The organism is Winogradskyella thalassocola, from assembly GCF_900099995.1.
Taxonomy (GTDB): domain Bacteria; phylum Bacteroidota; class Bacteroidia; order Flavobacteriales; family Flavobacteriaceae; genus Winogradskyella; species Winogradskyella thalassocola.
Window position 1 is genome coordinate 807,400 of sequence record NZ_FNCZ01000001.1, and the last position, 115,343, is coordinate 922,742.

Sequence of the window (115,343 nt, forward strand, 5' to 3'; positions counted from 1 at the left end):
TTGGGCTCAATTTTTAATGAACGATGCGGTTGCCCAAAATGGTGAACGTTTATTAAGTGCTAAACAATTTCATGAGCTTTGGCAATTACAAACTCCTTTAAATGTATCTCCAAATGATTCATATGATTCTAATTTTAAAGGCTACGGATTAGGTTGGTTTGTTGCCGATGTTAAAGGTGGTTTTAAACAAGTGTATCATACAGGTGGTTTGTTGGGAACCGTAACACAGTTTACTATGATCCCGGATTTAGATTTAGGAATTGTGGTGTTAACAAATCAAATGAATGGTTCTGCTTTTAATACCATCACAAACACTATTAAAGATGCTTATCTCGGTTATGAAAATCGAAATTGGTTAGAGAAGTACGGCAAATCTAATGCCGATAATATTATTTATAACGACAGTACAAAAGCTGCGGTGTATGCAAAAGTTGAAAAGGCAAAAACCCTTAAATCAATACCGAAACCAGAACAAATTATCGGGACTTATACAGATGATTGGTTTGGTGATGTGATGATTTCTCACGATTCAAAAAAAGGATACACTATAAAGAGTAAGCGTTCATTAAGATTGTTTGGTGAGTTGTTGCCGTTAAATGCGACTACCTTTGTGGCGAAATGGAACGATAGAAGTTATGATGCGGATGTTTACGTGAAATTTACCTTTAACGAAAAAGGAGAAGCGGTTTCAGCGACCATGAGCTATATTGCGCCAATTACTGATTTTAGTTTCGATTTTGGTGATTTAGAACTTAAGAAAACGAACTAGGTGGATATAAAACGCAAAGAACTTTTAATTACCAGTTTTGCATTGTTCTCATTATTTTTTGGAGCAGGTAATTTACTGTTGCCACCTTTATTGGGGTATAACTCTGGTGACGATTGGATTTGGGTAACTATTGGTTTTATGATTACCGCTGTGGTAATTCCAATACTTGGGATTCTCGCGCATGCCAGACTTCAAGGGACGTTGTTCGATTTTGGTAAAAAAGTATCCCCAAGCTTTAGTTTAATTTATTGTATTTTAATCTATGTTATTGCGGTGGCTATTCCGTCTCCAAGAACAGCTGCGGCAACGCATGAAATTGCCATCTTTCCAGCTTTTGGAACCTCTCCTTTATTAACGAGCTCTATTTATTTTTTACTTGTGTTAGTTTTTGTGCTTAACCGTTCAAAAATATTAAGTCTTATCGGAAAATTTTTAACGCCATTTATTGTCATCATGCTTTTGGCAGTAATTAGTATTGGCTTATTTTCTTCTGAATTTAGTACAGGGATTTCTCAATTTGAAACGCCTATTGCTACAGGGATTCTAGAAGGCTATCAAACTTTTGACGCTATTGGAGCAGTGGTTGTTGGCGCTGTAATCATTATTTCCTTGAATTTTAAAAACATGGCTGTTGAGGCGTACAGTTCTAAGCGGGCATTGATACGTAAATCAGGTTTTATAGCAGGTTTGGCTCTATTTGTTATTTATGCAGGTTTAATTTCTGTGGGAGCTTATTATAGTTCTGAAATTAATATTAATGTAGATTTAAGTAGTGATATGCAACGTGCCAATTTATTACGAGATATCAGTATCTCGGCGTTAGGTGAATTTGGAAATACCGTTTTGAGTGTTCTAATTTCACTAGCTTGTTTTACAACGGCCATTGGTATTGTGGCTGGGACGGCAGATTATTTTAAAGGCTTGGTAAACGATTCTCAAACGGTTTATGTTATTACGGCTGTTTTAGCAAGTCTTCTAGGAGTTGCCATGGGTCAGTTAGATTTTAATTCCATTATAGTTGTTGCAATTCCTTTGCTATTATTTATCTATCCTATTACGATTGTACTTATTTTATTGAATGTATTGCCCGAAAAAATAGCAACGCCATTAGTGTTTAGAACAGTAGTTCTTGTGACGTTTCTTTTTAGTATTCCAGATGTTATTGGTTTTATTAGTCCGTCTGAAGATTTAGCAATGGTTACCAATTATATTCCGTTTTCTAGTCAAAGTTTAGGCTGGGTGTTACCCGCTTTTTTAGCCTTTGTGATTTCGTCTTTTGTGCAACAAAAAATGACAGCTAGATAATGAAATACATGGGGAGCAAGGCGCGTTTTGCCAAAGATTTACTGCCAATTATTCTGAAAGACAGAAAAGAAAACCAAGCTTATCTTGAGCCTTTTGCAGGTGGTATGAATATGATTGATAAGGTTGATGGTAATAGGATTGCCAACGATCAGCACCAAGAGCTTATGGCGATGTGGCAAGCTTTGGTGAATGAAAATTGGGATCCACCACAATTAGTCACAGAAAAAGATTACAAACATATAAAATATAACCAAGACCAATACCCAAAACATGTAGTGGGTTATGTTGGGTTTAATTCTTTTGGTGGAAAATGGTTTGCGGGGTACAGGCGCGATAAGGAAGGTAAACGCGATTATTGGGGTGAACACTATCGTAATATTACGAAGCAAGTCCCAAACTTAGAAGGTGTTATTTTGTCTTGTAAATCGTATACCGAATTAGAAATTCCAAAACAAAGCATCATCTATTGCGATCCACCTTATGAATCTACGACGAAGTATCGAGACGGTTTTGATCATGAGAAATTCTGGGAATGGTGCAGGCAACAAAGCAAAGCGGGTCACCAAGTATTTATTAGTGAGTATAATTCGCCAGAAGATTTTAAATGTGTTTGGGAAAAACCTGCAAAAACAACATTTTCTTGGCACGCTGAGAACTTAGCTCCTAAAGTGGCTTTGGAACGCTTGTTTATTTTTGAATGCTAAACCGTATTAGAAATTTGACGTTTTATAATGAAATAAAGTCAATCATTATGTATTTAGTTCTAGTCTAGTTCTAGTCGCTTAAATTTCTTTTTTGAAGCGTTTAAAAAGCGTAATGGTCTTTTTGGTGTTAATAAAATACACTCCTGTAAGTAAAACAGCCGCGGCAATTATAGATTGTGCTGAAAAGGTTTCGTCTAAAAAATACCATCCTAAAATTAAGGCTACAATAGGGTTTACATACGTTGAGGTCGCTACTTTTTCTGGAGACACCTTGCTTAATAAGTAGTTAAACGCCGTAAAAGCAACAATGCTTCCGAAAATAATAAGCATTCCCATAGAGTTGATGATTTCGGTATTCCAGCTCGAAAAAGGGAGTCGTTCTTCGCCAACAATAAGGCTGCCGATTAATAATAGGGCACCTCCAAATAACATTTGGTAGCCTGTATTCACAAAAAAGTTTGAAGGTAAGTCGGCTTTTGAAACAAAAAGACTACAATAGGCCCAACTTAGCATGCATATAAAAATCATAATCATTCCGGTAACCATGCCTTCTTGTCCAATCATTTCACGTTGGCTGACTAATAAATAAATACCGATACAACCAATTACAACACCTAATACAGACATGGGTTGTATTTTTTTACCTTCTAAAATTCGCAATAGAATTAATACGACCAAGGGTTGCGCAGAAATTTCTAAAGCAGCAAAACCGCTATCAACAGACTTTAATGCCCAAACGACTAAACCATTTCCGATCGTTAAAAACAAAAAACCAGCAATTGCTGTGTTTCGTAATTGTCGCTTTGTAATTTTTAAAGGAATTTTTAAAAATTTGGCAATAGTAAAAATCAAAATACTTGCTGTAATAAATCGAATAGAAGCAGCGTATAATGGAGCTAATTGACTAACTAAAATTTTGTTCAACAGATATGTGGAGCCCCAAATGACGTAAATCGAAAAAAATGATAGTATTATATAAAGACGTTCTTTAGTCAATTTCATACCGTTTAATTTAGAAATTAGTAGTAATCAAAAAACTTGCAAGCTACATAATGAGCTTGCAAGTTTTTAGTATTTAAAGATATTTTAAAATTAAGAATTCATGATATCCTCAATCTCTTCAACTTCAATAGGAATATTGCGCATCAAATTAAACGGTTCTCCTGAATTCTGAATGACCACATCATCTTCTAAACGTATTCCAAAACCTTCATCAGGAATGTAAATTCCAGGTTCAACAGTAAAGACCATATTAGCCTTCATCGGCTCGGTTAAAATCCCATAATCATGCGTGTCTAATCCCATGTGGTGAGATGTACCATGCATAAAATACTTTTTGTAAGCAGGCCAGTCTTTATTTTCATTTTGTACATCTGCTTTGTCTAATAAGCCTAAGTCTAAAAGTTCTGACGTCATTAGTTTTCCAACTTCAACATGATATTGTTCCCATAATGTACCAGGAACGAGCATTTTTGTAGCTTCATTTTTAACGCGATTTACAGCATTATAAACGTCTTTTTGTCGGTCATTAAATTTTCCTGAAACCGGAATGGTACGCGTCATATCACTAGCATAATTAGCGTATTCTGCACCAGCATCAATCAATATTAAATCGCCAGCTTTACAAGGTTGGTTATTTTCAATATAATGTAAGACGTTGGCATTGTTTCCTGAGCCGATAATTGGAGTGTATGAAAATCCTTTAGAACGGTTATTAAGGAACTCGTGCATAAACTCGGCTTCCAAGTTGTATTCATAAATACCAGGCTTCGTAAACTTTAAAACGCGTCTAAATCCTTTTTCTGTAATATTGCAGGCTTGTTGAATTAAATCTAATTCTATTTGATCTTTTACAGAACGCAAACGCTGTAAAATAGGATTGCTTTTGGCAACACCATGTGCAGGATATTTGTTTAATAGCCATTTTGTAAAACGGTCTTCACGTGTTTCGGTTTCTACATTGGCTCTATAATGTTCGTTAGTGTTAATGTAAACCGTGTCGCATTGTGTCATTAATTCAAATAGCACCTTTTCCATGTCTTGTAACCAATACACAGTTTTGATTCCAGAAGTTTCAAATGCTTTTTCTTTAGTAAGTTTTTCGCCTTCCCAAACAGCAATGTGTTCATTCGTTTCTTTTAAGAAGAGAATCTCGCGATGCTTTTCCTTAGGACAATCTGGAAATAATACCAAAATACTTTCTTCTTGGTCCACTCCACTTAAATAAAATATATCTCTGTGTTGTGCAAAAGGAAGCGTGCTATCTGCACTTATAGGATAAATATCGTTAGAGTTAAAAACAGCTAAACTACTTGACTTCATTTGAGCCATAAAGTTTTTACGGTTTTTTATAAATAGTTGATTATCTATTAAATCGTATTTCATGAGAGTAAAATTTTAAATGTTATCACACTAAGTGCAGTCGAAATAAATTCTATGTATGCGTGTGAAATGTTGTGATTTCAGTTCAATATCAAAAGTAGTGAAACTAATACTGTAGGCAAAAGTCCAAAGCTATAATCTATTAAAAATTAAGACACTTTTATGAAGTTTCATTCTGAAAAGCGTAATTTTATGTGTTTATATTTATTGTTTTTCAATGATCATATGGTGCGTCCATATAATCATTCCCTCAGGTATCAAAATATAGTTATGAATATTTCATAGCGTTAACAAACCAACCACTATGTATAAGTTAAAATTCTTATCGTTTACTCTTTTTATAAGCTCGTTTTTTGCCTTCGCTCAGCAACAGGCAACTTCTGCAGAAATTACCGCTAAAGCTTTGGTGCAAAAACAAAAAATGGCAGAAACGTCATTGGTTAAAAATGTGCCGTTTAAAAATATAGGACCCACAGTTATGAGTGGTAGAGTGGTAGATGTGGATGTAAACCCGGATACTCCTTCAGAATTTTATGTAGGTTATGCTTCTGGTGGTGTTTGGCACACGGTAAATAACGGTACAACGTTTACGTCAATCTTTGATAATGCTGCAACACAGAATATAGGAGATATAGCAGTGGATTGGAAAAGCAGAACCATTTGGGTTGGCACAGGTGAAAATAATAGTTCACGCTCTAGTTATTCGGGCATTGGAGTGTTAAAATCTAATGATAACGGCAAAACTTGGGAGCATGTTGGTTTGTCGGATTCGCATCATATTGGACGTATTCTTATTAATCCTAACAATCCGGATGAGGTAATCGTTGGAGCTACAGGTCACTTGTATTCTTCCAATGAAGAACGCGGAATTTACAAAACAGTAGACGGTGGGAAAACATGGAAACAAACCTTATTTGTTGATGCTATGAGCGGCATTATTGATGTGCAACATGCGCCAGATAATTTTGAAGTGCTCTTTGCAACATCTTGGACTAGAGATCGAAAAGCCTGGAATTTTACAGGAAGCGGTAATAATTCTGCGATATTTAAAAGTATGAATGGAGGTGATACTTGGGAAAAGGTTTCAACTAAAAATAGTGGTTTTCCAATAGGTGATGGAGTTGGTAGGATTGGTATTGCCGTGTTTGATGAACATACAATTTATGCCTTGCACGATAGTCAATTCCATAGACCAGAAGAAGCTAAAAGTAGAGACGTTTCTGGATTAACAAAAGAGGATTTCAAAACCATGAGTGTTGATGCGTTTATGAAACTTGAAGACAAAAAATTGAATGAATACTTAAAGACGAATGGATTTCATGAAAAACATCGTGCCTCTAACATCAAACAATTGGTAAGTAGTGGTTCTGTAAAGCCTATAGATTTGGCACATTATTTAGAAGATGCTAATGCGATGTTGTTCGACACTCCAGTAGTTGGAGCAGAGGTTTATAAAAGTATAAATGGTGGTAAATCTTGGAAGAAAACGCATGACGACTACATTGACGGTTTGTATTACAGTTATGGCTATTATTTTGGAGAAATTAGAGTGGATACGCAAGATAAAAACGGAATTTACATTTTAGGAGTGCCATTATTAAAGTCGAAAGATGCCGGCAAGACATTTACGTCTATTAGTCGCGAAAATGTACATGCAGATCATCAGGCCTTATGGGTAAATCCTAAAATGAAAGGCCATTTAATTAATGGTAATGATGGTGGGTTAAATATGAGTTACGATGATGGTGAAAGTTGGACAAAGTTAAATTCTGTAGCTGTTGGTCAGTTTTATGCTATAAATGCGGATAATGAAACACCATATAATATTTATGGTGGACTTCAAGATAATGGTGTTTGGGTTGGTGCTAGTAATGCACGAGAAAATAAAGCTTGGCACCAAAGTGGTCAATATCCATGGGAAGAGTTAATGGGTGGAGATGGTATGCAAATTCAGATTGATAGTCGTGATGCAAATATTGTCTATACAGGTTATCAATTTGGAAATTATTTTAGAATTAATCGTGAAACGGGTGAACAAAAATACATTCAACCTAAACATACTCTAGGGGAAACTCCATACCGCTTTAACTGGCAAACCCCAATATTATTATCTTCTCACAACCAGGATATTTTGTATTTAGGTGGTAACAAATTGATGCGTTCTATGAATAAAGGAGATGATTTCGTAGCGATAAGTGGGGATTTAACTAATGGTGGAAAAAAAGGAAATGTGGCCTATGGAACATTATCTTCTATAAGTGAAAGTCCATTTCAATTTGGATTAATTTATACAGGAAGTGACGATGGAGTGGTAAGTATGACTAAAGATGCAGGTGGAAGCTGGTCAATAATTTCAAACACATTTCCAAACGATTTATGGGTAAGTCGCGTTATTGCGTCACAACACAAAAAAGAACGCATTTATGTGACCCTAAATGGGTATCGTTGGGACGATTTTAAAGTGTATGCTTACATGAGTGACGATTATGGTGAAACGTGGAAAGATATTGGAACAACGATTCCGGCGTCGCCAGTTAATGTGATCAAGGAGGATCCTTCAAACGAAAACCTATTGTATTTAGGAACGGATAATGGAGCTTATGTGTCTTTTGATATGGGAACTTCTTGGGACGTGTTTTCAAACGGCATTCCAAATGTGGCTATTCATGATATTGTGATTCAACCTGAAGCTAAAGACTTAATATTAGGTACACATGGACGTAGTATTTACAAGGCCAATATTGAAGCGCTACAAGTTATAAATACAAGCAGTACTGCTAATTCGATTACATTTATGGATGTAGAGTCTGTAAGATATTCGGGGCGTTGGGGAAGCTCTTGGAGTGCTTGGTCTAATGCTTTTGAACCAGAGGTGACTATTCAATTTTACAGTAATTCTTCAGGGAATAAAACCTTAAAAATACGATCTGAAAATGGTACTGAATTAAATAGTATTTCTTTGGATGTGACTAAGGGTTTTAACTACGTAAATTACAATTTAGAGCTAACAGATAAAGGAAAGAAAGCTTTAATGAAAGAAAATAAGGACATTCATTTTAAAGAAACAGGTAACAAAAAAGTCTATTTACCAAGAGGTAGTTATAAGATTCAGATTGATAATGTGAATACAACCCTTGAAATAAAGTAGATTAGGACCTACTTAAATTCATTCTAAATAAATTAATAATCAATCATCGCAGTTGGGAAAAAGTTAATTGCGCTGTATCTTTGTTGGACTAAATAAATTAGAACTACAATGAGCGGAATTCTAAATTCGTCGATTGGAAGAAAATTTGCCATGGCACTTTCGGCATTCTTCCTAATGATTTTTGTATTACAACATTTTGCAATCAACTTACTATCTGTATTAAGTCCGGATACTTTTAATGAAGTATCTCACTTTATGGGGACATTTTGGGTGATTCAATATGTCATTCAACCTATTTTAATAATTGGTGTTATTTTTCACTTTGTAATGGGGTTTGTATTGGAAATCAAAAACAACAAAGCAAATGGTGTTAAATACGCTAAAAATAATGGTGCTGCCAATTCTACTTGGATGAGTAGAAACATGATTTGGAGTGGAGGTTTTATCCTAGCATTCTTAGTTATTCACTTTATTGATTTTTGGATTCCGGAAATTAATACAAAGTATATTGTTGGCGATATGTCTGGAATGCACAATGGTGAATTTAGATACTTCCATGAATTACAAGAAAAATTTGTTCCTATTTGGCGCGTTGCACTTTACTGTGTTGGTTTTGTGTTTTTAGCACTTCACCTATTACACGGTTTTGATTCTGCATTTCAATCGGTTGGAGCAAATAATAAATACACAAAGGGATTAAAAGGATTCGGAAAAGCGTACGCAATTATTATTCCAGTAGGATTCATTTTTATTGCATTGTTTCATCACTTTAATCACTAAAAAACATATCTAATATGGCTTTAGATTCAAAAGTACCAAAGGGTCCAATTAAAGATAAATGGACAGATTATAAAAATCACATCGATTTAGTAAATCCTGCCAACAAACGTCATATTGATGTTATTGTAGTTGGAACAGGACTTGCAGGTGGTTCTGCTGCTGCAACTTTAGCAGAGTTAGGCTATAATGTAAAAGCATTTGCTTACCAAGATTCACCACGTAGAGCACACTCCATTGCTGCTCAAGGTGGTATTAATGCAGCAAAAAATTACCAAGGTGATGGTGATTCTACATATAGATTATTTTACGATACCGTAAAAGGTGGTGATTATCGCTCTCGTGAGGCTAATGTTTATCGTTTAGCTGAGGTATCTGCTAATATCATTGACCAATGTGTGGCTCAAGGTGTTCCTTTTGCACGTGATTATGGTGGATTATTAGACAATCGTTCATTTGGTGGTGTTTTAGTTTCTAGAACATTTTACGCTAAAGGACAAACAGGTCAGCAATTGTTATTAGGAGCCTATTCAGCAATGAATAGACAAATTGCTCGCGGTAAGATAGAAATGTTTAACCGTCACGAAATGCTAGACGTTGTTATTGTCGACGGAAAAGCACGTGGGATTATTGCTCGTAATTTAATTACAGGAGAAATAGAAAGACATTCAGCGCATGCTGTTGTTGTTGGTTCTGGTGGATACGGAAATGTTTATTTCTTATCAACAAACGCTATGGGCTCTAACGCAACTGCAGCTTGGAAAATTCATAAAAAAGGAGCGTATTTCGCAAATCCTTGTTATACACAAATTCACCCAACATGTATACCACGTTCTGGAGATTACCAATCGAAATTGACTTTAATGTCAGAGTCATTACGTAATGATGGTCGTATTTGGGTTCCTAAAAACATGGAAGATGTAATGGCAATTAGAGAAGGTCGTAAAAAGCCAACTGAATTGTCAGAAGATGAACGCGATTATTACTTAGAAAGACGTTATCCGGCATTTGGTAACTTAGTACCTCGTGATGTTGCATCGAGAGCAGCAAAAGAACGTTGTGATGCTGGTTATGGCGTTAATGCAACTGGTGAAGCGGTTTATTTAGATTTTGCTTCGGCTTTTGAGCGCTACGGGAAAGAACAAGCTAAGATTCATAACATAGAAAATCCTAGTCCGGCAAAAATCAAAGAACTTGGTCAGGCTATTGTAGAAGCTAAATACGGAAACTTATTCCAAATGTATGAGAAGATCATTGATCAGAATCCATACGAAACACCAATGATGATTTATCCAGCGGTACATTATACCATGGGAGGTGTTTGGGTAGATTATAACTTAATGACAACTATTCCTGGTTGTTACTGTATTGGGGAAGCTAATTTCTCTGATCACGGTGCTAACAGACTTGGGGCTTCTGCCTTAATGCAAGGTTTAGCTGATGGTTATTTTGTATTGCCATATACAATAGGTGATTATTTATCTGCTGATATTCGTACCGGAAAAATTCCAACGGATTCTAAAGAATTTGATGAGGCTGAAAAAGAGGTGACAGAGAGAATAGATTTCTTTATGAACAATAAGGGTACAAAATCTGTAGATTATTTCCATAAGAAATTAGGGAAAATAATGTGGGATAAGGTCGGGATGTCTAGAAACGCAGAAGGATTAACAGAGGCGATGGCAGAAATTAAAGCCATTAGAGCAGAATTTTGGAAAGACATTTATATACCAGGAACGGCAAATGAAATGAATCCAGAGCTAGAAAAAGCAGGGCGTGTTGCCGATTTCTTAGAATTAGGAGAGTTGTTTGCTAAAGATGCTTTAATGAGAGAAGAATCTTGTGGTGGACACTTTAGAGAAGAATCTGCAGAATTAGATGGCCCTCAAAAAGGTGAAGCGAAGCGTAATGATGAAGATTTTGCCTTTGTGGCTGCTTGGGAATATAAAGGAGAGCCTGGAGATGCTGTTTTACATAAAGAAGAATTAGAATTTAAAGATATTGAACTAAAACAACGTTCATACAAATAAGAAAGACGATATGAATTTAACACTTAAAATTTGGAGACAAAAAGACTCAAAAGCTAAGGGTCAAATGGTCGATTACAAAGTTACTGATATTTCAGAGCACATGTCTTTCTTAGAAATGATGGATGTTTTGAACGAACAATTAGTAAACTCTGGTGAAGAGCCTGTTGCATTTGATCATGATTGTCGTGAAGGAATTTGCGGTATGTGCTCTATGTACATTAATGGTGAAGCACATGGACCAGATAGAGGGGTAACCACATGCCAGTTACACATGCGAATGTTTAATGATGGTGATACAATTACTATTGAGCCATTTAGAGCAGCAGCTTTTCCAGTAATTAAAGATTTAGTAGTAGATAGAATGGCTTTTGAGCGTATTCAACAAGCAGGTGGTTATATTTCTGTAAACACGTCTGGTAACACGCAAGATGCCAACAGTATTCCTATTTCTAAACATGCAGCAGATGAAGCTATGGATGCAGCAACTTGTATTGGTTGTGGTGCTTGTGTAGCAAGTTGTAAAAATTCTTCGGCCATGCTATTTGTTGGTGCAAAAGTATCGCAATATGCGTTATTACCACAAGGACAAGTAGAAGCGGCAGACCGTGTTCAAAATATGGTAGCACAAATGGACTTAGAAGGTTTTGGTAACTGTACAAATACAGGAGCTTGTGAAGTAGAATGTCCTAAAGGAATTTCTCTAGAAAATATTGCACGTATGAATCGTGAGTATTTATCAGCGACGCTAAAAGGTTAAACCGATTACAGCCTTCCTAAAGGAAGACGTTAAATGATATATAAATCCCAAGCCTAATTATGACTTGGGATTTTTACTTTTCTTATATTTCCCATTTAATATAGCATCATGCAAAATCCAAATACTTTTTACTCTGAACAATTAGATGATAATCAAACGGCCTCTAAACGTATATTTAAACAACTAAGCTTGTTGAGTATTATACGTCTTGCTGTTTTTGTGCTTACAGGAATAGGAATCTATTTAACCTATAAAAACTGGCAAGTTGCTTTAGGTATTGGAGTGGTTGGAATGGCAAGTTTTCTTTTTTTATTGTCTCGTTATACAGATTTAAAATCGAAAAGAAATTTGCACAAACGACTAATTACTATCAATGAAGACGAATTAAATATTGCAAAAGGAGATTTTCATGATAGATTAGATGGGTCAGAATTTCAAAACCCTAAGCATTTTTTTAGTTTGGATATTGATTTATTCGGGAAAGGGTCGTTCTTTCAGTTTATAAATAGAACAGCCATAAGGGAAGGTACTCAAAAGTTAACCGAAAACTTGCTGTCCAACGATATTACTCATATTGAAGATCGCCAGCAAGCCATAAAGGAAATAGCGGCATTACCAAAATGGAGACAAAATTATTCGGCAGTTGCACAAGGTGTGGAAATAGAACATTCAGCAGCTTCCATTATTAAATGGTTAAGAGATTATAAACCATTTTTAGGAAAAACGCAGTATGCACTAACTATCGGTTTTAGTATTGTGTCGTTGGTGATCTTAGGATTGGGAATTATGGAAATTATTCCAATTACTACTATTGGCTATTGGTTATTAGTGGGACTTGGAATTACTGGAGTATATTGGAAAAAAATAGATACCCTTGCACTACATACAGGACGAGCAAAAGATACGTTTAGGCAATATGCGTTGCTTTTAGAGGCTATTGAAACAACAGAGTTTAAATCTGAATTATTAAAGTCGAAACAAAAACTAATTCAGTCCGAAGACCAGAAGGCATCTGAAATATTTTCAAAGTTCTCAAAAACTCTAGATGCTCTGGATAACAGAAATAATCTCATTTCATTGGTTTTGGGTAACGGTTATCTACTGTTAGATATAAGAAATAGTTATAATGTAGAAAAGTGGATTACCCAATATGCCGATAAAGTGGACGACTGGTTTGAAGTCGTTACCTTTTTTGATGCGTTTAATAGTTTTGGAAATTATGCCTTTAACCATCAGAATTTTACCTATCCGACTTTAACCGATGAACCTGTTACGATTTTAGCCGAAGGCCTAGGTCATCCATTATTAAATCCTGAAAAACGAGTTGATAGCGATTTAGTATTGAAAAAAGAGCAATTCTTTATAGTTACAGGAGCTAACATGGCCGGAAAAAGCACGTTTTTAAGAACTGTAGCGCTTCATATTGTAATGGCTAATGTTGGATTACCTATTTGTGCTAAACAAAGTAAATATAAGCCTATTAAGTTAATTACTAGTATGCGAACTACGGATTCCTTAACAGATGATAGTTCATACTTCTTTAGTGAGCTTACGAGATTAAAATTTGTGGTGGATACGATAGAAAATGATAAAAATTACTTCGTCATTTTAGATGAAATTCTAAAAGGAACCAACAGTACAGATAAAGCGATTGGCTCTCGAAAATTTGTTGAGAAACTTGTAAAACAACATGCCACAGGAATCATTGCAACACACGATTTAAGTCTTACTGAAATTGAAACCGAGTTAGAAGCTGTAAAAAACTATTACTTCGATGCCGAGATCATAAACGATGAACTCTTTTTCGATTATAAATTGAAACAAGGTGTTTGTCAAAATATGAATGCGAGTTTCCTCCTAAAAAAGATGGAGATTATATAATAGGATGTCATTCTGAGCGAAGTGAAGCATCTTTATTCGATATATAATAGTATGTAACTATGAGATTCTTCGCATGGCTCAGAATGACAAAAAATAAAAAACCCTCTCTATAAATAGAAAGGGTTTTAATAATTTGATAAGAAATTTATTTCTTAAGCTTCAAAAGCTTCGATAGAAACATAAGACTTATTGTCTTTTTTCTTAGTAAATTTTACTAGGCCGTCAACTCTAGCATGTAAAGTATGATCTTTTCCTTGGTAAACGTTTTCACCTGGATGGTGTGTGTTTCCACGTTGTCTTATGATAATGTTACCAGCAATAGCAGCTTGTCCACCAAATATCTTAACGCCTAAACGTTTTGATTCTGATTCTCTACCATTCTTCGAACTACCAACTCCTTTTTTATGAGCCATGATCTTAAGGTTTTATTTTGTTAATATTAATGCAATTGAAAATTACTTTTCAATTCCACCGTCTAATCTGTCTTGTAATTCTTTTAACTCGTCCCACTTACCATCTGCAGCTAATTTAGCTTGCTTTGGCCAAGTATCAGTAACGATGTGTGCTAATCTTGAGCTAGCTTCACTAAGCACAGTGCTTAATTCTTCTGGCTTCGCATTTGCCACTTTTTCAAAAGTTTCAAAACCAGCAGCAACTAATGCTTCTGCAGCTTTTGGTCCAGCACCTTCGATTTTCTTTAAATCGTCAGCTTTTCCAGTTGCTTTTTTAGGAGCAGCTTTTGCTTCTACTTTTGGTTCAGCTTTTTTAACTTCTTTCTTTGGAGCAGCTTTTTTAGCTCCAGAAGCAGTAATACCTTCAATTACGATTTCAGTTAAAGATTGTCTGTGCCCGTTTTTTACACGGTAACCTTTACGTCTTTTCTTTTTGAAGACGATTACTTTGTCACCCTTAAGGTGTCTTAAGACTTTTGCACCTACTAGTGCTCCGTCTATAGCTGGGGCGCCTAGAGTAATATTGCTACCATCACCAATTAAAAGAACGTTGTCGAAATCTACTTTCTCACCTTCTTCTGTTGCTAAACGGTTCACAAAAACTCTTTGGTCTTTTTCAACTTTAAATTGATGCCCTGCTATCTCTACAATTGCGTACATAGCGTAACGTTTTTATTAATTTGTTTGTTAATTAAAATGCTTTCTTCTCAGAAAGCGGATGCAAATATACGTCTAAATTATTAATAGGCAAGTGTTTTAAGGGTTTTAGACCTGTTTTGTTTTAAATAATTGATAGTTTAGGGAAGTTCGTTAAAATTGATAGCCAGATATAGGGGAATTTTCACACTTTATTATGTTAAAAGGAGAAATCATTGTTTATTTTTGTTGGGCTAGTTTGTAACAAAATACATTTAGTGAAGACAAACACGTAAACAATTTAAATTTAAAACACATTTAATAATGAAAAAAGGCTTATTTACTCTAGCTCTTTTGTTGTCGGTTGGATATATGTCAACAGCACAACAAGTAGAATTCGAAGAGTTTGATTTAGACAATGGATTACATGTAATTTTACATCAAGATAACACGGCACCAGTTGTTTCTACATCGGTAATGTATAACGTTGGTGGAAAAGATGGAGATAGAGAACGAACAGGATTTGCGCACTTTTTTGAACATTTATTGTTTGAAGGGTCAGAGAACATTGGTCGTGGAGAATTCATGAAAATTATACCTGCAAACGGAGGTACATTTAATGCCAATACATCTCAAGATAGAACTTATTACTTTGAAGTTTTTCCTTCTAATAAATTAGAATTGGCTTTATGGTTAGAGTCTGAGCGTATGTTACACCCTGTAATTGATCAAGTTGGTGTAGATACTCAAAACGAAGTCGTTAAAGAAGAAAAACGTCAACGTTCTGGTTCACCTTACGGAGGTTTATTTGAAGCTTTAGGTTCAAACCTTTTTAAAGTTCACCCTTATAAAGATCCAAATATTGGGTACATGGAGCATTTAGATGCTGCAACGTTAGAAGAGTTTAATGCTTATTTTGATAAATATTATGGTCCAAATAATGCAGTTTTAGTTATTGCTGGAGATATTGATATGGCTAAAACTAAAAAATTGGTTGCTGCTTATTTCAGTGAAGTAAAGCCTAGACCAGAAGTGGTAAGGAACTTTCCGAAAGAAGAACCTATTACAGAAACTATAAAAGCTCAAGCTTTTGACGAAAACATTCAAATTCCTGCAATTCTAGCTACCTACAGAACTCCAGGTTTTGCGAGTAGAGATGCTTATGTTTTAGATATGATTTCATCATACTTAAGTGGAGGTAAAAGTTCGGTGTTGTATAAGAAAATAGTTGATGAGCAAAAACAAGCATTGCAATTACAAGCTGTAAATATTCCACAGATGGATTATAATATATTTACAATTTTCGCTATCCCTTCTGGTGAAACTTCTTTAGATACTATTTTAGAAGAAATTGACGAAGAGATTGTTAAAATGCAAGGTGAATTAATTGCAGAACGCGATTATCAAAAATTAATTAATCAATTTGAGAATCAATTTGTAAACGCTAATGCTAGTATTGTTGGTATCGCAGAATCTTTAGCAACAAATTATTTGTTAAAAGGAGATGTAAATTTAATCAATAAAGAAATTGAGATTTACAGATCAATTACAAGAGAAGAAATTCAAGCTGTAGCTAAAAAATATTTAAGTAAAAATCAGCGTGTTGAAATAGAATATTTACCAAAAAAAGATGATCAATAAGATGAAAACGACTTATATAATGAAAACAAAATTAACTGCATTTGCCTTATTGTTTTTTATAACATTAGGTGTTAATGCTCAAATAGATAGATCAAAACAACCAAAAGCTGGTCCTGAGCCAGAAATTAGTTTAAAAACTCCAAGTGAATTTGAATTAAAGAATGGTTTAAAAGTATTGGTTGTTGAAAATCATAAATTACCAAGAGTTTCTTACTCTTTACGTTTAGATAATAACCCTATTGCTTCTGGTGATAAAGCTGGTTTAGAAAGTTTACTCGGTAGTATGTTAGGAAATGGAACAACTTCTATTTCTAAAGATGACTTTAATGAAGAGATAGACTTTTTAGGAGCACGTTTAAGCTTTGGATTTAGTGGTGGTTATGCAAGTTCTTTATCTAAATATTCTGATCGTATTTTAGAGTTAATGGCAGATGCAGCTATTAATCCTTTATTAACTGAAGAAGAGTTTGAAAAAGAAAAAACGAAGCTTATTGAAAACCTAAAACAAGGCGAAAAAAGTATCGATGCTATTAGTGGTCGTGTAGGTGATGCTTTAGCATACGGAACTAAACATCCTTATGGTGAGTTTACTACTGAAGAGACCATTAATAATGTTTCTTTTGGTGATGCATTAGCTTTTTACGAAAAATACTTTAATCCGAATAATGCATATTTAGTAGTTATTGGTGATGTTGAATTTAAAGCTGTTAAGAAGCAAATAGAAAAACGTTTTTCTAAATGGGAAAAGTCTGTAGATGTATCTGCAACACTTCCTAATGTAAATCCTAATGCACAATACACGCAAATTAATTTTGTGGATTTACCAAGTGCATCACAATCTAGCATTACTATTATGAATAATGTTGATTTAAAGATGAATGATGAAGACTATCATGCAGCTTTAATCACAAACAATATTTTAGGTGGTGGTGGCGAAGGTTATTTATTTAAAAACCTTCGTGAAGAACATGGATATACTTATGGTGCATACTCTAGCTTAAGAGCTAATAGATATGGAGCTGGTCGTTTTACGGCAACTGCTAAAGTAAGAGCTATGGTTACAGATAGTGCTGTAGTCGAAGCTTTAAAAGAAATTAACCGTATTAAGACAGAACCTGTAGATGCTCAATTACTAGCAGATGCAAAAGCAAAGTATGTTGGTAATTTTATAATGGGATTAGAAAGTCCTCAAACGGTTGCAAATTATGCACTGAACATAAAATTGAACGATTTACCGAAAGATTTCTATGCTACATATTTACAGAAAATAAATGATGTGTCTACTGAAGATATTATGAGAGTTGCTAATAAGTATTTTAAACCTGAAAATGCGAGAATACTTGTTGTAGGTAAAGGAAGTGATGTTATAGAAAATCTTGAAAAAACAGGAATTCCTATTAAGTATTACGACGCTTATGCTAACCCTGTTGAGAAGCCAGTATTCACTAAGCCATTACCAGCAGGTTTAACCGCTGATGCAGTTATCAATAATTATGTTACCGCAATTGGTGGTAAAGATAATTTAAGTAAGATTAACACGCTTTTAGTGAATTCTGATGTTACTATCCAAGGAGCTCCATTTAAGCCGAAAGCGACTGTTAAGCAAATGGCACCAAACAAATCTTACATGGAAATTGTAGTTGAAGGAATGGGTGCTGTAATGCAGCAAAGTTTTAATGGTGAGAGTGGCTACATGGTTCAACAAGGTCAAAAAACTGTAATGGACGATAAAATGCTATCTGCTAAGAAAGCTGAAAAAGGATTGTTTCCAGAATTACATATGGAACCATCTAGTTTAGCTTTAGAAAGCATTATGACGATTGATGGTTCTGACGTTTATAAAGTGAAAGTAACAAATGGAGATGTGATATCTTACAGATATTACGATACTGAAACTGGATACTTATTAAGAACGGAAGAGACTGCTGAAATGGGAGGACAAACATTGACTACCATTACTGATTTTTCTAACTATAAGGAAGTTGGTAGTGTAATGTTACCAAATACAATGAAAATTGCTACAGGTCCTCAAGTTTTATCTTTTGAAACTACAGAAGTTAAAATTAATGAAGGTGTATCAGATGCTGATTTTAATTAATCACATTTAACATATTAATATCAAAACCGAAGTGAAAGCTTCGGTTTTTTTATACGTATTAGTTTAGTTTAGAATTCGATTTATGGGATAAATAAACTCCAATTAGAATGAGTATTGCAGCTAAACCTTGAATAAGACTAAAATGTTCACCGTCTAAAACTCCCCAGATTAATGCTATAATAGGCATCATATAAGTTACAGACGATGCAAAAACGGGAGTGGACATTTGTACCAGTTTAAAATACAACACTTTTGCAATGGCTGTTCCAAAGACTGATAAAATTGTAACATATAACAATGCACTTAAGAGATTTGGATTATTAAACGTCTGTCGGGTAAAAAAATCACTAAATAATAAAACGATAAGAGCAGGAATAATTATTAAGGCATAGTTTCCGGCGGCAATAGCTAATGGCTTTACATCTTGTAGATATCGTTTTATAATATTAACATTAGCGGCGTACATTACTGTAGATGCTATTACAAAAGCTGCATATAAATAATTTTGATTAGGGTTTAATTCCGAACCTTTTAAAATTAATATTGCCGTACCAATGAAACCGACAGCCACTCCAAAAATTTGTCGCTTCGTAGAGGTTATTCTAAATATGGCAAAGCCCAATAAAATAGTGTTTAAAGGAACCAAAGAATTTAATATGGATGTCACAGCACTATCAATTTCTGTTTCTGCGATGGCAAAAAAGAAGGATGGAATAAAGGAGCCTAAAAGACCAGAAAGTAGAAGCCATTTCCATTTGGATTTCGGAATTGCTTTTAACGTATTGAAACCAAATCCTAAAAGCAGTATTCCTGTTATAATCGTTCTAAGTGCTCCAAGCTGAAAAGCTGTAAGCCCTAAAAGCGATTTTTTAATTAAAATAAATGAGCTTCCCCATATAATGGAAAGAATTAAAAGGTAAATCCATTTAAGATTAAGATTTTTCATACAAAGACTATAATAAGGAATCACAAAATTCGTTAATTATCTCGCATGGAAGGTCAATATTTATTAGATTTAACCAAAATTAATAATACGTTAGACTAATGAAGACATTAAATACATTAAGCTTAGTAATAGTTATGGCTTTATTTTTTACATCTTGTAAAAATGAATCACAGCCAGAAGTTAAAACTGTAGATGTAGAAGCTACCAAAAACGATGTTGCAACAACATTAGATCCAAATGCAACTTATGCTAAGGTGGAGTTTGGTATTGATGGTATGACTTGTGCTATGGGTTGTGCTAAAACAATTGAAAAGAAAATGGCTAAAATGGAAGGTGTAAAATCAGCAAAAGTTGATTTTGATACGCGTTTAGCTATGGTAGAATATGATGAGGCAAAAGTAACGCCAAAATCGTTAGAAGAAGCTGTTGGTAAAGTGTCAGATACATATAAGGTTAAAGACATGCATGCGGTCGATGATTTTGGATCTGATAAAAAAATGTGTGATGCAGATTGTAAAAAAGCATGTTGCGCAAACAAAACAGAGGCTGAAAAAGTAGCTTGTAAAGCAGATTGTAAAAAAGAATGTTGTAATAAAGAAGAGAAGGCTGAGTAAATTCAGTTAACATCAAATATAATTTAAAACGCTATCCGAAAGGGTGGCGTTTTTTTATTGAACTTGAAGTAGAATTAAGGCTACTGCAAAGCATCCTATAGGCAAAAGCCATAGTAAGTATATAGATGTGTCATTTCTTTTAAATTTTGCGTTAAGGATGTTCCTTTTCTTTCCATTATAACGCATCCAATTTTTGAAGATAATAAAAAGCACTATTAGTCCATATATTACCCAAAACTTAGTGCTAGATATTAAAGACATCTTCATTTGGCTTGCAAATGCTTTGAGAAAAGCAGCTAATACAAGTATCACCGACAACTCTAAAAACGTAATATAAAACAAGGCTATATTTAGACTTCGTTTACCTAGCTTTTTTTTGTAATGGTTGAAAATTGAAATATAATAATTGTCAAAAAATGAAGCCATATCAAAAGGGTATAAAAAAATAAAACCTGCTAATTTATATCAGCAGGTTTTATTAATATAGTTGTATTCTTAATTTGCGATAATAGAAAGATCATCAATTTGATATGCTCCGTCTAAAGTTTCGTCATTACCAGAACCTACAACTTTAAATGCAACATATAATGTGCCAGTGTAAGATGATAAATCAATTAAACCAGACTCTACAAATTCATACCAAGAATTAGATTGCGTAGGTAGGTTTGCATTAACAGGAATCCAAGTTGCTCCAAGTACATCAGATCCATCATAGTCTGTAGAAACAAATACTTCTAAAGTATTAGCATCAGATTCTAAATGGTGCTGAGCCGCTTTAAAGTTTAAGAACTCATTATCCTGAGCGTCCATATCAAAACCTGGAGTGACTAACCAAGCGATATTATCGTCATTACCTGAGCCGAATGTACTGAATTCAGTATAACCATTTCCGCTAAACGTTTTCTCTCTCCAAATCCAAGAACCTGCTTCTGCAAAGTTAGTCCAGCCTGGTAAATCTAAATTTGTATTATTAGTAACAGATTCAAAGTCTTCAGAAAAAATAGTTGTAAAATCAGAAGGATCTAATAAAGAACATCTAGGCGCTTCCATCATAACATCATCAGTAGAGTTTAAAGCTAATATTAAGCTTGCTCCATCAAAAGTCTTGCTTACTACAGCCGTAATATTTCCGTTACCTTCTGGCAAAGGCTCATTTTTAAAACTTGAAAAACTACTAGTTTCTAATCTAAATTGCGTGTAGTTAAAACCATTACAGTCTTGTAAAATTCTTTGTGTATCGTATACTTGAATTGGATCAAAATAATTTAAACCTGCTAAATTATCAGCGAACTCTACATTTTGAACATTTACTAATACACCTACATGAGCGTTTGTAATTTCAGAAAACGATACCGTTAAAGGAGTGATTTCTTCAGTAACTGTAGATCTTAAAACTTTTTGTCTAATTTGAATTTCATTTAAACTTACTACTGTAGTACCGAATTGATCAGTTTCAACTCCACCACCAATTGTAGTTACTCCGTTTCCGACACGTTCTTCTCCAATATAAAGATCTTTTAAACCAATATAAACTTCTCTTCCTAAATTGAATTGGTTGTAAGTATCAACTTGGTTTAAAATCACTTTTAAGCCTGATGTTGGGTTCGTAGGACTATCTTGAATATAAAATTCTTTAAAGAAGTTTCCTGTTTGATCAGATGAGGATACATATCCTTTTACATAATCATTAGTATCTACTGGATCAATGAATTCTCCTCCTTGGTATAAGGCTTTAACTTCTGCAAAAGACAATTCATTTCCAGTTGCTAATAATTCTGTAAGAGCTTTATTTTCTTCGTTTCCTAAACTACTAGGTATTGTATAATCATCATCTTGTACACAAGATGTAATAGCCATAGACGCTATTAAGACTAACATTAATTTTAAAGATTTAATCGCTTTATTCATAACTTTTTTATTTATAATTATTGAATCTATGAAATTTGAACATTTCATAATTGTGATATTATTTATTAATTTTTCTTTTTAGAATCTTACGTTTACGTTAACAAAATAGTTAGCGCCACGTCCATACCAGTACTTAGAACCAAATCTAGGATTGCCATCAGCATTATCATCTCTAAGTTCTCTGTAGTTAGCATTTCTACCTTGCTCAAAACCACCTGTTTTGTAAACTTCATCTAAGATGTTACCAACACTAGCAAATAGACTAATGTAATAATCATCAACTTTCCAAGATTTACCACCAACAAGGTTAACAACCATATAGTCGCTAATTTTTTCTTGTTTTAATAAGTCTGTAGCTATATCTTCATCATAATCATTTATTGGTAATCCGTCTGAATCTAAATAGAAATTCTCTGTTCTTGTTAATGCATTTACATCAATATAAGCATTAGAGAAGAAGTTAGCGGTTGCGCCAAACCACCAGAAATCAGGATCTCTATATTCAAATCCAATAGAAGCAGCTCTTTGAGGTCCACCAGCAAGCTTATAATCTTTTAGATTAGCTTTTCCGTAATCAATAGAACCAGAACCATCTGCTGTTTCAAAACTAGCCGAAGTTAAATATAAATTAGGGTTGTTGTCGTAAGTATATTGACCAATAGAAGCAGCACCTTTCAACTTTATAGTTGGTGTTACTTGTGCTTCAATTCCTAATTCCATACCTAAATGGCTTTTGTCTATACCTTGTAAAACTTCTTGTACAAATGCAGATGTATCGTTATCTGCGATATCGTTACCACCACTTAAACCATCAGCATAATAAAAACCAACTTCGTTAGCATCTTCTATTTTGGTATAAAATCCTGTAACTTTAGCGTTAACTATTGGTGATCTAAATATGTAACTTGCATCTAAAGATGTTACTATTTCTTCACTGATATTATTTACGACAGAATGATTTTCTCTAGAGTTAGAGAACGTGTTACGTAAATTTGGTGCTCTAGTAAGGTAACCTCCATTAACATCAATTAAGTGTTTTCCTGTAATTTTATATGTGAATCCTGCTTTTGCACCAATGCCTGTAAAAGAAAGTTCTTCTCCTTTTCCGTAAGATGTTGGAGCTTCAGGTCCAAAAGTTTGATCTTCATCAAATCTACTATTTTCCCATAATCCTTCTCTTTGATATGTTGTGCTAGTAATATTAGCAGAAGCGTAGAAATCAAATTTGTTATACTTAAACTGTCCTTGTGCATAAGCTGAAATTACATCAGCGTATAAGTTATAGTTGTACCTGTATTTATCTCCTTCTTGTACTATTCTATCTTGATTACGGTTATCGTATTGATACCCGTCAAAAGAATCTACATTTAATAAACCAACATCAGAACCTAATAGATCTAAAACTTCTCCAAAGTTTTCTGATTTTAAGTTTTTGTAGTTTACCGCTCCATTAATAACGATGTTGTCATTAATTTCAGAAGTAAATATAGAATTAACCGTTAATTGCTTGTCGTCAGCTCTGTCTTCGTATAAAGCGTAAGCAGAAGTAATATCATTTATATTATTAGTAACATTGGCATCTATAATACGATTCCAATCTAATTGACCATCATTTATGAATTTTTGCTCTGCTAAATACGCACCCGCAAGATCATCTCTTTGCTCATGGTAGCTAGGTAATAGTTGGTAATAAGCAGCACTTGGGTTACCACCACCGCTATAATCTATTCTACTATTTCCTAATTTACCAAATTGGTAACCAACATTAGTATTTAATCTCGTTTTAGAAGAAATATCCCAATAATGATTCAACATAAAAATAGGCTCTTCAACTTCTTTTATACGAGAGTTACGTTGTTCACCATCTAAGCTTCCCCAATACTCATTGTATTTAATTCCTTTTAGGTCATAAATCTCTTGTGTGTTTGGTGAAGACTTCCCTCTTCTATTAGGTGTATAAACTGAAGTAAAGTTAATACTATGTTTATCATTTATTTTCTTTTCTACAGAAGCAAAAAATGAATTAGAGTCATATAATGTTCCATCTACAAAACCTTCTTCACCCCAACGTCTTCCTAACATAAGCGCATAAGACCATCCATCATCTAATAAACCAGATGCATAACTCGCCATTACTCGGTTAGTATAACTTCTATTTGAAGATGATAACGTAATTCTACCACCTTTTCTGTAAGAAGAAGCTCTAGTTATAATATTAGATGTTCCTAAAACACCACCAAAATTGTAGTCCGAAGGAGTAAGCCCAGTTGTTAAAACTTGGTTACGCATCATATCGTTTAATCCTCCCCAATTACTCCACTGTGGTCTTCCGTTGTAGAGTTTGTTCATTTCAATTCCGTTCATTAAAACAGAACCATTTTCAGAATCTAAACCTCTTACTTTAAAGAAAGAAGAACTAAATTCAAAAGCTGCAGTCCTTTGAAAAATATCTAATGATGAAGATAGTAACCCAGATATATTATCTGCACCACTAGTGTCATCATTTAACTCATCATCAGAAAGCGTAATCGTAAACATATCTTGTACGTCTGATACATCTATGTCTAAAATCATATCTGTAATGTCAACAGTTTTTCCTTCATTTACAATGATAGGATAACGTTTCGTGACATAGCCTTCTTTAGAAATCCTTAGGACCTGTTCTCCTAATGGCACATTGCTGGAAAAAATAAATTCACCGAAACCGTTTGTTAAAGCTGTTTGCTGGGTTTCTTCAATTGTAATAGTAACATCTGGAATTGGTTCCGAAGATGCAGCATCTTTTACACTACCTTTAATAATGGTGCTTTGTGCCACCATTGTAAAAGAGGAAAAAATCCCAAATAATAAAATAATTAAACTTTTTTTCATACCTAATTTTAAAGTTAATAATCTTTGTACATTAAATAAAAGTTATTTAAGGCTTGCAAATTTACATTATTTATAATAAATATCTACTTTTGGCTCAAGATTTGTAAAGTAATTAATGTTAACATAACATGCGTAAAATGAAAAATATAAAACAGCCTCTATTAGTCTTATTTCTTTTGGTATTTATAGGTATAAATGCTCAGGAAAAGAAAAAGTATAAAATACACACCGTAGCATTTTACAATTTAGAGAATTTATTTGACACCATAAATGATACTACCAAGTATGATGAGGCTAGTCCTATTATGGAATTAAATCAAGGTTTAAGAGCCGGGGCTTATAAGAAAAAAGTAAAAAATATGGCTAAGGTGGTTGCCGATATTGGTTATGAAGATACCAAAAATTCACCTGCGATTATTGGAGTTTCTGAAGTTGAAAACAGACAAGTGTTAGTAGATTTGGTTAATGATCCTCAACTATTGAGTAAAGATTATGGTATTGTTCATTTTGATTCTCCTGATAAAAGAGGAATTGACGTCGCTCTATTATACCAAAAAGCACTTTTTAAACCTATTGAAACAAGTTCTCATGAATTACTGATTTATGATGATTCTTCAAGAGAACGTGTATATACGAGAGATCAATTATTAGTTAGTGGTGAATTAGATGGTGATTTAATTCATATTATTGTTAATCACTGGCCATCTCGAAGTGGAGGCGAGGCAAGAAGTAGATTTAAACGTGTAGCAGCAGGAAAACTAAACAAACGTTTAATTGATTCTTTGCAATCTATTGATCCTTATGCTAAAATCATGACGATGGGAGATTTTAATGATAATCCTATTAATGATAGCATGAAAAAGGAATTAAAAACTGAAGCCGATAAAGAAGAGGTTAAGTTAAAAGGTATTTATAACCCTTATGAGAACCTATTTAAGAAAAAGGGCTTAGGAACAACGGGCTATAGAGATGCTTGGAGTTTATTTGATATGATTTTATTTACACAGCCTTTTTTAGAAAAGGATTATTCTTCATTTAGATTTTATAAAGCAGGAATTTTTAATAAGTCCTATTTAACTAATAAAGAAGGACGCTATAAAGATTATCCTTATCGTATGGTTGATGCTGGACTTTCGGGTGGTTATAGCGATCACTTTCCTGTATATATATACTTAGTTAAAGAATTAGAATAAGCGAAAATGTGAAACTAAAAAAAGCGTCTAAATAATATTAGACGCTTTTTTTATGTGTTATATTGAAATTTAAAACCAAAGATTCCATGGAATCATATATAAAACGCAAGCTAATGCTAGCGTGTAAAAAATAGCTAACAGCTTAAATTTTGGCTTAGAGGTCAATTTCTTTTTGTGCTTTGAGTAGCCTATAGTAACTAAAGCAACAGCAATGATCATTGTCAATGGATGCTCTATAATTAGATTTCTTAATCCTGAGTTTTTCATCACTTCTCCCATTCCACCAGCTTGCTCAATGACTGAAAAATAATCCTTGGTGAAATACAATACAATACCAATTAGTAATTGAATGTGCATTGTTATTAATGCGAATAATGAAATTCTAAAATCTTTTGCATCGAATTCCTTGTCACCAAAAAATTTAATAAGTGCGTTAAGTGTTGCCAGGATTAAAACTAATAAAACTAGATAAGCCCATTTTGAATGTATAAATTGAAGAGTTTCCATAATTAAAAATTTTTACGGTTGTAAAAATACACATTAGAACGGTTATGGATGATTATATCTATTTAATTATTTAGAGAGAAAGGATATTTTAAATTCTATAATCTTGCTGTTTTTAAGAAGAGTACCAATTATTAACATGGTGTTGTAACTGCAACCACATACAATTTTTTTGTTATTTCTCTCAGAAACAACTAATCTGACCTAATACAAACTATACATGAACTATACATGAGCTATACAAAAGGGGTTTTCACAACTATTACTCGATCTTATTTATATATTTGAACGTATACAATAATCTCTAATTTAACTAACTAAACAATTTTTATGAACGCGCTAAACAATCTCTCAAGTCTTAAAGTAATCATAATTTGTTGTGTTTTTTTCTTCTCAATACAAGCGCATTCTCAATTAGGTTTCTGTTCAGGAAATTCTGGAGATCCTATTTTTTCTGAAGATTTTGGAACGGGAACGGTAAATTCAGTACTTCTAGAAGGTACAACAACGTATTATTATACCGATGGATTTCCTGATGATGGTTTCTATACCCTTGGTAATGGGTCTTTTGGTAATGGTTTTGATTGGCACGAGGCTGAGGATCATACAGCTAATGATACGGATGGAAAGTTTCTAATGGTAAATGCGGGCTTTTCGGCGGGTGAGTTTTATAGAACAACAATTTCAGGATTATGTGAAACGACAACGTATGAGTTTTCTGCATGGTTGTTTAATTTGGTAAAGATTCCTGGATTTTGTCATGATTTAGGTATTGAAATTCCATTTAATGTTAGTTTTCAAATTTGGGATAGTACAGATACTAATTTATTAGCAAGTGGAGACACAGGGGATGTTTATGGTACACCAGATCCGTTATGGGAACAGTATGGTTTAGTATTTCAAACCTTAGCAAATCAAAATGAAGTCATTCTTAAAATGATCAACAATGGAGACGGTGGTTGTGGAAATGATTTAGCGATTGATGATATTCAGCTTAAAGCTTGTGGAGATTTCGTGGCTGTAACTGATGAACTAAATAATACCTCTGCTGACATTTGTAATAGTGATACACCATATGCATTAACCTTAACAGCGACGCCAGATTTTGCCGTATTTACTTCTCATTTTTATCAGTGGCAAGAAAGTAACGATGGTATTACTTGGACAGATATTGCAGGTGAAACAAACCAAACGCTTGTAGCTTCAGTAGCATCTTCTACATTTTACAGAACGAAGATTGCAGAGGTGGCAATTAATTTAGATAATGATCAATGTATTTTGTTGTCTGATATTTTTGAAATCACAGTAAATGCAAATCCAGATGCACCTACTAGTAGTGGAGATGTTCCTTTCATTTGTAATATAAGTGAAGCGTTAGTGTCTGTAACTGTACCATCAAATACAGAAGTAAATTGGTATGATAATGCTACAGGTGGTAATCTTTTACAAGCTAATAGTCTTAGTTATACAGCAACAGCGTTAGGAACATATTATGCTGAATCTGTAGATCTTACAACAGGATGTATTTCGATTTCAAGAACGGCTGTAAGCGCCATTAGTGAGTTGCCATTATCGCCTGTTAGCGATGGAGATGTAGACTTTAATTGTAGTCTAGATGAAGCTATTTTATCAGTTTCTGTTCCATCGGGAGTTACTGTAAATTGGTATGATAATGCTGTAGGAGGGAACCTTTTACAAGCAAATAGTTTTAGCTATACGGCAACAACATTAGGAACGTATTATGCTGAAGCGGTTGATGATACAACGGGTTGTATCTCTTCACCAAGAACAGCAGTAAGTGCAGTAAGTGCTTTACCGGCATCAGCAATTAGCGATGGGGATATAGATTTTAATTGTGATCTAAATGAAGCTATTTTATCAGTTTCCGCTACATCAGGAGTTACTGTAAATTGGTACGATAATGCGGTAGGTGGTAACCTTTTACTAAGTAACAGTCTTAGTTATACGGCGACTTTAGAAGGTACTTATTATGCGGAAACTGTAGATGCTATTACGGGCTGTGTTTCTAGTACTAGAGCTGCAGTGAGTACAAGTATATTTGCACCAAACGAACCAATGAGCGATGGAGATGTAGATTACGATTGTGCAATTAATGGAGCTGTATTGTCGGTTAGTGTACCTTCAGGTGTCATTGTAAATTGGTACAGTTCAGAAACAGGAGGTATCATATTACTTGCAAATAGTACAACGCTCACAGTAAGTGATCAAGAGGTATATTATGCAGAAGCCGTTAATGAACTTACAGGATGTACTTCAGATTTTAGAACTTCGGTAAGTATTTCTCTAGACTCGGGACCTCAGGATTGTTTTATACCTCAAGGTATATCTCCAGGAGTATCGCCTGGCCAAAACGACAACTTTGACCTAAGTAACTTTAGTGTTACAAAATTAGAAATCTATAACAGATATGGTACGTTAGTGTATTCTAAAAACAACTATAGTGACGAATGGGAGGGGCAAAGTAATAATGGTGATGAGCTACCTGTAGGGACTTATTTCTATACCATGGTTTATGATGGTGGCGCAAAAACTCAAAGTAGTTGGGTGTATATTAACAGATAGTAAAATAACGTTGCATTACCATTTCATAAGTAGAATCTGAATTTTATTCTGAAATGGTAATACGATGCTTTAGTTCATTTCCTAATTCATCTATGACTGTAATATAGTGTTCGCCAGGTGAAGGCAAAACGGCCATATCATGGATATCTTTTGTGTTTCCTATGTACTGCTCATCTATATACCAATACAATTCTAATTCAGGTTTAGAATGGGCTACTTTTAAAATTAGTTCATTGGTTTTACCATCAAATCCTTTAGGTAAATAAATGGTGCTTTGTTGGTTGGGGTAAATGAATTCCATACTGATCCCAGAAGATTCAGTACAATCTATTCTGAAAGGTGGCAATGGTTTATAGTACGGGTTTTGGGTTTTATAATAATAGGCTTGTAAAGGAGGAAGTATAAACCAAGGAGTATTAGTAATGCTTGAAACCGCTTCACAAGATGAATTGACCTGATAACGTTCCGAAGCATCCAAATGTACCAATTTATGAAACGGACAAGGTCCTGTTTTTTTGCCACTAGCTTGTATATAATTCATTTCTGTAGCATCACAAATCGAAGAGGCTCTATAGCCACTTTTTTTGCAGATGCTAACCTCTATCATTTCGTCGTATGGTTTAGCAAACCAATCGCCTTTGGGTAATAAATCAAAAATTTCAAACATAATTGGTGCTGCTGTTTGCACACCAACCAAGCCTGGTCGTCCTTCGCCATCGGCATTGCCTACCCAAACACCAACCACATAATCTTGTGTTGTGCCAATTGCCCATGCATCTCTAAACCCAAAACTGGTTCCGGTTTTCCATGCGATTTCTTGTGAAGAATCATAGTATTCCCAACTTTCATCACTTTCTGGTCGGTTCACTTGTTTCATGCTTTCAAAGGTCAGATAGATAGAAGCTGCATCAAAAACCGTTTTCTCAGATGTAAGCTTTCCGAAGTTGGCAGTTTGATTAGAATTATAAATAGGTTGAGAAAATTCATTTGTAAAATACCGACTAGAATTAGAATTAAAATGATTTAAAGTCGAGGCCATTGCGGCATAACTTTTACACAAATCCCAAAGGTTACTTTCTGCGCCTCCAAGTATCAAAGACAATCCGTAATGATTGGCATTGTATTTTAAATCTTTAAGTTGAAGTGCTTTGAGGTAATGATAAAAACGGTCGAGCCCAAACTCTTGAAGCATGCGCACCATAGGAACATTCAATGATCGCGATAAGGCGTCATTAGCATGTACAGCTCCGTCGTAAGTTTTGTTGTAATTCTCAGGTTGGTAACTACCAAATTGTGTGGGTACATCTGCCACCAAAGTATTTGGTAATAAATCGCCAGCATCTAACATGGCAGCATATAAAAAGGGTTTTAAAATACTCCCAGTGCTTCTCGGCTTGTCAATAATATCGACACTGTTTTGATGTGTTTTGTCTGTTGGCGAATTTCCAATATAAGTGAGTACTTCTCTTGTTTTTACATCTAAAACTAAAACGGAAAGATTATGAATTTCATTTTGCTTCAATAAATCATGATGTTGTTTTACAATCGCGTTAGCTTGTTCCTGTAAGTCGATTTTTATACTGGTTTTAACACGTTCTCCTCTATTCGTTTTGGCTATTTTCTGTAATAAATGTGGAGCTATTTGAGGCAATGGATACGGTTTTTGAGGGAGGCCTTCAGCGATAGATAACTCATAAGTTAACTTATCTATAGTTTCATTGTCGTAGAGTTTTTTCAACAAGCGATTGCGCTTATCTAATAATAGTTTCTGATTTCTACCAGGATAAATTAAACTTGGTGCGTTTGGTAAAACCGCTAAAGTGGCACTTTCTGCCCAAGATAAATGTGAAGCATTTCGATTAAAGTAACGCCAAGATGCGGCTTCAATACCTACTACATTGCCACCAAATGGAGCATAGCTAGCATAAAGGTTTAAAATGTCATCTTTAGACAATCTAAATTCTAAACGTGTCGCCAGAATAAGTTCTTTAAATTTTTCAAAATAGGTGCGCGATTGTCCTTGTCGAGATAATCGAATGACTTGTTGTGTTAATGTACTTCCTCCGCGTTTAACTTCACCAGAACTTAAATTACTTTTTAAAGCTTTAAATATTGAAACCGGATTAAATCCAGGATGGTTGTAAAAATATTCATCTTCAAACTGAAGAATACAAATTTTAAATTTTTCTGGAACACTATCGTTTTTCGGAAATCTCCATTGACCATCTTGTGCAATTAAGGCTCCTAGAAGTTCATTTGACCGACTTGTAATAACTGTTGCCTTCGGATTTTTAAATAATTCTTTTGGCAAACACAGATAATAGGCAATTAAAAGCACTAAAATCACTAAAGATTTAATCCTATTGCGTTTAAAAAAATTAAATGACCTATACATAGACTATACAAATACGGTTTTCACAATTTTAACCCTAAAAATTGAGGATTATTGAACAAACTTATATATATATTTGAAACGTGCGAAACAATTTATTCAATCTTAAAATAATCATAATTTTTTGTATTTCTTTTTTTACAAAAGAGATGCATGCGCAATTGGGATTCTGTACAGGAAATTCTGGTGATCCAATATTCACAGAAGATTTTGGAACAGGTACGAGTTATACTCCACAATTACCAGTTGGCACAACGACTTATACATTTGTTGGATTCCCTGGACCTCAAGATGGTCAATATACTATTGGACCGCAAACATCTCATTATGGTTGGAGTATGCCGAGTGATCATACCGATGACACTAACGGAAAGGCGTTAATTGTAAATGCTAGTTTTACTACAGGAGAATTTTACACCACACCTATAGATGGTTTATGTGAAAATACAACTTACGAATTTTCATCATGGTTAATGAACATATTACCGCTTTCAGGATGCGGTGGTAATGGAATACCTGTAAATGTACAGTTTGAAATTTGGGATGATACCGATACTAATTTATTAGCTTCAGGTGATACAGGTAATATATATAGTTCTTCAGTACCAACTTGGGAGCAGTATGGATTGGTTTTTCAAACCTTACCAGGTCAAACTTCGGTTATACTCAAAATGATTAATAATGGAGCTGGTGGTTGTGGTAATGATTTAGCTATTGATGATATTGTATTTAAAAGTTGTGGAGATTTAATTGCTGTTGAGGATAGTAGTAATAATAATTCGGCTTCCATTTGTAATTCAGAAACACCGTATTCAGATATTATTACAGCAATACCAGATTTTACAGTGTTTAGTGATCATTTTTATCAATGGCAAGTCAGTACTGATGGTGTAAGTTGGACTGATGTTACCGGTGAAACGAATGCTTCTATTTCTATCTCAGGAATTACAACGAAAACTTATTACCGAACTAAAGTTGCAGAATTTGCAGCCAATTTAGATAATTCTGATTGTATTACATTTTCAGATGTATATGAAATAACTATTAATCCAAATCCTGTAGCTCCTATTAGTAATGGAGATATTGACTTCGATTGTATTAGTAACCAAGCAATGTTATCTGTTGCAGCGGTAAGTGGAATAACTATTAATTGGTATGATGCAGCTGTTGGCGGTACTTTGGTGCAATCAGATTCTGAAACCTATACGGCAACCGCGCCAGGAATTTACTATGCGGAAGCTGTTGATGCAGTAACAGGATGTGCGTCTATAACAAGAGCTCCTGTTAATGCTTCTGGAGCGACTTTTCCTGCAACTCCAATTAGTTATGGTGATGTTGAATTTAGTTGTACAACTAATGACGCAACGCTTTCCGTTACAGTTTCTAATTTGATGGTTGTAAATTGGTATGATGCCGCAACGGGCGGTAATTTATTACAATCCGATAGTGTTACATATGTTGCCACAGCGGAAGGAACCTATTATGCCGAGGCTGTGAATACAGTAACGGGATGTGTCTCGTTAACAAGAGTTGGTGTTACGACATCTACGGTTTTACCAGATGAACCCATTAGTGATGGTGATGCTAATTCAGGTTGTAATTCAGTTGAAGCCACATTATCTGTAACAGTCCCAAGTGGAGTTATTGTAGATTGGTATGATGCAGCAACTGCAGGGAACTTATTAATGTCTAATAGTACAACCTTAGTTGTTAATGCATCCGGAACCTATTATGCACAAGCGACAAACCCAATTACAGGTTGTGTTTCAGCAACGAGAACAGCTGTAAATGGAGATATTTTAACCCAAGACGATGCTACGTTTAATGTAACGGCGACATGTGATGGAGTTACTTCAACTATATCAGGCACCACAGGCGGAACGTTTGTTTTTAATCCAATTCCTACAGATGGAGCAATTATAGATTCTGCAACAGGAACAGTGACTAATGGAACATCAGGAGCGAGTTATACGATAGAATATACAACATCAGGAGGATGTCCTGATACAAGTGTGGAAACATTTAATGTCATAGCTGCAGATGATGCCTCATTTATAATCAGTCCTACATGTGATGGAGGAGTATCTACGATAACAGGAGATACAGGAGGTAGTTTCTCTCTTAACCCAATGCCATCGGATGGAGCTTCTGTTGACGCAAACACAGGTCTTATAATTGGAGGTGCCTCAGATGCAACTTATACTCTTGAATATACAACAAGTGGTATTTGTCCTTCAACAAGTACGCAATCAGTTACAGTGTATTCAGCTGTAACACCTATCGCACCAACGCCATTAGAAGTTTGTGACGATGGTACACCAGATGGACTTACAGCAATAGATTTAAGTTTAAAAAATGCAGAAATCACAGGAAGCAATCCTAACTATTCTATAAATTATTACGAGACGTTAGCAGAAGCTGAAGCGGAAACAAATGTATTGCCAATACTTTATACTAACACTAGCAACGGTCAAATTATCTTTGCTAAAGTTAAGGATGTCAATACAGGTTGCTATGCAATTACAACTTTAGAATTATTAGTGCAACAAGCACCAATTGCTAATACTCCACAAGCTTTAATATATTGTGACCCAGATAATGATGGTTATGGTTTGTTTACGCTTACGGATGTCAATGATGAAATCACTGGAGGTGTTACTTCAGGTCTCACTGTAACGTATCACGAGACACAGATCAATGCTGATATTGGTGTGGATGCTATAGACACTACGGTAAGCTATAATAATATTGTGCAAAATGCTCAAATCCTTTATGTAAGAGTAGAAAGTTCAACTATAGCTACAGACTGTGCGACTATAATTTTGTTAGAGTTAATCGTAGAGCCAACACCGCAGCTCATTGATCCAACAGCATTACAGGAATGTGACGATATTTCTGCTGACGGTTATGCTACTTTTGATTTAACAAGTAAATCAGATGAGATATTAAACGGTCAAGATCCAACGCAATATATCTTGAGCTATTATGAAACAGAGGCAAATGCAATAGATAACATTAGCCCAATAGCAAATCCATTAGCATACATCAATACAGATGATTTTAACCAAATAATTTGGATCCGCGTAGAAGACAATACAACGGTAAAAGGCTGTTATAAAATAACAAGTTTAGAGTTAATCGTTAACCCATTGCCCGTATTAGTAACATCAGCACCATTAGAATTATGTGATGTTAATAATTCAGGAGATGAACAAGAGAGTTTTATTTTAGAGGATGTAAATGACGATATACTTAATGGTCAAACAGGTATAACACTAACACATTATGAGACACAATTAGATGCAGACAATGCGACCAACCCAATTGTAAGTCCGTATGTTAACACAAGCAATCCACAAACCATTTTTGTGAGAGCACAAAATGATATTACAGGTTGTTACAATACAAGTACATTAACCCTTAGAGTAAATCCAATACCAACACCAGAACCAAACCCAGATCCTATAGAAGTATGTGATGTTGACAATGACGGTTTTGGGGAATTCGATTTAGAAATCCGTACTGTAGAAATTACAAATGGTGAATCTGATGTGATAATTACGTATCACGAAACACAGAATGATGCAGAGACGGGAAGCAATGCTATTGTTGGCTTGTATAATAATATTGTTGCTCATAATCAATTAATATATGTACGTTCAGAGAATACATTAACAGGTTGTTATAGTCTCACTCAGAATGCGCTTGAGCTTATTGTAAATCCAGCACCAGAAGTGCCCGTAAATTTAGAAGCATATACAATCTGTGATAGTAATAATGATGGTTTAGCTCAATTTGATCTCACGACTAAAGATGAAGAAATCCTTAATGGTCAAAATCCACTAAATGTGATTTTAACCTATCATATAAGTGCTGTCAATGCTGAAACGGGAACGAATCCAATCATCAATATAGCTAACTATACCAACAATGGTAATCCACAAACCATTTATGTGCGCCTATACGATCCTATTACAGGATGTTATGATACAGGGCTATTTGAATTGGTTGTTGCATTACCACCAGAAGCGATACAACCGACGCAATTAAGTGAATGTGATGACTTAGGTGAGGTGCCTGGTGATGAAATCACTGCATTTGACCTTACAATAAAAAACGCAGAAATTACAGGTGGAAACGGTAGTTGGTCAGTAGACTATTATGAAACGAATGCAGATGCGCAAGCTCAAGAGAATGCGATATCAGACCCAACAAATTATAACAATAGGTCTGTAAATGGACAAGTAGCAAATCCACAGACACTTTATGCAGTGGTGACCGATACTAATACGGGTTGTGTAGATTTTGTAACTTTAACAATAAGAGTATTACCTAATCCAACTCCTACAGAAAGCAGTTTATTACCCAATATAGAATTGTGTGATGACATCAATACGGGAGATGGCGTAGAGCTATTTGATCTCACGGAAAACGAAATCCTAATCCGAAATGGAGAAGCTGGAGTTACTGTAACATATTATGAGAGTGCAGATGATGCTAATTCCGGAACAAATGCAATACCAGATCCAACGCAATACACAAATATAGAAGCTTCAGAGCAAGAAATTTATGTTAGGGTGACTAAGGATGCTACAGGTTGCTATGCTTTAGTAGATTTTACTATTGTAGTGCATCCACTACCAACAGTGGTTGCGGTAACCGACTTTATACAATGTGAATTATTCACCGATGGCTTTGATAATTTTGACTTAACGACTAAAGACGAAGACGTATTAAACGGTCAAGACCCAACGCAGTTTATAGTAACTTACCATGAAAACCTAGGGGATGCCGAGGCAGGAATTAATGGAATTGCCGGTTTATATACCAATCTTAGTAATCCACAACAAATCTTTGTAACCATCACTAACACTATTACGGGTTGTTCAATCAGCATACAAAGTTTTAATATTGAAGTACAAGAAGCAGCTCAGGCTAATCCGAATATGATTCCTATTGTTTACGAAACATGTGATGACAATATGGAAACTGATGGTGATACAACTAACGATAGTACGCAATTTGATCTTACAACAAGAGATGCTGAAGTGTTAGACGGGCAAGATCCATTGAATTATATCGTGACGTATTTCGCGACACAAGAAGAGGCGGACTTAAATGTAAACCCATTACCAACATTGTATGAAAATAGCGTTAATCCACAAGTGATTTATGCAAGAGTAGATAATGACACATCAATCTGTTATGAAGTGGCCGCATTAACGTTACAAGTAAATCCATTACCAGAGTTTAATTTAGAAGAGAATTATACATTGTGTTTAAATACGAATGGGTCCGAGATTTTAGAGCCATTAGTAATTGACACAGGTTTGTCTACAGCAGATTATAGTTTTATATGGACTTATGAAGGTGCGCTTATAAGCCACACAGGATCTAGTATTATGCCAACTGAAGGCGGAACTTATGCTGTATATATAACGAATATAGTCACAGGTTGTGAAAATGAAGATTCGACACTAGTGATAGAAAGTGAACCACCAAGTTTAACTATTGAACTAGTAACACAAGCCTTTGCCGATAATCATGTTTTAGAAGCTTTAGCTATAGGAATTGGTGTTTACGAATATAGTTTAGATGGTGGGCCTTGGCAAGATGAAGGAACATTTACGAACGTATCAGCTGGAGACCATGAAATCACGGCAAGAGATAAGAATGGCTGTGGATTAACAGTAACATCAAAGTTTATTATCGATTACCCGCTGTATTTTACTCCAAATGGAGATGGTAATAATGAGACTTGGAATATTGAAGGTATTGGTAGTAATGCTATAATTTACATATTTGACCGTTACGGCAAGTTATTAAAGCAACTAAGTCCGGATGGAGAGGGTTGGAACGGAACCTTCAACGGTAATGCTTTACCAACAAGCGACTATTGGTTTACAGTAGAGTACGACGAGCCTAGTAGTGGTGTTCGTAAAGAGTTTAGAGCTCACTTTGCTTTAAAACGATAAATAGATTTTTAATCTAGCTTAAATTCATATTCTCTTTCAACTTTACAGATCCTCACATTATACCAATTGTACCATTGTTCGCGTCCTTTTTGTTGCGCGAGTAAATGCTCAGTATTAGCTTTCCAACTTTTAATGGCTTCTATGCTTTCCCAATAACTTACAGTAATACCGACTGCTCCACTGCGCGTAGTCGAAGTGTCATTACTACCAGAATCGATACCTAAATAACCTTCGTGTTGTTTGGCTAGGTTTTCCATTGTTTCTGCCATTTCGGAATAGCCTTCAGTGACTTCTGATTGCGTTGAGGTGAAAATAACAGCGTAGTAGGGTTTAAAATTATTCATGATTTTTAAAAATTAAACCTAACAGGTTATTGAAACCTGTCAGGTTTTGTTATTTCTGGTTAACAGCCTTTAGGCATATCAAATTCTATGATTTTTTCAGTGATATTATCTTCAAAATCGGTCAAAATGATTTTAAGAAAAACACGATTTGTTGCAACTCCAATAGGATAATCCTTCACGTTTTTTATCGTCTTAAAATAGTCTAACCAGTCTGCTCCACATTGGTCAATAACTTCAGTTTTTAAATCCTCAACGGAAGTGTCAATAAATTGTTTCCAATCATTTTCAGAGTACGCTAACGTTTCAAAAGTGTTAGATCTCGTTTGTTTTAATGGCTTCCATTCCGAATCAAAATGTTTCCAGTCATTGGCATCACATTTCTTATCGACGCTCATAAACGAAATGCTATTTTCATAACGCTGAAAAATACTCACATGCTTATAATCATTATCAACTAAAACAATTTGTTTTTTTTCAGGTGACGCTCCTAAATCGACATGGATTGTTGTAGAGTCGGTTTGTTTTAAGTTATGAAGTCTTTTAGAATCACTTGTGGCTAAATTCTTTATTTCAACATTCAATTGGTCTAAATCTAATCGAATGGTTTTAGAAATTTTTGTTGAAGACAAATAGCCATTAAATACATAGCCAATATGGTTTCGAGTTTCAACTTTTACCCATTCTCCACTTACTTTTTTTCCACCATCGAGCACGACTAATTTTTTATCTGTTTTTTCAAGTACTCCAATGGCCTCACCATAGGCTAATTTGCTTAGCATTTTGCCACTTACATCGGGCTGGTCTCTAAGGGATAATCCGCTTTCTGCTGCTACGTAAGCATTTTGTTGTGCTGTTACTAATGCGACAGTGAAGAGCATTCCGATCGCTAAAATCTGCTTTAAATTTCTCATAATTTTGTGATTTAAGGTTAAACATTTTTAGCGGTTTTGTTTCTAGGATTCTTGCCTTCCGGACGGCGAGTATTTAGTTTATTTACTCATCCTGCAAGGTCTTTTTTTTTTTTTTTTTGACCTTGTAGGTATTAATTTTCTAGGTTGGTTAATTAGACCTACAAGGTTTTTGAAACCTTGGAGGTCTGGAATGAGATTGCTGCTTTCGTCAGTATTAGCTATTTCTCAAAAGTCATCCATTAAAGTGAAAGATCTATATGATAAATCTGTTTTTTGTAATTGTTAAAAACACCCCTAAAGTCCCCTCAAGGGGACAATCTACCTATTCAACTTCAACTTCAATTTCAATTTCGAATTCAATTTCTTTTTACTTCTCAACAGTAATCCATTCTCCTTTGTTTCTCACCAAATAATCATTATCATACATGGCTTCAGCTTGTGAGCCTGGTAAATAATAGGTGCCTAAGTAAGAGGCATTCAGCAATACGGTAAACGTTTTGGTACCATGTTTGCCTTTAGGATTCATGTCGAAATAGAAATTCACTCTGTCATCTCTAATATCTGTGTATCTCGCTTGACTTACTGTGGTATCTCCAAAAGCTGTAAATCTTGTATTGACAATATCCCAACCTGAAGGGAAAATCTGCGTTAAAGCCACATCGTGTACATAGTCATTAGTTAAGTTTGATATACTTACCGTCGCTACAAAATCTTGTCCTTGTTGAAGCGTTTTAATATCAATTTTGTTGCCTTGTAAATCTTTGTATACAGTTGAAATAGTAAAGCCACGTTGTTCTGCTAATTCTTCGCCTAATTTCAATTTACCAGAATTTAGTACTCGCACATAAACCAAATTGTCTTTGGCGTTGTTAATCGTAATTTGATTGCTACCATCAGTAATAGGAATACTGCGTTGCGCAATGGCGTTTTTAGTGTCTATAGTTTCTGATTTACCATTAATACTATAAGTCAGTTTTAAATCTTTACCTCCATTTTTAACCACCATTTTCCCCATGGCTAATAAACTATAAGCAGTCGTTTGTGTACTCATCCAATTATCGCTTGATAAATCTTTAGCAATAGTTTTTGCTAAATCTCTAGCTTTAGGGTTGCCCGTAATAATCATCGTTTCTAAAGCCATAGCTCTATTTCGATCTACTGAACCATAGGTGTAATAATTAGATTTAGACGGTTGGAAATTGATGTTTGCTGTTTTAGAAATCGCATCACTCGCTTCTTGTTGTCCTGCTAAAGCATAAGCTGCTGCTAATCTCCATTTGGCTTCATTAGATAGTTCTTCAAACTCACGCAATCTATTCATGCTTGCTAAATCTGGGCTACCAGCTAAAGCTAAGGTGTATAAACGATAGGCTTGTGCCAAATCGGAATGATAAACACGATAGCTAGGTCTCCAATTTCTAGACGCTTGTTGTTGGTAAGCAATCCAGTTGCTCTTAAACGTTAATGGCAATAAAAAGCCTTTTTTCTCAGCTTCAATCATAAAGTGACCAGCATAACTTGTACTCCAATCATTAGCGGTGTTTTCTCCCATCCAATAGCTCATGCCTCCATTAGGTTGTTGGAAATTACCTAAACGTTTAATACCACTTTCAATATTACTTTGCACTTCTTTTTTCTTCTGAGCCGTTAAATCAAATATATCAGCTAAGAATAGTTGCGGGAACACACCAGATGTGGTTTGTTCTAAACATCCATGCGGATAGCGAACTAAATATTGCAATCTACCTGTAAAGTCCATTGGTGGCAAGGTTGAAAATTCTACCGTTGCTGAATTTGTTCCTACAACACCAAAGGTTGTGATATCTATTGTTTGTTTGGCATTTGCCTCTAATTCATTATCAATAACACGCGATGTAAACGGATTAGGATTCTCTACGTCAATTTCAACTTTATAGGTTGATTTTTCTCCGTTTCCTGTGGCGATGACTTCAATGGTATTGATGCCTTTTGCTTTGGTAACGTCCAATTCAAAATACACCATTTTTTCATCTGGTTTATCGAATTTTAGCGATTGTGAAGCGTCACCTTTTACGACAATACCATCACTTAATTTTAAGGTTAGATTGACGTTTTTCACTTTATCTTCCATGGCAAAAACCGTCACAGGAAGTGTTACTTTTTCACCAGGACTCAATTTGCGTGGTAAAGTTGCTAATACCATTAATGGTTTTTTAACTTGAACCGATTTCTCGGCACTTCCATAAGCTTCTGTGGCATTATTACCTGCTACAACCATGGCTCTAACCGCGCCAATATAATTTGGCATTTTTAGCTGATGCGTTTTTGTTTGTCCTTTATCTAAAAGGAAAGGCCCTAAATACGTCACCACAGGTTTAAAACGGTTGGCTTTCTTGTTTTTTCCAGCAGCAGCACTGCCATCTCCTCCGATAGCGAAGACTTGGTCAATACTTCCAGAATACGCTCCAATAACATCATCAAAAATATCCCAAGTTTTTACGCCTAAAGCTTCACGTGCATAAAAACTATCCCAAGCATTTGGGGTTTTAAAACGCGTTAAATCTAACAAGCCTTCTTCTACAACGGCAATACTATAGGTCATAGATTTGTTGTTCTTTTCAGATACTTTTATCTCGTAAGATTGCTCTGGCTGAATCACATCTGGCATTTTAATTTGTGGCTCTAATTTTGTCGAAGGATCCTCAACCATCATAGGAATCACACCATACAAACGAATTGGTAAATCGTTAGATGTAATAGCATGCGGTTGTAGTAACGAAATATTAATAAACACGTTTGGTGCCATTTCGGAAGTTACAGGAATATCAATAGTGGTTTCGCCTGGCTTGGTTTTTACCCATTGGTGTTGTAGCACTTCTGAACCATTTTCTATACTTACTAAAGCACGACCTTCAGATCCTGAAGGGAAGGTTAATTTTGCCGTGTCACCAACATTATATTTTTCTTTATCGGTTGAAAACACTAACATTTTAGCCGCTTCCTTATCGTTTGAAGGATTTGTAGACCACCAATTTTTATAGAAATACGCCGTTCTTCCTGTGGCATGTCCGCTTACAGGATCTACCACTCTAATTAAGTAGCGTCCACGTTCGTCTTCTGGGATTTTTAGTTTGAAATTCGCTTTTCCGTTGGCATCTGTATTCACAGAAAAGGATTGCACAGGTCTGTGGTAATTGCTCGATACGTAACTCGATAAGTTATCGTAAGAGGAATTCCACCACCAGCGCCATTCAACTTTATAAACTTTTACTTCTAGATTTTTACGTTGAATAGGTTGTCCTTCAGCTGTAACTGTAGCCACATCAAATGTGTGGTTTTCATCTGTAAAGAATGAACCATAATTGTTACCTTTTGGTGATTGTAACCCAACAAAACTTTCGTAAGGTGCATACGGCATGGTGAAAGCATCTAGTGAAAAATCACCTCCGTTTTCAAACGCTCTCACTAAAAATTGAGCGGTTAACATACCAGGTGCATTTTTACCAATATTCAATTTTGAATTGATAGTTGCATTTCCGTTGGCATCTAAATTACCTTCAAAAACATTGGTTTCTTCAGAATCGAATGTTCGTGTAGGATCGTTAAAAACGTAATCTTTATAGCCTTTAAAACTTGTATAAGTTGATGTGAATTTTGCTTTTATTTCAGCTTTTAAGTTCTTTGCTGGCGCACCATGTAACCACATCACATTTAAATCTCCTTGAAGTGGCTTGTCGTTGGTTAAAATATCATTTTCAAAATCGATTTTAATTTTTAATCGGTTTGGTTTTACGGTTTCAATTTTTAAACCTTTAGAAAATGTTGCTCCTCCAACAGAAACCTTCGCATTATAATTTCCGGTTTTATAGTCTGTTGAGGTTGGTACTGTGAAATCATAGAAATTATTAAGGTTATCTATAGAGATTTTTCTGTACACCAATTTTCCAACAGGATCTGTGATTTCTAATTTCACAGGATGACGCTTTGGTAGTTTGTTTGCAATGTCATTCAACATAAACGTTAAAAACAAACTATCTCCTGGCCGCCAAACACCACGTTCTGCGTAGATGTAGCCTTTAAGTCCACGTTGTAATCGGTTACCAGACACATCAAATTTACTCAGCGATAAGGACATACCATCGTGTAATTTAATATAACTCACATTACTACCTTTAGTCGCAATTGCGAAAGCAGCTCTGTGTTTAGCATCGATTTTTATAATACCATCTTTATTGGTAATGCCATTTGCTAATTCTTGTTGTTGGTAATTGTATAGTGTGACTTTTGCAGCACTTTCTGGACTAGTTGATAGAATATTCGTTATCGCAAATAGATAAGTATTATCCGCTCCTTGTTTTGCAATAATTCCAAGATCTGAACTAATTAAATTCTGTGACACCACACGATTGCCGTAATTAAAATAAGAGTCCGTACAAGGATTGTCTCTATCTCTCCAGCGGTAATTGGTATTTCGGTAGCTATAGGTTAAATTGTCCCAATAGCGTTCTTCTCGTAAGTCCTCTTGTTCCTCAGTACTTTCTTCAGAAGCGTAGTAATCTTCCTCGTAATAATCGTCGTAGTAATCATCTTCATCAATGCTGGTCGTTTCGGCGTTTGATGAACAATCATAGAGGGAATAGTCTTTTTTGAAGCTTAATTCTACTCTGTAAATGGCACCAGGATCTGCTTTAAGGTATTTTGATAAATCAATACTGTAAGCTTTCCATTTTCCGGTGTTTTGATTTTCTTCTTGAATTAAAGTGATGGTTTCCTTTGCAATGCGTCGACCTACTTTTTTAATAGCATATTGGTCACCACTATTAAGGTTGTAATCTTGTAAAAATTGAAGAACGTTATCTTCAAATATTTTAATGATTCTGACATCGACTTTACTCAAGTTAACGGCTTCAAAATTGAATTTCAATTCTTTTGAATTTGGAAGAATACTTCCGTTGCTAACAAGTCGGACTTCAGGTTTTAATTCTTCAAAAGTTACCAATTCTGAAAACGGTGTTTTTAATTTGAAACCATCGGTGTTTTTAATGCCTTTAAAGACATCGACTTGGATATCTCCAACCAATTTAGTGTCTGGATACACTCTTAGTACATTACCATCAACAATATATTTTGGGTTTTTAACACCTTGAAGCGATACCAATCCGGCAAAATTTTGCTGCTTTACTAAAGGATCTGAAAAGTTAAGTGATAAGAATTGTTCTGGACTCTGAACAACTTCTGTCGTTACAATCGTAAAATTATTTTTTCCAGGAATAGTAATAAAGTTTTCGCCTTTATTGTCCGCTTTTATGGCAGAGCCATCCCATGCGATATCAATTTTACTGTCTTCAACTAAACGGTTGATACTGTCTATTTTAAACTCGAAGAATTTTGAAGTTTCATTAGCTTCATTCCATACTAAGTTTAAAGATTTTGAGTTCTGATCAGCAGTGACTAATTTTTTAGCCTCATTAAGTGAAATCACGTCAGCCGATTGTAATTGCGCAAACATATACTGCCATTCCTTACTATACGATTGTAGGTTTTGAGTGGTAATATTAAAGCTTGGTGTGATGGTTTTAAATTGAAACGTATAATCTTCAAAATCTTTTGGTATAGTATTATAAATTTCACCCAATTTAACGTTTACGGTATATTCTGTAGCAGGTTCTAAAGGTTCATCTGGTGTAAACAAAAGCGTATGATTGTTCATGGCTTTTAATTGTCCTTGAACGTGAGGTGTTAATTTGATAAGTTCTGTTGGTAAGGTTTTATCGATTTCCCATCCGCTTACTGTATCTGAAAGCGTAATTTTTATAGGATCTGCAACAGATACCAATCCAGAAGTGGTGTAACTAATATAGTCTCTGAATTTAAAAATGTTATCCGTTTCAACAGGTTTCTTTTTGCAAGAACATACAAATGCTAGAATTAGGAGTAGAACGAGGTGCTTTTTGATGTTCATGTTGTTGATGGATTTAAGTAAAAGATTCGATTATCAAGCAAAGGTAAGTGCTTTCTTGTTAAATAAGTACGGTTAAATTTTTAGTTTTAGACGTAGGTGAATTGTTAAATTGGTCTTAAAGTTAAGAATTATACTCAAATGAGTTAATGAAATTGGGGTAGATTGTTTATGTGAAATTAGATTGTTTTGTCAATCCTGCTCATAGAGAAATACTAAAATGAGTACTGTTTTTAACGGTAAGAATGTGGAGGTAATTCGGCCCATGATTTTTTTCTAACCGCCAACCTATAAAGCAATGAGAAACCCATTAACGAGGGAGATAATTTTACTGATGACGTATTTTAGTTATTTGCCAGTTTTTCCTATTTAGAAGAGATTGTATCTGATTTATCAAAAATTCTTAATCATTTTACACTTCTATTTCTTCATTTAGTAGCACTACTATTTGTGATATTTTGTTTAACACTTCTTCTTGGATCGTATATCTAAGATGCTCAACGGCAATTCTATTCATTAAATAGCCAAAATAGGCGTCTTGTTTAAAAATAAAGTCAATCGCCATATTTTCTTTAGGGCTTTTAATGGTGTCTAAACCCACTTGTTTTCGAGCAGAAGGTAATTCTAGATGCGCATTTACCGGAGCACTTATATTTTGCATATTACTTAAAAGACTCATGCTGTTGTCTTGATCTTCAAATCCTAATTTCACAATTGAAAAATACTCGGCAAGCATTTTTCTAAGTTGGTTATTACGCAATAACTCGGCGTTTCCGGTACTAATATAGGCATCGTAAGCTCCTGTTAAAAATTCGGCACGATACCAGCTTTGAGCACCATAAATAATAAAATTCTTTATAGAGTCGTTACTTGCACGCGGTATTTTACCTTCATACATTTTAATAAGTTCGCTACTTTTTCTAATCACATTTTTTTGCATGTACATCGTTTTTAATAAACGATTTTTAGATTCTAATAAGTCGGTTTTTAATGATACTAATAATTTTTGCTCTTGTCTTTGTTGTTTTCTATTTTCATTCCAATTATTTATTTGAAGTGCAATGAGAATCCCAATAACCACAAGCACAATCTCACCAATGGCATATTTAAGGTATTTGCCTGTTTTATTTTTTTCCATAAGGTTGTATCTTATTTTTCTAAAAAATTTTATCATTTGTTAGTGTTTGGTCTCAAAGCCTTGAGCATTAGTATCAAGTGCATAGTTGCGTTTTTATTATTTTTTCAATTCCTTATTAATAAGAATTTCAATTTCATCCATGTCAGATAAAATTTTCTTGAATCTTATAAGACTACCTTTTTCCGATTCAACCTTCATAAATTGACACCTTTCTAATGTAATAAGAAGCTCGATTAAGTTTTTTTCGTCAAATACATATTCTGATAGTTTGGGCTGATTTTGTATGTTTTTAAATGCAAATTCTAAACTCCCATATCTGTTAGCTGCCGTTGAACCCGCTTTACCAGCTTCATCGTTGTTGTATTTAGAAACCTCTTCTGTTTCTTCTTTATATTTATCTAAACGGATTAATTGTTCTCTAATGGTTGGTGGTATTAATTTGATGTCTCCAGTATTCTGTAGCGTATTTATCGTGTTAGATTTGAATTGAACATTATAAAGTTGCCAACCTAAATTTGTAGTTTCAGTAATTATTTTATTTATTGGTAGGTTTGGTTGATTATAGATGTCTTTAAAAGCTCTAAATTTTACCATATTAGAATCTATTCTTGAAGAATGCTCTTTTATATATGCTTTGTCATTCTCAAAATCTTGTAGTAATTGTTTATAATAAACTTGTCTTAAATTTTCAGTTTTTCGTTCATCATTGAGATTGTTTAGTTGTAGGGCAATTAAAATCCCTAGAACAACAAGGATAATTTCACCAATAGCATATTTAAGGTACTTTCCTATTTTGTTTTTTTCCATAAGGTCGTATCGTATTTTTCTAAAAAACTTAATCATTGCTTATTTTATCTTTTTTTAATTCTGCAAAAACAGACTTTAGTTTAGTAAAGGATTCTATTGAACGCTCATAGGCTTCTTTATTTAGATTTAAAGAGGTTCGTCTTGCTAAAATATAATTCTGAAAATGGATTTCTTTTGCATAACTTTTTGATGTTAGCTGCATTTCAAAAAAGTTCACATTTTTAATTAGAAAATTAAAATAATAATCCTCGAATCCGCTAAAATCTAAATCTTCGGAAACTTTAACTTCATTTAATGTTTCATAAGCAGATGATATAGAGTTTCGCAAGCTTAAATCATCAAACAGCTTTAGGTCTCCAGAGAACTTTAAGTTTTCGTAGGTTACCGTTGATGGGTTGAAGTATTCGGTATACATTAGCTTAAAGGCTTTAGGTGGCAATTTTGGGTTATCGTAGTCTTTGTTGTATAATATGTAACTTAAAGTATCAACTTCTTTAAGCATTTCTATTGTAAAATCTTTAAGCTCTTTTAATCGTTCTATGTTGCGGTTGGCTTCATCTTCTAACTGAATGATATATAAATCGCGTACTTCTAAGTTGTTTTTATCTTTTGCATTTTCGTTAATAGCTAATGCAATTAGAATTCCTATTATTACCAGTACTATTTCTCCAATGGCATAAATTAGATATTTACTGAATTTGTTTTCAGAGAGTAGCTTTTTTCTAATGTGTCTAAAAAACTTAATCATGTTTAAATCTTTTCTAAATAGTCATTTATGAGCTTAATTGTCGCTTTACCTTTTTCGTTATGAGTAATTCTAACCTTGTTAGAAAACAAAATGTTCTCTTTTAGTATTGTAAAATCTTTAAGTGCTTCTTTTTTTTGATCTTCATTTAGATTATTAAAAAAGCGAATGATATCTTCATAAGTTACCTCGTTAGTATTTGAATTCCATCTAGGTGCCATAGAAGCCTCCCTTAAAAAGGCATTATCCGTATAATCATTCAGCCTGTAATATGCACTTGTTTGTAAGGCAATGTAGGTGTTTTCTTGTTTTATAACTTCTTCGACATGCTTATAATAGTTTTGTATGCTTTCTCTTAATTCCTCTGAAGCTATTAGTGCTAGCTTACCAGAAAATTTCATTTCGCTGAATACTACGTCATTTCCTTCAAACCAGTTGGCCCCCTGAACGCTGTTTAAAGCTCCTAAGAAAGCTTGTTGATTTGATGTAATTGAATTTGTTCTTATCATACGCATCATCTGAGTGAATGCATCTAGTTTTAGCGTGTCTTTATTTAAATGCATCTCTAGTTCAGTTTGGTCTTTGTGTAATTCCTTTAGAATTCTTTGCAGATAGTTTTGTTCGTATTGACTATTCTTTCTGTTTTCATTCCAGTTATTAATTTGAAGTGCTATGAGAATTCCAATAACCACAAGCACAATTTCGCCAATGGCATATTTAAAGTACTTCCCAGTCTTACCTTCTGAGAGTAAGTTTAGTCGTATATGTCTAAAGAATTTTATCATGGTTTTAAGTTTAGCTCTGAATTTAATAAGTTGGTTAGGCGCTCTGTCATGGCTTTAAAGACTTCTAAACTATTCTTTTGATAAATAAGCATTTCTAACTTAAGTGTTACAATATTCCATGCTTCTAAATTATTAAATAGCTTTTCAAAATCTGTTTCAGGTCCTCCAGATACGAGGCTGTTTTTATACCTGTTAAGAGCGATTTGTGAGTAATTAAGATGTTTGTTTATAAAAGGTTCTATAGTTAATGAATATTGATCACCTATGCCTTTATCAATAGTATTAAAATGGTTCAGTTGAATACTAAATGCTTGCAACTCGTCTTTAATTTTGGTGTTATTTACTTTAGCTAAATAGCCTTCATTCATAAACTCTTCAATTATTGGATAATTAAAATCATTGATCCAAGCTGTACCTAATGCACCTAAGGTTTTTTGCAGCGTTGGTATAGAATCTTTATTGTTAGAACTTAATATTTCAAGCGTTTTTCTATTTAGTATTACTAAACTATCAATCCCATATATTAAATTTTCCAGATTATCACGACTACTTTCTAACTCTTCATGCATGCGTTCGTAGTAGTTGCTTAAAGTGAGTTTTTGAAGACGCTTTTCATTCCAATTGTTAATCTGAAGCGCTATAAGAATTCCAATAACCACGAGGACAATCTCTCCAATAGCGTATTTAAAGTATTTGCCTGTTTTATTTTCCATAACTTGGTTTTGGCGGATTTTTCGGAAGAATTTAATCATTTTATTTTTGGATTAGAAAGAATAATAATGTCATTAAGTGTTTTCTGTACTTGTTGTAATTCTCCACTTGAGTTGACAATTTGATCTAATAAATCTTGACGTGATTTTACCAAATATTCAAACTCTAAAGTTTGTAATGCATCAAAATCATTACGTGGATCGTTAAAATTAAAATTGAAATCAAAATGCTTTGATATATACGGGTCGTATTGTTCCCATACATGATTTCTTGACCGTATTTCTTCTTCTTGATAATCCTCAATTAAATCTTCCCATGAAATCAATAAATCACGTAACTTCTCATTTGTTATGACCTCAAATGACGATGTATTAGTTAGCGCAGTAATACTAGATTGAGAAGGATTAAAAGTTACACCAGCATAAGTATCCCACATGAGAACCGTTAATGAATCCAAAACTTCTGGATCTGGTTTTGAGGTTATAGGAAATAGCGCAATAACTTTATTACAATAATCTAAACTTAATTTATGCCTATACACAACTGAGTCTAGCTGTTTTTTGTTTTTTTTAAATTCTTTATGAATGTTTACTAAAATGGCTTTTTCCTTACTAAAATCTTTACGGTTTTCATTCCAATTGTTAATCTGAAGTGCTATTAAAATCCCAATAACAACGAGAATAATTTCGCCAATGGCGTATTTAAAGTATTTGCTGGTTTTACCTTCGTTTAAAAGGTTTTGGCGGATTTTGCGGAAGAATTTTATCATAGTTATTTCCCGAGTAACCAGGAATCTTTTTAGTTAGAAGTCTCTTGTTTGTTTTTTATAAATCTATCATTCCCTCCAAAGCCACTAAATTCAATAATAGCCTGGTTTTGCTTGTTTTTATACAATTTAACAATAACACTAGCTTCTTTAATAAAATAATAATCGCCCTCATGCCAGTATAGCTTTACGTCTGGCATAACTGGTGATTTCAATACTAATCGTTCATTTTCCATACTAACAGTTACTGTTACACCAAGTACTGCTGAAGCACCTTTGTAACCGCCTAAAAAATCTTTTATGCTTTCTTTTTTAGGGCATAGCATAAACGGTTCATTATATTCAGTAGATGTTTTATCCAATAAGGAATCTATTTTTTTATAGAGTATGATACTCTCAACTCTATATTCGTTAGCGGCATTAGAAATGTTGCCCAAATCATTAATGTATATTGACGATTTGTTTTTAAGAAATGGGTCGTTAAAATAATAGGCCATCGCCTCATCAAGATATCTTCCCATACCGTAGTCGGCTACTTTTGGGTTTACCAATAGGTCTTTGCGACCATCTATCATCACTGTATTTTTAATAAAGGTGTTGTAATCGTCGATTTCATTTTGAATTTCGACGTATAGATTGTTCAAAGAAGGAATTAGGCCATTGTATTTTTCGGGTAAGTTTTCGAGGTTGTTTAAGAAGCGGTTATAACCGCCTTTTTTATTACTAAAAGAGACATAATTCCTAGTAATTGGCAATGGGTATGGATTCTTTTTATACATCTCAAAAGTGATGGAATCATTCATTATTTTTTGAAATATTGAATCTTTTCCGATATAAACATTATAAATACGTTTGGCATCTATAATGTCTGTTTTTAAATCTTGCTGAACCTGAGTAAGGATGGTTTTTATCTTTGCTTCATTTTGGGACGCATTATAAAAACTGTTAATACCTACAGCAATTAGAATCCCAATAACTACGAGGATGATTTCGCCAATGGCATAGATAAGGTATTTCGAAAAGTTATTTCCGGAGAGAAGTTGTTGCCGAATGCGACGAAAAAATTTGATCATTTACTTTCTTTAAGATGAAAGTAAATTAGGTTGATGGTAGATCTTGAGGTTGGTTAACTATATGTGTTTAAAGATATTAATTTGTTACTAATAATGGCTTTACATTTAATTTTTATGTTAAAAAAAGAAGAGCACTTTGTTTTAATTGACGTAGTTCAGGAGTTCTAGGATATTAAATTTTGAAGTATAAAGTGTTCTATTTTTTGACAAGCTTGCGATGAGAAAAGCTGATATTTTATTAGTAACTTCGCATAAAATTTTAATAATTCATAAAAAATAAGCAAATATGGAAGCAGTAGCTACCGATTTCGGAATAAAAGAAGCCCTACAACAGTTGGGTGTAAAAGATATAAATGAAGGATCTTCTACAGGTTCTAATAATTTTTCTAATGGAGAAATTATAGAGTCTTACTCTCCTGTAGATGGCAAATTAATAGGAAAAGTAAAAACAACAACAAGAGCCGATTACGACAAAGTTATGGATGCTGCCACTAGCGCATTCAAAACGTGGCGAGATGTACCTGCACCACAACGTGGCGAAATTGTACGTCAGTTTGGTAATAAATTAAGAGACTTAAAAGAACCTTTAGGGAAATTAGTGTCTTACGAAATGGGTAAATCGTTGCAAGAAGGTTACGGTGAGGTTCAAGAAATGATTGACATCTGTGATTTTGCTGTAGGTTTATCGCGTCAATTAAACGGACAAACCATTCCTTCAGAACGTCCTGGTCACGTTATGAGAGAACAATGGCACCCAATTGGAGTCGTTGGTATTATTTCAGCATTTAACTTTCCAGTAGCAGTTTGGGCTTGGAACACAGCTTTAGCTTGGATTTGTGGTGATGTTTGTGTTTGGAAAGCCTCTGAAAAATCTTTGTTATGTTCAATAGCTTGTCAGAATATTATTGCTGGCATTTTAAAAGAAAATAACTTACCAGAAGGTATTTCTTGTATCATTAATGGAGACTACAAAGTAGGTGAAATGATGACTACAGATCATAGAATGCCTCTAGTGTCTGCTACAGGTTCTACAAGAATGGGACGTATTGTTGGTAAAACAGTTGCAGAACGTTTTGGAAAATCATTATTAGAATTAGGTGGAAACAATGCTATTATTATCACGCCAACTGCCGATTTAAAAGTGGTGGTTCCTGGTGCTGTATTTGGTGCTGTGGGTACTTGTGGTCAACGTTGTACATCTACACGTCGTTTAATTATTCACGAATCTGTTTACGATAAAGTAAGAGATGCCATTGTTGGTGCTTACGGACAGATTAAAATTGGTAATCCGTTAGATGAAAACAATCATGTTGGGCCATTAATAGACAAGGACTCTGTAAATACCTATTTAGCGGCTATTGAAAAAGCAAAAGCTGAAGGTGGAAACGTATTAGTTGAAGGTGGAGTTTTAGAAGGTGAAGGTTTTGAAAGTGGTTGTTATGTAAAACCAGCAATCATCGAAGCTGAAAATCATTTTGAAATCGTACAACATGAAACATTTGCTCCAATATTATACTTAATGAAGTATTCTGGTGAGGTTGAAAATGCCATTGAGAAACAAAACGGCGTGGCTCAAGGTTTATCATCAGCTATTATGACTAACGAAATGAAAGAAGCAGAGAAGTTTTTATCTTATGCCGGTTCAGATTGTGGAATAGCAAACGTCAACATCGGAACTTCTGGTGCTGAAATTGGTGGTGCCTTTGGTGGTGAAAAAGAAACAGGTGGTGGACGTGAGTCTGGTTCAGATGCATGGAAAGTGTACATGAGAAGACAAACCAACACGGTTAACTACTCTGATGAATTGCCATTAGCGCAAGGGATTAAATTTGATTTGTAAGATGTAACTTTTGAATAAACTGCATTTTTTAAAATTAGTTTTAGTATCACTATTTTTTATTAATGGTAATGCGCAAGATAATATAGATTATAAGGCAATTGACTCAATTGGCAAGGCTTTTACAAATAGACTGAAGGTTGGTGATATCGAATATTTAGAATCGTCAAAACCTCAAGAAGGTACTTGGGAGTATTCTAGGTTGCTCGATTATAAAAAAGCATTAAATGATAAACCAAATAAAATTATCATTGGCAGTTTTATAGAGCCATCGATTAATCCAGATTATTGGGCTTTTAATTTATTTGCGTTGCGAAGAATAGACGAAAAGAGTTTTGAATATTTTTTTGCTGCCATCGTAAGTATAGATGTAACTAGTGCTAATTATAAGATTGATGCAACATATTTATTTACTGAAGATGAGCCATTAAAAAGTTGGTGGAAACATATATTTGGATTTTATGAAAGTAAACATCGAGAATATATTCCAAAAGAATTTGTTTTTCAAGTTTGTCCGCCGCCACCTTTTAATGAAGAATAAAAAAACAAAGCCATATCGAAAGATGTGGCTTTCTTTTTTTTTTTTAACACAATGGCGACGCAACCTTTTCTTACAAATTGCATCTACTTTAAAACCGATCTACTTCATTTTATGAAATTACTATTTAAATTCTTCTTAATACCGTGTTTTTTAACGACGGTTTTAAGTTGTGAGGTTCACCTAGAAGATAATACTAGGATCTTAGTTGAAGGTATTATTAAAGACCAAGACAATATGCCTGTTCCAGATGCGAAAGTAAGTGTCCATACTAGAAGAAGTAATTTTAGTGGTGGTGAAAATCCGTACCTCTTAGGTGAAGGTTATAGTGCTTCTGATGGGACATTTTCTGTGACATCATTTTATGATAAAGATGAAGATTTTGCTATCGAAATAGCATTAAATGAGAGTTACAGTACTTATGTTTATAAGTCCAATACTCTTAATTTTACTCCGATAGATTTAACTTTTAATCTCGAAACGATAACCTTAAGAAAATTAGCAAACTTTAATTATAATATTGTTAAAACAAGTAGTGCATCTAGTGCCATTACCTATAGTTTTAGATATGTTGAAGGTTTTTGTTTAGAGTATTTTGAAGGGGGAACACTAAACGAATTACAAAGTGTTTGTTATCAAGAACGATTTATAAGTAAAACGCTTAATGATGATAATCCAGATTATGAATGGCTATTACAGGTGCCGATTGGTGAGGTTGTGGAGTTTACATATTCTATAAATGACGAACCAGAAATAACAGAATTTATTACAATTAATGAAAGCAGCTATGACTTTACGTTCAATTATTAATACACTAATAATTTTATTAGTTTTTTCTGTGGGTAATGCTCAAGATGAGTCTATTGGACGTGTAGCTAAAACAAGATCTAGCAGTGCCTTTTTCGATTCTGAAGAGCGTCAACGCTTTTTTGCAATTACGGTAGGCGGACGTAAACCTTTTACCAGTGGTGATAATTTTATGGGTAAAGGTCTAGAGGGGGAATCTGGAATTGATTTTAAAGTTCAGATGTATATTTATAAGAATTTTTTTATCGGACTTGCAACAGGAGCGAGCTATTTTGATGTTAAAAATCAAGAACGCTTAGGGAGTTATAGAAAATCGAGAATTGCTGAAAACTATGCCTACTTTGGCTATGAGTTTTTACCGACTGATAAATTAAGGTTAGGTCTTAATATGTCTATTGATGGTGATTTAGATTATAAAAATACAGGGTTTAGCACGGCTGATATTGCAGAACAACATGATTCAGCGAAGTTAAATCGCTATGGATTATATCTTAATTATGAGTTAGCGAGGCATTTTATGATCTATATCGATTATGCTTATAATGTCAGTAAAACAAATATTGATGTCCCCTCTCAGTTAGATGATTTTTTTAGTAAAGGAAAGTATCATTCGATAGGAGTTGGTCTCGTTTTTACAATTGGAAGTCGCGATTTAATATCACGGTTTTTAAATTGATTTTTAGTTTTCTGAAGGATTCAAAAATATTTAATTTTAAAAACCGTTTGTAAAAGAGACGGTTTTTTTATTTGGACTGTTAAGAGTTAAACCATTCAGAAAATATTAAGTCTTATTAAACATGACACAGCAACAACTTCAACATTTGTATTGGCGAGCAGGCTTTGGAATTCATCCTAATAGGCTGAAATCTTTTTCTAAAAATAGGAAGCAAATCGTTGAGGCACTTTTTGTCAACTCTAAATCAAATACACCTATCCAATTAGATTTGTCTTTTATGGAAGGTGTGACGATAAAAAAAATAAAAGACAATCCTGAATTTGCTAAAGACATAAGAGCCAAAAGCAGAAAAAAACTTATGGATCTTAATTATGCTTGGATAAATCAATTAGCACAACCTAAAGAACTTTTAAGAGAGAAAATGACCTTGTTTTGGGCGAATCATTTTGTATGTAAGTCTAATAATGTGGTTTATGCTCAGCAGTTTAATAATACAGTAAGAGTGCACGCCCTCGGTGATTTTAAAATGTTTGTAAAAGCCATTTCAAAAGAGGCAGCCATGCTTAAATACTTAAATGGTAATCAAAATAGAAAAGCAAAACCAAATGAGAATTTTGCGCGCGAATTAATGGAGTTGTTTACATTAGGTGAAGGGCAGTATTCTGAAACAGATATTAAAGAAAGTGCTAGGGCCTTTACAGGATATAATCACGATTTTGAGGGGAATTTCAATTTTAAAAGTAAACAGCATGATGAAGGTCCAAAAACCTTTTTCGGCAAAACGGGGAATTTTTCAGGAGATGATATTATCGATAGTATTCTCGAAAATAAACAATGTGCCGTTTTTATTTCAGATAAAATCTGCCGTCATTTTGTAAATCCAAAACCCAATCAAAAACACATTGATGCTATGGCAGAGGTGTTTTATAAGGATTATAATATCGAAGATTTAATGCGGTTTGTATTTCTGTCAGATTGGTTTTATGATGAATCAAATATAGGTTCAAAAATAAAATCTCCGATAGAGTATTTAGTAGGCTTAACTAATACAGTGCCTGTTACATTTGAAAAAGAAAGAGATCTTATTAAGATTCAAAAATTACTAGGACAAACCCTGTTAGATCCACCAAATGTGGCGGGTTGGAAAGGTGATAAAGCTTGGATTGATGCCAATACCATTATGGTACGTTTAAAATTGCCTTCCGTAATTTTGAATAATACTGTAATTGCTTCAGGGGAACATGATGAATTTAAAAAGAAGTTCATGAAAAAACATAAAGGTAAATTACCTTTTAAAACCATACCTAATTGGACTACTTTTTTAGAGAATTTTGAAGCTGTTGAAACCAAAGATCTTCAAGATTATATGTTGCAAGGCACTATTAATAAGGGAACTGCTGACTATTTAAAAACACTGAGTAAAGTGTCTAAACAAGAGTACTGCGTTCAACTCATGTCCTTACCAGAATATCAAATGTGTTAATTATGGATAGACGAAAATTTCTTAAGAATTCCGCACTAGCGAGCAGCTTATTTTTTGTTCCTAATTTTGTAAAAGCCTTCGAATCTGTGGCTTCAGAACGTTTGGGATATAAGCGTTTGGTTATTGTGCAATTGGCAGGAGGAAATGATGGATTAAATACTATAATTCCACATAACAATGATTTGTATTATAACGCTAGACCAAAATTAGCAATCACTAAAGATATTATAAAACTAAACGACGATTTAGGATTTCATCCAAGTTTAAGTCCGTTACGTGGGTTGTTTGATAACGGTGAATTATCCATCATCAACAATGTCGGTTACCCAAATCCTGTGCGATCACATTTTAGGTCTATGGATATTTGGCAAACAGCAAGTGGCTCAGATGAATATCTGCAAAGTGGTTGGTTAGGTCGTTATTTAGATCAGCATGGAACACAGCCCTATAATGCCATAGAAATTGATGAGCAGCTTAGTTTGGCTATGAAGGGAGAACACTTTAATGGCATTGCCACTAATGATTTTAGGGTATTGTATAATTCGGCAAAAGATCCTTATTTCAAAAATGTATTAAATCATTATAACGATGCGCATTTAAGCGAACATAACTTAGGATATTTGTATCAAACTATGATTGAAGCCAAGTCTTCTGCCAATTATATTTTTGAAAACACGGATGTAAAAACATCACAAGAAACCTATCCTCAAAACGCATTTGCAAAACAACTCAAAAATGTTGCCCAATTTATTAATTCGGGTTTAGACACAAAGGTGTTTTATACGTCTCTTGGAGGGTTTGATACCCATGCGAATCAAAATAACAAACAAACAAAATTGTTATCACAATATGCAGGAAGTGTAGCGGCATTTGTAAACGATTTAAAACGAAATGATACGTTTAAAGATACACTAATTTTAACCTTTTCAGAATTTGGACGACGTGTTAAACAAAATGCAGCCAATGGTACAGATCATGGTTCTGCTAATAATGTGTTTGTTATAGGTAAAAATTTAAAGAAGGCGGGATTCTATAATAATCTAGCGAGTTTAAGTGGTTTGGACGCTAATGGTGATTTAAAATACAATATAGATTTTAGGTCTATTTATACTACAATTCTATCTCAATGGATGGATGTTTCTGCTCAAGGGATTATTCCTAGTCAACAAAAATTATTGGAATTTATTTAAGGGCATAAAAAAAACCTTGTTTCAATTCTGAGCTTTTGGCTTTAGAGAAACAAGGTTTGGTAATTGATTAATAGCAATACAAATATGAGTAATATTTCTTATGGTCAGCAAAATTTATGATGAATGGTCGAAAAAATTGTATAATCAGTATTGTTTTTTAAATACTTCCGATAAGATGCAAAAAATGAGGGTGAAAACTCCATTATTATCGATGAACTAACTGTATTTTACTTTTCTTAAAATTCGCATTGTTTCTTTGTAAGAAAAATAGAGTTCTAAATTGTAGCTCTTTAGGTATGGTTTTATCTCTTCAAGTTTTAGTAATGCATCATCAAACCCATTTAGAAAACAGATGAGATAGCTGGCCGCTAAATTCTTTAAATCAGCTTCGTCATTTTGATTTAAAGGACTGTTTTTTTTAAGCTTTTCTAAAATTGTATTATTGGAATTATAAATATGATGCAACACTTTTTTGTCAAACTGAGGTGGCTCAAAAATGAGGTTCGCTTCAATAGAATAATTGGCGTTGTTTTCAAAGTGAATAATTTTTTCTTCAAGTTGGTAATATTTATAGGATTGATGTAAACCAAGCCTAACATATTCTGTGATTCTAAAAGTGTCTTCAGTGTAAGAAATAGAGACTTCATCTAAAGCCGAATAAAATAATCGAACCTGTTCGTTAATTAACTCGATATCCACCCTAGAAAAGAACAATTCATGTTTTACATGCTTTTTAGCACCAGACCAACATAACACGAAGTATTCCTTAAAGACTTTGTATTGTGGACTAAAATCCTGACGTTTATTCATAAAGTCGAATACACCATCTAGAGTTAATTCAATATTATTTTGCGCATGGTTTTCTATGGCAGCCACAATATTAGAATTCACATCTTTAATTTCAATATCAAAAACTTTAGGCATGCTTATGCTACCATCTCTAAAAAAGACAGAGCCACCGTAATATTTCCAGATGTTTTTTTTGAGTGATGTAATACTATCAATGGGTCTAATAGTTACTAAACCAACAACTTTATCGTCTGGTAAATGCGGAAATGGAATGTTTTCATACTGTACAATTGGTGGATTGTTGAGGTAAGCATTAATGAGATTCTGAATTTTGCTATCATCAAAAAAATCGACACCAATAATTTCGTTGTCGGTATCCTCTACACCAATAACGATATAAGAATTGTTCTTTGGATTACTATTAGAAAGTGCGCAAACATGTTTTAAAAACTTCGCTTTTCCTTCTTTTTGACTAATATCAATTTTTCGCTTTTTATCATAAAAACTGTTCTCATCGTTGTGAGCAAGTAAGTGCTTTATGAGAAGGCGTTTGTTAATCAAGGACTATTGTCTATTAATTATTGTTATTATTTATTAGGGCTTAATCGAACTTTGGCCCTTTTCGATTAGATTTTTTTAAATAAGTCATAAATTTTGAAAGTTGCTCAATAAGGTTTTCGGCTTTCGAATTAAGCTCAGTATATAATTCGACAGTAATATGATTTCTGTTTTTTGCACGCAATAATTGTGATTTGGTTTCGGCACAAGAGCCGCGTGAAAAACTCAAAAACATAATAAATTCTTTATTTCCACCTCTACCGAATCCTTCAGCGATATTATCCATAATTGAACCAGAAGAACCATTTATTTGTTCTCTCAATTTATAATCTTTTTGTAAAGGTGTATTTATAATGATATCCCAAATAGCATCACAAAATGTTGTAGCATTTTTGTAAACTTCTAAATCTTCAAATGAACGATAATGTGCCATGATGTAGAAATAAAAAATAATTAATAAGAATAAATAATATTCAACAACAGTGAAGAAACTATAAAGATTTCTTTACTGTTGTTGAATTCGCCTGAGCCGTACAAAACATCAACACATCTGCAATATTTACATGAGCAGGTCTAGAAATCGCAAAATAAATGACGTCCGCTACATCTTCTGCTTGTAAAGCTTTATAACCTTTATATACATTGTCTGCTGCGGCATCTCCTTTAAATCGGACCTTAGAAAATTCAGTTTCTACCAAACCGGGATTAATGGCTCCTACTTTAATTCCGAAGGGATTTAAATCAATACGCATGCCTTCCGTAATTGCTAAAACGGCATGTTTACTGCCGCAATACACATTACCATTTGGATACACTTCTTTACCGGCAGAAGAGCCGATATTTATAATGTGTCCGGATTTGCGTTCGGTCATTCTAGGAATAATAGCTTTACTGACATAGAGCAAGCCTTTTACGTTAATATCCATCATCGCATCCCAATCGTCTAAATTTCCAGTTTGGATGGGGTCTAAGCCATGAGCGTTGCCTGCATTATTTATTAAAATATCAATGTGTTGAAATGCTTTTGGTAAGGACGCAATAGCTTCAAATGTTTTTTCTCTATCCCGAACATCAAAATTTAAAGTATGCACATCGGTTTCTTTAGAAAGTGCCTTTTGAACACTGTCTAAGCGCTCTTGTCTACGACCGCATAATATTAAGTTAATGCCATGTTTGGCAAATAAATGAGCCGTTGCTCTTCCGATTCCACTTGTTGCTCCTGTTATTAGTGCTGTTTTTTTCATAGCGCAAACGTTCCTGCAGATGCCGGAACCTATTTATTAGTTTGATACTTAAATTTTAAAAACACAATATTCTTGTTTTTTTGGGAATCCGTTAAGGTACGTTATGTCCTTGTGCGGCTAGTAAAATTAAAAACCAATCTTCTAATTCTAGTTCAATTTTCGCTGCTTCAACAGCGAGTTTTAGTCGCTTTTCAGTTGTCGTTCCTATAACAGGGTGAATACCTGAAGGATGCTTTAAGATCCAAGCCAATAACAACTGATCTTCCGTTGCATTGTATTTATCCATTAATTCACCTAGTTGTTTATGGATACGTCTGGTTTGTTCATTATCGTCTTTAAATACAGAACCTAAAGGCGACCAAGCCATTGGTTTTATGCCGCTAGTCATCATAAAATCTAACGTTCCATTATACATTGCAGAATGTTCGGTTAGAGAGAATTCAATTTGATTGACGTCTATATCCATACGCAAACCAATCATGTCCATTTGCGATGGTGTAAAATTAGACACACCAAAGTCTCTAATCTTTCCGTCTTTCTTTAAAATGGTAATTGCTTCGGCAATGTCTTCAGCAACCATTAATGGACTAGGTCTGTGTAGTAATAATAAATCTAAATACTCGGTTTCGAGATGTTTTAGAGAGTCTTCAACAGAGCCAATAATATACTCTTTACTGTAATTATAATGTTTAACTCTATTGTTTTTCCGGTCACCACATTGCTCTTGAATACCACATTTTGAAATTAGTTGAATATCTTCTCGTTTAATACTAGAGCCTGTAAGTGCCTTGCCAAAGTCGGCTTCAGTAGTATAAGCACCATAAATGTCAGCATGGTCGAAAGTGGTAATGCGGTTAGAAACACAGAAGTTTATTAAAGCTTCCATCTCTTTATTTGAGAGCTGTTTTCCCCAGCTTCCCCAGGTCATAGTACCTGCAATTAATCGAGAATATTTCACTTTATTTTCAGTTTATATGGGTTTTTTTGCAATTCATGCATAAAAATACTCAAAACATACCGAATGAGGTATCATTGCTTTGTAATTATTCAATACCTCAAATCATGAAGCACTTACAAACTATAAAATTCTTAGTATTAACGTTTATCATTTTAACAAGCGCAACTAGCTGTTCTAAAGATGATATGGGTAATAAGAATAGCCAATTAGCAGCCGTTTCTGTTAGTTTAAAAAGCACAACTCAAGACCTTAATAAAGTTTACTTAGATATAGAGGATGTGCAAATACGAGTAAAAGAAGAGAAAACAGCAACAAATGCTTGGGTTAGTTTAAATGCAATTAACACCGGAACACATAATGTTAGTGCGCTTAATGATGATGCTCAATTACAATTAGTAGATTTTGCAGAAATTGAATCTGCATACGTTTATGAAATTAGAATCGTTTTAAGTGACAATAATTTTATTGATATTAACCAAACATTATTCAGTTTAGATGTTCTAGATAAAGGTAATGCAACACCTTCTAACTTAGTAAATACAGAATTTCAATCCAATCATATTTATGACATTGTAATAGATCTTAACCTCGATGAATCTATTAGTTTTAATGCGACTGATAATATGATGGTATTAAATCCAAAATTATATACGCAAATCAGAGACATTCAATATTAATTATCCTAATCCATGATTAATAGAACTCGTTTAGGCGAGTTCTGAACTTTAAATGAGCAATACTTCGGTGTTGCTCTTTTTTTTTTTTCTATAGAATTTATCACATATAGTCTAATTATGCGATTAGGCTCGTACATACATTAGAAATATTAAAAACTCATTAAAATGAAACTCTTAAAACAAATTACATCAATTTTAATCCTACTTCTTGCATTTTCTTGTAGTGACTCGGATAGTTCTGATAATTTAGGTACGGCAAAAATGTCTGTAAAACTAGTTGATGATCCAGGAGATTATGAGAATGTTTTCGTTGAAATTATAGATGTGATGGTCAAGTATCAAGATGATGCTGATGGTGATGATGACGGTGGATGGAACTCAATTGGAGTTATTAACCCAGGTGTTTACGATCTATTAGAGCTTACAGGGGGTGTGAGTCTAAGTTTAGTTGATGACGTCGATATCCAGACAGGTACAATTCAACAAATAAGATTGTTATTAGGTGATGATAACAGTGTTGTTTTGGAAGGAGAAACAGAACCTCGTTTATTAAATACACCAAGTGCTCAACAATCTGGCCTTAAAGTCATGGTTAACCAACCCATATTATCTGGATTCAATTATGATTTTATTTTAGATTTTGATGTCGATGAATCTATTGTAATGGCTGGTAACTCGGATAATATAAATTTAAAACCTGTTTTAAGAGCTAGTTTAGAAGTTAATTCAGGAACTTTAGTTGGTGAAATCACAAACTCAGATATTGCGGCTGAGGTTTTTGTAGACAATGGTCAAGGAGTAACAGCATCTACAATGGTTAATTCTAGTGGATATTTTGAAATTCCAGGCTTACCTGCTGGTGTATATACAGTAACCGTAACTCCAAATTCTAATACTTTACCGTTATATCAGATTGTAATAATCGATAATGTAGAGATAACTGTGGGTTCAATAAATACGTTAGACCCTATTACTTTAATCTAGTAGTTTACAGGTAGAATACTTGTTTTTTTTAAAAAAGAGTGATACAGATGTGTCGCTCTTTTTATTTTAACCAATTGTTAACAGCAACTAACGAAAAATTTTAACACTTTGCATGCTCTAAAAAACACGAAGCCATTTCTTATTAAAAATATATTTTAAAATGAAATTGGTGTAAAACATAGATTTGTTCTTAAACCCTTAAATAATGGAAGAAACGAGTACAGTTGATATTAAATCAATTAACGAAAAGATAGAAAGAGAAAGTGCATTTGTAGATTTATTAACCTTTGAAATGAATAAGGTTATCGTTGGACAAAAGCATATGGTAGAGCGATTACTCATCGGTTTATTAGGTCAAGGTCATATTTTATTAGAAGGTGTACCTGGTTTGGCAAAAACATTAGCGATTAATACGCTTTCAAAAGCGATTGATGCTAGTTTTAGTAGAATTCAGTTTACACCAGATTTATTACCTGCAGATGTCGTTGGTACATTAATTTTTAATATGAAGGAGAATGACTTCACGATTAAAAAAGGACCAATCTTCGCCAATTTTGTTTTAGCAGATGAGATTAACAGAGCGCCAGCAAAAGTGCAATCGGCTTTGCTTGAAGCAATGCAAGAAAAGCAAGTAACCATTGGTGATGAAACGTTTATTTTAGACAAACCATTCTTAGTAATGGCAACGATGAACCCAGTTGAGCAAGAAGGAACTTATCCTTTGCCAGAAGCACAAGTGGATCGTTTTATGCTAAAAACGGTTATAGATTATCCAACGATAGATGATGAACAGCAAATTGTAAGAGCCAACTTAAGAGGAACTTACGAAAAAGTAAATCCTGTGGTTTCAATTGCTCAGATTCTAAGTGCACAGAATGCGGTTAGAGAAGTTTATATGGATGAGAAAATTGAAAAATATATTCTCGATATTGTTTTCGCAACACGTTATCCTGAAAAATATAAACTAGGCGATTTAAAACCTTTAATTTCTTTTGGGGCTTCTCCTCGTGGAAGTATTAACTTAGCTACAGCAGCTAAATGTTATGCTTTTATTAAGCGAAGAGGTTATGTTATACCAGAAGATGTTCGTGCTATTGTTCACGATGTTTTACGTCACAGAATAGGAATCACTTACGAAGCTGAAGCGGAGAATATCACTTCAGAGGATATTATCAATAAGATTGTAAACGAAATCGAAGTACCATAATAGTGGTTAGTAAATCAGTATTCAGTTGGCAGTGGCTAACTCTAATTCTGATTTATACGTAACTGCTAACTGAAGACTGCTCACTGCAAACAGAAAAAATGGATACTAAAGAACTTCTTAAAAAAGTACGAAAAATAGAGATTAAGACACGTCGTTTGTCTGATCATATATTTGGAGGTGAATACCACTCAACCTTTAAAGGTCGTGGTATGACGTTTTCGGAAGTGCGCCAATACCAATTTGGTGATGATGTTAGAAATATCGATTGGAATGTTACGGCAAGAACCAACGAGCCACATATTAAAGTTTTTGAAGAAGAACGTGAGCTTACGATGATGTTGATGGCAGATGTTTCCGGAAGTGAAATCTTTGGAACAAAAAATCAGTTTAAAGATGAAATAGTTACAGAAATCGCGGCAACATTAGCGTTTTCAGCAACTCAGAACAATGATAAAATAGGATTGATTTTATTCTCGGATCAGATAGAACTTTACATTCCGCCAAAAAAGGGACGTTCTCATGTACTTAGAATAATTCGCGAATTATTAGAGTTTAAGCCCAAAAGTAAACAAACGAATGTTGCAGAAGCTTTTAAGTTTTTGTCTAACGTTATGAAGAAAAAGGCGATTGTTTTTGTGCTGTCGGATTTTGTGGCAGACGATTACAAACAGAACCTTAAAATTGCATCTGGTAGACACGATATTACAGGTATTAGAGTTTATGATAAGCACGAAGAAGAAATTCCGAATATAGGAATGGTGCAAATGGAAGATGTAGAAACAGGTGAAATGATGCTTATAAACACGGCTTCTAAAAAAGTAAGGCAGAATTACAGTAAATATTATCACGAAAAAGTGAGGTACTTTAAAGACAGTTTTGCGAAATCTGGAGCAGGAGTCATTGATTGTCGCGTGGACGAAAGTTATGTGAAGAAATTATTAGGATACTTTAAGCGAAGAGGCTGATAAGTTCGAAGCTTAAGGTTGGAATCATGAAGAAGTAGAAAATGTAAAGTAAGAATTGTAAAGTGAAAAGTTTAAAATATATATTCAGCATATTAACTAAAAATGAAGACGCAACGGTCTTCCGTTTTCGGTCTTCCGTCTTCGGGCTATTTTCTGTGTTCTTTGTTCTTGGTTCTTTTTTCTCTTCAGCTCAAGTTTCAACTGAAATAGACACGACTAAAATCAGAGTGGGTGAGCAAATCAATTATAAGATCAATGTCGAAGCAGATTCATTGGCCTTAGTTGTGTTTCCAGAAGGTCAAACGTTTATGCCTTTAGAGAACGTGGAGGCGTTAAAAATAGACACCACAAAACGTGATGCTAAGTTTTTATTGTCAAGAATTTACAAGCTAACACAATTCGATTCTGGTGCGTATACCATTCCGAGACAAAAAGTTATTATTGGTGAACAGCCCTTTTTTACAGATTCTTTAAAAATTGAGGTAAACACGATTGAAGTAGATACTACAAAACAAAAGCTTTACGATATTAAACCTATTATCGAAGTAGAAGAAAGCGGAAGTGATTGGTGGAAATGGGTTTTAATCGCATTATTAGCAATTGCGCTTGTTGGATTTTTATTGTACTGGTTTATTTGGAGAACAAAACCGCTATCAGAAGAAGAAGAGATAGCATTACTACCTCCTTATGATCGTGCTAAATTAGCATTACAAAAACTAGATGAAAGTCAGTTTTTAATGCGTTCTGAAGTCAAGGAATATTATTCAGAACTTACATTTATCATCAGAAAATATTTAGATGAAAAAGTGTATGATCGTGCTTTAGAGAGCACAACATCAGAACTTATTTCTAGATTAAATTTATTGAAAGAAGGGAACCAAATTCCACTTTCAAAAGAGACCATCTTACATATCGAATCTATATTGCAACGTGCCGATTTAGTTAAATTTGCTAAGTCTTCGCCAGACATTGCACTTGCAGAAATGGATAAATCAACAATAGATAAAGCCATAGATAACGTTAAAGTTAGCTTGCCAGAACCTTCTGAAGAAGAAAAATTATTAGACCAAAAATATAAAGAAGCACAGGAACGTAAAAAGAAACGCAGAAAAGTCTGGATTACCATTGGTATTTCATTATTTCTAATCATTGCTACACTAGTTGGTTTTGGTGTTAAATATGGCTTCGGATATGTTAAAGACACTATAATTGGCCATGAAAGTAAAGAACTGTTAGAAGGCGATTGGGTTAAAAGTGCGTATGGTTTTCCACCAGTTTGGATTGAGACCCCTAAAGTTTTAAAACGTGTTGATTCTCAAATTCCGGAAGCGGCTAAAGTGCAACTTAACATGACGACTTTTGCTTACGGCACCATGTTAGATGTTTTTAGTGTGGTTATAAATACAACGACACTTAAAGTGCCAAAACAAGCACCACAAGGAGAGAGTACAGATAAACCTACGTTCGATTTGTTGAAGGTGTCTGAGGAAACCATTAAAGGTTTCGAAGCAAAAGGTGCTACAGATATAACCGTTAAGACAGATAAGTTTATTACACCTAATAATGCTGAAGGCTTAAAAACATTTGGGACTTTAAATCTTAAAGCGCCCGGAACAGATAATTTAATAAATGCAGAGTATGTATTATTATGTTTTTCTAATGAAAACGTATTGCAACAGATTGTAATCACGTGGTCTAAAGACGATGCTTACGCAGATGAAATGATTGAACGTATAACGGACTCTATAGAACTTAAATCTGAAGAGCCTGAAGAAGAGAAAGAATAATGTTAGAGAGTATACAATTTTTAAATAAAGAATTTTTCTGGTTACTATTGCTTTTGCCAATAGCCATAGTTTGGTATGTTCTTAAACATAGCAAACAAACGGCTGAGTTAAAAATATCGAGCATTAAAGGGTTTAAAAGTTCATCTTCATTTTGGTCTAATTTTAGACATCTACTGTTTGCATTGCGTTTAATTGCTTTAGCGCTTTTAATTACAGCTTTGGCAAGACCAAGAACGGTTGATGTGTCGACCAAAACTAAAACAACTAGCGGTATTGATATTGTAATGGCAATTGACGTTTCGGCAAGTATGTTAGCAAAAGATTTACGTCCTAATAGACTAGATGCTTTAAAAGAAGTAGCTGCCGATTTTATTGATGGCCGCCCTAATGACCGAATTGGTTTGGTAGAATATGCTGGTGAAGCTTATACGAAGACACCAATTACTAGTGATAAGTCTATTGTAAAACGATCACTGAGAGATATTAATTACAATTCTATCATTGAAGGTGGAACGGCAATTGGTATGGGTTTAGCAACGTCTGTCAACCGATTAAAAGATAGCAGAGCTAAGAGTAAAGTTATTATTTTACTAACAGATGGTGTAAATAACTCAGGATTTATAGATCCAAAAATTGCGAGTGAATTGGCCGTAGAGTATGGTATTAAGGTTTACACGATTGGTTTAGGTACAAACGGAATGGCATTGTCTCCAATTGGTTTTAATCCTAATGGTAGTTTTAGATATGGACGTATGCAAGTAGAAATTGATGAGGCATTATTAAAAGAAATTGCCTTAGAAACAGGTGGAAAGTATTTTAGAGCCACCAATAACGATAAGTTAGCTCAAATTTATGAAGAAATCAATAAGCTCGAAAAAACTGAAGTAGAAGAAACAAAATATTACAATTACGACGAAAAATATAGGCCATTAGTGCTATTGGCAGGCTTATTATTATTGATAGAATTAGTATTAAGAAACACAATATTTAGAAGCTTTGTTTAGACTCGATGAAAACATATGGTTTTGGACGTTATTGGTAATACCAGTAATCATTTTGCTGTTTTTGTGGCTTCAACTTTGGAGACGCTCTACACAGAAAAAATTTGCAGATTCTGCCTTGTTAAAGCGCTTGAGTCCTAATCAATCCTTATTTAAAAGTGTTTTGAAAGTGTTGGTGCTTTGTGTTGCTTTTGCTTGCTTATCGTTGGCATTGGTGAATCCTAAAATTGGAACCAAATTAGAAACTATTCGAAGCGAAGGAGTAGATGTTGTTTTTGCAGTAGATGTTTCAAAAAGTATGTTGGCCGAAGATATTGCGCCTAATCGTTTAGATAAATCAAAACAGTTAGTAACACAAATTGTAAACAGTTTAGTGAGTGATCGTGTTGGGATTATCGCTTATGCAGGTAAAGCATTTCCGCAATTACCAATTACAACAGACCATGCATCGGCAAAAATGTTTTTACAGAATATGAATACGGATATGATGTCCTCACAAGGAACGGCCATCAGTGAGGCTATTCAACTTTCAAAAACTTATTTTGATAACGAAAACCAAGCCAATCGTGTTTTAATCATTATCTCAGACGGAGAAGATCATGATGGAGAAGCCTTAAGTATTGCTGAAGAAGCAGCAGAGCAAGGCATAAGAATATTAACCATAGGTGTTGGTGACGTAAAAGGTGGCCCTATTCCTATAAAACGAAATGGAGTTGTTCTAAACTATAAAAAAGACAATCAAGGAGAAACTGTAATTACACGATTAGACGAATCTACCTTAAAGGATATTGCCGCAGAAGCCAATGGAGTTTATATTAATGGAAGCAATACAGCTGAAGTTGTAAAAACGATAAAAGAAGAATTGGATAAAATGGATAAACAAGAATTTGAATCGAAACAAATTGCAGATTTTAAAGATCAATTTCAGTGGTTTTTGGCCTTCGGAATTTTGTTGTTATTCATTGATATCTTCTTCTTAGAACGAAAAACGGCTTGGTTAACGAAGTTGAATTTATTTAACGAGAATTTTTAAATTTTTTTTAACGCTAAGTCTGTTAAGGCTTTAGTAATTTAGAGGTCGTTTTCATAATTAAGAGATACATATGAAATTTTATATACTACTTATTACAGTTTTAGTTGGCAGTTTTGGCTTTTCCCAAGACCTAAGTAAGGAACAACTAAAAGCTGATAAAAATGCCACTAATTTGGTTTATAAAGCTAATGAATTGGTTAGTGAAGATAACTATGTAGAAGCCGAAATGGAATACAGAAAAGCCATTTCAGAAGCTCCAAACAAAGCTACAGGAGCTTATAATTTAGCACATTCTTATTATAAAAAAGGAAGTTTTGACGAGGCATTATTTAGAAGTCAAGAAGCGGCAAATAATGCCACGACTAAAGACGAAAAACACAGAGCATTTCATAATATTGGTAATATCTTAATGCAGAATAAGCAATGTAAGCAAGCTGTTGAAGCTTATAAAAATGCATTAAGAAACAATCCACTTGATGAAGAATCGCGTTATAATTTTGCCTTAGCAAAAGAATGTGCCGATCAGCAAAAAGATGATGGTGGAGGTGAAGATGATAAAAAGGACGAGAACAAAGACGACGAACAGAATAAAGAAGACGAGCAAAAGAAAGACGACGACAACAAAGACGATAAAGATAAGAAGGACGACCAGGATAAGAAAGATGAAGGAGATAAAGACAAAAAAGATGGCGATAAGGATAAGGATGAAGACGGTAAACCAAAAGACGATAAAAAGGATGATGGAAAAGGAAAGGAAGATAACAAGGATAATAATCAGCAGCCTAAACCAAAGCCAGGACAAATGTCTCCTCAGCAGATAAAGAATATTTTGGAAGCCATGCAAAATCAAGAACAAAAGGTTCAAGAAAAAATGAATGCTGAAAAGCAAAAAGGTGCAAAGGTTAAGACTGATAAGGATTGGTAATGTCAGTTAAGAGTATTCAGTCGCAGTATGCAGTCTCTCACTAAATGCGGTAAAAGTGTTTTAAAAAATTAAATGAAATCAATTAAAAACTTAGTAATAGTATTCTTAGTACTTGCTACAAGTATGGCTTCAGCACAGGTTAAATTTGAAGCCAAAGTCAGCAAGAATAAATTAGGTGTTAACGAGCGTTTGCGTATCGATTTTGAGATGAATAAGGATGGAGACAATTTTGTGCCACCTAGTTTTTCAGATTTTGATGTCGTTGGTGGTCCAAATACCTCAGTGAGTAATTATTCTAGAAACGGAAAAAGGTCATTCTCTAAAACCTATAGCTATTTTTTAGCACCTAAAAAGCAAGGTAGTTTTACTATTAAGCAAGCCACCATTGAGATAGATGGGGAGACTTATAAAACATTTCCTATAACGGTTAATATTACTGCTGCGGTGAGCGCTCCAAACGGAAATGCCGCCGCCTCAGATGTTGCTGCAGAAAAGATTCATTTAGTCGCTGAGGTTTCAAATACGAATCCTTATTTGAACGAAGCCATAACAGTAGTGTACAAATTGTATGTATCCACAGAAATTGGAGTCAGTAGTAATTGGAGAGAAAAGGAAATTCCTAGATTTAATGATTTTTGGAGTCAGAATATAGAAATTAATGGACTTCCTGTTCAAGAAGGAGAATTTAAAGGTGAAAATTACCGTTACGTTGTTCTTAGAAAAACGGTGCTTTATCCTCAAAAAACGGGAGCACTAAAAATTGAGCCTTTAGTGATGGATATTACAGCAGAAGTCCCATCAGAAAAAGTGGATATTTTTGGTAGACGCTTAATGACCAAAATCCCAAAAGAGGTTACGGCTGGTAGTAGGACCATTAATGTTAAACCATTGCCAGAGGAAGGTAAGCCATCAGACTTTAAGGGTGCTGTAGGTAAATTTGATTTTAAAGTTATTACGACTAAAACACAGTTAAATGCCTTGGAATCACTTCAAGCAAAAATAGAAGTTACAGGTAAAGGAAATTTAAAACTGTTTGAATTACCAAAACTCACTGTGCCAAGTTCATTAGAAGTTTACGAGCCAGAGCATCAAGAGAATGTTCGTACCAATATTTACGGTATGCAAGGTAATATTTCAGACACGTATACTATTGTACCTCAGTATAAGGGAAAATATCCTGTCCCGACAATCTCATTTTCATATTTTGATTTAGATACGGAAAGTTATAAGCGCATTACATCATCAGACATAGTTATTGATGTAATAGAAGGTCCTACTGCTGCTAGCAATAATGCTGACAATACGACGACAGACACCAAACAATCCGTTAATCCTACTGCCAACACATTTGCGTTTATAAAGACAAATTCAAATTGGATACCTATAAAATCAGAGCCGTTCTTTAAGTCCACTGGATTTTGGTCATTATTATTACTCCCATTTTTAGCGATTCCATTAGCCATTGTAGTAAGACGTAAAAAGGACGAGCGTGACGCCGATGTACAAGGAAATCGTATTAGAAAAGCAGACCGTTTAGCTAAGAAATATTTAGGAGAAGCTAAAAAAGCGATGGGACAGAAAGAATCGTTTTATTTAGCATTAGAAAAAGCACTTCATAATTACTTAAAAGCAAAATTGAATATTGAGACGAGTGATTTTAATAAAGAAAAAATCGAAAGTCTATTAACAGAACGCCAAGTTGAAGCTGAGGTCGTTTCAGATTTTATTTCAATTTTAGAAAATTGCGAATTGGCACGTTATACGCCAATTACACAAGTGACGATGCAGAATGATTATGATAAGGCAGCAAAGACAATTTCGTTAATAGATAAACAACTGAGATAATATGAGAGCCATTACGTTTTTACTTTTATGTTGTTTTAACCTTATTGGTTTTTCGCAAAACGATCAAACTTTTAGAGACGCCAATACTTTATATAACGACGGAAAATTTGCCGAAGCCATTGATAAATATGAATCGATTTTAAATTCAAAAGAACATTCAGCTGAGCTATATTTCAACTTAGGAAATGCCAATTATAAACTCAATAACATTGCACCTAGCATTTATTATTTTGAAAAAGCATTGCAATTAGCACCTCACGATAAGGATATAGAAAACAATTTGGCATTTGCACAAAACATGACGATTGATGCTATTGATAAAGTTCCGACCGTTGGTTTTTCAAGAATTGTAAATAATATAGTTAACACATTTAATACCGATACTTGGGCTAAGATCGCTGTAGGTGGTGTGCTTTTATTTGTAATTATATTTCTAGCCTATCACTTTTCTTATACCAGTTCAAAAAAACGAATTGCTTTTGTGACTAGTATTGTAAGCTTATTTGTAGCTTGTATTTCTGTAGCTATGGCATTTCAAAAGGCAGATTTAAATAAAAAAAATAATCCGGCAATTGTTTTTGCACAAGAAAGTAGAGTAAAAACAGACCCTAATCCTACGAGTGAAGAAGTGTTTAGATTACACGAAGGCACTAAGGTACAAGTCTTAGAAACCTATGAAGATTGGAACAAAATTCAATTATCTGATAATTCTACCGGTTGGATTCCTTCTAAAGACATCAAATTATTGAAGGTTTTTTAGAACTAATTTAACAGTCTGTTAAAATTGAACATATTATATTTGCCGCTTATGCAAAAAAGCTCCAAATACAGAATAGCTGTTTTTTTAACCATAGTATTTATGGCGCTTATTTCTGCTCCTACAATTATCGCATCTATCGATGACTCAATTGATGTAGCATGTTTTTTTAGTATAACTGAAGAAGAAGAGAACGCACATGCTAAGCTTCTGTTTGATAAAGATCATCAAGATTCAGAATTTATAATTGAAGAACAAGAAGTGGCTCATCTTGAAGGCTATAGATTTAAAAACTATCCTAAGCCACATCTTAATTTAATTTCTCCACCTCCCGATTTTATTTAATATTTTTTCGTTCGACATTTCTTGTCCCCAAAAAAAGTATTAAAACATCTATTGAAATCGATTCAATAGACAAAATCATTATATAAAATGTTTAAAACATTAAAAAACGACTTGCCTGCAAGTGTCGTTGTATTTTTTGTGGCATTACCTCTATGTTTAGGTATTGCTTTAGCCAGTGGAGCACCTCTTTTCTCTGGTTTAATTGCCGGAATTATTGGAGGAGTGGTAGTAGGATCTTTAAGTGGTTCTAAGATTGGAGTTAGTGGGCCTGCGGCAGGTTTAGCTGCTATTGTATTAACTGCAATAGGTACTTTAGGTGGTTATGAAAACTTTTTAGTTGCTGTCGTTTTAGGCGGTATAATTCAATTAATTTTTGGCGTTTTAAAAGCCGGAATTATTGGTTATTATTTCCCTTCTTCTGTGATTAAAGGGATGCTTACCGGTATCGGAATCATCATTATTTTAAAACAAATACCACATTTCTTTGGTTATGATGCAGAACCAGAAGGAGCTGATAGCTTTACGTGGACATCAGACGAAAATACATTTTCAGCGATTTGGAATATTTTTGATAACCTTATCATTGGGTCTATGGTAGTTGGTTTTATAGCATTGGGTATCTTACTGCTATGGAGCAATGTATTAGCCAAAAAAGGAAAGGTTTTCCAAATTATTCAAGGTCCTTTAGTAGCTGTTGTAGTTGGGATTATTTTCTTCGTTGTAACACAGTCTAACGAGACATTTGCTATTGCACAATCACATTTAGTAAGTGTTCCTGTTCCAGATGATTTTGATTCTTTTATTGGACAGTTTAGTTTTCCTAATTTTGCTGTAATCACAAATCCTGAAGTTTGGGTAATTGCTTTTACTATTGCTTTAGTAGCAAGTTTAGAAACGTTGCTTTGTGTAGAGGCAACAGATAAGTTAGATCCAGATAAGAATGTAACCCCTACAAATAGAGAGTTATTAGCACAAGGTGCAGGTAATATTTTATCTGGTTTAATTGGAGGTTTGCCAATTACACAAGTAATTGTAAGAAGTTCTGCCAATATTCAGTCTGGTGGAAAAAGTAAAATGTCGGCAATTATTCATGGATTTTTATTACTAATTTCAGTGATTTTAATCCCTACTTTACTTAATAAAATCCCATTGTCTGTTTTAGCCGCAATTTTATTAATTGTAGGTTATAAATTAGCAAAGCCTGCTTTATTTATGAAAATGTATAAGTTAGGATGGAAACAATCAGTGCCGTTTTTTGTTACTGTTTTTGGTATTGTATTTACGGATTTATTGGTAGGTATTGGCTTAGGTTTAGCTGTAGGAGTAGTAGTTATATTGTTAAAAAGCTACCAAAACTCTCACTTTTTGCATATTGAAGATAAAAGTAACGGAAAACATAAGATTAAAATGGAGCTTGCTGAAGAAGTGACATTTTTTAATAAGGGAGCTATCTTAAAAGAGTTAGATAGTTTACCAAGAGATACTTATTTAGAATTTGATGTCACTAAAACTAGATATTTAGACTATGATATAGTTGAAATACTCGATGATTTTGCCTTTAAAGCGAAAGAAAGAAATATTGATATCCAATTGATTTCAAAAAGAGGTATTGTTGAAAATCCACCAAGTTTTATTGAGTTTTTTCAATTGAGACCTAAGTCTAATATAAGTTTAAGTTAGAAATTATGAAAAATAACAAATATAAAATATTAGTGCTTTCAGATTTAAAGAAATCGACGAGTACAATCATAAAAAGCAGCGTTGGTTTAGCCAAAATGATTGATGGAGAAATATCTTTGTTTCACGTTAAAAAGCATATTGATATTGTAAAAAGAGATAATCAATTTTCTGCAATGAGAACTTTAAATGAAGAGCATAACAATACTAAAAAACAAATTGAAGCTTTAGTTAATGATTTTTCAAAAGCGTACGATGTAAAAGTTAGTGGTAATTATGCTTTTGGAAAAATAAAGGAAGAAATACAAAAACAAATCAAACTTTATAATCCAGATATTATTGTTTTAGGGCAACGTGATTCTAATCCTCTCAAGCTTTTTGGAGATAGTATTACGCGTTTTATATTAAAAAAATTCAAAGGAATTATAATGATTGCTTCAAATGAAAACGCATTAGTACCAAATGAAAAAATGACATTAGGAGTTTTAAATGGTTCTAATAAAATTTTTAGCACCGAATTTTCTAAAGATATCATTACACATACCAAAGCACCATTAAAATCTTTTAGGATTCTCAATAGCCAAGAAGAATCTGATGTTTTAATTTCAAACGAAGGAAAAATGGTAGAGTATGTCTTTGAGCAAAATGACAATGCCATGACAACACTTGCTTCGTATCTGCAAAAAAATAACATTAATTTATTATGCGTAGATAGGGAAAAAGATAGAACAAATGCTGAAACGTCATTAAAAGAAGTCGTAAATAAGTTGAATGTTTCGTTATTAGTTTCTGAAGCATAGTAAACACAATTTTAATAAATAAAAAATTATATATATGAAAGCACATACAAAAGAAACACAGGCAACAATGACACCAAATAAGTCATTACAATATTTAAAAGAGGGAAATCAAAGGTTTCAAGATAACTTAAAAGCCAATCGTAACTTATTAGAACAAGTTAATGACACTAGCGATGGACAGTTTCCATTTGCTACGATTTTAAGTTGTATTGATTCTAGAGTATCAGCAGAATTGGTTTTTGATCAAGGTTTAGGTGATGTTTTTAGCGTTCGTATTGCAGGTAATTTTGTAAACGAAGATATATTAGGAAGCATGGAATTTGCTTGTAAATTAGCAGGAACAAAACTTATTGTTGTACTTGGTCATACAAGTTGTGGTGCTGTAAAAGGGGCTTGCGATCATGCAGAAATGGGTAATTTAACCAAGTTAATAGAAAAAATTACACCAGCAGTAAATGCAGTTTCAGAACCTAAAGATGAAAGCTTACGAACGTCTAAAAATTTAGATTTTGTTGACGAAGTATCTAAGAAAAACGTAGAATTAACAATTGATAGAATTCATGCAGAAAGTCCAATTTTAACAGAGATGGAAAAAAGTGGTGAGATTAAGATTGTTGGAGCAATGTACGACATCAATACAGGTGCTGTTGAGTTTTATTAATAAAAAGACAACCCATTGATGAGTCAAATTAAAATGAAAAAGAAAAGCAAAATAGCAACACTAATTATGGCATTAGTGTTGCCGTTTTTTGCTATGAGTCAAGATAGTGATCTAGGAAATTGGTTAATATACATAGGTAACAAAAAACTGAATTCTAAATGGAATATTCATAATGAGGTTCAGTATAGGAATTACAATGCTGTAGGCGATTTAGAGCAATTACTTTTAAGAACTGGAATTGGTTATAATTTATCTGAAAATAATAACAATATTTTATTAGGTTATGGTTATATTTTGTCCGAAAATTATATTGGTGATACGGACGACAAAGTTTCTGTAAATGAACACCGTATTTTTCAACAGTTTACAACCAAACAGAACCTCGGTAAAGTAGTTTTAAGCCATCGCTATCGTTTTGAACAACGATTTGTAGAAGACGATTTTAAAATGCGTTTCAGATATTTTTTAGGAATTAAAGTTCCGCTTCAATATAAAGAAGATGCTAAAAACCCACTCTATCTTTCACTGTATAACGAAATATTTTTAAATACTAAATCTTCTATTTTTGATAGAAATAGGGTGTTTGGAGGCTTGGGCTATAAATTTTCGGATAGTTTGAGGGTGGAATTGGGTTATATGAACCAATTTTTTGAAAACTCAGGAAGAGATCAAATTAATATTATAGCATTTGTGAATTTATAACAAATCTTTATCTAAGTGCTTTTCTTTTATTAAAAATTAAAGTATTTTAATACTTAACGAATACGATACTATGAAGAATTTATTTTCAAATATTAAAGGTGATGCATTTGGTGGCATTACCGCAGGAATTGTTGCTTTACCATTGGCTTTAGCATTTGGAGTTTCTTCAGGTTTAGGCCCAGAAGCTGGGCTTTACGGAGCTATTTTTATTAGTTTCTTTGCCGCACTTTTTGGTGGAACTGCCACTCAGATTTCGGGTCCAACAGCACCAATGACTGCTGTAAGTATGGTAATTATTGCAGGTATTGTAGCAGCTAACGATGGTAGTGTAGAAAAAGCGTTACCAGCTATACTAACCGTATTTCTATTGGCTGGTCTTATACAAATTGGACTTGGTTTTTTAGGTTTAGGTAAATATATAAGATATATTCCTTATCCTGTAGTTTCTGGTTTTATGACTGCGATAGGAGTTATAATTTTACTAACACAAATTTTACCTTCAATTGGTTACTACCCTAAAGAAGATTCAGAGTTTGTAGAACAATTTAAGCCACAAGCTGAAGAAGTTATTCTTGAAAACATTTTAAAAGACGAAGCTGGTGAAGGTATTTTAGTACTAGAAAATTTTAAAGAAACTATAGATCGTGCGGACCAAATTACACCAGAACAGATTTTAAATGAATCTCAAACTTTAGCAGCCAAAGAAGCTTCTGGTACAGTAGGAGCCATTAAAGTATTGCCAAGAGCGTTAAAAAACATTAATTGGTTAGAGCTCATTTTAGCTTTAGGAACCATATTTATAATTTATGGTTTTAAGCGTATAACAACAGCGATACCGAGTACATTAGTAGCCCTTATTGTAATGTCGGGAATTGCTTATGGGTTTAATTTAGGTTATCGACCTATTTCAGAAATTCCAGGAGGTATACCTGTCCCAAGATTAGAAATGTTTACTAGTTTTAGCTTAGGAAGTATTACACCATACATATTTACAGCTCTTACTTTATCCTTATTAGGAGCAATAGATTCTTTATTAACAAGTGTAGTTGCAGATAATATGACTAAAACGAAACACAAACCTAATAAGGAGTTAATTGGTCAAGGAATTGGTAATAGTATAGCTGCACTTTTTGGAGGTATTCCAGGTGCTGGAGCTACGATTAGAACCGTTGTAAATATTAATGCAGGAGGAAAAACCAAGTTGTCTGGTATGATTGCAGGTGTAATGTTATTGTTAATAATGTTAGCATTAAGTGATGTTGCGTCAAAAATTCCAGCTGCAGTTTTAGCCGGAATTTTAATTACAGTTGGTATAGGTGTTATGGATTATAAAGGACTTAAGGCAATACCAAGTTTACCTAGAGACATCAAATTAGGGCCTTTAAAATTAAGTTCTGAAGTTTTAATAATGATTGTAGTGTTACTTTTATCTACATTCTGGGATTTAATTTATGCTGTCGGCATTGGTTTAGTCATTGCATCATTAATGTTTATGAAAAAAATAGGAGATTTAACAGCAGAACGCTCTGATGTAAAATCTTTAAAGGAAGAAGCTTGGGACGATGAAGGTAACTTTCCAGAAAACTTAAAAGAAGAAGTGTTTATAAAACATCTCAAAGGGCCTTTATTCTTTGGGTCAACTAGTGATTTTCAAGCACTAACTGAACAGATTCCAATAACAGCAAAAACTGTTATTCTGAGGTTAGGTCGTATGCAGTATATGGACCAAACTGGTCTTTATGCCATGGAAGATATGCTTCAAGATTTAAAAAAGAAGGATGTAGAAGTTTTATTTGTTGGGTTGCTCAAGCAGCCACGTTACATGATGGAGCGTATTGATATTATTCCAGATTTTATTCCGAATGAGCATATTTTTAAAGATTTCAAATCCTGTATAAAATGGGTGAAAAACAACGTCGAAAATAAGTACTAAAAAATGTACAATTATGAATTTGGATAGCGTATTTATAAATAACGAGAAGTGGATTAAAGAGAAACTTGCCGTTGATTCTAATTATTTTGAAAACTTAGGGAAAGGACAGAAGCCAGAATTATTATACATAGGATGTTCCGATAGTAGAGTAACTGCAGAAGATCTTATGGGTCTTGGTCCAGGTGAAGTTTTTGTACATAGAAATATCGCTAATATGGTCGTTGGTACAGATGCAAATGGCATGTCGGTTGTAAATTATGCGGTAACACATCTAAAGGTGAATCACGTTGTCGTTTGTGGACATTATGCTTGTGGTGGAGTTAAAGCAGCCATGCAATCGGCAGACTTGGGCGTATTAAACGGTTGGTTAAGAAATATTAGAGACGTCTATAGAATGCACCATGATGAATTGAATGCCATAGAATGTGAAGAAAAAAAGTACGATCGCCTTGTAGAGCTCAATGTTAAAGAGCAATGCGTTAATTTAATTAAAACTGCAGCCGTACAAAAAGCTTATAGAGAGAGAGAATTGAAAGTACATGGTTGGGTGTTTGATGTACATACGGGAAAACTAATAGATTTAAAAATAGATTTCGAAAAATATCTCAAAGATATTATGGAGATTTACCATTTAGATTAAAATCAAAGGTCATTCGAAAGAACGACTTTTTTTATGCGTTCTCTTCAGCGTTTTCTTCAGTTTCACTTTTAATGATAGATGGAAAAATTATAGGAGCTAAAGACTTCACAGGCTTATAAAGCATGCTTTTTTCTAAATCTTCTTTTTCCATAAAGGGTAAAGTATTATTCATTTTATGAAACACACCTAATAGTACACTAAGAATTAACCCAATTTTAAGCGCACCAAAAACACCACCTGCAAGTTTATTAATGATCCCTAAAGCTGCAAAATCTGCAAGCTTGGTTAATGCTTTTCCTGCTAAGCCAATGGCTAAAACAATCACCACAAATGTGATGGCAAAAGCGACGATATTAATGGTTTTTTCATTCCAATCTACTTTAGGTTCTAAAAATCCTGCGGCAAAACCACTAAAATGAATAGCTCCCCAAACACCTAAAACTAAAGCTAATAAAGAGGCAACTTCAACAAAAAGACCTTTAAATAAGCCGCGTATAAATCCGAACAACAAAAGGGCAGCTAAAATGATATCAATAATACTCATACAACTAGTGGTTTAGACAAAAGTACGTGATTTTTTTAAGTTCAAATTTTAGAGAATCACTTTATTTAAACTTTGGGCTAATAAGCTAAACTTTACTTTTTTTCTGATTTATAAATAATAACGCATTTCAACCTACTTTAGTTTATTAACTTTGAAGCCTTATAAGGAGTTGAACTTGAAGGAGAACTCTTCAACTTAAAACTTTGAATTATTAATTAAAGAAATTCCCGTTTTACGGGAAATGAACATGGCAAGAGACGAACAATTAAAAGAACGATGGGAATTGGTGGTAGAGAAACTCTCAAACCAATTTGCTGATGGAGATAGATTAGATCTCGATTCTATAATATACCTTATTGGCGTACAAGAACTTGGTCAGATTCATCGTGAGTATAAAAAAGATCATAAACTCGATTTGATGCATATAGCCATTTGTAAGGTTTTAACGCCTTATGGGTTTTATGAATTTGATTATGTAGATGACGAAGGTTGGCCACATTATAAAGTGTTAGCCCAATTACCACATCTAAAAGCTGGTGAGCAAAGTGTACTGATGAAAGAAGCAATCGTCAATTATTTTGTAGAAACTGAATATATCAAATAGCTTAGACGCTATACAGCTACCATAACTCGCAAAAAAAAACTAAATTTGCACTCGTTTTTGAATAGAACTCATGATAGATAAGATAAAAGAACTCATAGCAGAGGCAGAAGCTTTTAAAGCACAATCTAAAGAAGAAGTTGAAGCCTTTAGAATTAAATATTTAGGTTCAAAAGGCCACTTAAAGGCATTTTATGGCGAATTAAAAAATGTAGCGAACGATCAGAAACGAGAATTCGGGCAAATCATTAATGAGCTTAAAAATACAGCTGAAGCCAAAGTAAATCACTTAAAAGAGGCTTTAGAAAGTCAGGAAGAAGACAAAGGTATTTACGGAGATTTGTCAAGACCAGGGGAACCAATTGCTATTGGTGCGCGTCATCCGATTTCTATTGTAAAGAATGAAATTATCGATATCTTTTCGCGTATCGGATTTAATGTGAGTGAAGGTCCTGAAATCGAAGACGATTGGCATAACTTTACAGCATTAAACTTGCCAGAGTACCATCCAGCAAGAGATATGCAGGATACGTTCTTTATTCAAACAGATCCCGATATTTTATTACGTACACATACCAGTTCGGTACAAGTGCGTTATATGGAAAATAATCAACCTCCAATTCGTACGATTTCACCAGGAAGAGTATATAGAAATGAAGCCATTTCGGCACGTTCACATTGTTTTTTCCATCAAGTGGAAGGCTTATACATTGATAAAGATGTGAGTTTTGCGGATTTAAAGCAAACACTTCAATATTTTACGACTGAAATGTTCGGAAAATCGAAGATTAGATTACGTCCATCATACTTTCCATTTACAGAACCAAGTGCTGAGGTTGATGTGTATTGGGGTTTAGAAACAGAAACCGATTATAAAATCACCAAAGGTACCGGTTGGTTAGAAATTATGGGTTGTGGTATGGTAGATCCTAATGTATTAGAAAATTGTGGTATTGATTCTAAGCAATATTCAGGTTTTGCTTTCGGAATGGGAATCGATCGTATTGCCATGTTGCTAAACCAAATTAGCGATATTAGATTGTTAAGTGAGAATGATGTTAGATTTTTAGAGCAGTTTAAATCTGCCTTATAAACATCAACAATATATATTTTAAAGCCGACTGATTTCAGTCGGCTTTTTTATTTAACAATAAATTAACTTCGTTTAGTTCGGTTTGTTCCGAACCAATTATATATTTGCTCTATAATTTTTAAAGTTTAAGTATGACTAAAGAAATCTGTAACAAAAAAATGGAGCTTGTAGAAAGACTAGGAGTTCATTTAGAAAGTAAAGATAGTTTAGCACCTGTTGCAGCACGTATAATGGCTTACGTGATCTTAACAGGAAAACGAGGTGCAACTTTTGATGAAATGGTAGAGGTATTATGCGCAAGTAAAAGTACCATTTCTACCCATTTAAACCATTTACAAGACTTAAAAAAAATAGAATACTTCACCAAAACGGGAGACCGCAAAAAGTATTTTGTCATTAATAAAGATTCGGTATTAAATCATATTGATAATATGATTGAAGAATGGGAAACTGTTGAGGTACTGCATCTTGAAATGAAAGCTTATAAAGAAGCCATAAACAAACATATTACAGACGAAGATGAGAAATTCGATCTAACATTTCATAACAATTATCTCAAATTTATTTCAAGTGCTTCAGCATCAATGAAAGAACTAAAAGAAAACCTAATTAAAAATAAATTCAACCTTTAAAATAATGAAAATAAATAAAATAATTTCAATATTATCAATAGCTAGTATTTTTCTAGTTGTGATTAGCTGTGATAATAATGAGAAAGCGCAAGAAGCTTCAGCACAACAGCAACAAGTTTTACCTTTTCCTGTAACACAATTACAAACAAAAACCGTAACAGGTTATACTGAGTATCCTACAACAATTGAAGGTAAAGTAAACAGTGATGTTAGAGCAAAAACCTCTGGATATATAGAAAAAGTTTACGTAGACGAAGGGCAAAAAGTACGTAAAGGACAAGCTTTATTTAAATTAGAAACTCAGTCTTTAAGTCAAGATGCTGGTGCAGCAAAAGCTCGCGTTAATGTGGCACAAGTAGAAGTTGATAAATTGATTCCACTTGTAGAGAAGAACATTATTAGCCCAGTACAATTAGAAACAGCAAAAGCGAATTTAGCACAGGCTAAAGCTAATTATAGTGGTGTAACTGCAAATATTGGATATGCTACCATAAAAAGTCCAATAGATGGTTTTGTAGGAGCCATTAATTTTAGAGAAGGTGCTTTAATTAGTCCTAGTGATGCAACACCATTAACAACTGTTAGCCAAATAGATGAAGTATATGCCTTTTTCAGTTTTAACGAAGCACAGTATATAGATCATTTACAACGCTCTGAAGGTCAAAACAAAGCAGAGCGTATTAAAAATTCGCCAGACCTAACTTTAGTTTTAGCTAATGGAAAGGAATATTCTGAAAAAGGACGTATTCAAACGAGTACTGGTCAGATTAACCAAAACACAGGTACCATTCAAATTAGAGCTGCTTTTGATAATCCAAACGAAATTTTAACAAACGGAAACAGTGGTAAAATTAAATTTCCAATAGAGTATAAAGACGCTATGGTAGTACCACAAACTGCAACTTTTGAGCAGCAAGGTAATATTATGATTTTTAAATTAGGAGCAGACAATAAAGTGGAAACTTCAATTTTAAAAGTTAAAGGTACAGTAGATAATTTATATGTTGTTGAGTCTGGTTTAGAACCTACCGACAAGATTGTAATTTCTGGTATTGGAAAATTAAAAAGCGGTATGGCAATTGCGCCTCAAGACACCTCTTTTGAGGAAGCTATTAAACCAGTTGCAACATTATTTAGAAATTAGATAACCACCAAACATATTAATCATGTTAAAAACATTTATTGAAAGACCAGTACTTTCAACAGTAATCTCTATTATCATAGTTATGCTAGGTGTTATTAGTATAACTACCTTACCAATAGAGGAATATCCAGATATTGCACCACCAACAATTAAAGTAACTGCAAATTATACAGGAGCCAATGCAGAAACCGTTTTAGAGAGTGTAATTGTACCAATTGAAGAGCAAATTAATGGTGTAGAAGGAATGACGTATATTACGTCTACAGCATCAAATACAGGTACAGCCGAAATTACAGTTTATTTTGATCAAGAAACAGATGCAGATATTGCAGCTGTAAACGTTCAAAACCGTGTAGCTAGAGCGACACCATTACTACCTTCAGAAGTAACTCAAACAGGAGTTGTAACACAAAAGCAAGAAACTAGTGCTTTGATGTTTATCTCTATGTATTCTGAAAACGAAGATTACGACGCTACTTTTATTCAGAATTACTTAAAAATTAATGTAATTCCTGCTGTACAGCGTATTAATGGTGTTGGAGACGTTAGTGTTTTTTCGCAACAAGATTACGCGATGCGTATTTGGTTAAATCCAGAAAAATTAGCGTCTTATAACTTAATACCTTCTGATGTTTCTGCAGCTTTAGCTGAACAAAACTTAGAAGCAGCTGCTGGTTCTTTAGGACAAAATAATGGCGAATCTTTTTCATATACTTTAACGTATAGTGGTCGTTTTAAAGATGAAGCACAATACAGCAACATTGTCATTAAAGCTTTAGGGAATGGCGAATTTTTAAGATTGAAAGATATTGCAACAATCGAGTTAGATGCGCAATCCTATGCATCTAATGCTATGACTTTAGGAAAGCCTGCAGTTTTTATGGGGATTTTTCAGACCAAAGGGTCTAATGCTCAAGAAATTATAGAAAATATTAAAACAACTTTTCAATCTATAGAGAAAGACCTTCCTGAAGGATTACATATTTCAATACCGTATGATACAAGTTTATTTTTAAATGCGTCTATCGAAAAAGTAATAAGCACCTTAATAGAAGCTTTTCTACTGGTATTTTTAGTGGTATTTATATTTCTTCAAGATTTTAGATCTACATTAATTCCTGCAATAGCAGTACCTGTATCTATTATCGGTACGTTCTTTTTCTTGAATGTTTTTGGGTACTCTATTAACTTATTGACGCTATTTGCGCTAGTACTTGCCATTGGTATTGTGGTAGATGATGCCATTGTAGTTGTAGAAGCGGTTCATGCTGAAATGGATGAAGGCGAACACAATCCTAAAAAGGCAACTTTAATTGCCATGAATGAAATATCTGGTGCCATCATATCTATTACTTTAGTAATGGCAGCTGTATTTATTCCTGTAACCTTTGTAACAGGTCCAACAGGTGTGTTTTACGAGCAGTTTGGTGTGACTTTAATTATTGCTATTCTTATTTCTGCAGTCAACGCCTTAACATTAAGTCCGGCATTATGTGCATTGTTATTAAAAACACATGAAGATGATGAAGAGCTTAAAGGTAAAGGACCATTAAAACGTTTTTACGCTTTATTTAATCGTGGTTTTAATGCAACTATTGATAGATACGGAAAATCACTTCAATTACTATACAAAAGAAAATGGATTTCTGGTTTACTATTAGTATTAGCCATAATTGGTATTTTTTATGCAGCCAAAACAACACCTACAGGTTTTGTGCCAAATGAAGATAGAGGAATTATTTTCGCAAATATAGAATTACCAGCAGGAGCTTCTTTAGATAGAACAAATGCAGTAGCTAATGAGTTGTATGAAAAAACAAAAGATTTATCTGGTGTTACTGGAGTTTCATTTATTAAAGGTAGTAGCTTATTAAGTGGTGCTGGTAGTAATTTTGGAATTGGATTTTTTGAATTAGAAGATTGGGACCAACGGAAAGACCCATCATTAGCATCTCAAGCCATTATTGGGAAATTGTTTGGTATTGCGTCTACCATACCAGAAGCAAATATTATTTTCTTTGCGCCACCAAGTATTCGTGGTTTTGGTAACTCATCTGGTTTTGAAGTTAATTTATTAGATAAATTTGGAGGAGAGTTTACAGACTTAGATAAAGCCAATAAAGAATTTTCTATGGCTTTAATGAAACATCCTGAAATTCAATATGCAACATCAGCTTTTAACACCAATTATCCGCAGTATGAGATGGAAGTTAATGTGCCTTTAGCAAAAGAAAAAGGAGTTCCAATTAACAGTATTTTTTCAACATTACAAGGATATATTGGAGGTGTATACGCTTCAGATTTTTCTAAATATGGCAAACAATTTAGAGTATACATCCAAGCATTACCAGAGGATAGAGCAGATGAAAGTGCCTTAAATAGTATGTATGTGAGAACAGATTCTGGTGAAATGACACCAATTACACAGTTTGTTAATTTAAAACGAGTGTATGGTCCACAATCAGTAACGCGATTCAATTTATTTAATTCAACCGCAATAACAGGAGCAACAAATGATGGGTTTAGTACAGGTGATGCCATTAGAGTTATTGAAGAGGAAGTCACAAAATTACCAAGTAATTATACGGTTGCTTATTCTGGATTAACACGAGAAGAAGTCAATGCTGGAAACCAAACCACCTTCATATTTATATTAAGTATACTGTTTGTGTATTTTTTATTAAGTGCACAATATGAAAGTTACTTACTGCCATTTGCCGTAATATTATCGTTACCATTTGGTGTTTTTGGAGCGTATATAAGTACAAAGTTATTTGGATTAGAAAACAATATTTATTTCCAAATCGCCTTGATTATGCTAATCGGGTTACTAGCTAAAAATGCCATTCTTATTGTAGAGTTTGCCCTGCAAAGACGAAAGAATGGTGAGACTATTGTAGAAGCTGCTATCCATGGAGCGATGGCACGTTTACGACCTATTTTAATGACGTCTTTCGCCTTTATTTTGGGATTAATGCCATTGGTATTGGCCAAAGGAGTTGGTGCAGAAGGTAACAATTCAATTGGAACAGGAGCCGCAGGTGGTATGCTTATAGGAACCATTTTAGGAGTCTTCGTAATTCCAATTCTGTTTATTTTATTTCAGTGGTTACAAGAAAAAGTTTCAAGTAAACCCGCAGTACAAACTATTGAAAATTAAGAACTATGACATCAATTATAAAACATAGAAATTTTAGCAAAGGAGCTTTATTATTAATCCTTGCGTTAACATTACAAAGCTGTTTTGTGGCTCAAGATTATGTGAGACCCGATATAGAAGCGGAAACCGAAGCACTTTACAGAACAGATAATTTATCAACAGACAGTGTATCCATTGCAGATGTATCTTGGAAAACATTATTTACTGATCAATACCTGCAGCAATACATAGAAGAAGGTCTTCAGAATAATATGGACGTGCGTATGGCATTGCAACAAATATTAGCTGCTGAAGCGTATGCGAAACAAGGTAAAGCGGGTTATTTACCTAGTGTTAGTGTTGGTGCAAATGCAACACATCAAGAATTGTCAGAAAACAGTCAGTTTGGATCATTGTTTAGCGGAGGAATAGATACTTATGACATTACTGCTAACCTCTCTTGGGAAGCCGATATTTGGGGTAAAATAAGAAGTAATAAAAGAGCAACGCAAGCAGGTTATTTGCAAAGTGTAGCTGGTCATCAAGTTGTGAAAACACAATTGATTTCTAGTATAGCGAACACGTATTACAACTTATTAGCTTTAGATGCACAATTAGAAATAACAAAGCAAACTATTGCCACAAGAGAAAGTGGAGTTGAAACTATAAAAGCGTTAAAGGACGCAGGCCAAGTAACACAGGTTGCTGTTGACCAAAATATAGCGCAATACAATAGTGCAAGAGCATTACAGGTAGATATTGAAACGGCTATATTTAAAACCGAGAATACCTTAAGCATTTTATTAGGTAAATCAGGGCAGAATTTTGAAAGAAGTAGTTTAGACATTCAAAACATTGAACAAGACATTGTATTAGGAGTACCAGCAACCTTGTTGAGAAACAGGCCAGATGTAATGTCTGCTGAGTATGGGTTAATTCAATCTTTCGAACTCACTAATGTGGCTAAGGGTAACTTTTATCCCTCTTTAAAATTAACGGCTTCAGGAGGATTTCAAAGCTTAGAATTGGATAAATTATTAAATGCAAATTCTTTATTTGCGACTGTGGTTGGTGGATTAACACAACCGCTTTTTAATCAAAGGAAATTAAAAACGCAAAGAGAAGTGGCGATTGCACAACAAGAACAGGCGTTGCTTCAGTTTAAAAAGACCTTGTTAGTTGCCGGTAATGAAGTCTCAAATGCCTTGTTTTCTTATGAAGCAGAAACCAAAAAATTCGAATTCAGAAAAAACGAAGTCGAAGCTTTGCGCACTGCTGAAGCCAATTCAGAAGAATTACTTAAAAATGGTTACGCTAACTATTTAGATTTATTAACAGCAAGACAAAGTGCCTTGAGTGCAGAGCTTAATATTATAGATAGCCAATTGCAACAATTAGTATCTATTGTAGATTTATACGAAGCACTTGGTGGTGGTTGGAGATAAGATAATTTAAACATGATTACTAAAGCGGCATTGTTAAAATGTTCTATTGAACAGTTTACCCAATTTGGGAGTAAGCATGTCACTTTAGATGATTTAGCAAATGAGCTTGGCATATCAAAAAAAACAATTTATTCATTTTTTAAAAATAAAGAAGACCTCGTCACTAGCAGTGTAGAAAGTCTTATAAATGAATATAAGGAAGATATAAATAGGGTGATTAATAGTAAAGGTAAAGACCCTATTTTGAGTGTTATAATAATTTACCAGAGAGGGTTTGAGTATTTAAAATACTTTAAGCCCTCTTTTCTTTTTGGTATCGAAAAGTATTACCCCAAAGCAAATAAGCTATATACTGATTTTATTGAAGAATTAGGGAATAGTATTGTTTTAGACTTATTAAAAAAAGGTAAAGAACGAGGTGATATTAGAAAAGATGTTAATGTAGAATTAGTAGTGAAAATCTATTTTTTTAGAATTGATAATCTAGTGTTTAAAAAGAATAATTTATTTGAGTCCTATTCAGAGCAAGAGCTCTTTAAGCATTTGGTGATTTATAACCTGCAAGGGATAATAAGTAGTGATTATTCTAATTCTTATTTTGAGTAGAATATTTACTTTTGCAATATGAAAAAAGACATAAAAATTCCAGAAGTTAAGGATGTTCATGTTGCGGTTGTGCAAGAAGAGCATTTAGAATATAAAACGCAAGATTGGAATGCCTATATCATTAACAATAGCGATAATGACTTAGACACAGTACTTATTGTTACAAGAGGTTATAATGATAAAAAATTAACTCCTGTAATGCGACACACCATTGCAAAACTACCTGCAAGAAGTTACGCTAAAATTGAATATCTACAAGAGAAGGTTTTAGAGCTAAATAATGAGTTTAAAATTACGTTTTTTGAAGGTAACCAAATGTTTGATAAAACGTATGTATTCAGGAAAAACACCATCAATGAAAAAGCTTTGCAGGCCATTCCTTTGATGCAGTTGAAAGGGGTTTTGGTAAAGTAAAATTCCTGCAAAGGCAGGAATCTCTTAGTATATAAGCTATAGTAATAAATGTTAGCTAAATAGCGTAAATAAGTACTTAGGTATTAAAACATTGGCTTTTCGCTAATAGCGAAAGTCTAATAGCTAAAAACCATATTTTTAATCCAATTTATCTGTTAGTTTTTGAAATACTTTTTTAGCATCCTTCCCTTCATATAAAATATCGTAAACGGCATTTATAATAGGAAGTTGCGTTTTTTTCTTGTTCTTTTTATTTAATTCAAATGCACTTTTTGTGGCGTAGTAACCCTCTGCAACCATATTCATTTCCATTTGTGCAGATTTTACGGTGTAACCTTTACCAATCATATTTCCGAACATTCGATTTCGAGAAAAAACAGAATAGCCCGTCACTAATAAATCGCCTAAGTAAGCCGAGTTATTAATGTTACGTTTCATCTTGTGCATCTTTTTGATAAAGCGTTTCATTTCTCTAATAGAGTTACTCATTAAGACACTCTGAAAATTGTCGCCATAACCTAAGCCATGAGCGATTCCGGCAGCAATAGCATAAATATTTTTTAACATTACAGCGTATTCTATACCAATAACATCATCACTTGTTTTGGTTTTAATGTAATCGCTCGATAAATTATTGGCGATGGCTTGTGCTTTTTTAGCATCGTCACAAGCAATGGTTAAATAGGATAAACGCTCTAAAGCCACCTCCTCTGCGTGGCAAGGGCCTGCGATAACAGCAATATTTTCAAACGGTATATTGTATTCATCATGAAATTGCTCACCAACTAGTTTGCCTGTTTCTGGCATAATACCTTTTACAGCAGAAACGATAGTTTTTTTGCTAATATCAACGGTTAGTTTTTTTAATTCGGCATGAATAAAAGCTGAAGGAATAACAAAAATTAATACATCCGCCCAACTTGCTATTTCGTTAATATCATTACTCAGTTTTAGTTGTTCGGTTTTAAACTCAACCGAACTTAAATAACTTGGATTATGTTGTTCTTTTAAGATGTGTTCTTTAGCGTAAACACTTCGCATATACCAACCCACTTCATCTAGGTTTTCACAAAGCATTTTCACAATGGCTGTAGCCCAACTTCCTGCACCAAAAACGGCATATTTTGTTGTATCACTCATAGAGATTAAATCAGTTTTGTATATCAAAGTTACGGAAAATTTATAGAATTATTCGAGCTAAAACCATGTTAACGCTTCGTTCTTTTAAGACGTTGTAGATGTGAAAACAACTAGAACAAATTTGCTTTTTGTATGCGTTCAAATAGCTTCAGAATATTTTTTGGCACACGTTTTGAAACTGTATAAGTAATAACCCTAAAACCGTTAGATTATGAAGACTATAAAACTACTATTAGGATTTGCATTTATGGCAACAGTATTTACATCATGTTATGTAGAGGAAACACATTATATAGACGAACCTGCAATTTCGTTAAATCAGTTATTAAATTCTTACGATTTATGGTATGTCGATATTAATGCTACAGAAGGTTATGGTGAAACACCATTTATGCAAATTGCGTTTACGTTATCTTTTGATAATGGCCGTTTGTATGCAAATAATAATTTGGTTGACTTTGGAAGTCAAGGTAACGGTTATGGTGTTCAAATAGGGAATTACGATGCCTATGATATGATATTAGATGTAGACCATGTTATTGATGGTTACGATAGTTTTGATGTGTACCAGGTAGATAACAATACGATTGAATTATACAATCCTTATAATGACACGTCTTATTTTTTAGATGGTTACCAAAAATCTAATTTCGATTATGATTTTATCTTCTACGATAACATTCATTATTTCTTACAAGAATATGAAGCTTGGGAAAAAACATATACCAGTAATTATGGAGCACTCAATGATTTTGATGACGAGAACTATTTACAGTTTTTATCTGGTGGAAACGATGCTACATTTAGAAGTTCTCAAGATCAAAACGTCTATAATACAAATAATATCTATTGGGATTTTGTAGGTGATTATGGAGTAGGAGATGTCTCTGGAACGCGGTACTTAAAAACATTAACATTAGATTATGATTTCTTCAGCAATGAATACTTCGAATTGAGCGTTATTAATGATAGTACAATAGAGTTGTTTCATGCAAATTCTGGTACCCTGTACGAATTTAGAGGAAGTGGCTATATACAGTATTACAGAAGCACAGATGCAGAAGGGAAGTCAACTACAGAAGTTGATAGGTTTAAAAAACGTAAGCAAAACACAAAGAAAGTAGAAAATAATAGAACAAATACACGAAACACCTTAGAGTCAATTTAAAGATGTTCTAAGTGATATTTAAAAAACGATAGATCAAATAAATGAAACTAAATTTGGTTGGTTATTTAGTTTCAAAACGCTCAGTTAAAACACTTGTTTTTACTGGGCGTTTTTCTTTTTAATACGTTGAGTTATCATCCGAATTATTTTTCCATTGTATCAGTCGAGATAACACGCTATCATCAGTGCCATATCTTCTAAATGAACCGGTTCGGTCATCGACAAATGCATTAAGAATTCTATCGCTAATTTTATCAATAAATAAGAAGTTTAATGCGTCTTTAACAATAGTAAATGGGGTTAATAGAAAACCTTTTCCAGACCACCACCCTGCAAAAAATGTAATTGCGATAGCATTTAATTTCGCTGTTTTTCCACAGCTTGCACAAAGGATTTGTTCATCCCTAGACGAGCTAGTTCCAATTAAAAATGACTTTACCGTATGGGTTTCAAAACCAAATAATTTAGTTTTTTCTAAACATTTTGGACAGTGTTGATTTTGAATTTTTAGAATGAGATTACGACGCTCTAAACCCTCAAATGATTTAGTTTCCGAATCAATCCAACTAATAAGACTTAGGTTTAGCTGTCGTCTTATAATTTCATCCTTTAAGACATTAAGGATCTCTCTTCTTAAACCTTTAGATTCGTTTCTTGCTATATTTTCAATTTTCGCATCCGGAAAACATTTATAGTTTTTCCTTACCTCTTCAATACTATACATTCAAATTTTACAACTCCTTCAATAAAACTTCTAATTGCTCAATGCCATAAGGCTTAGCGATAATATGTTTTGAAGCATCTAATATAAAATACATTGGCGTCGCAGAAATGCCGTAGGTTTTTACAATTGGATTATCCCATTTTTCTAATCCAATTTGATGAATAAAATCGGGGTAGTTTTCTTTTTGTCTTTCCCAGTCTCTAGAGTTATCCTCTAATCCAAAAGCAACCACCTTTAGATTGGGTTTGTTTGCAACCATTTCTCTCACCTGTGGTAATTCGCTTAGACAATGACTACAACCACTACTCCAAAAAACAAGCAAGTAGTTTTCTGCACTTTCTAATTGATGTAAGCTTGTTTTTTTGCCATCTAAAGTGATTTCAAAATTGGGGGCTTTAGATCCGATTGATGTGTTTTTAAAAGAAATAACCATATCCTTTAAAACTTTATTGTTAGTAGATTTTGCTAATTCTAATAAGTAACTATCTGTAATATAATTGGCAATATTGTTATTGTTTAATGCCACAAAACGCTGCCAAAGCATTTCTAATAGGCTCGTTTTAATACTTAAGTCGTCATTACTAATAGCGGCTGCTACATCATCAATATGTTGTTTATAGGTAGCTTCACTAGGATCTGCAACCATATTAAAAACATAAGCCGTTACGCGATCTATTAAGTATGAAGAACTTTGAAGTAGATAATCGCTAAAATCAACCTGACTTAAATAATGCTGTTTAAGGTTTTCAGAATACGTTGTAATACCTTCGTATTGTGTTGGAATATAAGGTCGGTTGGCTTTTATGAACTTGAAAACCAATTTATTCTTAGCTAATTCTTCATAAGCCGTTTGTGTGTCTTTTAAGGTTTTAAAAATAGCAGTAAAACCTTTTTCATCATTATTTTCTTTGGAGTAATAATTACTAATGGTTTGATTCACCATTTCTATACTTTTTAGGTAAGAGGTCCATAGTTTGTTTTCTTCAGATTTAGTGAATTCAACACCTTTATCATTGCTAAAATTAAACGCTACAGTTTCTTTTCCATCATAGATAAAATCGAAATTATTTTCTTCTGGTGGAGTCGCATAAACAATTTTGTAAATACCTGGTGCTACTGTAGAATCTAATTGAATTTCAAAATTACCAATACTATCTAATTGTCCTCTATTAACGTAATTCGCACTTTCTGGTGTAGCATGATATAGAAAAGCATAGCTAAAATCTTCAGCTGGTAAAAATGTGCCTTTTACACTTTGAGCTTGTAATAGTAAGGGTAAAACGAAAAGTAGGATTAATAATTTTTTCATGTATTGTATGTTTTATAAAATTGTTTGCTAATTGTTATTTTATTTTTCGGCCTTTTATTCCGGTGGCGCAACCGTAAAAATAATTGATATATTCGACTTCAAAATTATCTCTTTTAAAAATTTGAAAAGCATTTTTAGAATTGCCGAATGCTTCTGTATAAATACCTAACATTTTATAAGTTTCAGGACTTCCTAAAAAGAGCTTGCCTAATAGTGGAACGACTTTTTTTAAGTAAAACATATAAAATGGCTTTAAAAGATTATTTTTTGGAACAGATACATCAATTAAGGAAAACGTTCCATTTGGTTTTAATAGTCTATCAATTTCATTAGCTAAAGCATTTATTTGTTCTACATTAAAGGTCTTTAAACCAAATCCGGAAATAATATAATCTGCAGATTCACTTTCTATTGAATTATGAAATACATCCTCCTTTAAAACGGTAATGTTTGAATGTGGAAATTTCAATTTGTTATTCTCTGCATGTTTAATCATTTCAGCTGAAAAATCTACAGCGATAAGTTCTGAATTCATAGTGCTTTTATGGAGAACATGCTTCCAACATTCCCCCATGCCTGTCATTAAATCCACGACTACTTTTCCATCTTCAATGTTAATTTCTTCAACACATCGTTTTCTCCAACGTTCACTAAATCCAAATGATGTTATATAATTCATATAGGCATACGAACTAGACATTTTATCAAATAGCTTTTCGACGAATTTTGGTTCGTAAATTTCTTTCATGCTTAAAATTCATTTACACCTAAATGCCTTCAACAATTAAGCCATTATAGTGCTATATCTCCTTTTTAGATCTTATACTTTCAATAATAACCGTTGCAATATTAAACTGCCACCGATAAATGTATTAGGGGAAGGTAATTCATTTAAAAAAAAGAATGCTATAATAATTCCGAATACAGGTTGTGTACTTCCAATGATGCTTGCTGTACTGGCCTTGAAGTGTTTTAGACTATTTACAAACATCGTATGTCCAATAGCCGTGGTTACTATTGCTAGTAAAAGAATATAAGGATATTGTGTGGTGATATTAGAAGTGTCCATAAAGTATAAAACAGGAGCTAATAATACCGTTAGAATTAGCACTTGATAAAACATAAGCATGGTACCGTTATAAGAGGCAATATGGTCTTTTAGCATTAAAATTCTTAAGGCATAACATACAGCTGAAAGTACACCACATAAAATGCCTTGCAATTGAACGCTTTCTAAATTGAAATCTGGAGCTAAAATATAAATACCAAGAAGCACCATAAGACCTAAAACGATATGGATAGGGTCTAATTTTACTTTTGAAAATAAAGGTTCTAAAATAGCTATAATAACAGGAAATGTAAACAATGAAATCATTCCAATAGCTACGTTAGAGAGCTTTAAAGCGTAGAAATAGAAAATCCAATGGCCACCCATTAGTAGCGCTGCCATAAAGAAAGTAACACGGTCTTTTTTATTCGCGATTTTTAAATTGATGCCTTTATAAATGCAGAAAGAGAAAAGTATAATTACGGCTAAAATAGAGCGCCACCAAATAATTACTGGTGTTGGCATATCTATAAACTTACCTAAAGGCCCAGAAGTGCTAAGACATATAGCAGCAATAAATAGCCAAAAAAGGTTATTTAAATGACTTTTTTCATTCATTATATATCCTTTAAGGCCATTAATGCTTGTTTGGTGTTTTTAATTTTTTCGAACGTAATTAATAAGCGTAATCCTTTTCGGGTTTGTTTTTCTTTCATTTTGCATTTGCCAGCATTCATCTGTACAAATTGTAAAACTTTAGTAAATGCGTCACTCTGATAAAAACCACTTTGCTGATCTTGCACAAAATAACCAATCATTTTACCCTGCTTCATAATCAGTTTTTCAATCCCCATTTTTGTAGCAATCCACTTAAGGCGGACGCTGTCTAATAAGTCTGAAACCTGCGTTGGTAACTCACCAAAACGGTCAATAATTTCAGTTTCAAATTTAGCGAGTTCTTCTTCTGTTTTTATCTCGTTGAGTTTGGTGTAAAGATTTAGACGTTCGGTAATGTTGTTGATATAATCATCTGGAAACAACAATTCGAAATCCGTATCAATGGTAATGTCTTTTACATATTGTTTAGGCTTACCATCATCTTTATATAAATCTGAAAATTCAGTTTCTTTTAATTCATCTATGGCTTCATTCAATATTTTCTGATAGGTATCAAATCCAATATCATTAATAAATCCACTTTGTTCGCCACCGAGTAAATCTCCTGCACCACGAATCTCTAAATCCTTCATAGCGATATTAAATCCGCTACCCAATTCTGTAAATTGCTCTAAGGCTGAAATCCGTTTTCTAGCATCGGCTGTCATCGCAGAATAATCTGGAGTAATAAAATAACAAAATGCTTTTTTATTACTACGACCAACACGACCACGCATTTGGTGTAAGTCACTCAGACCAAAATTATTCGCATTATTGATAAAAATAGTATTCGCATTTGGGACATCTAAGCCACTTTCTACAATAGTGGTCGCTACCAAAACATCAAATTCGCCATTCATAAAAGCGAGCATTAGATTTTCTAATTTTTTACCATCGAGTTGCCCATGTCCAATACCGATTTTTGCATCAGGAACTAAACGTTGAATCATACCTGCAACTTCCTTAATATTCTCGATTCTATTATGGATAAAATAAATCTGGCCTCCACGTTGAATTTCATAACTCACCGCATCTCTAATCGTTTCTTCTCCAAAACGAATAACATGACTCTCTATAGGATATCTATTTGGTGGAGCCGTGTTAATGACTGATAAATCTCGCGCAGCCATTAAGCTAAACTGAAGTGTTCTCGGAATAGGAGTTGCGGTCAACGTTAAGACATCTACGTTTTCCTTTATGGTCTTTAATTTTTCTTTTACAGCAACACCAAACTTCTGTTCTTCATCAACAATCAGTAAACCTAAATCTTTAAATTTTACGTTTTTACTCGCCAGTTGATGTGTTCCTATAATAATATCAACACTTCCTTTTTCTAATCCTTCTAAGGTTTCGCGTTTTTCTTTGGCTGTTCTAAAACGATTCACATAATCTACAGTCACCGGAAAATCCTTTAAACGTTCTTTAAAAGTTCGAGAATGTTGATAGGCCAAAATGGTTGTTGGTACTAAAACAGCAACTTGTTTACCGTTATCTACCGCTTTAAATGCAGCTCTAATGGCAACTTCAGTTTTACCAAATCCAACGTCACCACAAATCAATCGATCCATTGGTCGTTCACTTTCCATATCCGCTTTTATATCTGCTGTAGATGTGATTTGATCTGGAGTATCTTCATAAATAAAAGAGGCTTCCAACTCTAATTGCATATGGCTATCTGGAGCGTACTGAAATCCTTTCTTTAATTTTCGTTTGGCATAAAGCTTTATAAGGTTGAAGGCAATCTCCTTAACCCTAGATTTTGTTTTTTGTTTTAAAGTTGCCCAAGCTTTGCTGCCTAATTTATAAACCGTTGGTGGCTTACCATCTTTTCCATTAAACTTGGTGATTTTATGTAATGAGTGAATACTGAGGTATAAAATATCGCGTTCGCCATAAACCAATTTAATAGCTTCTTGCTTTTTACCTTCAACATCTATTTTTTGTAAGCCACCAAACTTACCAATACCATGGTCAATGTGTGTAACGTAATCTCCGATTTCAAGATTCGTTAGTTCCTTTAATGTGATGGCTTGCTTTTTGGCGTAGCCATTTTTAAGGTGAAATTTATGATAACGATCAAAAACTTGATGATCTGTATAAACTGCAAGTTTATGTTCGGTGTCTATAAAACCTTGATAAAGTGAAAGTACCACCGTTTTATAATGAACTGTTTGTTCTGCATCATCAAAAATATCATGAAAACGTTTGGCTTGTTGTTCGCTTACACAAGCGATATAATTGGTAATGCCGTTAGCGTTATTTTCATTTAAATCTTCAATCAGCAAATTGAATTGTTTGTTGAATGCTGGTTGTGGCTTGGTGTAAAAGGCTATAAGTTGCTGCGCGAAAAAAGCTTCTGTTCCAAATTCAACTAAAGAGTATTCTAAAAATTGACGTTTTAATAAATCTGAATTACAGAATAGTTCTTCAGGAGAGGCATGTTTAACTTCGCTAGATAAATTATTAAAAGCCTCTTCAGCTTTACCATAAAAATCATCAATTCTTGAAAACGTAAGGGATGCATTTTTAGAAAAAATAACCGTTTTATTCGAAATGTATTTGAGAAAACTTTCGCGTCGTTCAGCAATCATTTTATTAGCTACATTCGGAATAATACTTACTTTTTTAATCCGCTCGGTTGATAGTTGTGTTTCTACATCAAAGGTTCTAATACTATCGACTTCGTCTCCAAAAAACTCAATGCGATAAGGTTCATCATGCGAAAATGAAAAGACATCTACAATACCACCTCTTACTGAGAAATCACCAGGTTCTGTTACAAAATCGACACGTTTAAATTTATATTCAAACAACACTTCATTTACAAAATCGATGCTTAAGTCGTTGCCAACTGAGATTTTTAAGGTGTTCTTATCGAGTTCTTTTTTTGTGACTACCTTTTCAAAAAGCGCATCAGGATAGGTAACAATAATACACGGTTTTTTACGCGAATTAATTCGGTTTAAAACCTCGGCACGTAAAAGTACATTGGCATTATTGGTTCCTTCGATTTGGTAAGGTCTGCGATAGCTTCCTGGATAAAATAATACGTCTTTATCATTAACGAGTTGTTCTAAATCATTAAGATAAAAAGCTGCTTCTTCTTTATCATCAAAAACAAGTAAAAAGGGTTTGTCTGCTGTTTTAAAAGCTTCGGCAACCGTAATTGAAAATGAGGAACCAACAAGACCTTTTAAATGTGTTTTTGTTTCGCTTTGGGCAATAGCAGTTTGCAGATTTTGCAGTTGCAAAGTCTGTGCGAATGTTTGGGTAATAGATACTTTACTCAAGTTTCTTATTTTGGAATTGCAAATATAAAATTTTTGAAGTGTTCACTAATGATAATTCTTTGAATAGAATTATATTTGTTCAGAATTAATAATTAGATAATAAATAAAATAGATATATGTCATTTTCAGATTTATTCGATAGCGGATTTAAAAAACGTAATGAAGACCATTTTGCAGCTATAGTTAGAGTTGCTAATAGTGATGGTGTAATTACAGAGAAAGAGAAAGCGTTCTTAGATCGTTTAGCAACGCGATTAGATATTTCAGAGTTAGAATATAAACAGATATTAATCGATTATAAAACTCATCCTATTAACCCACCAACATCTTATGATATACGTTTAGAGCGTCTTTATGATTTGGCGCGTATGGTATGGGTAGATGATATTGAAGGACCAAATCAGCATTGGTTATTAGAAAAGCTTTGTGTTGGATTAGGATTTAATTCAACTAACGTTAAATATATTGCTGATAAAGCTTTAGCATTGGCTTACGATAAGGTTAGTCTCGAAGAATTTATTGATGGAATTAAATCAATGAATGAGTAATTGACCAAATTATAGATGAATAAAAAGCGACAATATTTTAACAGAAATACGTTAAAATATTGTCGCTTTTTTTATGGGTTTTAAGTTGCGAAAAACTTAAATTTTTAAGCGTAATGTCGTTTATTCCTCGTTACGCATAAATTCTTCTGCTTTTTCTACCATGTTTTTACTACCACAAATAAATGGTACACGTTCGTGAAGCTCCGTTGGCACTATGTCCATAATTCTTGTAAAACCATCACTTGCTTTACCATTGGCTTGTTCTGCAATAAAAGCCATTGGATTACATTCATATAGCAAACGTAATTTTCCTTTTGGGTTCTTAGTGCTTTTTGGGTACATGTAAATACCTCCTTTAATCATATTTCTATGGAAATCAGAAACTAAAGAGCCGATATAACGACTTGTATAAGGTCTTTCTCCTTCATCTTCCTGGCAATATTTTATATACTTTTTTATCCCTATCGGGAAATCTGAATAATTACCTTCATTTACGGAATAAATATTTCCATCTTCTGGAAATTGCATATTTGGATGTGATAAATAATAAGATCCAATTGCTGGGTTAAGAGTAAATCCATTAACGCCATCTCCTGTCGTATATACTAGCATTGTCGATGTGCCATATACCACATAACCAGCCGCAACTTGTGCGCTTCCTTTTTGTAAAAAATCGTCTAAAGTTACTGGTGTACCTAATGGAGTAACACGTCTATAAATTGAGAAAATGGTTCCTACAGAAACATTAACATCAATATTAGAAGAGCCATCTAAAGGGTCAATTAAAACAACATACTTATTTTGATTGTTTTCGTCTTGGCTATTAATCGCTATAAAGTCATCTTCCTCTTCACTCGCAATACCACAAACTATATTTCGTTTGGTTAAGGTTTGAATAAACTTTTCGTTGGCGTAAACATCTAACTTTTGCTGATCTTCACCTTGAATATTCGTATCACCTGCATTTCCAATGATATCTACCAAACCGGCCTTATTAACTTCGTGGTTAACAACCTTAGCAGCTAAACGAATAGAATTTAGAAGCCGAGAAAGTTCACCGGATGTATATTTAAAAGAGGTTTGATTTTCAATGATAAACTCACCTAAAGTTTGATTCCGTTTTGACATGAAGTGTAATATTGATTAATAGCTCACAAATATCGTGTTTTTTTAACATACTATAACGTTTTCGTACTTTAAAAAATTGTTTTGTAAAGTGAGTTTAGATTATATTTGAGTCTTTTATTTATAAAATGAACCAACCTAGATTAGCACTTGTTAAAGATATGCCGAGAGTTTTAGAACTCATCCAAGAATTGGCAACATACGAAAAAGAAGCAGACGCTGTAGAAATTACAACATCTGATTTAGAAAATGATGGTTTTGGTCCCAACCCAAAGTTTACTTGTTTTGTTTGTGAAGTTGAAAATGTGATTGAAGGTATCGCCTTAGTATATCCAAGATATTCTACATGGAAAGGCGAAATTTTGCATTTAGAAGATCTTATTGTTAGTGAAAAATGTAGAGGCAAAGGTTTAGGAACTCAGCTTTTAGATGCGGTTGTTAAGCATGGGGAACAGCTTGGAGTAAAACGCATAAGTTGGGAAGTTTTAGATTGGAACGAACCAGCCATAAAGTTTTACGAAAGTAAAGGTGCAGATGTAAAGCGCGATTGGAATGTAGTGCATCTCGACGAACAAGGAATTAAGAATTATTTAAACCAAATATAATGCGCATTTTTAAGTTTGGAGGTGCATCAGTAAAAGATGCAGATGGTGTAAAAAACTTGGCAAAAGTTTTAACAACCACAGGTTATGATAATACTTTAGTTGTGGTCTCTGCAATGGGGAAAACGACTAATAGAATGGAGTTAGTCATCAAGAATTATTTTGAAAACAAAAGTGAATTACAAGGTGCAATTCACGACGTTATTAAATGCCACGATGATATTTTAGTCGATTTGTTTGAGAATAAGCGTCATCAAGTATTTACAGATGTAAAGGCTTTTTTTGATGAATTAAATGCCTTTTTTAAAAGCAATAAATCTCCAGATTATAATTATGTTTATGACCAAGTTATTGGGTATGGTGAATTAATTTCGACTACAATAATTAGCGATTATCTTAATGAAATAGGCTTAAAAAATAACTGGGTTGATGTTAGAGAATTTATAAAAACAGATAACTATTACAGACGCTCAAATGTAAATTGGGAAAAAACTCAAGAGAATATTTCAACCAATTTAAATACTAATATTTTAAATATTACTCAGGGTTTTTTAGGAAGTGATTCCAACAATTTCACGACAACCTTGGGAAGAGAAGGAAGTGATTATACGGCAGCAATATTTGCGTATTGTTTAAATGCAAATAGTGTAACCATTTGGAAAGACGTTCCTGGTGTTTTAAATGCAGATCCACGTTATTTTGAAAACGCGCAATTATTGCATCAAATATCCTATAGAGAAGCAATAGAGTTGGCGTTTTATGGAGCATCTGTAATTCACCCAAAAACGCTTCAGCCTTTACAACAAAAGGAAATTCCGTTGTATGTAAAATCATTTTTAAATCCTGAAGGAGCAGGTACTTGTGTAAGTAAAGGAAAAGCTTTAGTCCCGGAGGTGCCTTGTTTTATTGTTAAGAAAAATCAAACTTTAATTTCATTATCGTCTTTAGATTTTTCATATATTATGGAAGAAAATATTAGCGAAATTTTTAGTTTATTACACTTGTATAAAATGAAGGTTGATGTGATTCAGAATTCTGCTATTAGCTTTTCTGTTTGTATTGATAATTTATTTGATAATTTAGAAAAATTGCTACAACATTTAAAGGCAAAGTTTAAGGTTGTTTGTCACAATAATGTAAGTCTATATACGATAAGACATTATAATGATGTTGTGGTAAAAGAGCTAGAAAAGGATAAAGAAGTGTTGCTAAAGCAGTTAGCGCAAGGAACAGTCCAAATTGTTACTAAATAAATAGTTGTTACATTTGTTTTATGGGGAAATCATCTGATACCGGTTTAGTAACCGCAAAAGAAGTTGCAAAAGCAATACATGCTGATAAGTATGGTTTCTTAGGTACTTTTTTTGGATGGATGTTGATGAAAGTCCTAAAAATATCTACAATAAATAAGTTTTATAAGCGCAACAAACATCTAAGTGATGGTGCTTTTTTGGATGCTATTTTAGAAGAATTTCAGATTAAGTTTGAGATTCCTGAAGAAGACATGAAGCGTCTCCCAAAAGAAGGGCCTTACATTACAATCTCTAATCATCCACTTGGTGGTATTGATGGTATTTTACTGTTAAAGTTAATGATAGAACAGCGTAGTGATTTTAAAATTATTGCTAATTTTTTGTTGCATCGCATTGAGCCGCTTAAGCCTTACATAATGCCAGTGAACCCTTTTGAGGGCAGAAAAGATGCGGCTAGCAGTATTGCCGGTTTTAAAAATGCGATTATGCATTTGAGAAATGGACATCCGTTAGGTGTATTTCCTGCAGGTGAAGTATCTACATATAGAGACGGAAAGTTAGTTGTTGATAAGGAATGGGAAGTGGCTGCTATGAAGTTAATACAGAAGGCAGAAGTTCCTGTAGTTCCTATTTATTTTCATGCTAAAAATAGTCGGTTGTTTTATAGGCTTTCTAAATTAAGTGATACGCTAAGAACAGCTAAGTTACCTTCTGAAGTATTAACACAGAAACGTCGCGTTATTAAAGTAAGAGTCGGCAAGGCCATTTCTGTTAAAGATCAAAAGGAACATCCAACGCTTCCTGAATTTTCAGAATTTTTAAGACGAAAAACCTATATGTTGTCTAAAACGTTTGAAGACAAACCTAAGATTTTAGATAATATACAATCGCAATTAAAAGTCACAAAAATACCAAAGCGTATTGTGACACCAATTGCACCAAAAGTGATGATTGCCGAAGTCGATAAACTTAGGATAAATGACTCTAGACTTTTAGAAAGCAAAAATTATGAAGTGTTTTTGGCATCTGCAAAAGACATTCCTAATATCTTAAGAGAAATCGGTAGACTAAGAGAAATTACATTTAGAGAAGTAGGGGAAGGTACCAATGAAGCTATTGATTTAGATAAATTTGATACCTATTATCATCATATGTTCTTATGGGATAACGAAAAAAACCTGATTGCAGGAGCGTACAGAATGGGATTGGGTTCTAAAATTTTTGAACGTTTTGGTATCGATGGTTTTTACTTGCAAGATTTGTTTCGCTTTGAGCCTGAATTACATAAAATGATGAGCCAATCCATAGAGATGGGTCGTGCATTTATCATTAAAGAATACCAACAAAAACCAATGCCTTTATTTTTACTTTGGAAAGGTATTGTGCATATAACCTTACGTTTTCCTGAGCACAAATATTTAATCGGAGGAGTAAGCATAAGTAATCAGTTTTCTAATTTTTCAAAAAGTTTGATGATTGAGTTTATGAAATCTCATTATTACGATCCTTATGTAGCGCAATACGTCCATCCTAAAAAAGAGTTTAAGGTAAAATTAAAAGATGCCGATAAGGATTTTGTTTTCGATGCTACCGAAGCTGATTTAAATAAGTTTGATAAAATTATTGATGAAGTAGAGCCAGGAGCACTTCGATTGCCTGTTTTACTTAAAAAATACATTAAACAAAATGCGAGACTTGTTGCTTTTAATGTAGATCCGTTGTTTAATAATGCCGTAGATGGATTAATGTATATAAAAATTGAAGACTTGCCAGAAAGTACTGTTAGACCTGTAATGGAAGAATTTCAGGCAGAACTAGAGCGAAAGTTTGTGGATAACCATGAGGATAAATAAGACGCTTTTAGTTGTCTTTCTATTGAGAGTTTTACGGGGACTTATGCTAATTGTTCACCACTTGTAGTAGTTTATTTGAGTAGTACAACTAAGAATCAAATCGTTGGTAATACGTTGCTTTTGGATTAAGCAAAAAAGAATAAAAAACCCAGAATTTACATTCTGGGTTTTGATATTTTAAAGGCCTTTAAACCATTCTTGAAATTGTTTACCAAATAAAAATGTTGGTTTCATCTCACCTCCTAATGCAGCGATTATACTCATAATCCATGCTACAAGTAAAACAAGCCACATGACTAGATTTATAATCGGAATCCATGATGTAACCACCGCAATTATAACTAAGCCTAGCATTTGTCTTATGTAGAAAGACCCAAATTTGGTTTTATTACTGCTGTTCATTACAAGTGCAATGATCCATCCTATAAAGGTAATATGAGCTATAATGGCAACATTTTTACCGTCACTGAATACTTGTTTAGCATCGTTGCTAAAGTCATCAGCCGCTCTTTTGGCATCACGTCCAAGTTCTTTAGCATCATCTGAAAATTCACTAGCCTTCTGGCTTATTTTATCTCCAGCTTTTCTAGCATTATCTTTAGCATCGTCTAACATATCGTTAAGATCGTCGCCTAAATCTTTATTATCATCTGACATTTTTTTAGTTTTTTGGTTAGACCATAAAGTTAGTAAAATATTATGAACCTACTTCAATATTAAGGGTGTATAAACTAGCGTGATTATTTATTATCTAAACAACATAATTAGGCCTCCAATGGTCGTAACAATTAAAATAAAGCGTCTATAATTTACATTCGAAATTAGTTTTACAATGTATGCACCTAATAAAAACCCTAAGATCAACGCGGGAATCAATACGGAATTTAAAACTAACGATTCTATGGTAACGGTTTCCCAAATAAAAATATGAAAAGGGAGTTTAATAATATTTATAATAAAAAATAACCAAGCCGTAGTTCCTATAAATTCGTTTTTAGGAAAACGCATGGTTAGAAAATAAATATTGGAAACAGGGCCAGCTAAATTGCCTATCATAGTAGTAAAACCAGTTAATAACCCTATGCCAATTGAAAAGAACTTATTAGTAGGTATGTTGTTAGATTTTCGCTTTTCTAAGTAAAACATAATACTAACTGAAACCAGTATTATAATAGCCATTAATTTTTTAAAAACGAATTCAGAAATATCATTTCCAACCCACACTCCTATTAAAACACCAACGATTATCCATGGTATGAGTCTTTTAATGACTGCCCAATCTGCATGTCTATTGTAATACATAACGGCTAAAATATCGGCACAAATTAGCATAGGAAGTAGAATACCTGTAGATGCTTTTTCGCCAAACACAAAGGCAAGTATGACGATGAGAATAATCCCAACTCCTTTAATTCCGGATTTAGATAAACCCAATAAAAAAACGGCAAAACCAATGGCAATCCATTGAAATAACGTTAAGTTATAGGATTCAAGAATTTCTATATAAGACAAGGGCTATGGTTTAAATTGAATTTATAAAAAAGCTTTATCTACGGGTTCCCATAGTTCAATTTTATTACCATCGTTATCCAATATCCATCCGAATTTACCATAACTGTATTCTTCCATATCGCCTACAATGGTAACACCTTCTTCTTTTAAAGTTTCTAATAGTTCTTTTAAATTTTCAACTCTATAGTTAAACATAAAATCCTTTTTTGAAGGTTCAAAGTGTTTTGAATCTTCTGCAAATGGACTCCATTGTGTTGAGCAATCTTTGCCTTCTTTGTCTTTCCACCAAAAGGTAGAACCATAATCATCGGTATTAAAACCGAGATGCTTTTTGTACCAATCTTTGGCAGCTTTTGGATCTTTGGTTTTAAAAAATAAACCTCCAATTCCTGTGACACGTTTTTTCATTTTATTTCGAATTTATTTTGTGTATCAACGATTTAATACCTGATGTTTTTTTTATTTTTTCTTAATGGTAGACTCATAAATGTCTATCCACTCGGCACAAGTCATTTTTCTAGTGAGCTCTCCAATTAATTCAAACGGAATCTCATCCATTTTTTTAAATCGGATACAGCTTTTACCCATATCGAGTTTGCGTTTACAATGCTTTGGATACTCCTTTACAAACCAATCATGTAATTCTGGATTCGCATAAATACCGCTATGATATAGATTCACTGAGTTTTTTTGAGAAGCAAAACTCATAAATGGTAAAGGTGTTTTGGGATCACAATGATAACCATCGGGGTAGACGGAATGTGGGACATAATAACCAATCATGTTGTATTGTATGCCTTCTTCAAATCCCTTTGGTAAATTATCTTTTATAACTTGTCTTAGAGTACTTAGGGCGCTTTGTCGCTCTTCGGGTACTTGGTTTATGTAATCTTCAGGGGACGTGGCTTTATATGTCATGTTTAAAAGGAGATTGTAAACCTCTAAGTTAACAAAATTTTGCTTTTATCTTATCAACGATAGTCTGTGAGAGTTTAATATTGCTTTCAACTGTCCAACCTGCAACATGAGGCGAGAGTAAAACGTTCTCTGCTGCTATTAAATATTGAAAGGCTACAGGCATAGCACCGGAAGAAAATAAATTCTCAAAGGATGATTTTTCATATTCTAAAACATCTAATCCTGCTCCTAGAATTTTGCCAGATTTTAATGCTGAAACTAAATCTTGAGTCACCACACTTTTTCCACGAGCTGTATTAATAAGCCAAAACGGATTTTTAAACCCATTTATAAAGTCGGAATTAATCATATTTAAGGTTAAATCCGTTTGTGGTATGTGAAGACTTAAGACATCAGCTTTTGCTTTTAATTCTTCGAGAATTACTTGTTTAGCGTTGGCATCTCCGACATCGGTTTTAATATCATAACATAATACGTTAACATCAAAGCCTTTTAGTTTTTTTGCGAAGGCTTTTCCCATATTACCATAACCAATGAGTCCGATGGTTTTGCCGTCTAATTCTAATCCGCGGTTCTCTTCTCGCAACCATTTACCTTGTCTAACTTCTTTGTCTGCCTTGTTCAGTTTATTAAAAAGAGATAACAACATGCCTAAAGCATGTTCTCCAACGGCATTTCTATTACCTTCTGGTGCGGAAATGAGATGGATACCTTTTTTTTCAGCATAATCACAATCTATATTTTCTAATCCGGCACCAACACGACCTATAAATTTTAGGTTTTTGGCGGCATCTAAAAAGGTTTTGTCAATACTAAACCGACTTCGAATAATCATACCATCATATTCAGAAATTTTTGCTTCTATTTCAGATTTTGAGGACGTGTAATCTTCGTGATTGGTAAATCCTAAATTGTTGAGCTGACTTAAAAGTAGAGGGTGGTTAGAATCTAGATGTAGTATTTTCATGGTAATACCAGTTTAAGCAGGTTTAATATTTAGATGATTTTAGGCTCTTAAATACCTAAAATCAATTTTGCTATTAAGAAGTAAATTAAAATACCAAAAACATCATTACTTGTGGTAATAAATGGTCCGGTTGCAACAGCTGGGTCAATACCTCTTTTGTCTAAAAAAATAGGAATAAATGTCCCAATAATAGCCGCCATTACAATCACAGCCACTAAGGCGATACTTATGGTTATGGATACAATGTATGGTGTTCCGAATATAAAGTGTGTAATAAGAATAGCAACAAGAGATATTGCTACACCATTTACTAAACCTAATAAAAATTCTTTAAATAATCGTTTTAATATCTTACCATCGATAGTACCGTTGGCAATACCTTGAACAACAATAGCTGAAGACTGTACTCCAACATTTCCGGCTGTAGCCTGAATTAGTGGTACAAAACTGAGCAATACTATAAAATTGCCCATGTTATCATTAAATTGTTCTATGATACTAGCCGCACCAAGTCCACCAAACATACCAATAAATAACCAAGGTAATCGTGCTTTTGTTAATTTGAGAATGCTATCATCAGCCTCTACATCTTGTGAAATACCAGCGGCTAATTGGTAATCTTTATCGGCTTCGTCTCGGATAACATCTATAATATCATCAATGGTAATTCTACCGACAAGGATTTGGTCGTCATTAACGACAGGGATGGCTTCTAAATCGTATTTCGCCATTACTTTTGCCACATCTTCCACATCGTCATTAACGTGAGCCCAATCCACATTGTCTTTAGCAATATCCGCAATTTTTGTATCGCTTTTAGAAATGATTAAATCTTTTAAAGACAATCTACCAATAAGTTTGTCGTGCTTATCTACAACGTAAACGGAGTGTACTCTTGTAACATCTTTGGCTTGCCCTCTAATTCTGCGTAAACAACCTGCAACAGTCCAGGTCTCATAAACTTTAACCAATTCTTTTGCCATGAGTCCACCCGCTGTGTCCTCGTCATAGGCTAAAAGTTCTTGTATTTCTTCTCGGTGTTCGTGGTCTTCTATGTATGAGATCACTTCAGCTTGCCGTTCTTCTGGAAGTTCGGCAATCATATCTGCCGCATCATCGGTATCTAATTCTTCAACCTCTTCGGCAATCTCTTTAGTAGATAGATTTTTAAGTATTTTTTCTCGGATATCCTCATCGAGCTCCATAAGGATTTCTGAAGTCGTTTCAGAATCGAGAAGTTTTATGACATAAACAGCATCATCATTGTCTAAGTCATCTAAAATTTCGGCAATATCTGCATGGTGATACTCATTTAATAAGGCTTTTAAATCTTTGTCGTTTTCTTCTTCGACAAGAACTTCTACCTTTTCAATAAGCTCATCGGTCAACTGAAATTGTATGTTATCTTGGATCTCTTCCACTTGATTTTTAATACGCTTTTACTTTAAAATTTATTTCACCTGCGTTCCGATTGACAGCAGATAAAATTAGTTTTCGTCATTTTCTATTAACGACGTTAGCTCAATAAATTGAGCAACACTTAATTGTTCTGGTCGCTGGCCAAATATAATATTTGCTTTTAAATTATCCGACAGATTGAAGGTTTTTAAACTATTCCGTAATGTTTTTCTTCGCTGTTGGAATCCCGTTTTCACGACTCTAAAAAATAACTTTTCATCACAAGGTAAATCGTAATTCTCTTTACGTTTTAGAAAAAGGACGCCAGAATCTACCTTTGGTGGTGGATTAAAAACTGTTGGAGGCACCGTAAATAAATATTCTGCATCGTAAAATGCTTGAGTTAAAACCGATAATATACCGTAAACTTTTGAGCCTTCTTTAGAACAGATTCGCATAGCAACTTCCTTCTGAAACATGCCCGAAAACTCAGGGATTTGATGTCTTAATTCTAGAGTCTTAAATAATATTTGAGACGATATATTGTATGGGAAATTACCTATGATAGCATAAGGTTTATCTTCAAAAACGAGATTTAAATCGTATTTTAAGAAGTCTTTTTCTATGATTCTATTGGCAAGATTAAGATAGTTGTTTTTTAAATAATCTACTGATTCTGTGTCTATTTCAATAATGTGTAGTGTAGTGTCTTTTTTTAAAAGATACTTGGTAAGCACTCCCATTCCTGGTCCAATTTCTAAGACATGGTCGTAGCCTTTAAAAGATAAGCTGTCTGCAATATCTTGAGCAATGGTTTCATCTTCTAAGAAATGCTGACCTAAATATTTTTTTGCTTTTACTTGGTGTTGGTTTGCCACGAATACAAGACTGTTTTTAATTAGTAGTTACGCAAAGATACGTAGTGAGGGATGGAGAATAGCGAAATAGCGATAGAATCCTTAATTTATCGTTACCGAATATTCGTCTACAACTTCCAGTTCTGTTCTAAACGATAATACTTTATCTCCAAAACGTTGCAGCCCATCTTGTTTTAAACGCTCGGCATGTTCATCGTAATATGAGTTTAAAGCTTCTCTAGAATGTGCTCTATATTGTACAGAGTAGGTATCTGATTCATCATCATCTACCAAAACTTTTGTCAGTTTAGCTTCTTTAAATTTACCCGTTGCTAAAACTTGTGGAATGTGCTCTTTTACCCATTCTAGCCACTCTTTGGATATGCTTTTATCTATGTTTAGGGTAACGTTGTATATAATCATTTTTTAGGGATTATTGATGAGGTGCAAAAGTATGAAATTGAACGTTAATAGTTCTACTAACGGAAAGATGGCAAAGCTTCACAAAAAAAATAGTTGAGATAAAAATACCTTATAACAACTACGGTAACTGAAAACTGCGACCATTCACTGAAAACTAATTAATACTATCTCCTCTAAGCATCCTAAACTTTTTACGAGCTTCAATGAAGTAAATACTGTCTTGATGCTCAAATATTATTTTTTCGTAGAGTAGCTTAGCCTCTTCTGGTTTTGCTAAAAAGTTGTTGTATAGTTCTGCCAAATAGTAAAGGGTGTCATCCACTAAAATGTCCTCGCCATAATCTTTGATGATGTTTTGGTAATTCGCTTCTGCCTTGGTATACTGTTTTTTCTTTTCGTAGAGTTTTGCTTGTTGGTATAGCGCTTGGTCTGTAATACTTTCTCCTTTATGTTCTTCTAAAATTTTATCTAATAATAAAATGGCATCGTCAGTTTTATTCTGAAACGCAAACAAGTCAGCTTTCGCATAATATTTTAATGCGGTTTGCGTGCTATCTTCATATTTATTATCCGAAATCAATAATTTTAAGTCTAACGCATCATTAGCAATTAATTGTGAAGTTGATGATTTTAGAATTTTAAGCTGTGATTCTGCCCAGTCAAAATCCCCTTTATAATAACTTGTTTTTGCGACTTTAAATCGTGCTTCTTGTGCAATGGTGCTATTTTTTAGATTCGCCTGAATTTGAGAATAGAAAATCAAAGCTTCATTAAATTTTTCTTGAAGCACTAAAATATCAGCCAATAGTAACTTTACCTTTGCTTCTTGAAACTTAGAAACATTCAACGTTAAACTTTTCTTTAAAAACGTAGTGGCCGCTTCGGTGTCTTTTTGGTTAAAGGCTAAAAATTTCCCGTATGCTAATTGTAAAGGTAAGGTTAGTTCAGATTTACCAAATTCCTTAAGCAAGTTGTTGTATGTGTCGTCAATCTGTTTTAGCATTTTATCATCGGCATTTTTAGTGTCGATTTCTAAAATGTATTGATGTGCCGTTAACGCCGTACTTGGATCTTGAGTGTTTTCGAGAATATAATTAAAAATAGATTTTGAAGTGTCATCGTCGTTGTCCTTTTGAGCTGTAACAGCTAATTCGATTAAACGATCTAAACTTTCAGGATTACGTTTGTAAAGGGCCTTTTCTTGAATAAAGGATTTGTTATATGCTTTTTCTTGAACATACAACCAACTCAACATTTCATACCAATAGGCTTCAGGATTTTGCTGTATTTTTTTTAAAAGCAAGCGTCGTAGATAGCTGTTGTTTTCGCTGTCTTTATTTTCTGAAATGAAATCACTAATAGAGCGCTTTACATTGTTGAGGGTATTAGGTTTATAGTGAATATAATCGATGTAATTAACAAACATCTGTTCTACATTACCTTGATCACCATAAATACGTGCTAATTGAATACTATAATTTCTATCGGGTGTTAGAATTTTTCCTTTTTCATATAACCGAATAGCTTGGTCTGATAGTGAATAATCTTCAAATTTTTTGGCAATTATATAAATATAGTTGGGTTTATCATCAACAAAGGCTATGGCTTCATCATAAAGTTTATTGGCAGTAATTATACTGTCTTTAAGCTGAAAATTATAGCCTAAAGCAACAACCAATTCTGGATTTCTACTTATAGATAAGCGTTGCTTTAGAATAGTTTCAGCGTCATTATACTGTTCTAATTGTTGATAGATATCGACTAGCTTATAAATATAGTTGGAGTTGAGTGGTTTTTCTTTTAGTAGATTTTTATAAATAAACTCTGCCTTTTTAAATTCTGCTTTTTTATAATAACTTTCTGCTTGATCTTCACTGTTTTGAGCGAAACAAGAATAACTAAAGACTAGAAAAAGTATAACGGAAAAGCACTGTTTCATATATGTGTTTTATATAAAATAAAAAGTAAGTATACGTGTAAATATAACAAATGCTTCAAGTAGATGTTGTGAAAAAAAGTATAAAAAAATTGCCTAAACGTGAGTTTAGGCAATCTACCAGCAAAATAAATGTGCTATTAACCATTATTTATGTAAAATATGATTCAATTATCTTGGCCAAGTTCGTTGTGTATTTCTAATTATTAAAGTGATTATAAATTTTCGTTAAAAACAGAAAGGTTTAAAAAGCACTTTGATAGTTAAAATAAAACTTTGCTTACCATCGCAATCAATGATACGAGTAATACGATTCGTTTTAAATTCTTCATAATTAAGTTGATTAAATCTGGGATGCCTAATTTCTAAAAAATCACCGAATAAAACGAAGAAAGGTCATAATAATCGATATAATACATTAAAATTTAACAATTAGAATAAAATAAGTGATTTTAAACTGTCCTAAGAAATCATATCAAAACCAGTATATGGTACTAAAACTTCAGGTATTTTAATACCATCTTCTGTTTGGTAGTTTTCTAATATACCAGCTAAAACTCTCGGTAATGCTAAAGAACTTCCGTTTAAAGTATGGCATAATTCGTTTTTACCATCAGCATTTTTAAAACGTAATTTTAAACGATTCGCTTGAAAAGTTTCAAAATTAGATATAGAAGATATTTCTAACCAACGGTCTTGTGCTGTTGAGAAAACTTCGAAATCATAAGTTAAAGCCGAAGTAAATCCTAAATCACCACCACATAATCGTAATATTCTGTAAGGTAACTTTAGTTCTTGTAAAATACCTTTTACATGATTTACCATGCCGTCTAATGCTTTATAAGAATTATCAGGATGCTCAACTCTAAGGATTTCAACCTTATCAAATTGGTGTAGTCTGTTTAATCCTCTAACATGGGCGCCATAACTACCAGCTTCGCGTCTAAAACACGGTGTGTAACCTGTAATGCTAATTGGTAAATCGCTTTCGTTTAAAAGGGTGTCTCTAAATATATTAGTTGCAGGTACTTCTGCCGTTGGGATTAAGTATAAATTGTCTGCAGTAACATGGTACATTTGCCCTTCTTTATCTGGCAATTGACCCGTTCCGAAACCAGAGGCTTCATTTACTAAATGTGGCACTTGGTATTCTGTATAACCAGCTTCTGTGTTTTTATCTAAAAAATAAGCGATTAAGGCGCGTTGTAATCTGGCACCTTTACCTATATAAACAGGAAAACCAGCACCTGTAATTTTGTTTCCTAATTCAAAATCGATGATGTTGTATTTCTTAGCTAATTCCCAATGTGGTAGTGCTCCCTCGTGTAATTTTGGAATGTCACCTTCTCTAAACGTTTCCTCATTGTCTTCATCCGTGTTTCCGGCAGGTACAATAGGATTTGGTACATTAGGGATTCTGTATAATAATTCAGAAAGCGCTTCAATTTTATCGTTAAGCTCTTGTTCAAAAGTCTTAGTGATTTCCTTTAGTTGCGTGGTTTTTTGCTTTAGGATGTTCGCTTTTTGCGTTTCCCCAGATTTATATAAATTTCCAATCTCTTTAGATAAGGAGTTAGATTCTGCTTTCGTATTATCTAATTTCGTCTGAATTGCTTTTCGGTCTTCATCAAAAGCAATCGCTTCATTAATCATTTCTGTAGCATCAATATTTCGTTTTGCTAAACGTGCAATGATGTCTTCTTTGTTCTCTTGTATAAAAGCAACTTGTAACATATCTATCAATTAAGTTAATACCACGTGGTATAAGAAAAATAAGCCACAAAAGTAAAAAGAAAATGACCAGATAAAAATAAAAAGCTTCTATTTTATATTGTAAAATCTGATTTAAAGGATAGTGCGTTTCTGCACGGAGAACCTATTAAAGTCATTATTTTGATGGCAGTATCCAATCATGGTGTTTAAAGTGGTGCCATTCCTCATTAGCAAGATCAACTTTTGGGTCTATGAGTTGTTTAGACGGTTTTCCATTAACTCTCACAAAAGAGTTGACATAAACCTCTATAGGAATACCTTTTTTAGCAAAATCTTGTTTGAGGTGCTGCGAGAATTGCCAAATAATATCTGGTTTTGTACTTGCACCACGTTGTTGCTTTTTGGTTAAATAATCCTCTAACTTAATAGGGATAATTTGATTGGTTTTGGTATTAACAACCTTGTAATTCGTTCTACCACTTTTAGCACGTAACATCATTCTCCAAGATAAGCGATGGCCTTCTTCGGTCCATAAGACATCACCTTCAATAAAATGATGTCTTAGTGGTAAGGCGATTTGAATTATAAAATATACAGAGAATACGGATAGTAAAACCCTGCGGTATTTTGGAATAATAACCGCGTCAGCATCATAATAGTCTTTCCGTTTTAAGAAAATGTTTTTGATGGTTTTAGGTTCAAAAAAGAACAAACTAAATGCTAATGACATATATGGAAAAATTCCAATATGGAAGATAAACGAGTTAAACAGATGAAAGAAAATAGACGCAAAGAAGGCGTATTTTCGAGTCTGTTTAATGAGCAACAACGGTATAATTAAACCATCGAACAAAATACCACCATAAGATAAAATATAGTGTACTGTTTTTTCCTGTAAAAGGTCGCCAACGACATAGAAATTGGCTTTGCTCCGCATCAGTATTTCCATTACAGAGCCATCTAACCAGTCTGGATAAAATTTAGCAGCAGAAGCATAGGTGTAAAGTATAAACAATTGCAGTACAAAAACCCATTTACACCAACTAGGCATAGAATTGCTTTTAAGCGAAGGGTTTAGTTTTATATCTATAGAAGCATAACGATTTGCTGGTAAAGACACCATTAAAAAGCTGAGCAACATCAACAAATAGTAATGATTGTTGTATGATGATTTTTGCATGAGATACGTGGCTGTCCACATAATTGCAAACATGAGCATGCTAAATCTGTATTTGTAACCCAACATTATAAAGAGTCCAAAAAGACCCATAATAGCATAATAGGCATACATCCAGTCGCCAGGAAGTGGTTGCAACCATTCAAATCCAATAAAGGAAAAGGTGAATTCTGGTTCTATTAATGTACGTCTAATCCAGCCGGTGAAAATCGCTCCTACAGCTTCTAAAAAACATAACAACCCAAAAACGATTCTAAAAACGATGAGTCCCGAGTTGTCAATATGTTTAAATAGAAACTTATTCATTTACGGTTTTTATATAGCTTGACGCATTCACCATATCTTTTTTAAGTTGCATTTTTAAGGCCTCTAGATTTTCGAATTTTTGTTCGCTACGCAGGCGCTTTAGAAATTCAATTTTTAATTCGGTATTATAAATATCGTTATTAAAATTGAAAAAATGGACTTCAATAGAACGTGTTTTACCATCAACGGTTGGGTTGGTACCAATATTCATCATTCCAAAAACCGTTTTGTCTTCAATTATCGATTTTACGACATAAACGCCATCGCTAGGAATGAGCTTGTAAGTTGCTGTGACATTAATATTCGCGGTTGGGAAATCAATCGTTCTACCTAAGCCTTTACCTTTTATTACAGTTCCGGTGATAAAGAAATTATAGCCTAAATACGAATTTGCTAAGTCCACCTCACCTTGATTTAAGGCGGTTCTGATTTTTGTAGAACTCACCGTAACATCTTTTAGATCTTGTGCTGAAATTTCTTCAACCTTAAAGTCATATAGGTCAGCAAAAGATTTGAGGTCTGTTATATTAGCACTTCTATTTTTTCCGAAATGATGATCGTAACCAATAACGATTTGTTTGGTGTTTAGTTCGTCTACTAAAATTTGCTTTACGTAATCTTGAGCAGAAAGGTTGGCAAATTCTTTGGTGAATTTTTTTACAATAACCTCCTTTATGCCATGCGATTTTAGTAATTCTATGCGCTCTTCAATAGTGTTTAACAAGCGAATAGAATCATCTTTTTGAAGCACCATTCTTGGATGCGGAAAAAGTGTTAAAACAACTGGTATATAGCCTTGTTTTTCAGCAAGAGCCACCACTTGTTTTAATATTTTTTGATGTCCAATATGAATACCGTCGAAGGTACCAATGGTTGTTACTTTTGCTGATTTTACATTCAAATTTAAAAGGTATTGCTGTTTTAACTTAGAGGCGTATTGAAAACAAAGCTAAATCTTATTTTCCATTAAATTGGTTCATAGTAGTGTTTACTCCGGC

The 115,343-nt window shown here is 33.7% G+C and carries 94 protein-coding genes (2 of these 94 only partly in view); 50 read left to right on the plus strand and 44 right to left on the minus strand.

Going from position 1 to position 115,343, the window contains the following annotated elements; all coding sequences use genetic code 11:
- The 3 genes in view from BLT80_RS03405 to BLT80_RS03415 are tightly spaced (each overlapping or abutting the next) and all read left to right on the plus strand, a layout consistent with a single transcriptional unit that may run on beyond the window.
- Positions 1 to 769, plus strand: the 3' portion of a protein-coding gene (locus BLT80_RS03405) for a serine hydrolase (protein WP_092466172.1). 785 nt of this gene lie to the left of the window's left edge; only the last 769 of its 1,554 coding nucleotides appear in the window; its start codon lies beyond the left edge, outside the window; the stop codon is at positions 767 to 769.
- A complete protein-coding gene (locus tag BLT80_RS03410; RefSeq protein ID WP_092466173.1) occupies positions 770 to 2,074 on the plus strand; it encodes a branched-chain amino acid transport system II carrier protein in 1,305 nt (434 codons plus the stop codon).
- Positions 2,074 to 2,778, plus strand: coding sequence for a DNA adenine methylase (locus BLT80_RS03415; RefSeq protein ID WP_092466174.1), 705 nt, complete (start codon positions 2,074 to 2,076; stop codon positions 2,776 to 2,778). The genes BLT80_RS03410 and BLT80_RS03415 overlap by 1 nt, the downstream gene beginning before the upstream one ends.
- 78 nt (positions 2,779 to 2,856) lie before the next feature.
- On the opposite strand, the gene BLT80_RS03420 is transcribed toward BLT80_RS03415, so the two are convergent.
- Together BLT80_RS03420 and BLT80_RS03425 are read right to left on the minus strand one after the other, a co-directional pair.
- Positions 2,857 to 3,780 carry an EamA family transporter gene (locus BLT80_RS03420; protein ID WP_092466175.1) on the minus strand — a complete coding sequence of 308 codons (924 nt, stop codon included), beginning with the start codon at positions 3,778 to 3,780 and terminating at the stop codon, positions 2,857 to 2,859.
- A gap of 90 nt (positions 3,781 to 3,870) precedes the next feature.
- Positions 3,871 to 5,163 carry an aminopeptidase P family protein gene (locus BLT80_RS03425; RefSeq protein ID WP_092466176.1) on the minus strand — a complete coding sequence of 431 codons (1,293 nt, stop codon included), beginning with the start codon at positions 5,161 to 5,163 and terminating at the stop codon, positions 3,871 to 3,873.
- Between the two features lie 301 nt (positions 5,164 to 5,464).
- Between BLT80_RS03425 and BLT80_RS03430 the strand changes: the two genes are divergently transcribed.
- From BLT80_RS03430 to BLT80_RS03450, 5 genes are all read left to right on the plus strand, one after another.
- A complete protein-coding gene (locus tag BLT80_RS03430) occupies positions 5,465 to 8,308 on the plus strand; it encodes a VPS10 domain-containing protein (protein ID WP_092466177.1) in 2,844 nt (947 codons plus the stop codon).
- Between the two features lie 108 nt (positions 8,309 to 8,416).
- Positions 8,417 to 9,088, plus strand: a complete 672-nt coding sequence (locus tag BLT80_RS03435) for a succinate dehydrogenase cytochrome b subunit (RefSeq protein ID WP_092466178.1) — start codon at positions 8,417 to 8,419, stop codon at positions 9,086 to 9,088.
- A gap of 14 nt (positions 9,089 to 9,102) precedes the next feature.
- Complete coding sequence (locus BLT80_RS03440; RefSeq protein WP_092466179.1) at positions 9,103 to 11,115, plus strand: fumarate reductase/succinate dehydrogenase flavoprotein subunit; 2,013 nt, start codon at positions 9,103 to 9,105, stop codon at positions 11,113 to 11,115.
- A 10-nt stretch (positions 11,116 to 11,125) separates the two neighbouring features.
- The gene (locus tag BLT80_RS03445) at positions 11,126 to 11,872 is read left to right on the plus strand and encodes a succinate dehydrogenase/fumarate reductase iron-sulfur subunit (RefSeq protein ID WP_092466180.1); all 747 of its coding nucleotides are present in this window, start codon (positions 11,126 to 11,128) and stop codon (positions 11,870 to 11,872) included.
- 108 nt (positions 11,873 to 11,980) lie between these two features.
- Complete coding sequence (locus BLT80_RS03450; RefSeq protein WP_092466181.1) at positions 11,981 to 13,753, plus strand: MutS-related protein; 1,773 nt, start codon at positions 11,981 to 11,983, stop codon at positions 13,751 to 13,753.
- A gap of 152 nt (positions 13,754 to 13,905) precedes the next feature.
- On the opposite strand, the gene rpmA is transcribed toward BLT80_RS03450, so the two are convergent.
- Positions 13,906 to 14,166, minus strand: coding sequence for a 50S ribosomal protein L27 (gene rpmA / locus BLT80_RS03455; protein WP_092466182.1), 261 nt, complete (start codon positions 14,164 to 14,166; stop codon positions 13,906 to 13,908).
- 42 nt (positions 14,167 to 14,208) lie between these two features.
- A complete protein-coding gene (gene rplU / locus BLT80_RS03460) occupies positions 14,209 to 14,865 on the minus strand; it encodes a 50S ribosomal protein L21 (protein WP_092466183.1) in 657 nt (218 codons plus the stop codon).
- A gap of 300 nt (positions 14,866 to 15,165) precedes the next feature.
- On the opposite strand from rplU, the gene BLT80_RS03465 reads away from it, so the two are divergent.
- Positions 15,166 to 16,482 (plus strand): M16 family metallopeptidase, encoded by a 1,317-nt coding sequence (locus BLT80_RS03465; protein ID WP_092466184.1) that lies wholly within the window; start codon positions 15,166 to 15,168, stop codon positions 16,480 to 16,482.
- 19 nt (positions 16,483 to 16,501) lie between these two features.
- Positions 16,502 to 18,580, plus strand: a complete 2,079-nt coding sequence (locus BLT80_RS03470; RefSeq protein ID WP_092466871.1) for an insulinase family protein — start codon at positions 16,502 to 16,504, stop codon at positions 18,578 to 18,580.
- A gap of 58 nt (positions 18,581 to 18,638) precedes the next feature.
- Here BLT80_RS03470 and BLT80_RS03475 read toward each other — a convergent pair whose 3' ends face one another.
- Entirely contained in the window at positions 18,639 to 19,526 is an 888-nt protein-coding gene (locus BLT80_RS03475) for a DMT family transporter (protein ID WP_092466185.1), read from the minus strand.
- Between the two features lie 98 nt (positions 19,527 to 19,624).
- On the opposite strand from BLT80_RS03475, the gene BLT80_RS03480 reads away from it, so the two are divergent.
- Positions 19,625 to 20,140 (plus strand): cation transporter, encoded by a 516-nt coding sequence (locus BLT80_RS03480; RefSeq protein ID WP_092466186.1) that lies wholly within the window; start codon positions 19,625 to 19,627, stop codon positions 20,138 to 20,140.
- A 495-nt stretch (positions 20,141 to 20,635) separates the two neighbouring features.
- Here BLT80_RS03480 and BLT80_RS03490 read toward each other — a convergent pair whose 3' ends face one another.
- Together BLT80_RS03490 and BLT80_RS03495 are read right to left on the minus strand one after the other, a co-directional pair.
- Positions 20,636 to 22,048: a DUF5689 domain-containing protein gene (locus BLT80_RS03490; RefSeq protein WP_092466188.1), complete on the minus strand. Its 1,413-nt coding sequence runs from the start codon at positions 22,046 to 22,048 to the stop codon at positions 20,636 to 20,638.
- Positions 22,049 to 22,126: 78 nt separating this feature from the next.
- Positions 22,127 to 24,919: a carboxypeptidase regulatory-like domain-containing protein gene (locus BLT80_RS03495; protein WP_092466189.1), complete on the minus strand. Its 2,793-nt coding sequence runs from the start codon at positions 24,917 to 24,919 to the stop codon at positions 22,127 to 22,129.
- Positions 24,920 to 25,056: 137 nt separating this feature from the next.
- Between BLT80_RS03495 and BLT80_RS03500 the strand changes: the two genes are divergently transcribed.
- Positions 25,057 to 26,112 carry an endonuclease/exonuclease/phosphatase family protein gene (locus BLT80_RS03500; protein WP_092466190.1) on the plus strand — a complete coding sequence of 352 codons (1,056 nt, stop codon included), beginning with the start codon at positions 25,057 to 25,059 and terminating at the stop codon, positions 26,110 to 26,112.
- Between the two features lie 69 nt (positions 26,113 to 26,181).
- Here BLT80_RS03500 and BLT80_RS03505 read toward each other — a convergent pair whose 3' ends face one another.
- A complete protein-coding gene (locus BLT80_RS03505) occupies positions 26,182 to 26,622 on the minus strand; it encodes a hypothetical protein (RefSeq protein ID WP_175455557.1) in 441 nt (146 codons plus the stop codon).
- A 324-nt stretch (positions 26,623 to 26,946) separates the two neighbouring features.
- Here BLT80_RS03505 and BLT80_RS03510 point away from each other — a divergent pair, with 324 nt between their 5' ends.
- Entirely contained in the window at positions 26,947 to 29,199 is a 2,253-nt protein-coding gene (locus BLT80_RS03510; RefSeq protein ID WP_092466192.1) for a T9SS type B sorting domain-containing protein, read from the plus strand.
- Between the two features lie 43 nt (positions 29,200 to 29,242).
- On the opposite strand, the gene pbpC is transcribed toward BLT80_RS03510, so the two are convergent.
- Positions 29,243 to 31,594 (minus strand): penicillin-binding protein 1C, encoded by a 2,352-nt coding sequence (gene pbpC / locus BLT80_RS03515; RefSeq protein WP_092466193.1) that lies wholly within the window; start codon positions 31,592 to 31,594, stop codon positions 29,243 to 29,245.
- 146 nt (positions 31,595 to 31,740) lie between these two features.
- On the opposite strand from pbpC, the gene BLT80_RS03520 reads away from it, so the two are divergent.
- Positions 31,741 to 37,566 (plus strand): T9SS type B sorting domain-containing protein, encoded by a 5,826-nt coding sequence (locus tag BLT80_RS03520; RefSeq protein WP_092466194.1) that lies wholly within the window; start codon positions 31,741 to 31,743, stop codon positions 37,564 to 37,566.
- A gap of 8 nt (positions 37,567 to 37,574) precedes the next feature.
- Here the strand turns inward: BLT80_RS03520 and BLT80_RS03525 are convergent, their stop codons facing one another.
- From BLT80_RS03525 to BLT80_RS03570, 10 genes are all read right to left on the minus strand, one after another.
- On the minus strand, positions 37,575 to 37,910 hold the full coding sequence (locus BLT80_RS03525) for an antibiotic biosynthesis monooxygenase family protein (RefSeq protein ID WP_092466195.1): 336 nt from the start codon (positions 37,908 to 37,910) through the stop codon (positions 37,575 to 37,577).
- Positions 37,911 to 37,969: 59 nt separating this feature from the next.
- The gene (locus BLT80_RS03530) at positions 37,970 to 38,821 is read right to left on the minus strand and encodes an SH3 domain-containing protein (RefSeq protein WP_092466196.1); all 852 of its coding nucleotides are present in this window, start codon (positions 38,819 to 38,821) and stop codon (positions 37,970 to 37,972) included.
- Positions 38,822 to 39,188: 367 nt separating this feature from the next.
- Positions 39,189 to 44,762 (minus strand): Ig-like domain-containing alpha-2-macroglobulin family protein, encoded by a 5,574-nt coding sequence (locus BLT80_RS03535; protein ID WP_092466197.1) that lies wholly within the window; start codon positions 44,760 to 44,762, stop codon positions 39,189 to 39,191.
- A 409-nt stretch (positions 44,763 to 45,171) separates the two neighbouring features.
- Positions 45,172 to 45,897, minus strand: coding sequence for a DUF6090 family protein (locus BLT80_RS03540; RefSeq protein WP_175455511.1), 726 nt, complete (start codon positions 45,895 to 45,897; stop codon positions 45,172 to 45,174).
- A 96-nt stretch (positions 45,898 to 45,993) separates the two neighbouring features.
- Entirely contained in the window at positions 45,994 to 46,704 is a 711-nt protein-coding gene (locus BLT80_RS03545; RefSeq protein WP_139181007.1) for a DUF6090 family protein, read from the minus strand.
- Positions 46,705 to 46,732: 28 nt separating this feature from the next.
- Positions 46,733 to 47,452 (minus strand): hypothetical protein, encoded by a 720-nt coding sequence (locus BLT80_RS03550; RefSeq protein ID WP_092466200.1) that lies wholly within the window; start codon positions 47,450 to 47,452, stop codon positions 46,733 to 46,735.
- Positions 47,453 to 47,454: 2 nt separating this feature from the next.
- A complete protein-coding gene (locus BLT80_RS03555) occupies positions 47,455 to 48,234 on the minus strand; it encodes a DUF6090 family protein (protein WP_092466201.1) in 780 nt (259 codons plus the stop codon).
- The gene (locus BLT80_RS03560; protein ID WP_175455512.1) at positions 48,231 to 48,947 is read right to left on the minus strand and encodes a hypothetical protein; all 717 of its coding nucleotides are present in this window, start codon (positions 48,945 to 48,947) and stop codon (positions 48,231 to 48,233) included. The genes BLT80_RS03555 and BLT80_RS03560 overlap by 4 nt, the downstream gene beginning before the upstream one ends.
- A gap of 35 nt (positions 48,948 to 48,982) precedes the next feature.
- Complete coding sequence (locus BLT80_RS03565; protein WP_092466203.1) at positions 48,983 to 49,714, minus strand: DUF6090 family protein; 732 nt, start codon at positions 49,712 to 49,714, stop codon at positions 48,983 to 48,985.
- Between the two features lie 29 nt (positions 49,715 to 49,743).
- Entirely contained in the window at positions 49,744 to 50,784 is a 1,041-nt protein-coding gene (locus tag BLT80_RS03570; RefSeq protein ID WP_092466204.1) for a DUF6090 family protein, read from the minus strand.
- Between the two features lie 286 nt (positions 50,785 to 51,070).
- Here BLT80_RS03570 and amaB point away from each other — a divergent pair, with 286 nt between their 5' ends.
- The 6 genes from amaB to BLT80_RS03600 all read left to right on the plus strand — a co-directional run bounded on the left by amaB (position 51,071) and on the right by BLT80_RS03600 (position 57,315).
- Positions 51,071 to 52,624 (plus strand): L-piperidine-6-carboxylate dehydrogenase, encoded by a 1,554-nt coding sequence (gene amaB, locus BLT80_RS03575; RefSeq protein WP_020895597.1) that lies wholly within the window; start codon positions 51,071 to 51,073, stop codon positions 52,622 to 52,624.
- Positions 52,625 to 52,634: 10 nt separating this feature from the next.
- Positions 52,635 to 53,162, plus strand: coding sequence for a hypothetical protein (locus BLT80_RS03580; protein WP_092466205.1), 528 nt, complete (start codon positions 52,635 to 52,637; stop codon positions 53,160 to 53,162).
- A gap of 111 nt (positions 53,163 to 53,273) precedes the next feature.
- Positions 53,274 to 53,969 (plus strand): hypothetical protein, encoded by a 696-nt coding sequence (locus tag BLT80_RS03585; RefSeq protein WP_092466206.1) that lies wholly within the window; start codon positions 53,274 to 53,276, stop codon positions 53,967 to 53,969.
- Positions 53,947 to 54,642, plus strand: coding sequence for an outer membrane beta-barrel protein (locus BLT80_RS03590; protein WP_139181008.1), 696 nt, complete (start codon positions 53,947 to 53,949; stop codon positions 54,640 to 54,642). Before BLT80_RS03585 ends, BLT80_RS03590 begins: the two co-directional genes overlap by 23 nt.
- A gap of 121 nt (positions 54,643 to 54,763) precedes the next feature.
- Positions 54,764 to 56,125, plus strand: coding sequence for a DUF1800 domain-containing protein (locus BLT80_RS03595; protein WP_092466208.1), 1,362 nt, complete (start codon positions 54,764 to 54,766; stop codon positions 56,123 to 56,125).
- 2 nt (positions 56,126 to 56,127) lie between these two features.
- Positions 56,128 to 57,315: a DUF1501 domain-containing protein gene (locus BLT80_RS03600; protein ID WP_092466209.1), complete on the plus strand. Its 1,188-nt coding sequence runs from the start codon at positions 56,128 to 56,130 to the stop codon at positions 57,313 to 57,315.
- Between the two features lie 216 nt (positions 57,316 to 57,531).
- Here BLT80_RS03600 and BLT80_RS03605 read toward each other — a convergent pair whose 3' ends face one another.
- The 4 genes from BLT80_RS03605 to BLT80_RS03620 all read right to left on the minus strand — a co-directional run bounded on the left by BLT80_RS03605 (position 57,532) and on the right by BLT80_RS03620 (position 60,864).
- On the minus strand, positions 57,532 to 58,665 hold the full coding sequence (locus BLT80_RS03605; protein WP_092466210.1) for an ATP-binding protein: 1,134 nt from the start codon (positions 58,663 to 58,665) through the stop codon (positions 57,532 to 57,534).
- A gap of 40 nt (positions 58,666 to 58,705) precedes the next feature.
- Positions 58,706 to 59,095 (minus strand): four helix bundle protein, encoded by a 390-nt coding sequence (locus BLT80_RS03610; protein ID WP_092466211.1) that lies wholly within the window; start codon positions 59,093 to 59,095, stop codon positions 58,706 to 58,708.
- Between the two features lie 58 nt (positions 59,096 to 59,153).
- A complete protein-coding gene (locus BLT80_RS03615) occupies positions 59,154 to 59,906 on the minus strand; it encodes an SDR family NAD(P)-dependent oxidoreductase (RefSeq protein WP_092466212.1) in 753 nt (250 codons plus the stop codon).
- Positions 59,907 to 59,997: 91 nt separating this feature from the next.
- Entirely contained in the window at positions 59,998 to 60,864 is an 867-nt protein-coding gene (locus tag BLT80_RS03620) for an aldo/keto reductase (protein ID WP_092466213.1), read from the minus strand.
- A 104-nt stretch (positions 60,865 to 60,968) separates the two neighbouring features.
- On the opposite strand from BLT80_RS03620, the gene BLT80_RS03625 reads away from it, so the two are divergent.
- From BLT80_RS03625 to BLT80_RS03705, 17 genes are all read left to right on the plus strand, one after another.
- Positions 60,969 to 61,541, plus strand: a complete 573-nt coding sequence (locus tag BLT80_RS03625) for a DUF4382 domain-containing protein (protein ID WP_175455541.1) — start codon at positions 60,969 to 60,971, stop codon at positions 61,539 to 61,541.
- Between the two features lie 165 nt (positions 61,542 to 61,706).
- On the plus strand, positions 61,707 to 62,525 hold the full coding sequence (locus tag BLT80_RS03630; RefSeq protein ID WP_092466215.1) for a DUF4382 domain-containing protein: 819 nt from the start codon (positions 61,707 to 61,709) through the stop codon (positions 62,523 to 62,525).
- A 205-nt stretch (positions 62,526 to 62,730) separates the two neighbouring features.
- Positions 62,731 to 63,732, plus strand: coding sequence for an AAA family ATPase (locus BLT80_RS03635; RefSeq protein WP_092466216.1), 1,002 nt, complete (start codon positions 62,731 to 62,733; stop codon positions 63,730 to 63,732).
- Positions 63,733 to 63,830: 98 nt separating this feature from the next.
- A complete protein-coding gene (locus BLT80_RS03640; RefSeq protein ID WP_092466217.1) occupies positions 63,831 to 64,697 on the plus strand; it encodes a DUF58 domain-containing protein in 867 nt (288 codons plus the stop codon).
- Between the two features lie 62 nt (positions 64,698 to 64,759).
- A complete protein-coding gene (locus tag BLT80_RS03645; protein ID WP_245710082.1) occupies positions 64,760 to 66,484 on the plus strand; it encodes a hypothetical protein in 1,725 nt (574 codons plus the stop codon).
- Entirely contained in the window at positions 66,484 to 67,488 is a 1,005-nt protein-coding gene (locus BLT80_RS03650) for a vWA domain-containing protein (protein ID WP_092466218.1), read from the plus strand. The genes BLT80_RS03645 and BLT80_RS03650 overlap by 1 nt, the downstream gene beginning before the upstream one ends.
- A complete protein-coding gene (locus BLT80_RS03655) occupies positions 67,481 to 68,518 on the plus strand; it encodes a vWA domain-containing protein (protein WP_092466219.1) in 1,038 nt (345 codons plus the stop codon). Before BLT80_RS03650 ends, BLT80_RS03655 begins: the two co-directional genes overlap by 8 nt.
- A 70-nt stretch (positions 68,519 to 68,588) precedes the next feature.
- The gene (locus BLT80_RS03660; RefSeq protein WP_092466220.1) at positions 68,589 to 69,443 is read left to right on the plus strand and encodes a tetratricopeptide repeat protein; all 855 of its coding nucleotides are present in this window, start codon (positions 68,589 to 68,591) and stop codon (positions 69,441 to 69,443) included.
- A 72-nt stretch (positions 69,444 to 69,515) separates the two neighbouring features.
- Positions 69,516 to 71,288, plus strand: a complete 1,773-nt coding sequence (locus BLT80_RS03665; protein WP_092466221.1) for a BatD family protein — start codon at positions 69,516 to 69,518, stop codon at positions 71,286 to 71,288.
- Position 71,289: 1 nt separating this feature from the next.
- Positions 71,290 to 72,048, plus strand: a complete 759-nt coding sequence (locus tag BLT80_RS03670; protein ID WP_092466222.1) for a tetratricopeptide repeat protein — start codon at positions 71,290 to 71,292, stop codon at positions 72,046 to 72,048.
- Positions 72,049 to 72,096: 48 nt separating this feature from the next.
- A complete protein-coding gene (locus tag BLT80_RS03675) occupies positions 72,097 to 72,390 on the plus strand; it encodes a hypothetical protein (RefSeq protein WP_245710084.1) in 294 nt (97 codons plus the stop codon).
- A gap of 87 nt (positions 72,391 to 72,477) precedes the next feature.
- On the plus strand, positions 72,478 to 74,070 hold the full coding sequence (locus BLT80_RS03680) for a SulP family inorganic anion transporter (RefSeq protein WP_092466223.1): 1,593 nt from the start codon (positions 72,478 to 72,480) through the stop codon (positions 74,068 to 74,070).
- A 5-nt stretch (positions 74,071 to 74,075) separates the two neighbouring features.
- Entirely contained in the window at positions 74,076 to 74,867 is a 792-nt protein-coding gene (locus BLT80_RS03685; protein WP_092466224.1) for a universal stress protein, read from the plus strand.
- A 34-nt stretch (positions 74,868 to 74,901) separates the two neighbouring features.
- Complete coding sequence (locus tag BLT80_RS03690; RefSeq protein ID WP_092466225.1) at positions 74,902 to 75,528, plus strand: carbonic anhydrase family protein; 627 nt, start codon at positions 74,902 to 74,904, stop codon at positions 75,526 to 75,528.
- A 33-nt stretch (positions 75,529 to 75,561) separates the two neighbouring features.
- The gene (locus BLT80_RS03695; RefSeq protein ID WP_245710085.1) at positions 75,562 to 76,230 is read left to right on the plus strand and encodes a DUF2490 domain-containing protein; all 669 of its coding nucleotides are present in this window, start codon (positions 75,562 to 75,564) and stop codon (positions 76,228 to 76,230) included.
- Between the two features lie 70 nt (positions 76,231 to 76,300).
- Complete coding sequence (locus BLT80_RS03700) at positions 76,301 to 78,163, plus strand: SulP family inorganic anion transporter (RefSeq protein ID WP_175455542.1); 1,863 nt, start codon at positions 76,301 to 76,303, stop codon at positions 78,161 to 78,163.
- 13 nt (positions 78,164 to 78,176) lie between these two features.
- Positions 78,177 to 78,803, plus strand: a complete 627-nt coding sequence (locus BLT80_RS03705; protein WP_092466228.1) for a carbonic anhydrase — start codon at positions 78,177 to 78,179, stop codon at positions 78,801 to 78,803.
- Between the two features lie 31 nt (positions 78,804 to 78,834).
- On the opposite strand, the gene BLT80_RS03710 is transcribed toward BLT80_RS03705, so the two are convergent.
- The gene (locus BLT80_RS03710) at positions 78,835 to 79,347 is read right to left on the minus strand and encodes a CvpA family protein (RefSeq protein ID WP_092466229.1); all 513 of its coding nucleotides are present in this window, start codon (positions 79,345 to 79,347) and stop codon (positions 78,835 to 78,837) included.
- Positions 79,348 to 79,594: 247 nt separating this feature from the next.
- Here BLT80_RS03710 and BLT80_RS03715 point away from each other — a divergent pair, with 247 nt between their 5' ends.
- From BLT80_RS03715 to BLT80_RS03750, 8 genes are all read left to right on the plus strand, one after another.
- The gene (locus tag BLT80_RS03715) at positions 79,595 to 79,951 is read left to right on the plus strand and encodes a hypothetical protein (RefSeq protein ID WP_092466874.1); all 357 of its coding nucleotides are present in this window, start codon (positions 79,595 to 79,597) and stop codon (positions 79,949 to 79,951) included.
- Between the two features lie 70 nt (positions 79,952 to 80,021).
- A complete protein-coding gene (gene pheS, locus BLT80_RS03720; RefSeq protein ID WP_092466230.1) occupies positions 80,022 to 81,041 on the plus strand; it encodes a phenylalanine--tRNA ligase subunit alpha in 1,020 nt (339 codons plus the stop codon).
- A 131-nt stretch (positions 81,042 to 81,172) separates the two neighbouring features.
- Positions 81,173 to 81,673 (plus strand): GbsR/MarR family transcriptional regulator, encoded by a 501-nt coding sequence (locus BLT80_RS03725; RefSeq protein WP_092466231.1) that lies wholly within the window; start codon positions 81,173 to 81,175, stop codon positions 81,671 to 81,673.
- A 4-nt stretch (positions 81,674 to 81,677) separates the two neighbouring features.
- Positions 81,678 to 82,817 carry an efflux RND transporter periplasmic adaptor subunit gene (locus tag BLT80_RS03730; RefSeq protein ID WP_092466232.1) on the plus strand — a complete coding sequence of 380 codons (1,140 nt, stop codon included), beginning with the start codon at positions 81,678 to 81,680 and terminating at the stop codon, positions 82,815 to 82,817.
- A gap of 22 nt (positions 82,818 to 82,839) precedes the next feature.
- A complete protein-coding gene (locus BLT80_RS03735) occupies positions 82,840 to 85,977 on the plus strand; it encodes an efflux RND transporter permease subunit (protein ID WP_092466233.1) in 3,138 nt (1,045 codons plus the stop codon).
- 5 nt (positions 85,978 to 85,982) lie between these two features.
- On the plus strand, positions 85,983 to 87,401 hold the full coding sequence (locus tag BLT80_RS03740) for an efflux transporter outer membrane subunit (protein WP_092466234.1): 1,419 nt from the start codon (positions 85,983 to 85,985) through the stop codon (positions 87,399 to 87,401).
- 12 nt (positions 87,402 to 87,413) lie between these two features.
- A complete protein-coding gene (locus BLT80_RS03745; RefSeq protein ID WP_092466235.1) occupies positions 87,414 to 88,007 on the plus strand; it encodes a TetR/AcrR family transcriptional regulator in 594 nt (197 codons plus the stop codon).
- Between the two features lie 18 nt (positions 88,008 to 88,025).
- Positions 88,026 to 88,421, plus strand: a complete 396-nt coding sequence (locus BLT80_RS03750; protein ID WP_092466236.1) for a hypothetical protein — start codon at positions 88,026 to 88,028, stop codon at positions 88,419 to 88,421.
- Positions 88,422 to 88,559: 138 nt separating this feature from the next.
- Here BLT80_RS03750 and BLT80_RS03755 read toward each other — a convergent pair whose 3' ends face one another.
- Positions 88,560 to 89,561 (minus strand): NAD(P)H-dependent glycerol-3-phosphate dehydrogenase, encoded by a 1,002-nt coding sequence (locus BLT80_RS03755; RefSeq protein WP_092466237.1) that lies wholly within the window; start codon positions 89,559 to 89,561, stop codon positions 88,560 to 88,562.
- 211 nt (positions 89,562 to 89,772) lie between these two features.
- Between BLT80_RS03755 and BLT80_RS03760 the strand changes: the two genes are divergently transcribed.
- The gene (locus BLT80_RS03760; RefSeq protein WP_092466238.1) at positions 89,773 to 90,729 is read left to right on the plus strand and encodes a nicotinic acid mononucleotide adenyltransferase; all 957 of its coding nucleotides are present in this window, start codon (positions 89,773 to 89,775) and stop codon (positions 90,727 to 90,729) included.
- 118 nt (positions 90,730 to 90,847) lie between these two features.
- Here the strand turns inward: BLT80_RS03760 and BLT80_RS03765 are convergent, their stop codons facing one another.
- The 5 genes from BLT80_RS03765 to mfd form a co-directional block, all read right to left on the minus strand.
- Positions 90,848 to 91,453 carry a hypothetical protein gene (locus tag BLT80_RS03765; RefSeq protein ID WP_092466239.1) on the minus strand — a complete coding sequence of 202 codons (606 nt, stop codon included), beginning with the start codon at positions 91,451 to 91,453 and terminating at the stop codon, positions 90,848 to 90,850.
- Positions 91,454 to 91,460: 7 nt separating this feature from the next.
- Positions 91,461 to 92,762 carry a TlpA family protein disulfide reductase gene (locus BLT80_RS03770; protein ID WP_092466240.1) on the minus strand — a complete coding sequence of 434 codons (1,302 nt, stop codon included), beginning with the start codon at positions 92,760 to 92,762 and terminating at the stop codon, positions 91,461 to 91,463.
- 34 nt (positions 92,763 to 92,796) lie between these two features.
- Entirely contained in the window at positions 92,797 to 93,510 is a 714-nt protein-coding gene (locus BLT80_RS03775; RefSeq protein WP_092466241.1) for a class I SAM-dependent methyltransferase, read from the minus strand.
- A 72-nt stretch (positions 93,511 to 93,582) separates the two neighbouring features.
- Complete coding sequence (locus BLT80_RS03780) at positions 93,583 to 94,428, minus strand: DMT family transporter (RefSeq protein ID WP_317041760.1); 846 nt, start codon at positions 94,426 to 94,428, stop codon at positions 93,583 to 93,585.
- Positions 94,428 to 97,757, minus strand: coding sequence for a transcription-repair coupling factor (mfd, locus tag BLT80_RS03785; protein ID WP_092466242.1), 3,330 nt, complete (start codon positions 97,755 to 97,757; stop codon positions 94,428 to 94,430). The genes BLT80_RS03780 and mfd overlap by 1 nt, the downstream gene beginning before the upstream one ends.
- 116 nt (positions 97,758 to 97,873) lie before the next feature.
- On the opposite strand from mfd, the gene BLT80_RS03790 reads away from it, so the two are divergent.
- On the plus strand, positions 97,874 to 98,305 hold the full coding sequence (locus BLT80_RS03790; protein WP_092466243.1) for a tellurite resistance TerB family protein: 432 nt from the start codon (positions 97,874 to 97,876) through the stop codon (positions 98,303 to 98,305).
- 120 nt (positions 98,306 to 98,425) lie between these two features.
- On the opposite strand, the gene fbp is transcribed toward BLT80_RS03790, so the two are convergent.
- On the minus strand, positions 98,426 to 99,433 hold the full coding sequence (gene fbp / locus BLT80_RS03795) for a class 1 fructose-bisphosphatase (RefSeq protein ID WP_092466244.1): 1,008 nt from the start codon (positions 99,431 to 99,433) through the stop codon (positions 98,426 to 98,428).
- Positions 99,434 to 99,558: 125 nt separating this feature from the next.
- Between fbp and BLT80_RS03800 the strand changes: the two genes are divergently transcribed.
- Genes BLT80_RS03800 through BLT80_RS03810 form a run of 3 tightly spaced genes read left to right on the plus strand, consistent with a single transcriptional unit; the run spans position 99,559 to position 103,138 of the window.
- Positions 99,559 to 100,035 (plus strand): GNAT family N-acetyltransferase, encoded by a 477-nt coding sequence (locus tag BLT80_RS03800; RefSeq protein ID WP_092466245.1) that lies wholly within the window; start codon positions 99,559 to 99,561, stop codon positions 100,033 to 100,035.
- A complete protein-coding gene (locus BLT80_RS03805; protein WP_092466246.1) occupies positions 100,035 to 101,285 on the plus strand; it encodes an aspartate kinase in 1,251 nt (416 codons plus the stop codon). The genes BLT80_RS03800 and BLT80_RS03805 overlap by 1 nt, the downstream gene beginning before the upstream one ends.
- A gap of 20 nt (positions 101,286 to 101,305) precedes the next feature.
- Positions 101,306 to 103,138, plus strand: coding sequence for a GNAT family N-acyltransferase (locus tag BLT80_RS03810; protein WP_092466247.1), 1,833 nt, complete (start codon positions 101,306 to 101,308; stop codon positions 103,136 to 103,138).
- Positions 103,139 to 103,315: 177 nt separating this feature from the next.
- On the opposite strand, the gene BLT80_RS03815 is transcribed toward BLT80_RS03810, so the two are convergent.
- The 13 genes from BLT80_RS03815 to pth form a co-directional block, all read right to left on the minus strand.
- Positions 103,316 to 103,795 carry a hypothetical protein gene (locus BLT80_RS03815; RefSeq protein ID WP_092466248.1) on the minus strand — a complete coding sequence of 160 codons (480 nt, stop codon included), beginning with the start codon at positions 103,793 to 103,795 and terminating at the stop codon, positions 103,316 to 103,318.
- A gap of 90 nt (positions 103,796 to 103,885) precedes the next feature.
- Positions 103,886 to 104,650, minus strand: coding sequence for a sulfite exporter TauE/SafE family protein (locus tag BLT80_RS03820; protein ID WP_092466249.1), 765 nt, complete (start codon positions 104,648 to 104,650; stop codon positions 103,886 to 103,888).
- A gap of 21 nt (positions 104,651 to 104,671) precedes the next feature.
- Positions 104,672 to 105,058, minus strand: coding sequence for a VOC family protein (locus BLT80_RS03825; protein WP_092466250.1), 387 nt, complete (start codon positions 105,056 to 105,058; stop codon positions 104,672 to 104,674).
- Between the two features lie 51 nt (positions 105,059 to 105,109).
- Positions 105,110 to 105,568, minus strand: a complete 459-nt coding sequence (locus BLT80_RS03830; protein WP_092466251.1) for a DUF1801 domain-containing protein — start codon at positions 105,566 to 105,568, stop codon at positions 105,110 to 105,112.
- Positions 105,569 to 105,596: 28 nt separating this feature from the next.
- Positions 105,597 to 106,535, minus strand: a complete 939-nt coding sequence (locus tag BLT80_RS03835) for a 2-hydroxyacid dehydrogenase (RefSeq protein WP_092466252.1) — start codon at positions 106,533 to 106,535, stop codon at positions 105,597 to 105,599.
- A 47-nt stretch (positions 106,536 to 106,582) separates the two neighbouring features.
- Positions 106,583 to 107,956, minus strand: a complete 1,374-nt coding sequence (gene mgtE, locus BLT80_RS03840) for a magnesium transporter (protein ID WP_175455543.1) — start codon at positions 107,954 to 107,956, stop codon at positions 106,583 to 106,585.
- 66 nt (positions 107,957 to 108,022) lie between these two features.
- Positions 108,023 to 108,811, minus strand: a complete 789-nt coding sequence (gene rsmA / locus BLT80_RS03845; protein WP_092466253.1) for a 16S rRNA (adenine(1518)-N(6)/adenine(1519)-N(6))-dimethyltransferase RsmA — start codon at positions 108,809 to 108,811, stop codon at positions 108,023 to 108,025.
- Positions 108,812 to 108,892: 81 nt separating this feature from the next.
- Positions 108,893 to 109,213, minus strand: a complete 321-nt coding sequence (locus tag BLT80_RS03850; protein ID WP_092466254.1) for a DUF4286 family protein — start codon at positions 109,211 to 109,213, stop codon at positions 108,893 to 108,895.
- Between the two features lie 154 nt (positions 109,214 to 109,367).
- Positions 109,368 to 111,152: a tetratricopeptide repeat protein gene (locus tag BLT80_RS03855; RefSeq protein ID WP_092466255.1), complete on the minus strand. Its 1,785-nt coding sequence runs from the start codon at positions 111,150 to 111,152 to the stop codon at positions 109,368 to 109,370.
- A 459-nt stretch (positions 111,153 to 111,611) separates the two neighbouring features.
- Complete coding sequence (serS, locus tag BLT80_RS03860; protein WP_092466256.1) at positions 111,612 to 112,883, minus strand: serine--tRNA ligase; 1,272 nt, start codon at positions 112,881 to 112,883, stop codon at positions 111,612 to 111,614.
- Positions 112,884 to 113,037: 154 nt separating this feature from the next.
- On the minus strand, positions 113,038 to 114,345 hold the full coding sequence (locus BLT80_RS03865) for an HTTM domain-containing protein (protein ID WP_092466257.1): 1,308 nt from the start codon (positions 114,343 to 114,345) through the stop codon (positions 113,038 to 113,040).
- A complete protein-coding gene (locus BLT80_RS03870) occupies positions 114,338 to 115,246 on the minus strand; it encodes a bifunctional riboflavin kinase/FAD synthetase (protein ID WP_092466258.1) in 909 nt (302 codons plus the stop codon). The genes BLT80_RS03865 and BLT80_RS03870 overlap by 8 nt, the downstream gene beginning before the upstream one ends.
- 55 nt (positions 115,247 to 115,301) lie before the next feature.
- Positions 115,302 to 115,343 carry the final stretch of an aminoacyl-tRNA hydrolase gene (pth, locus tag BLT80_RS03875; RefSeq protein ID WP_092466259.1) on the minus strand. The gene runs 591 nt beyond the window's last position, so only the last 42 of its 633 coding nucleotides appear in the window; the start codon falls outside the window, past its right edge — the gene reads right to left on this strand; it ends in the stop codon at positions 115,302 to 115,304.

What these genes read in the sequence shown, in the direction of transcription:
- BLT80_RS03765 (WP_092466239.1), bottom strand. Translation starts at nt 91,453, where the DNA reads ATGTATAGTATTGAAGAGGTAAGGAAAAACTATAAATGTTTTCCGGAT.
- BLT80_RS03500 (WP_092466190.1), top strand. Translation starts at nt 25,057, where the DNA reads ATGAAAAATATAAAACAGCCTCTATTAGTCTTATTTCTTTTGGTATTT.
- BLT80_RS03465 (WP_092466184.1), top strand. Translation starts at nt 15,166, where the DNA reads ATGAAAAAAGGCTTATTTACTCTAGCTCTTTTGTTGTCGGTTGGATAT.
- BLT80_RS03660 (WP_092466220.1), top strand. Translation starts at nt 68,589, where the DNA reads ATGAAATTTTATATACTACTTATTACAGTTTTAGTTGGCAGTTTTGGC.
- BLT80_RS03705 (WP_092466228.1), top strand. Translation starts at nt 78,177, where the DNA reads ATGAATTTGGATAGCGTATTTATAAATAACGAGAAGTGGATTAAAGAG.
- BLT80_RS03790 (WP_092466243.1), top strand. Translation starts at nt 97,874, where the DNA reads ATGTCATTTTCAGATTTATTCGATAGCGGATTTAAAAAACGTAATGAA.
- BLT80_RS03430 (WP_092466177.1), top strand. Translation starts at nt 5,465, where the DNA reads ATGTATAAGTTAAAATTCTTATCGTTTACTCTTTTTATAAGCTCGTTT.
- BLT80_RS03675 (WP_245710084.1), top strand. Translation starts at nt 72,097, where the DNA reads ATGCAAAAAAGCTCCAAATACAGAATAGCTGTTTTTTTAACCATAGTA.
- BLT80_RS03715 (WP_092466874.1), top strand. Translation starts at nt 79,595, where the DNA reads ATGGCAAGAGACGAACAATTAAAAGAACGATGGGAATTGGTGGTAGAG.
- rpmA (WP_092466182.1), bottom strand. Translation starts at nt 14,166, where the DNA reads ATGGCTCATAAAAAAGGAGTTGGTAGTTCGAAGAATGGTAGAGAATCA.
- BLT80_RS03730 (WP_092466232.1), top strand. Translation starts at nt 81,678, where the DNA reads ATGAAAATAAATAAAATAATTTCAATATTATCAATAGCTAGTATTTTT.
- BLT80_RS03590 (WP_139181008.1), top strand. Translation starts at nt 53,947, where the DNA reads ATGACTTTACGTTCAATTATTAATACACTAATAATTTTATTAGTTTTT.
- BLT80_RS03855 (WP_092466255.1), bottom strand. Translation starts at nt 111,152, where the DNA reads ATGAAACAGTGCTTTTCCGTTATACTTTTTCTAGTCTTTAGTTATTCT.
- BLT80_RS03650 (WP_092466218.1), top strand. Translation starts at nt 66,484, where the DNA reads ATGTTAGAGAGTATACAATTTTTAAATAAAGAATTTTTCTGGTTACTA.
- BLT80_RS03540 (WP_175455511.1), bottom strand. Translation starts at nt 45,897, where the DNA reads ATGGAAAAAAATAAAACAGGCAAATACCTTAAATATGCCATTGGTGAG.
- BLT80_RS03600 (WP_092466209.1), top strand. Translation starts at nt 56,128, where the DNA reads ATGGATAGACGAAAATTTCTTAAGAATTCCGCACTAGCGAGCAGCTTA.
- BLT80_RS03815 (WP_092466248.1), bottom strand. Translation starts at nt 103,795, where the DNA reads ATGTCAGATGATAATAAAGATTTAGGCGACGATCTTAACGATATGTTA.
- BLT80_RS03865 (WP_092466257.1), bottom strand. Translation starts at nt 114,345, where the DNA reads ATGAATAAGTTTCTATTTAAACATATTGACAACTCGGGACTCATCGTT.
- rplU (WP_092466183.1), bottom strand. Translation starts at nt 14,865, where the DNA reads ATGTACGCAATTGTAGAGATAGCAGGGCATCAATTTAAAGTTGAAAAA.
- BLT80_RS03695 (WP_245710085.1), top strand. Translation starts at nt 75,562, where the DNA reads ATGAAAAAGAAAAGCAAAATAGCAACACTAATTATGGCATTAGTGTTG.
- BLT80_RS03710 (WP_092466229.1), bottom strand. Translation starts at nt 79,347, where the DNA reads ATGAGTATTATTGATATCATTTTAGCTGCCCTTTTGTTGTTCGGATTT.
- BLT80_RS03835 (WP_092466252.1), bottom strand. Translation starts at nt 106,535, where the DNA reads ATGAAAATACTACATCTAGATTCTAACCACCCTCTACTTTTAAGTCAG.
- BLT80_RS03745 (WP_092466235.1), top strand. Translation starts at nt 87,414, where the DNA reads ATGATTACTAAAGCGGCATTGTTAAAATGTTCTATTGAACAGTTTACC.
- BLT80_RS03775 (WP_092466241.1), bottom strand. Translation starts at nt 93,510, where the DNA reads ATGAAAGAAATTTACGAACCAAAATTCGTCGAAAAGCTATTTGATAAA.
- BLT80_RS03445 (WP_092466180.1), top strand. Translation starts at nt 11,126, where the DNA reads ATGAATTTAACACTTAAAATTTGGAGACAAAAAGACTCAAAAGCTAAG.
- BLT80_RS03585 (WP_092466206.1), top strand. Translation starts at nt 53,274, where the DNA reads ATGAAATTACTATTTAAATTCTTCTTAATACCGTGTTTTTTAACGACG.
- BLT80_RS03740 (WP_092466234.1), top strand. Translation starts at nt 85,983, where the DNA reads ATGACATCAATTATAAAACATAGAAATTTTAGCAAAGGAGCTTTATTA.
- BLT80_RS03830 (WP_092466251.1), bottom strand. Translation starts at nt 105,568, where the DNA reads ATGACATATAAAGCCACGTCCCCTGAAGATTACATAAACCAAGTACCC.
- BLT80_RS03615 (WP_092466212.1), bottom strand. Translation starts at nt 59,906, where the DNA reads ATGAAAAAAACAGCACTAATAACAGGAGCAACAAGTGGAATCGGAAGA.
- BLT80_RS03850 (WP_092466254.1), bottom strand. Translation starts at nt 109,213, where the DNA reads ATGATTATATACAACGTTACCCTAAACATAGATAAAAGCATATCCAAA.
- BLT80_RS03570 (WP_092466204.1), bottom strand. Translation starts at nt 50,784, where the DNA reads ATGATCAAATTTTTTCGTCGCATTCGGCAACAACTTCTCTCCGGAAAT.
- BLT80_RS03535 (WP_092466197.1), bottom strand. Translation starts at nt 44,762, where the DNA reads ATGAACATCAAAAAGCACCTCGTTCTACTCCTAATTCTAGCATTTGTA.
- BLT80_RS03690 (WP_092466225.1), top strand. Translation starts at nt 74,902, where the DNA reads ATGAAAGCACATACAAAAGAAACACAGGCAACAATGACACCAAATAAG.
- BLT80_RS03735 (WP_092466233.1), top strand. Translation starts at nt 82,840, where the DNA reads ATGTTAAAAACATTTATTGAAAGACCAGTACTTTCAACAGTAATCTCT.
- BLT80_RS03550 (WP_092466200.1), bottom strand. Translation starts at nt 47,452, where the DNA reads ATGATTAAGTTTTTTAGACACATTAGAAAAAAGCTACTCTCTGAAAAC.
- BLT80_RS03450 (WP_092466181.1), top strand. Translation starts at nt 11,981, where the DNA reads ATGCAAAATCCAAATACTTTTTACTCTGAACAATTAGATGATAATCAA.
- BLT80_RS03665 (WP_092466221.1), top strand. Translation starts at nt 69,516, where the DNA reads ATGAAATCAATTAAAAACTTAGTAATAGTATTCTTAGTACTTGCTACA.
- BLT80_RS03625 (WP_175455541.1), top strand. Translation starts at nt 60,969, where the DNA reads ATGAAGCACTTACAAACTATAAAATTCTTAGTATTAACGTTTATCATT.
- BLT80_RS03560 (WP_175455512.1), bottom strand. Translation starts at nt 48,947, where the DNA reads ATGGAAAATAAAACAGGCAAATACTTTAAATACGCTATTGGAGAGATT.
- BLT80_RS03415 (WP_092466174.1), top strand. Translation starts at nt 2,074, where the DNA reads ATGAAATACATGGGGAGCAAGGCGCGTTTTGCCAAAGATTTACTGCCA.
- BLT80_RS03565 (WP_092466203.1), bottom strand. Translation starts at nt 49,714, where the DNA reads ATGATAAAATTCTTCCGCAAAATCCGCCAAAACCTTTTAAACGAAGGT.
- BLT80_RS03770 (WP_092466240.1), bottom strand. Translation starts at nt 92,762, where the DNA reads ATGAAAAAATTATTAATCCTACTTTTCGTTTTACCCTTACTATTACAA.
- BLT80_RS03470 (WP_092466871.1), top strand. Translation starts at nt 16,502, where the DNA reads ATGAAAACAAAATTAACTGCATTTGCCTTATTGTTTTTTATAACATTA.
- BLT80_RS03490 (WP_092466188.1), bottom strand. Translation starts at nt 22,048, where the DNA reads ATGAATAAAGCGATTAAATCTTTAAAATTAATGTTAGTCTTAATAGCG.
- BLT80_RS03555 (WP_092466201.1), bottom strand. Translation starts at nt 48,234, where the DNA reads ATGATAAAATTCTTTAGACATATACGACTAAACTTACTCTCAGAAGGT.
- BLT80_RS03520 (WP_092466194.1), top strand. Translation starts at nt 31,741, where the DNA reads ATGCATGCGCAATTGGGATTCTGTACAGGAAATTCTGGTGATCCAATA.
- BLT80_RS03810 (WP_092466247.1), top strand. Translation starts at nt 101,306, where the DNA reads ATGGGGAAATCATCTGATACCGGTTTAGTAACCGCAAAAGAAGTTGCA.
- amaB (WP_020895597.1), top strand. Translation starts at nt 51,071, where the DNA reads ATGGAAGCAGTAGCTACCGATTTCGGAATAAAAGAAGCCCTACAACAG.
- BLT80_RS03805 (WP_092466246.1), top strand. Translation starts at nt 100,035, where the DNA reads ATGCGCATTTTTAAGTTTGGAGGTGCATCAGTAAAAGATGCAGATGGT.
- pbpC (WP_092466193.1), bottom strand. Translation starts at nt 31,594, where the DNA reads ATGTATAGGTCATTTAATTTTTTTAAACGCAATAGGATTAAATCTTTA.
- BLT80_RS03610 (WP_092466211.1), bottom strand. Translation starts at nt 59,095, where the DNA reads ATGGCACATTATCGTTCATTTGAAGATTTAGAAGTTTACAAAAATGCT.
- pheS (WP_092466230.1), top strand. Translation starts at nt 80,022, where the DNA reads ATGATAGATAAGATAAAAGAACTCATAGCAGAGGCAGAAGCTTTTAAA.
- BLT80_RS03825 (WP_092466250.1), bottom strand. Translation starts at nt 105,058, where the DNA reads ATGAAAAAACGTGTCACAGGAATTGGAGGTTTATTTTTTAAAACCAAA.
- BLT80_RS03525 (WP_092466195.1), bottom strand. Translation starts at nt 37,910, where the DNA reads ATGAATAATTTTAAACCCTACTACGCTGTTATTTTCACCTCAACGCAA.
- BLT80_RS03780 (WP_317041760.1), bottom strand. Translation starts at nt 94,428, where the DNA reads ATGAATGAAAAAAGTCATTTAAATAACCTTTTTTGGCTATTTATTGCT.
- BLT80_RS03595 (WP_092466208.1), top strand. Translation starts at nt 54,764, where the DNA reads ATGACACAGCAACAACTTCAACATTTGTATTGGCGAGCAGGCTTTGGA.
- BLT80_RS03640 (WP_092466217.1), top strand. Translation starts at nt 63,831, where the DNA reads ATGGATACTAAAGAACTTCTTAAAAAAGTACGAAAAATAGAGATTAAG.
- BLT80_RS03440 (WP_092466179.1), top strand. Translation starts at nt 9,103, where the DNA reads ATGGCTTTAGATTCAAAAGTACCAAAGGGTCCAATTAAAGATAAATGG.
- BLT80_RS03420 (WP_092466175.1), bottom strand. Translation starts at nt 3,780, where the DNA reads ATGAAATTGACTAAAGAACGTCTTTATATAATACTATCATTTTTTTCG.
- BLT80_RS03480 (WP_092466186.1), top strand. Translation starts at nt 19,625, where the DNA reads ATGAAGACATTAAATACATTAAGCTTAGTAATAGTTATGGCTTTATTT.
- BLT80_RS03760 (WP_092466238.1), top strand. Translation starts at nt 89,773, where the DNA reads ATGAAGACTATAAAACTACTATTAGGATTTGCATTTATGGCAACAGTA.
- BLT80_RS03700 (WP_175455542.1), top strand. Translation starts at nt 76,301, where the DNA reads ATGAAGAATTTATTTTCAAATATTAAAGGTGATGCATTTGGTGGCATT.
- fbp (WP_092466244.1), bottom strand. Translation starts at nt 99,433, where the DNA reads ATGTCAAAACGGAATCAAACTTTAGGTGAGTTTATCATTGAAAATCAA.
- BLT80_RS03750 (WP_092466236.1), top strand. Translation starts at nt 88,026, where the DNA reads ATGAAAAAAGACATAAAAATTCCAGAAGTTAAGGATGTTCATGTTGCG.
- BLT80_RS03725 (WP_092466231.1), top strand. Translation starts at nt 81,173, where the DNA reads ATGACTAAAGAAATCTGTAACAAAAAAATGGAGCTTGTAGAAAGACTA.
- serS (WP_092466256.1), bottom strand. Translation starts at nt 112,883, where the DNA reads ATGTTACAAGTTGCTTTTATACAAGAGAACAAAGAAGACATCATTGCA.
- BLT80_RS03475 (WP_092466185.1), bottom strand. Translation starts at nt 19,526, where the DNA reads ATGAAAAATCTTAATCTTAAATGGATTTACCTTTTAATTCTTTCCATT.
- BLT80_RS03670 (WP_092466222.1), top strand. Translation starts at nt 71,290, where the DNA reads ATGAGAGCCATTACGTTTTTACTTTTATGTTGTTTTAACCTTATTGGT.
- BLT80_RS03800 (WP_092466245.1), top strand. Translation starts at nt 99,559, where the DNA reads ATGAACCAACCTAGATTAGCACTTGTTAAAGATATGCCGAGAGTTTTA.
- BLT80_RS03685 (WP_092466224.1), top strand. Translation starts at nt 74,076, where the DNA reads ATGAAAAATAACAAATATAAAATATTAGTGCTTTCAGATTTAAAGAAA.
- BLT80_RS03495 (WP_092466189.1), bottom strand. Translation starts at nt 24,919, where the DNA reads ATGAAAAAAAGTTTAATTATTTTATTATTTGGGATTTTTTCCTCTTTT.
- BLT80_RS03630 (WP_092466215.1), top strand. Translation starts at nt 61,707, where the DNA reads ATGAAACTCTTAAAACAAATTACATCAATTTTAATCCTACTTCTTGCA.
- BLT80_RS03435 (WP_092466178.1), top strand. Translation starts at nt 8,417, where the DNA reads ATGAGCGGAATTCTAAATTCGTCGATTGGAAGAAAATTTGCCATGGCA.
- BLT80_RS03425 (WP_092466176.1), bottom strand. Translation starts at nt 5,163, where the DNA reads ATGAAATACGATTTAATAGATAATCAACTATTTATAAAAAACCGTAAA.
- BLT80_RS03635 (WP_092466216.1), top strand. Translation starts at nt 62,731, where the DNA reads ATGGAAGAAACGAGTACAGTTGATATTAAATCAATTAACGAAAAGATA.
- BLT80_RS03545 (WP_139181007.1), bottom strand. Translation starts at nt 46,704, where the DNA reads ATGGAAAAAAACAAAATAGGAAAGTACCTTAAATATGCTATTGGTGAA.
- BLT80_RS03755 (WP_092466237.1), bottom strand. Translation starts at nt 89,561, where the DNA reads ATGAGTGATACAACAAAATATGCCGTTTTTGGTGCAGGAAGTTGGGCT.
- BLT80_RS03510 (WP_092466192.1), top strand. Translation starts at nt 26,947, where the DNA reads ATGAACGCGCTAAACAATCTCTCAAGTCTTAAAGTAATCATAATTTGT.
- BLT80_RS03680 (WP_092466223.1), top strand. Translation starts at nt 72,478, where the DNA reads ATGTTTAAAACATTAAAAAACGACTTGCCTGCAAGTGTCGTTGTATTT.
- BLT80_RS03530 (WP_092466196.1), bottom strand. Translation starts at nt 38,821, where the DNA reads ATGAGAAATTTAAAGCAGATTTTAGCGATCGGAATGCTCTTCACTGTC.